A 115,343-nucleotide genomic window follows, 5' to 3' on the forward strand; every position below is an offset into this window, starting at 1 on the left:
AGGCGTCAGCGCGCCCGTTACGAATAGGGATTTCGCGCGCGCCCCTAGCGCCCCCGGCCCGTCGGGGCAAGTCCAAGCATGCGCGCGCAACGATGCGAGCGCGAAGCTCGCTGGCCTCAAGGCCCCTCGCGCCAGCGCCCGTTCTCGCGCTTCCAGAAGCGGCGATCCACCTGGTCGGCGGAACCGAGTTGCCGCCAGGCGCCGCGTGCGCCCTCTATCCCGGCATCGTCGAACAGCAGGAAGGCGCGGGAGAAAGCCAGGCCTTCATCCCGCCAGAGCCCGTCGGCGAACATCACCATGCGCGCGCCATTCGCCGCCTCGCAGGCGGGAGCGAGCAGGATCGGCTGGCGGGCGGAATGCGTATCCCCCGCAAAGCCATGGGCGAGGAATTCCTCCCCCGCCTCGGCCCATAGGGCAGCGGAAACCGCGCGCAATTGCGCCTCCGCCTGTGCCACGACCAGCAGCTTCTCCCCCGCCTGGCGCACCTTGGCGGCCAGCAACGGGATCGCCCGCTCCGCCGCCTCGGTGCCCAATTGGTAGAAGTCCACTCGCATGGCCGATGCCTGCCGATCAGCCTTCGATCACGTCGCGCACATAGCGGTCCAGCAGGCGCACGCCATAGCCGGTGGCGCCCTTGTCCCACGTGGCGCCCGGCGTGCTGGCCCAGGCCATACCGGCAATGTCGAGATGCGCCCAGGGGGTGCCGTTCTCGATATAGCGCTGGAGGAACTGGGCCGCCGTGATCGAGCCGCCATAGCGCGGGCCGACATTCTTCATATCGGCAATCGGGCTGTCGATCAGCTTGTCATAGGCCGGGCCCAGCGGCATGCGCCACAGCCGGTCACCGCTCGCCTCGCCCGCCGCCGTAAGGCTGGCAGCCAGGGCATCGTTGTTGGAGAACAGGCCCGCCTGTTCATGGCCCAGCGTGATGACCATGGCGCCGGTAAGCGTCGCGAGATCGACAATGGCGCCGGGCGCATATTCGCGCTGCACCCAGGTCAGCACGTCGCACAGCACCAGCCGCCCTTCGGCATCGGTGTTGATCACTTCCACCGTCTGGCCGGACATGGATGTAACGACATCGCCGGGACGCTGGGCATTGCCGTCAGGCATGTTTTCCACAAGGCCCATCACGCCGATGACATTGGCCGCCGCCTTGCGCTTCACGATGGCCAGCATGGCGCCAGCCACGGCGCCGGCGCCGCCCATATCCCACTTCATTTCTTCCATGCCAGCGGCCGGCTTGATGGAAATACCGCCCGTGTCGAAAGTCACGCCCTTGCCCACGAAGGCCACCGGCTTTTCGTCCGGCTTGCCGCCGTTCCACTTCACCGCCAGCAGGCGCGGCTTGCGGGCAGAACCCTGCGCCACGCCCAGCAGAGCGCCCATGCCGAGCGCGGCCATGGCACCTTCATCCAGCACCACCAGCTCGGCGCCCGTACCCGCAAAACGCGCGCGGCACCGCTCCACGAAGCTTTCGGGATAGATGATGTTGGCAGGCTCCGTCACCAGTTCGCGAGTGAATTCCACCCCTTCGGCAACAGCCTGGAGATCCCTCCACGCGGCCTCGGTATCGCCAGGCCCTGCGGTAACGACGATTTCCGCCAGGCTCGGCTTGTCCTCATCCTTCAGGCGCGTGCGATAGGCGTCGTGCCGCCAGCTGCGCAGGCGCAGGCCCAGCAGCACAGAGGCCGCCTGCAGCGGGGAAAGCCCGGGGCGCGACAGGTCGAGCGCCATGGCCGTTTCGCCCGAAAGGAGGAAACGGGTGGCCAGCGCGGCACCTGCTCGCTCCAGAGCGGAATCGCGATCGGCCGCCCCGGCCTGGCCCGCTCCCACCAGCGCCAGCCGCAGCACCGTGCCGCCACGTTCGATGAAGGTTTCGAACAATTGGCCCGTTTTACCAGTGAAGCGGGCCGCCCTTGCGCCTTCAACCACCGAAGCTTCAAGATCGGCAGGCAATGCGTCCTGATCGACCACAATTGCACGCAGGCGAGGAAGCGAGGCATCGACGGCAGTGGAGAATGTAAACTTCATGGAAACTCCGGATATGCGTGCAGTGGCCACACCCCCCAAATGCACCGGCCCGAAATGCGCCGGGGCGATTTACCTGTGCGCCACGCGTGATACGTGGCGTTGCAGTTAAGACCCGCCGGTGCGATAGGCAAGCCATGGTCCCTACCCCGCAGCACTTGCTGCATGCTCCGAACTGCTGCCCTTCCGCCGCGCGCGGCGCGTCTGGCGCCAGCCTGCGCACGCTGGCGCTGGCCCTTGCTGCCGCGACGATAGGATGGTCTCTCCCCGCCCATGCGCAGGATGCCCCTGCGGAGGAAGGGGGCAAGTCACAGGATTCGGATCAGGATTCGGCCCAACCTTCAGGCAGCCCGGCCGAAGAGCAGCGCGAAGTCGCCTTCGAAGCGAACGAGCTGAGTTATGATACCGATAACGATCTCGTTACCGCATCGGGCAACGTCATCATGCGCAGCGGTGAACAATCCGTGCGCGCGGATCAGGTCAATTGGGACCGCAAGGCCAACACTATCACCGCAACGGGCAATATCCGTTTCGTCGATGGTGACGGCAACGTGCTTTATACCGACAATCTGACGCTGACCGACGATCTCAAGGTTGGCGCCATGAAGAACATGCTGCTGGCCCTGCGCGAAGGCGGCAGGCTGGCCGCCAATGCCGGCGAGCGCGCGGAAGACGGCACCGTTATCCTCACCCAGGCAGCCTATTCGGCCTGCGCCGTGGAGGATGACGCTGGCTGCCCCCGCACCCCCAGCTGGCGGATCGTGGCGGATCGGGTGATCTACGATCCCGAAGCGAACCGCGTGCGCTTCAAGGGGGCGATGCTGGAATTGTTCGGCGCGCGCCTGCTGCCGATTCCCCGGCTGGAAGTGGCCACCGATGGCCGCGCGATTTCGGGCCTGATGATCCCGAACCTGCGCGTTTCCCCGTCCAACGGCGTGGAAATCAGCCAGAGCTATTATCACCGCCTGTCGGACAGCCAGGATCTGAGCGTCACCGGTTATGTCTATACAGAGGCGCCGCCGATGCTGGGGGCGCAATATCGGGCCCTGGTGGACAAGGGAGCATTCCAGCTTACCGGCTATGCCACCCGCAGCGCGCGCATTCCCATCGGGTCCGAAACGGGCACGGTCACCCAGCAGGACTGGCGCGGTTATTTCTTCGGCAATGGGCGCTTCCAGCTTTCCCCGGAATGGAGCGTAACGGCATCGGCCCGCGTGGCCAGCGACCGCACATTCCTGCGCCGCTATGACATCAGCCGGGACGACCGGCTGCGTTCCACCTTCAATGTCGAGCGGATAACCGAGAATTCCTATCTCACCATCCAGGGCTGGGCCACACAGACCATGCGCTCGGGTGATTCCCAGGGGCAGGTGCCCATCGTCCTGCCGATGATCGACTATCGCCGCCGCATCGATGATCCGGTGCTGGGCGGCAAGGTGCAATTGCAGCTCAACAGCCTGGCGATCACCCGCACCAACGGACAGGACACGCAGCGCGCCTTTGCCGGGGCACAGTGGGATCTGCGGCGCGTCACCAGCATGGGGCAGGAAATCACGCTGACGGCGCTGGTGCGCGGCGACGTCTATCATTCCGACCAGAACGAACTGACCTCCACCGTGATCTATCAGGGCGATCCGGGCTGGCAGGCGCGCGGCGTGGCCGTGGGCGCGGTGGATGTGAAATGGCCCTTCGTGGGCGAATTCCTGGGCGGAACGCAGGTTCTCACCCCCCGCGTGCAGGTGGTGGCCAGCCCGCCGATCCGCAATCTTGCCGTGCCGAACGAAGATGCCCGCGCGATCGATCTGGAAGATTCGAACCTCTTCGCCCTCAGCCGCTTCCCCGGTTATGACCGGGTGGAAGACGGGGTGCGCTTCACCTACGGCTTCGACTGGCAGTTCACCCGGCCCGGCCTGAAGATCAAGACCACTATCGGCCAGTCCTATCGCCTGAGCGAAGACCCCACCCTCGTGCCCGACGGCACGGGCATTTCGGAGCGTGTGTCGGACTTCGTCGGCCGCACCGAAGTGCGCTACAAGGATTTCCTCAAGGTCACCCACCGCTTCCGGCTGGACAAGGATAACCTTGCCGTTCGCCGCAACGAATTCGACCTTACGATAGGCTCGAACCGCACCTATTTCGAGGCGGGCTACCTGCGCCTCAACCGCGACATTTCCGAAGAGATCGAGGATCTGCAGGACCGTGAGGAACTGCGCGTCGCGGGCCGGGTCGCCTTTGCCAAATACTGGTCGGCCTTCGGTTCGGCAGTGATCAATCTGACCGACCGGAACGAGGATCCGACGCTGACTTCCGACGGTTTCGAGCCGCTGCGCACCCGCCTTGGCTTCGCCTATGCGGATGACTGCCTGGAATTGGGCTTCACCTGGCGGCGCGACTATGTGGCGAGCGGCGACGCGCGAAAGGGCAATACCTTCCAGGTTCACATCGCGCTGAAGAATCTCGGCTTCTGATTCCCTTGCGGGGACAGTAGAGCATGGCCGGATGGCAAGCCCGTTGGCAGAGTTGTGCAAACAGGCTATCCGCGCCAATCTGCAGGGGACGCTCAGCTTCGGTTAAGCCGGAAATGGCCAACCGGAAACAGCTACGAAAGGCGCGGGAACGCGCCGCTGACGGGACATAGTGCGTGATCAAGACGGTCAAGAATTTGCTGAACACCGGGCGCGGCACCGCCGCCGCCGCACTGCTGGCCGGCTCGGCCCTCGTGGGGGTTGGCGCGCTGCACGCTCAGAGCGAGCCGGCCAACAATAATGATCCCTTCAATCTGCCCTCTTCCATCACGATGCTGGGCAATAGCGACCCGAACCTGCGCAAGGCCACTGCCGTAGTAAACGGCTTCGTCATCACGGGCTCGGATATCGATCAGCGCGTGGCGCTGGTGCTCGATGCCAATAAGGAAGAGCCCTCTCCGGAGGAACTCCAGCGCCTCAAGCTGCAGGTGCTGCGCAACCTGATCGACGAGACCTTGCAGATCCAGGAAGCCAAGGCCCTGGAAATCGAAGTCACCAAGGCGGAAGTCGACCAGACCTATGAGCGCGTGGCGACCCAGAATTTCGGGCAGAGCAAGGGCGAACTGGACGCCTATCTGAAGAAGATCGGTTCTTCGACCGGTTCCCTGAAACGCCAGATCGAGGGTGAACTCGCCTGGCAGCGCGTTGTCCAGCGCAACGTCCAGCCCTTCATCAACGTCTCGGAAGAAGAGGTGAAGGAAGTGCTCGAGCGCATGAAGGCGGCGAAGGGCACCGAGGAATATCGCCTGGGCGAAATCTATCTCGCCGCCGCTACCGAGAACGAGCAGGCCGTAGCTGAAAACGCGCGCAAGATCATGGAACAATTGCAGCAGGGCGGCAGCTTCGTGGCCTATGCCCGGCAATATTCGCAGGCGTCGAGCGCAGCCGTCGGCGGCGATCTGGGCTGGATTCGTCCCGCCTTGTTGCCGGCGGAAATGGCCGCTGCCGCGCGCCAGATGCAACCCGGCCAGCTGGTAGGTCCGGTGAAGGTACCGGGCGGCATGTCGATCATGTACATGATCGACAAGCGTCAGGTACTGACCGCCGATCCGCGCGATGCCGTGCTGAGCCTGAAGCAGATTTCGATCAAGTTCGCCCCCGGCACTTCCCAGGAAGATTTCCAGGCGAAAGTCGCCCAGTTCAACGCCGGCCTGGCACGAATGAAGGGCTGCGGCACTGCAGACCCGATCGCGGCCGAGATGGGCGCCGAAGTGATCACCAATGATCAATTGTCCGCGCGGTCCTTGCCCGATGCACTGGCCCAGGGCCTGCTCGAACTGTCGATCGGCCAATATTATGGCCCCTTCGGAACGGTTGATGACGGCGTGCGCGTGCTGATGCTGTGCGGGCGGGACGATCCGCAGACGGCGGAAGAACCGAACTTCGAAAAGGTCATGGCCCAGATCGAGGACGAACGCGTCAACAAGCGCGTACAGCGTTATCTGCGCGATCTTCGCCGCGATGCGGTGATCGAGTATAATTGATCAGCCGATGAAGGCGCTCGCGGCCTCCCTCGGCGATCCCGCCGGGATCGGGCCGGAACTGCTCTGCGAAGCATGGGCAGCCCGGCATGAAGCCTCGCTGGCGCCGTTCTTCGTGGTCGGCGGGGAGCATCTGCTGGCCGCCGCTGCGGCACGCCGCGGAGTGGACACTCCCATCGTGCCCATTGCCGACCCCGCCGATGCCGCGGATGTCTTTACCCGGGGCCTGCCCGTGCTTGGCGACGAGGATGGGGAATATTTCCCCGGCGAACCGAATGCCAGCGGCGCCCGTCTGGCCCTTGCCTCCCTCACCAGGGCCGCTGCGCTGACAGCGGAAGGCAAGGCTGCCGGGATCGTCACAGGCCCGATTTCCAAGGCGCTCCTCGCCGAAGTCGGGTTTACCTTTCCGGGGCAGACCGAATTCGTGGCCGATGCCTGCGGCGTGACGGCGGAAGATGCCGTGATGATGCTGGCCGGCCCGCAGCTGAGAACCGTTCCCCTCACCGTCCATTGCGCCCTTGCCGAAGTGCCGGGACGGCTCACGACAGACCTCATCGTGCGGCGCGGCCGGATCGTGGCCAGCGCACTTGCCCGCGATTTCGGGCTGGAAAGGCCGCGCCTCGCCTTCGCCGCGCTCAATCCCCATGCAGGCGAAGGCGGCAAGTTCGGGGATGAGGAACAGCGTGTCATCGCCCCTGCAATCGAAGCCCTGCGTGCCGAGGGCATCGACGCCACCGGCCCCCATCCGGCCGACGCCATGTTCGCCCCGCATGAACGCGGCGGATATGACGTGGCGCTGTGCATGTATCACGATCAGGCGCTGATCCCGCTGAAAGCGCTGGATTTCGACAATGGAGTGAATGTCACTCTCGGCCTGCCGATCATCCGCACCTCGCCCGATCACGGCACCGCCTTCGGCATAGCGGGCAAACGCATCGCCAATCCCGGCGCGACCATTGCAGCCATCCGCATGGCCAGCGACTGCGCTGCCCGCCGCGCGCGCCTGTCCTGAACGCATGAGCCTTCCGCCTCTACGCGAAGTGATTGCCCGGCACGGGCTCAGCGCATCCAAGGCACTGGGGCAGAACTTCCTGTTCGACGAGCAATTGCTTGACCGGATCGCGGGTATTCCCGGGGATCTGCAAGGCCGCGCCGTCCTGGAAGTCGGCCCCGGCCCCGGCGGGCTTACACGGGCGCTACTGCGCGCGGGCGCGCGGGTCACGGCCATCGAGATGGACCGGCGCTGCCTGCCTGCCCTGGCCGAACTGGGCGATGCCTTTCCCGGCCAGCTGACGGTAATCGAAGGCGACGCGCTGAAAATACCGCCTGCCGAGCTGTTCGGTGACGAGCCTTACGACGTAGTGGCCAATCTGCCCTATAATGTCGGCACTGCGCTGTTCGTCGGCTGGCTTTCGGGCGAAAGCTGGCCGCCGCAATGGCGATCGCTGACGCTGATGTTCCAGCTGGAAGTGGCCGAGCGGATCGTGGCGAAAGAGGCAAGCGGGGCTTATGGCCGGCTGGCGGTTCTGGCCCAATGGCGATCCGAAGCCAAGCTGGCGATGAAGGTCCACCGTAGCGCCTTCACTCCGCCGCCCAAGGTGATGAGCGCCATCGTGCATGTCACTCCCGCCGCCATGCCGGAGGGTGTTTCTGCCCGCGTGCTGGAACGGGTGACGGAAGCTGCCTTCGGCCAACGCCGCAAGATGCTGCGCCAGAGCCTGAAAGGTGTCCCCGGGGCAGTGGAAGCCCTGGAGGAACTGGGAATAGACCCGCAACGCCGGGCCGAAACGCTGAGCGTCGGTGAATTTGTGTCTATTGCCCGAGCGTTGACGCGCTGACGCCTGCCGGATCGCCGGCCTCGCTCCCAGCCCCTTCCAGCGCCTCTTCCACGCTGTGGAACGCCCCCAGCACTTCGCCCGCGAAACCACCGAGATAGAACGTCGCGCCCGCCGCCACGGCTGCCATCAGGATGCCTTCGAGCGGGAACCTGCGAGCACCGGCCTGAACCTGCTCCGCGCCCTGCCGCGCATTGGCATGCCCGGCCTTGCCCAGTTCAAGTTCACCCTCGCCGGAAATGACGGACATCACGCTGATGCGATTCTGAAAGGCAATGCCGAAGCGGCGCGGGCCGGACCATTTCACCTGCCCCACCAGATTGTTGCGGCCCACCACCAGTTCCACGATCTCCCCGCGCGTCGGCGCATGATCGGCGCTGGCGGCCAGCCCGCGAGAGGACAGATTGACGATGCAAACCTCACGCTCCGCGCCCGCGCCCCGCAGGCGCGCCCGGATCATGACCTTGGTGCGGTCCTCAATTCTTGGTGCCTGTCCCACGTGAGCGGGCCCCCTTTTAACCTTCGCAAACAAGGTCGCACGCAATCCTTGTGGTTCGGTTAAGCCGCTGTCGTTAGGCAAAGTCGTGACCTAACCTATATGTGGATTTACGGAACTTTCCGGCCCTTGGACGGAGTGATAACCCTCAATCCAAGGGGGAAATCATGCAAATACGGCACTTTTCCAGCATCCTGGCGCTGGCTCTCGCGACTGTCCCGCAGGTGGCAGCTGGAAAGGCTCCAACCGTCCTTTCTCCCATGGGGCCCTGGACGGTCGATTACGCCGAGGAGCGATGCAGCCTGATCCGCCGCTTCGGCGACGACGAGAAGAGCCTGGTTCTTCAGATCGATTCTTATGGTTCGCCCCATCAATTCCGCGCGCTTGTGTTCGGGGACTATGTGCCTGCATCGAACAGGCCAACAGGAAAGATCAGTTATAAATTCACTCCTGATCGTGAATACCGTCAAGATCAGCGGGCCATATTCGGCAAGTCAGGAATATCAAATGCCACATCATTTCTCACGGCATTTTCTCCAAATGACATCAGCCAAAAAGAATATTTGAAATTGAGCGAGGAAGAGGTTTCCAGACGCATGGAAAATCTTCCGAAGGTTCGGGCGGAGTTCGAAGATGCAACTAACAGTATGACGTTGCGACTCGTCACGCTGAAGGAAATTGAATTACGTCTGGGCAATATGGTGAAGCCCCTGGCTGCGTTGCGAGGCTGCGTTGACGATCTTTACAACTCATGGGGGCTGGACCCCCAACCGCAACATACCCGAAAGAGAACACCAATCCCGGATACGAGGTCGGTCAGGAACGTCATGCAAAACTATCCGACCCAAATGGCTCTTGGGGGGAAAAGTGCGTTCCTTTCGGTGCGGGTCATGGTCAACGAGCAGGGAGAGGCAGGCTCCTGTATCGTGCAGAACGAGAACGTGGACAAAGCCTTCACGGATGCAGTCTGCGCAGGTTTGGCCCGCCACTTCGAACCGGCACTGGATGCTGAAGGCAAGCCAATGTCCAGCTTCTACCAGACAATCGTTACCTACCTAATCGACTGACCCTGAAAACTACTCCGCCACAGCCTGTTCCGCCGCGCAGGGATAGGCATCAGTCAGCGCGTTGATCACCATGCTGACGGCCGAATAATTCCTGTCGTTGACTTCCAGATAGGCGGTCACCTTACCACGCAGGTCTTCCGCAACGGCGACATCTCCGGGGCAGATCGACGGATTGATCGCGCCGATATCCTTCATATAGGTCACGGCGTCATACACGCCCATGATATATTCCTGGCACAGCTGGACTTCCGCTTCATCTTGCGCGCTGCAATTGGCATAGAGTTCCTCGCCCGTCCGGAAGACCCCGCTTGATGGCGTGGCGTCATCATCCTGCGCATGGGCCGCGCCGCCGGCGAGCAACATTGCGAGCATCGCGGATTTGAGGGCTGTGGTCGCTCGCATGTCAGGCTCCTGAAACTTCTGCCTTTGCCTAGCACAGCCCCGACGCCGGTCCGAGCCAGGAATCCGCCCCCGCCGCGTTTCGCACCCTTTTCCTCTTTCTCCCGCGCAGGCTTGCCCTACAGGCGGCGAAGCGGCTTCGCAGGACAGGGAATCGGAAACCCGAATGAACAAGCACTGGGCCAGCCTTGATGGCCTGAGAGGCGTCCTCGCGCTGGGCGTGGTGCTGCTGCATTTCGATGTGAACATCCTGACGCGCCGCCTGTTCGGAATGCCGCCGCTGTGGATGGATCTGGCGGTAGACGTGTTCTTCCTGCTCTCGGGCTTCGTGCTTACCCACTCGGTCCGCAACGGCACCAGCTTTCCGATCTTCGCGGTAAAGCGCCTGCTGCGGCTGCTGCCGATCTATTATGTGACCACTTTGGCCACCATGCTGGTCGTGCCGCAACTGCCGGGCGATCTGTGGGCAGAACTGTTCGTGGCGGGGCCGTTCCTGTCCCGCAATCCGGTGAACTTCCCGGCGTGGAGCATCTGTTTCGAGCTTTACCTGCCGCTTCTCGCCGTCTTGCTGCCCATCAGGCTGCCAGCCAAGCTCGTTCGTCCGGCGCTGGTGGTGGCTCTGCTGGCCTGCGGCGCCTGCATGATGGCCTTCGAGGAAGGACGCGCCATGTATGCCCCGCGCGCAATATGCGGCCTGATTGCCGGGCATCTGCTCTATCGCGCGAAGCTGGAATTCCGGGCGCCCTTCGATCTGGCGGCGCTCTGCGTGATCGGCCTGATCCTGGCTGCCAGCTTCGCCCCGGCCATTACCTTTCTGATCCCCTTCGCCGCCTCAGCCGCCATCCTTGCGGGAACCCAGGCCGAAGGGCGACTCTTCGCCAGCGCGCCAGTGCTGTGGCTGGGGTCGATTTCCTATACACTGTACCTCGTCCACGTCCCGGTTCTCTATGCGCTGGGCAAGTGGATCGAGCCCGCCGTCTCGGAAAGCCCGATCGTAAGCCTCGCCGGGATCGCGGCATCGCTGGCCCTCGCGACTATGCTCACGAAGCTGGTGGAGCGCCCGGCAATGGCGCTTTCCGCGCGGCTGTTCCCCCGGCATGTGGCGAGCCGGGGGGTTTAGGAGCTGCGAATTTCTCCCCTCAGCCAGCCTTCTTCTTCATTCTCCAGGCATGGAGCAGCGGCTCCGTATAACCGCTGGGCTGCACCACGCCCTTGAACACCAGATCGCAGGCTGCCTTGAAGGCAAGGCTGGTTTCCCAATTGCCTGCCATCGGCTCATAGGCCGGATCGCCAGCATTCTGCGCATCGACCTTGGCCGCCATGCGCCGCAGGGAATCCATCACCTGTTCGGGCGTGGCGATGCCGTGCAGCAGCCAGTTGGCCATGTGCTGGCTGGAGATGCGCAGGGTCGCCCGGTCTTCCATCAAGCCCACATCGTTGATGTCCGGAACCTTGGAACAGCCCACACCCTGATCGATCCAGCGCACAACATAGCCCAGCAGGCCCTGCGCGTTATTGTCCAGTTCGGCCCGCACTTCCTCCTCGCTCCAGTTCGCGCCCTCGGCCAGCGGAATGGCGAGCAGCGCGTCCAGCCCCGGCGCGGGCGGCAGGGTCTTCTGGATTTCGAACACATCGGCGCGGTGGTAGTGCAGCGCATGGAGCACAGCTGCCGTGGGGGACGGCACCCAGGCCGTGCTGCCGCCCGCCTTCAGATGGCCGATCTTCTCCTGCATCATCGCGGCCATCCGGTCTGGCGCGGCCCACATGCCCTTGCCGATCTGCGCCTTGCCCGAAAGCCCGCAGGCGAGCCCGATGGCGACATTGCGCTTCTCATAGGCATCCAGCCATGCAGACGACTTCATGTCCGCCTTGCGGACCATCGGCCCGGCCTGCATCGAGGTGTGGATCTCGTCGCCCGTCCGGTCGAGGAAGCCGGTGTTGATGAAAGCGATACGGTCCTTCACTGCATGGATGCAGGCTGCAAGGTTAGCGGACGTGCGCCGTTCCTCGTCCATCACGCCCACCTTGATCGTGTGGCGTTCCAGCCCCAGCAGATCTTCCACCGCATCGAACAGATCGTTGGTGAAGGCGCATTCATCCGGCCCGTGCTGCTTGGGCTTCACGATATAGATGCTGCCTTCGCGGCTGTTGGCCCAGCGGCTCTTGCCCTCAAGGTCCAGCGTCGAAATGGCGCTAGTGAAAACGGCATCCATGATGCCTTCGGGAATCTCGCCACCATCGAGCAGCAGGATCGCCGGATTGGTCATCAGATGGCCGACATTGCGCACGAACAGCAGGCTGCGCCCCATCAGGGCGAGCATCTCGCCCCCGGTGCGCTGGACCATGATGTCATCATTCAGCGTGCGGGTGACGGTCCTGCCGCCCTTCTCGAATGTGTCGGAAAGATCGCCCCGGATCACGCCCAGCCAGTTGCGATAGGCAGCCAGCTTGTCAGCCGCATCCACCGCCGCGATGGAATCCTCCAGATCGACAATGGTGGTCAGCGCCGCTTCCAGCCGGATGTCGGAAATGCCGGCCTTGTCCGTCTTCCCCACGGGATGCTGGTCATTAAACACCACCTGGATCAGCAGGCGATTGTGGCGAAAGACGATGGAATCGTCCGTCTCGCCCACCATCTGGCTGACATCGGCCAGCGGAATTGCCGGGTCCGGCCCTTCCAGATCGGCCCAGCTTCCCTCGAACAGGGGCAGTGCCTCGTCCAGGAAGGCGCGACCGGCGGCAACCACGGCCGCGCCGCGTACCGGATCATAGCCCGGCCCCGTGGCAGGCGCGGCGTCCAGTGCGTCCGTGCCATAGAGCGCATCGTACAGGCTGCCCCAGCGGGCATTGGCGGCGTTCAGCAGGAAGCGGGCATTAAGCACCGGCACAACCAGCTGCGGCCCGGCCAGAGTGGCGATTTCCGCATCGACATTCTTCGTCCCGATTTTGAACGGCGCCGGTTCGGGCACCAGATAGCCGATTTCGCGCAGGAAGGTTTCGTAAGCCTGGGGATCGTGCGGCTTGCCCAGCCGTTCCCGGTGCCAGGCATCGATCCGGCTCTGGAAATCCTCGCGGATTGCCAGCAGCTCGCGGTTGCGCGCCACGAAGCGATCGCAGATCGCCGCGAAACCCTGCCAGAACTCGCCCGCATCGCGATCGAGCGGGGCCAGCACCTCGTTTTCCAGGAAGGCGGCCAATGCCGCATCGACCTGCAACCCGCTGCGTTCAACCCGCTCACTCATCGTCCTTACTCCTTCTTAAACCCGAATATAATTAGCCTGCTAAGTAGCAATCTTTCCCGCTGGGGCCAGACCTTTTCCGGCACATGCATCTCACAAGGGGTTGGAGAGCGCCACATGGGAAGTTAGAGATGGTTTCGTATGCAACAGGTGTCGACAATTTCCGGGGCGCGGCTGCTCGATTCCATCGACGCGCCAGCTATGCTCTCCCAGGTAGAACGCTGGGCGGCGATCAACAGCGGCACCGCGAATCTCACCGGGCTGGCGGCGATGGCGGGCGATCTGGCCGATGCCTTTTCCGCCCTGCCGGGCGAAGTCACGCTGGAAGAGCCCGCCCCGGTCACCGCCATCGCGGCCGATGGACGGGAGGTCGTGAAGGATCATGGCCGCCACATGGTGCTGAGGGTCCGGCCGGATGCAGAGCGACGCTTTCTCCTCACCGGCCACATGGACACGGTGTTCCCCGTCGACCATCCGTTCCAGTCGCTCACCTGGCTCGACGCCGATACGCTCAATGGCCCCGGCACGGCCGACATGAAAGGCGGCCTGAGCGTCATCCTCGCCGCTCTCAGTGCCTTTGAGCGCACCGCCGAGGCAGCGAAAATCGGCTATGACGTGATGGTCAATTCGGACGAGGAGACCGGCTCGCTCTCCTCTGCACCGCTGATTTCCACGCTGGCGCAGGGCAAATATGCCGCGCTTACCTACGAACCCTCCGCCCTGCCCGACGGCACCCTCGCCCATGCCAGAGGAGGCAGCGGAAACTACTCCGTCACCGTAACCGGAAAATCCGCCCATGCGGGCCGGAACCCGCAGGAAGGGCGCAACGCAGTCGTCGCTGCGGCGCAGCTCGCCGTGGCTCTCAAGGCGCTCGACCATGCGGGTCTCAGCGTCAATCCCGCCCGGATCGACGGCGGCAGCGCGAATAATGTGGTGCCCGATCATGCCGTGCTGCGCTTCAACATCCGCCCTCGCTCCACCGAAGCGGCGGAAGGTTTCCAGACTGCTTTCGCCGCCCTGCTGGCCGAGATTTCCAGCGAACTGGATGTGACCTTCTACGTCCATGGCGGCATCACCCGCCCGCCCAAGCCGGTGGACGCGCGGGCGCAGAAATTATTCGATCTTGTAAAGGCTTGTGGCGCGGAATTGGATCAGACCCTTAACTGGCAGAACAGCGGTGGCGTATGCGATGGCAACAATATCGCCGCCTGCAACGTGCCCGTGGTCGATACGATGGGCGTACGCGGCGGTTCTATCCATTCGCCGCATGAATTCATGATTGTGTCCTCGCTGCGGGAACGGGCGGCCTTGTCAGCCCTCGTCCTCCAGCGGCTATCCGTGGGAGCCCCGCTTTGAGTTTTCGCCTGCGCGCCGCAACCGCTGCGGACCTTGAACCGCTTTACCAGATGGCCAAACTCACAGGCGGCGGTTTCACCAATCTGCCGCCTGATCGCAAGGCGCTCGCCTCCAAGCTCGAGCGCGCCCAGAAGGCCTTTTCCCGCCCCGATGGCGAAATGGCGGACGAAGTATTCGTGCTGGTGCTGGAGAATGTCGAAACCCGCGAAGTGCGCGGCACCTGCCAGCTTTTCACTCAGGTCGGGCAGCTCTGGCCGTTTTATTCCTATCGCCTCACCACGCTGACCCAGCATTCGCAGGAACTGGACCGCACGGTGCGCGCTGAACTGCTCAGCCTCGTCACCGATCTTGAAGGATCGAGCGAGGTCGGCGGGCTGTTCCTCCACCCCAACGAGCGCGCAGGCGGCCTTGGCATGCTGCTGGCCCGCAGCCGCTATCTGTTCATCGCCATGCATCGCCAGCGCTTTGCCGACCGTATTCTGGCGGAACTGCGCGGTATTATCGACGAACGTGGCGGATCGCCCTTCTGGGACGGTGTGGCCGGTCGCTTCTTCGGCATGAGTTTCCAGGAAGCCGATTATTTCAATGCCATCAACGGCAACCAGTTCATCGCGGACCTGATGCCCAAGCATCCTGTCTATATCGCCATGCTGAGCGAGGATGCCCGGAATGCCATCGGCGTCCCCCACCCCACCGGACGCGCCGCCATGCGCATGCTGGAGGCGGAAGGCTTCAATTTTGAAGGCTATGTCGACATTTTTGACGGCGGCCCGACCATGACCGCACGGACCGACAAGGTGGAAAGCGTGCGCAATTCCAGATGTTGCAAGGTAGTGGCGACGGAAGTGGATAAGGGCGAACAGGCCCTGATCGCCACCGGCCGTCTCTCCGACTTCCGCTGTTGCTATGGCGCCCGCAGCGTGGACGAAGATGGCAATGTCTCGATCGATTCCTGCGCAGCCGATATTCTGGATGTGAAACCCGGCGACGAGGTGTGGAGCGTGGCGCGGTGACGCTCGTCGAGATCAATTTTGACGGGTTGGTTGGCCCCAGCCACAATTATGCGGGCCTCAGTCTCGGCAATCTGGCCGCCACGGCCCATGCCGGGGAAGTTTCCTATCCGAAGGCGGCGGCGCTTCAGGGCCTGGCCAAGATGAGGGGCAATATGGAAATGGGGCTGGCGCAGGGATTTTTCCTGCCCTTGCCCCGCCCCAATCGCCGCTTTCTCGATCAGATTGCGGCAGACGTTCAGACCGACCATGCCCTGATCGCAGCCGCATGGTCCGCGTCCTCGATGTGGACGGCCAATGCCGCAACCATCTCGCCCGCGCCCGATACGCGAGACGGGCGCTGCCATCTGACTGCCGCCAATCTGGTAACGATGGCTCATCGCTTCCAGGAATGGCCTGACACCGCCCGGCAGTTGCGGCTCGCTTTTGCGGATGAGCACTATTTCGCGGTTCACGCCATAGTGCCTGCCTGCTTCGGGGACGAAGGCGCCGCCAATCACATGCGCATGTGCCTCAGTCACGGCGAGCCGGGGCTGGAGATATTCGTCTATGGCAAACCCGGCGGGCGGTTCCCTGCGCGCCAGCATGAACAAGCCAGCCGGATCGTAGCGCGGTCCCACGGGCTCGATCCCGATAAAGTCCTGTTCGTGGAGCAGAATCCCGACGCGATCGCAGCCGGGGCTTTCCATAATGACGTTGTGGCCGTGGCGAATGAGCGGGTGCTGTTCACGCACGAACTCGCCTTCGCCGATCCGGAAGGCACTTACGCCGCCATTCGGGAGAAACTGCCCGAGGCGGAAATCGTGGTTGTTCCCGCCAGCTCTGTGAGCCTGGCGGAAGCGATCCGCACCTATCTGTTCAATGCCCAGCTTCTGACCCTGCCGACAGGAGAGATGGCGCTTATCATCCCCACCGAAGCGCATGAAAGCCCCGCAGTGCGCACATGGCTGGATGCGATGCTGGCCGGTAATGGCCCGATCCGCCGGGTAATCCCGGTGGATGTCAAGCAGAGCATGGCCAACGGCGGCGGCCCGGCCTGCCTGCGCCTGCGCGTGGTGGCCGATCCGGATCGCGTGGATTCCCGCTTCCTGCTTACCCCCTCCACTGCTGAGATGATTGCAGCGGTGGTTGAGCAATGGTGGCCTGCTCAGATAGACCCCGCCGCGCTCGGCTCGGCCGCGCTGGAGCAGGATGTAGTGCGGGCACGGCTCAGATTGCTGGAAGCGCTAAACCTTGCCGAACTGGCCTAACCTGTCGGTGGCTTTTACGATTTGACGCCATGTTAACCAATATCTTGCCCTGTTTTCTGCGCCTGGCATGATCATTGCTGATCGATGAGGTAAGGAAGCGAGGAACAGATGTTTGCTAGGATCAGGCGGCTTTTCACGATCAAGACCAGAGTGGAGGCTTTTCTGATCATCTATGCGCTGGCCCTCGGCGCAGTGGAGCGCGGCAGCGTCTATCTTACCCAATATCCTGGATTTGGCGGTAAATTGCTGTTCCTTGCCTGCACCGGCGCGGTGTTCATGGCCGGCGGCAAGATGCTCGATTGCCTGAAACTGGAAAATGAGAAACGCGCGGCTGAAGCCGAAGCTGCCGCACGCACACTTCATTGATCGGCCCGGCTCGGCGCCGAGGCAATGCAGGGAGGTGGGGGATTCTGTTGCTAGGCTCCCCCGGGCCCCCGGAATCCGCTTCTGTTGCCCGGTGGGTCCAACCGCGCTTTAGCTTTGTAAATTCAGGCCGTTAGGCCGTCACATTACGCTGCGAGAGCGAGTGCTTCGTTGTCGTTGGCACTTATGAGTTTTGAGCCTTTAACGGGTTACTCAGCCCGGGCGAAAACAGTGCTTTTCAACACACGTCGATCCTGGTTCGGCCCCGTCATTTCCCCCGCGACAACGGAGGAGGTGGTGGAGCCGCCGGGTACTGCCCCCGGGTCCGCTGTGCCTATTGCACACCGCAATTTATCGCCATAGCCGGCCGAAACCGGCAGGCCCTATATAGGGGCGCTTTGCTGAATGGGAAGTGGCTGGCGAACCAGCCTCTCGCTTATTTCTTCAGCGCGTCCCTGATCTCGGTCAGCAGATCGATCTCGCTGGGGCCGGAAGGCGGCGGAGGGGCAGCTTCTTCCTTCTTGCGCAGAACCTTGTTCACCGCGCGCACCATCAGGAAGATCACGAAAGCCAGGATGAAGAAATTGATCACGGCCGAAATGAACGCCCCCCAGGCAAGGATATTCGCCCCGGCAGCCTTGGCGGCGGCAAGCGGCGTGCCTGCGGGCACATCGCCGCTCAGCACGATATACTGGTCGGAAAAATCGACACTACCCACGATCATGCCCACTACCGGCATGATCACGCTGTCCGTCAGCGACGTGACGATGGCGGAAAAGGCGGCGCCGATGATTACACCAACCGCCAGATCCATCACATTTCCGCGCGCAATGAACTCCTTGAAATCCTTGAACATCCCGGTCCCTCCAAAACTTCGGTCCATATGGTCAGCCTGCCAGCTTTGCGCAATTGTCACAAGGCGGGACTATCCGGTTGTCCTTGAACGCGGCACCCACCGTGCTATCTATGCAATACAGCAAGCCGCCCGCAGGAACTGGCGGCATGGAGGACCGATCACCATGACCAGCTCGCTTACCGCACGCATTACCCGCCTTGCCGTCGTGGCCGTTGCCGCGCTCGGTCTCGCGGCCTGCGGCATCAACAGCGTGCCGACCAAGGAAGAAGAAGCCAAGGCACAGTGGGGCACGGTGGAAAGCGCCTATCAGCGCCGCGCCGACCTCATTCCCAATCTCGTCGAGACTGTGAAGGCTGCCGCCGGCTCCGAAAACCAGATCCTGACCAATGTGGTGGAAGCCCGCGCCCGCGCGACTTCGATCAACATCACCACCGATGATCTTTCCAATCCCGAGGAATTCGCCAAGTTCCAGGCTGCACAGAACCAGCTGACGCAGGCGCTGGGCCAGCTGCGCACCGTAGTGGAAGCCTATCCGCAGCTCCAGAGCCAGCAGGACTTCAAGGACCTGATGGTGGCGCTGGAAGGGGCCGAGAACCAGGTGAACGTGGAACGCATCCGCTACAACGAGAAGGCCCGGGATTATAACACCGAAATCCGCACCTTCCCGTCCATCATGGCCGCCAAGATCGTCTATGGCGCCAAGCCGATGGAATATTTCAAGGCCGATGAAGGCGCGAAGGAAGCTCCCAAGGTGGACTTCGGCGGCATGGCGGGCGCCCCCTCCTCTGCCGCACCGGCCAAGTAAGGAGCGAGCGGAGATCAGATCGTGACCCTGCCGCAACTGCGCGGATTCGCGCTCGCCGCGATAAATGCCCTGCTTGCAGTCATGCTGCTGGCAGGGCTTTCGGCCCCCGCCCAAGCGGCCTTGCCGCCGCGCCCGACGGGGCCCGTCTATGACGGCGCCAATCTGATCCCGGATCAACAGGAAGCCGCGCTGGATACACGGCTGCGCGAGTACAACGCGAAGACCGGCAACGCGGTTATCGTGGCCACGGTGCCCAGCCTCGATGGCGATGCGATCGAACCCTACGCTACAAAGCTCTATGAAACCTGGGGCATCGGCGGGGCGGAACGGGATACCGGCGTGCTGCTGCTGGTCGCGCCGAATGAGCGCAAGGTACGGATCGAGGTCGGCTATGGCCTAACGCCTTACATCACAGACATCCTCTCCGGCCGGATCATCCGCAACGACATCACGCCCCGTTTCAAGGATGGCGATATGGCGGGCGGGATCGAAGCCGGGGTGAACGCCATCGTCACTCAGCTCGATCGTTCTCCCGAAGATGCCAAGGCCATCGCCGAAGCGGCGGCGGCGGCCGAGAAGGATCGCCAGTCGGATAGCGCCCCCAGCATTGGCGGGATCATCTTCTGGATCGTGCTGATCGTGTTCTTTGCCCTGGTCTTCGGCCGGCGGAACAAGGGCTATCGCCGCAGCGGCTTCGGCAATGCAGTCGGCAACATCATCCTGTGGGAAGCTCTCAACGCAGCCACGCGCGGCGGCGGTGGACGTCATGACGGCTGGGGCGGAGGCGGCGGTGGGGGCGGCTTTGGCGGCTTCGGCGGCGGCATGTCCGGCGGCGGCGGTGCCTCGGGCAGCTGGTAAGGGAAACATCCATGGCAAGCATCACCCTTTCCGACGAGGAACGCCGCAAGGTTTCTGACGCTGTGGGCGCGGCAGAGGCGCATACTGCGGGCGAAATCGTGACGATCGTGAGCGACCGTTCTGACGGCTATATTGACGTCGCCCTCGCCTGGTCCGTCGCCATCAGCTTCCTCGCAATGGCGCTGTTTTCGGTCTTTTCCGAGTTCTATCTATCCCTGATAGACCAGATTTTCGGTCTATGGGGCCATGAATGGACGCACCGCGAGCTGCTTGCCATCGTGATGGCGGTGGGCGTGATCAAGTTCATCGCGATGATGCTGATCCAGCTGATCCAGCCGGTGAAATTCTTCCTGATCCCTTCCGCCGTCAAATCCGCGCGCGTGCGCGACCGGGCCGTCAGTTTCTTCAAAGTGGGCGCCGAACGGCGCACCCACGGTCATACCGGCATCCTGATCTATCTCTCCATGCGGGAACACCGGGCGGAAATCGTGGCGGATCAAGCCATCACCGCCAAGGTGCCTGCCACCGTCTGGGGTGAGGCGATGGCCGACATGCTGGGCCATATCAAGGACGGCCGGATTGGTGACGGAATGGCAGTGGGCGTGCGCGACGTGGGCGCGATTCTCGCCCAGCACTTCCCCCGCAGCGAAGATGACAGGAACGAATTGCCGGACCGCCTGATCGAAGTATGACCCAGAACACCATTCCCCATGCCGCCACCCTGCCCGAGGAAATCCGCTGGCAGGGCCGCTTCATCACAGCCAAGACCCGCGGGACATGGGAATATGTCAGCCGGGCGCGCGATATTCGTGCGGCGGTGATCCTGGCTCTGGATGGCGACGAGGTGATCCTTGTCGAACAGTTCCGCGTGCCGCTCGGCCGCCCCTGCCTGGAACTCCCGGCGGGCCTGATCGGCGATGGAGACGGTGCGCAAGGCGAGCTTGCGCTGGATGCCGCCCAGCGCGAACTGGAGGAAGAAACCGGCTATCGCGCCGCGCATTGGGAAAATCTGGGCGAATATTATTCCTCGCCCGGAATGGTGAGCGAAAGCTTCTCGCTGTTGCGCGCAACCGGCCTCACCAAAGTGGGTGAAGGCGGCGGCACGCCGGACGAAAACATCACCGTCCATCGCGTAAAACTGAGCAGGATTGCCGAGACGATTTCCGAATTCCGGGAAAAGGGCCACGGGATCGACGTCCGCCTGTTGATGCTGCTGGGTGGAGCGATTATCGCCGGGTAATGTCCCGGTCCGAGGAATTGCTCGCTCTCTTGCCTGCTGGCTTTCCAGCCAATCAATCCTCGGCCGAGGCCGCTTGCCTCGTGGCCGAGCGGATCGCCGCCCTTCCACGAGACGAGGGGCCTCCCGTCATCGGGATTAACGGCGCGCAGGGTTCAGGCAAATCCACGCTCACCCAGCTTATCGGCCTCGCGCTGGAGCAGTTCCACGGCATGCGCCCCGCGCTGCTTTCGCTCGACGATTTTTATCTCGGCAAGCCACCGCGCCTCCAGCTTGCCCGGCTGGTGCACCCCATGTGCGAGACGCGCGGAGTGCCCGGCACGCATGATACGCTGCTGATGGCCGATACGCTGGAAAAGCTGACCCATGCCGGGCCGGACAGCCGCACTCCCCTGCCCCGTTTCGACAAGCTGGACGATGACCGTGTGAGCCGCGAGGCTTGGCCGGAGTTCGAAGGCCGTCCCGACGCCATCCTGCTGGAAGGCTGGTGCGTGGGGCTGCACGCTGCCGATGTGCCGGAATGGTCGGGCCCCATCAACGAATTGGAAGCGGCGGAAGATCCGCAAGGCGAATGGGCACGCTGGTCCCTGGAAGAACTGGCGCGCGATTATCCCGCCATCTGGGATCGCTTCGCCCTGCTCGTTTCCATCGAAGTGCCCGATATCGAAACCGTCATAGCCTCGCGCCTCAGGCAGGAAGTCGGGCTGGCGGCAGGCAGCGACCGCCCGCGCATGGATCGCGCGGGCGTGACCCGCTTCGTCCAGCATTATGAGCGTTTCACGCGCGCGATATGGGCTTCCATGCCCCAACGCGCGGATATGCTTTTTCGCCGGACACCCGATTTCGGCTACAGCCTGGTCAAGTGACCGCAATAATCGCGGCTAGGAGAGAAGAATGAAGATCGCAATCGTCGGCGCCGGCGCCATGGGCTGCCTCTATGCCGCAGCTTTCCATCGCGCGGGCTGCGATGTCACGCTGGTGGACGTCAACCGCGAACATATCGATGCGATCAACGAACATGGCCTGGAGCTGGAAACCCGCGCTGGCCACGAGGTGCTGCCCCTGCCCGCCCGGCTCCCGCAGGATGCCGAAGGAATCATGGATCTGGTGCTGGTCTTCACCAAGGTGTTCCACACCGAAACGGCGATGAAGGGCGCCAGGCAACTGATCGGGCCGGAAACATATGTCCTGACCCTGCAGAACGGCCTGGGCAATGCCGAGAGGATCGCCGCGCATGTTCCGCAGGAGCGTGTGCTGGTGGGCATCGCATCGCTGCCCGCCGATCTGGAAGGGCCGGGCAAGGTCCGTTCGATGGGCGAAGGCGGATCGCGGCTCTATCCCGCCTTCACGCAGGATGAGAGTTTTGCCGCGCAAGTGGCGGACAAGCTGACGCAAGGCGGAATGAACGCCAAGCTCGAACCGAAAATCCACGAGGCGATCTGGGAAAAGGCAATCTTCAACGCCGCCATGAACCCTCTATGTGCCCTCACTCGCCGCACGCCGGGTTTCTTCAAGGAAAAGCCGGAAGCACGCGGCATGATCCATGCCGTGGTTGAAGAAGGCACTGCCGCGGCCAATGCCAGTGGCTATGCCATTTCCTCAAAGCCGATCCACGATCTCACGCTGGTTTCCATGACCGACCATGCCGACCATGAAGCCTCCATGTTGCAGGATGTGAAAGCTGGACGCCGGACGGAAGTGGATTCCATCAACGGTGCCATTGTCGAAGCCGCAAGAAAGGTGGGGGTCGAAGCCCCCGTCACCGAAACGCTGTGGCGCATGGTAAAGCTGGAAGAGGCCAAGCTCGCGGAAGCAAGGCCGGGAGGATAACCCCCCGACCTTGCCCGGAACTCAATCTTCCGGCGCACTCACCCGGCGGCTGTGGAACAGCCATTTGCCGTTGACGCGCACGACATCGTCCACTCCGTTGCCCGCCGCGATCAGCTTCGGCGGGTCGTCCAGCTTGCCGGTCTCGCTCAAACGATAGGTCTGCCAGTAATAGTGGATCTTGGCCGTGTGCGGCCCGGTAAATTCGATCCAGTGATTGCTGGTGGCGTGCTGCAGCTTCGGCGCGGCCTTCCCGTCCTTGGTGAAATCCGCGATCATCTTGCGCAGCGCCTCGCGGCCCTTGGTCTCGCCAAACGAGCCGTCTTCCGTGAAGGAGGCGGCGTAGGCATCGGCATTGAACTTGTCGAGCGCGCGGTCATAGCGCCACATCAGCGCCTCGATCTCCTCGCGGTCTTTCGCCTGACGCAGTTCGACATCCACGCTGCCGACCGGCGGGGCGGCGGCATCGGGGAGGCTGGCGGGATCCCAGTGCTGGTCAGCCTTGCCGTCCACGAACCGCCAGGTGTCGAACCAGGTCGTGGTATAGGTCTTGGTCGGATCGCCCGGCAAAGGCAGGGTGCGCACCGTCAGCACGGTGACGTAATCGTCTTCCGCCTGCACTGCCACGATGGGCGAAGTGAGCGTCTTGCACTCCTTGTCCTCAGGGCGTTTTGCGACATTGATGAAGTAATCCATCACGCCCTTCAGGCCCGATGCGGCGAAGGGATTGTGCTGGATATAGCGGTCCGTGATCCATTCCGGCGCACGGGTCCACTGGTTGCACTGCAGCAGCTCCTTCATGATGTGGAGCGCGGCCTGCTTGTTCTTGTGCAGCTTGGGATCGCTGCTGTTGAACAGCGATACCGGGTCCGGGTGGGCGATCACAGGATCGCTGAGCGGCTTCATCTGCGCAGATGCGGGCACGGCGGCCAGCATTCCCGAGGCCAGCAGCGTTGCTGCCAGCATGGAAATCTTCGACTTCATTCTATTCCCCTCTGACTTCCTGATTCTCCCGTCGCAATTCGTGTAGCCGCCCGGCCCGTTCTTTCAAACCATTGCCGTCCTTGAGACAGGAGCAGGAAGAAGGAGGATCTACTCGTCCGGATCGTTAAGGCCGGTATCCAGGCGCCGCAGCAATTCTTCCAGAAAGGTATTGATGAGCTGAATCTGTTCGTCGGTAAAACCATCCAGCAGGCGGGCACGCATCGCATCCGTGACGGCGAAGATTTCCGCCAGGGCGCCTTCTCCATCCTCGGTCAGGCGCAACTGGTTGGTGCGGCGATCATTGGGATCGGGCAATCGTTCCACCAGACTGTCCTTTTCGAGGACGTCCAGCATCCGGGTAAGCGTAGGCCCTTCGATCCTGAGGCGGCGCGCGATCTCCACCTGCGGGCTCAGGGGCGGCGAATTGAGGATGGCGGCCATGGCTTCCATCCGGGCGGAACTCTGCTCGATGGGCCGCAAGCGCTCGTCCAGCAGAGAGCGCCAACGCCGGGCGGTGAGCACCATATTGACCGTCAGGCGGATTTCCGGCGTCGATCGTCCCTCACGATACAGCGTGAAACTGCTCTTCACGCTCCGCCTGCCCTTCGTTCCGCCTCGTGACGCCATAGATTGTCCAATCCAGCCTTTCGCCTGCGGATTTCACTTATTCGAATGCCTTTGCCCATACGCTTCCGAAAGGCAGATGGAAGTGGGTATGTGGACGACCTGCCCGCTGCTGGGCGGGCCACATGCAGCCGCATTGCATCATGCCTTCGCTTGGCGATAAAGCCCGCCCTCTACAGGAGGAGAGGCCAGCATCATGATCACCGTCTATCACGTACCCCGCACCCGTTCGCTGCGCGTCGTCTGGCTGATGGAAGAGCTGGGCGAGGAATATCGCATCGAGAAGCCCGGCTTCCCGCTGCCGCCGGAATATCTGGAGATCAACCCGGCCGGCACCGTGCCTTCAATCGATGACGATGGCATCCGCATGGGCGAATCCATCGCCATTCTGCAATATATCACCGGGCGCCGCCTGCCGCAGGCGATGGAATTCACTGTCGGCCCGAACCCCGATCCGGCCGCCTATGCGGCGCATCTCCAATTCCTGCACTACGGCGAAGCGAGCCTTATGGGCCCGCTTTCCGTCATTTTCCGCACCACCAAGCTGGCTCCGGAAGGGGAGCGGGACAATTTCTCCGTGCGCGATCTCACCACGGCCCTCCAGAGGCGCCTCGCCCTGCTCGATGCCCGACTGGAGGATGGGCGACAGTGGATCATGGGGGACAAGTTCACCATTGCCGACATCTCCGTCGGCTATGCGCTGACGATCGCGCAGGCGCTGGGCATGAATGACGTGCTGTCCGACAAGGTCACAGCCTACGTCGAACGGCTGACCGCACGCCCCGCCTATCAGCGCGCCATCAGCCAATAGGCATTATCCGGCGGGACTTGCATCGTGCTGCCCGCCGGGCTTCAAGTGCGATCCGGCTCGACAGAGAATCGACGTCTTCAAAGGGGGAGTTTGGCAAATGACGATCAAGCAGGGGCAGTATCGCAAGGGATTACGTGCCGGCCTGGCTATCGCGGCAAGCGCGGCGGCCGTGGCAGTCGCCAGCCCGGCAGCGGCAAAGGATTGTAACGATCTCATCGGCCTGAAGCTCGACAAGGGCCGGGTCACTTCTGCCCAACTGGTTGCGCCCGGCGCATTCGAGCAGCCCCCCGCCCCCTTCGGTCCGCCGCCGGGCGTCGCCAATGCGGCCTATAAGCACCTGCCCGCCTTCTGCCGTGTGCAGGCTACGCTCACGCCCACTTCCGATTCCGACATCAAGGTGGAAGTGTGGCTGCCCGCCAGCGGCTGGAACGGCAAGTTCGTGGGCATCGGCAACGGCATCTGGGCCGGGCAACTCAGCTATTCCGAACTCGGTAGCCCCTTGTCGCGCGGCTATGCCGTGGCCACTACGGACACCGGCCACACGGGAAGCGGGCTTACGGCGGAATGGGCCGTTGGCCACACCGAAAAGCTGATCGATTTCGGCCATCGCGCGGTCCATGGCATGACAGTGACCGCCAAGGCCGCGATCAAGGATTTCTATGGCAAGGGCCCCAGCCTGTCCTTCTGGAACAGCTGCTCCACCGGCGGACGGCAGGGGCTGATGGCAGCCTTCCGCTATCCCGAGGATTATGACGCGATCTCGGCCATGGCCCCGGCCAATCCGATGACCACGCTGATGACGCAGTCCATGTGGGTCGGCTACCAGTCGCTGCGGACGCCGCAGTCCAAACTGACGCCTGCCTCGCTCGGCCTGGTTCACAAGGCTGCTGTGGCGAAATGCGACAAGGTGGATGGCCTGGCCGATGGCCTCATCGCGCGCCCCGATGCCTGCAAATTCGATCCCGGCGAGCTGCTCTGCACATCGGGTGCGGCTGACGGCTGCCTCAATGCCGATCAGGTTTCGGCCATGCGGGCGATCTATGAAGGCGTGAAAGATCCGCGTTCGGGCCAGATCCTGTTCCCCGGCTTCCCGGTCGGATCGGAAATGCAGCTGGCCGCACTAACCGGCGGCACCGCGCCCTTCCCCGTGGCGCTCACCTATATGAGCATGCTGGTGTTCGACAATCAGCCCGGCTGGGACTGGCGCAGCTTCGATTACGGCACGGATTCAACCCGCGCCTATATGTTCGGGAAGGATATTCTCGACGTGACCCCCTCGGATCTGAATCCCTTCTTCGCGCGCGGCGGCAAGCTGCTGCTGAGCCATGGTTGGGCGGACGGGCTGATCCCTGCCACCAACACCGTGCAGTTCTACGGCAAGCTCCGCCAGACCTTGTCGCACGATCAGAACCGCGACCAGTTGCGCCTGTTCATGGCGCCGGGGATGCAGCACTGCTCGGGCGGCGAAGGCCCCTCCTCCTTCGATACGCTGGGCGTGATCGACGATTGGGCGACCACCGGCAAAGCGCCCGAGCGGATCGTCGCTTCGCGGGTTGCCGCTCCGGCCATGGGCCCTGGCCCTGCTGCGCCGGCGCTTCCCCCGATGACGCGCCCCCTCTGCCGCTATCCGCTCGTGCCGACCTACAAGGGCAGCGGCGATGTGGCTGAAGCCAAGAACTTCGACTGCAAGGCACCGCCGAAAGCCTGAGGATGATAGCGGGCGCGGGCGGAGCGCATCCGGCCGCGCCTGTCAGGCAGGATTTCAGGCGGGATCGGCCTCCGCCCGTTCTCCCACGATCCGGGGAGCGGTTTCACGCAGGAACAGGGCAGTCGCGCCGCCCAGCACCGCCAGCACGATGAGGAACCACAGCGGCGCCTGCAAACCGTATATGTCGGACAACCAACCGGCCACGAAGGGCGATAGTACTCCGCCCAAAATCTCACCAACACCCATCACCAGCCCCATGGCGGTCGCCACCTGATAGGGCGCCACGGATTCGGTAGGCACCGTGGCCATGAACATCGGGAAGATGCCGTTGAACATCCAGCCGACGAAGAAGATCACCCCAAGGATCATCACCGGCCCGTCAAAATAAAGCGCACCGAGCGGGAGGAGTACCCCGATAAAGGTGCTGATCACCATTACGGGTCGCCGCCCCACGAAGTCCGAAATGGTCGTGACCACGAAGCTGGCAAGGAAAGACGATACGCCGAGCACCGCCATCAGCCCTGCAGCCGTAGCCTCGTCAATTCCGCGATATTGCACCAGCACCAGCGGCATGAAAGCCCAGGTCACCACCAGATAGGAGACCAGCAGCACCGCCATGATCGTGCAGGCCACGACATTGCGGTTGGTCAGCAATTCGACCAGCGGCGCGCGCGTGCGCGGCTGGCGAGGCGCGGCTTTCGGGATAGGCCGTTCAACCACGAACAGGACGATCAGCAGGGCCGAGATCAGGCCGGGCACCGCAGCCAGGAAGAACGCCTCGCGCCAGCCCCACGTCAGCGCCACCGGGACCAGCACCAGCGGCGCAACAGTCGATCCCAGCAGGCTGGATCCGACATTCTGCGTCACCCCCATGGCCAGCGCGCGCCATTTCGGGGAAACCTCCGCCGCCACCATAGCGTGGCTGATCGGCATCACGCCCCCTTCGGACAGGCCCATGACCAGCCGCGCCCCGAGGAGCATCAGGAAGGACGAGGCAAATCCCGAGACGACCGAGCATGCCGAAAACAGGAGCGTGGAGAGGACGATCAGGATCTTGCGCTTGCCGGCCTTGTCGGAAAGCCAGCCAACGAAGATCGCCGCGATGGCCCAGGTGAGCGAAAGCGCCGAACCCAGCATACCGACCTGCGTGTAATTCAGCCCGAGTTCGGGCTGCACGAAGGGCATCAGGAAATTGAGGGCGTTCCTGTCAAAAAACAGAATGCCGAAATTGAGGCACAACAGAGTGACGAGGAGAATTTGATACCCGCTCGAAGACCGCTGTGACCGCATCGACTTCCCCCCTCTATGTCAGTTTCCGGCCAGCCTCACGCGGGGGTTTTGCAGGTGAAGCTGGATGCCTTGTCCGGATCCCCGCCCGTATAGTGCGGATAGGCCGGATAGGGGCAGAGCGGCCTGCTCGCCGCCGAGCCGGTGCGACGGGCCATCACTTGCTGCGGCGCCTTGCCCTGTTCCACCCAGTCCACCAGCTTGCCCAGCATGTCGAACTGATCATAGGCATTGCCGCCACGGCAATGGAGCATCCCCGGCACCATGTAGAACCGGCTGGCATTTGTGAACGCGGCCCCATTGGTGGCCTGCGCGCGCTGATACCAGTCCCATGTGGCGAAGGGGGAGAACCAGAAATCCGATACGCCGTGGAAGAACATGATCTTGCCGCCGCGATCCAGATAGGTGTTGAGGTTCGTCCAGTAATTGGTGTCGGTCAGCCGCTGCACAGGATCCTGCCGGATCGCGTGGATACGCGCATCCAGATCGATCGAGGTTGCGGTGCTGGGCGGCCCGAACGGCCCCGGCCCGCCCGTGGGGAGATAGCCCATTGGCGTGGACACGATGCCCGTATCGGCCGCCATCCGGGCATAGAGGGGATAGCCTGACTTGTCGCTCGGTCCTGCAAGACCGAGTTCGAGGGCCCGCACCTGTCCCGCGCTGAGGCAGCCATCCTTCTTTTCGCCCGTGCATTGCAGCTTGGCCGGCTTGAAATCGCACTTGGCGACATTCTCGACCATCCCGTCCTTCAACCCGTCCAGCGCATCGCATTGGTCCAGAATGCCGTTGAGGATCGTCGTCCTGTCTGCCGCCGTGAGTATCCGGGTGAAGTCCGGCTTGCCATCCGCGCCCAGCGGAGCAGCCTGGTTGAACAGCACCTGCGTATATTCCACGCCAAGGTTGGAATCCCCGGTGCGCATGGCCGGCGCGCCGACGATGATCCCGTCGAACAGCTCCGGATAACGCTGGGAAGCGAGCATCCCCTCGCGCCCGCCGGTGGAACAGCCGGTCATATAGCTATGGGCGGCAGGCTTGCCGTAATAGCTCTGCGTCACCTGCTTGCCCAGTAGCGCCACGGTCCGCACCGAGCTTTCCGCGAAATCCAGCGCTGCCCGCTGATCGGCCATGAAACTGTTGTCGAACCCGGCACCTTGATGCCCGCTATCGCTTGAAATCACCGCAAATCCGCGTGCCAGCGCCGGGCGCCCATCGGATGCCACCGGCCCCAGAGGGGGATTCACCGTGCCGTTCAGACCGCCGCCGCCCTGCAGCAGGAACCGCCCGCTCCATTCATCCGGAAGGGCAATGGCGAAACGTATGCCATAGGTCTTGCCGCCGGCTCCCTTGCGTTCATTGACCACACCTTCGACGCGGCAATGGGCCGGAATAGCCGACATGGCCATGCCTTCGAGATCAACTGTCCCCTTAGCGGAGGCGGCTACATGGGTGGCGGATGTGATGCGCACGTCCGGCCCCAGCACGGTTGCGGCGAATGCCGCGCAACCCTTGCCCCCCGAAGCGCCAGCTGTGTTTGAAGAAGCGGCCGGCGCCCCATTGCCGAGTGACAAAGCCGTACCGGCACAAAGAAGGGCATAGCCCCGCAGCTTCCAGGATCGCATCGCCATTCCTCCCCCTTCGAGCGTGCCGGAATTGCCCGATTACGCGTCAACGGAGGCTTTCATTCCACGATGCGTATCCGGAGGCAAGCATCTGGGAAAATAGCCGTGCAAGGGGTCGGAGCGGAAGGACAAGGGGCATCACCCTTCCGCCCCATAAGCCTGGGAACTGACGGTCAGGACTGAAATCGCGGCACAAACCACGACAGCCCCCGCCGAAATGAGCACTGAGAGCGGTAAGGGAACAAATCCTGCCCGCCTCTGCTCTCTCAATCTGTATGACGGAGCCACTCCCCGGGAACCTTGGCAAAAAGGCCAATTTATCCAACCCGCATTTGCGGCGGGGCAGTCAGCTTCAGAAGGCGGCGTCCAGCCCCAGCCTGATGGTGCGAGGACGCAGCGGGGTGATCTGATCGCGCCCGGTGGTGAACGGCGTGCCGAGAGCGAAACGATTGCCTTCCTCATCGGTGAGGTTCGTGATTCCCAGCGTCACGCCCATCGCATCGTTGCCCACGCGGAAGGTCAGACCGGTATCGAGATAATTGCCTTGTTCCTCGCCCAGTTCGGGCCCGACACCCAGGCGCGACTTGCCGACATAGCTGGCCCAGCCCTGCCCGGTGAGAAACAGGTCATCGCCAATCTCACGCTCGTAGCTGAAGCCGACCCGGCCCGAGACACGGGCGATATTCGGCACCTGGCTGATCCGGCTTGCCCCGATGTCCTGCAAGGGCGGCAGAATGAGATAGAAACCGGGATAGAAACTAGAGACAGTCCCGAACTTCAGCTCAAGGAAAGACGATGTCTCATCTACCCGGCTGAAATTATACGTTAGCCCGGCATCGAGCCTCAGTTCCGGAGTCACGGCCACGCTTCCCCGCAGGCTTGCCGACCAGATGTGCCCGTCACCAATATTGGCCGTAGTCGGAAAACCGGCGCTATCGATGTAATCGGCCTGAATGTCCTTCCAACGCGTGTAGGAAACGCTGGCGGCCAGATCGAACGGCCCCTTTCCGGGATTGCCATGGCGAGCGCCAATTTCGAAAGTGGAAATCTGGTCGTTCTTGAAGCGGGTTACGATATCGCCGGCAACGGCAAGGCCGCCGGGTCGGAACCCCTCCTGATAGCGCATATACACGGTTGTCTCTGGCATGACTTTCGCCACGAGCGAGGCAGAAGGAAGGAAGGCGCTCTCCTTCCGGTCAACAGTACCCGCCGCCAGCATGTCCGCTCTTTCGGCAGTCAGACTGGCGAAGGCGATGTCGGTGCCCTCCCCGCTCAGCCAGGAGCGCGTGAAACGGCCGCCTGCGGTCGCCAGAAGATTTTCCGATAGCCTGTAGCTTACCTCGCCATAGATATTGAACTCATCCACGGCATTGCGCACGCCGGTCGTGGGGACGAGCATATCCGGCTCGCCAAGCGAACGGATCAGCTTCGTGCGGTTGCTGGTGAAACTCGCGCCTACCACCCAGCCGACATGTTCCCCGATCGGCTTCCACAGGCGCGTCTCATTGGCGATCATGTGCGTTTCATTGCGCTGCACGAACAGGCGGGGATCGCCGCCTACCGCCGTGGCATCGTAACGCTCTTCCAGCCGCTGCCCGGTGATCCCGGTGGAACTCTTGAACCGGATATCCCCCAATTCGCGGGACAACACGATCTGGCCCTGCACGTAATCGGCGTCAAAACCCTCACCTACGGGCGTGGCGCGCGTCAGGGGCGGACCGTCACGATCGGCATATTGGCTGTCATGCGCGTTGGTCGTCTGGCCTATGCCCATGAAGTCGAGCGTCCAGTCCTCACCGACCTCGACCCGCAGGGCTGCGCGGCCGCCCAGAACATCGGTGCGGTTCACATCCTTTTCACCGAGCAGAGGCTTGTCGATATAGCCCCCGCGCGTTTCGGCATCGACCGTCACCCGCAAGGCCGCCACATCGCCGACCGGCAAATTGACCGTCGCGCTCGCATCGCCGCCCAGTGCACCATGCTGCGTCGCACTGCCGCCCACTGCGCCGGAGCCGGAGGTAACCCCCAGTTGCGGTGTATTGGGCACGATGCGCAGAATGCCGCCAAGCGCGCCCGCTCCGTAGAGCGTGCCTTGCGGCCCTTCGAGAATCTCCACCCGCTCCAGATCGGAAAGGCGCAAGTCGGGATCGGGCGCGTTGTAGCTCAAGCGCAGGTCGCCGAAATATTGCCCCACAGTAGCCTGGGTGGGACCGGTAAAGCTGGAATCCGCGATGCCGCGAATGAACAGCTTGTTCCGTCCGCTGCCCAGATGCGTGGAGGAAACCGTCGGCGCGCGCTGGATGATCTTTTCCGTGCCGCCCGGACCGCCAAAGGCAAGATCCTTGCCGTCGAGCATTTCCACCGAACCCGGATAGAGCGCCAGCTCGATATCCCGTTTCGAACCGATCACGATGATGTCCTGCGCCGGCGCGGACCTGGGAGGAGGCGCAGGCCGATGGGCCGCAGTACGACGCCCGGCTCCCGGCTGCGACGCGGACCGGCGAGGTTGCTTTTCCAGCACCAGCCGCCACCCGGAGGCCCCTGCAGGAATTGCCCGCGCGCCCAGCGATCTCGCCAGCTTTTTCACGGCTTCCGATGCGGAATATCTGCCCTTGATCGCCGGCACGCTGCGATTGGCGAGAGCCGGATCGGAAATCACGATACTGGTGCCCGTCTGGCGGGCAATCGCCACGGCAGCATCCCCGCCTCTGCCGGCAGGCACATTCACCGCCACTCCCTTTGCGTGAACGGGAGAAGCGATCAGGGCCGCGAGGGCAAGAAAGGCGTAGCGCCGCATATTACCGCGCCTCGATCACCCATCCGCTGTCAGCCTTGCGCACCTTGACGCCCAGCAGCGGCCCAAGACTGGCAGGATCCTGCCGCACCGGCTCAAGCAGCAGGCTGCCCGAAACACGGCGCTGCGCCCCACCGGGCGCCACGCTGAAGGAAACGCCGGTAGCACGGCTGAGATCAGCGGCCACAACCTCCAGCGCTGCGTCCTGAAACGTCAGGCGCCCTTCGCTCCATTCGCCTACCAGCGAGGGGGCGATCGTATCGAGTTTATACTCGGCCGAGCCTGCCACATTGGTCAGCACATGGCCCGGATCGACGCGGACATTCTGCGTGCGTGGATTGAACGCGACGGCGCCTTCCGACACAGCCACGGTGGTCAGATCGCCGCTCAGCTTGACGTCGAATATAGTTCCCAGATCGACCAGTTCATTCCCGCCCACATCGACGCGGAACGGTTTCGCATCGTCATGGCGAATCGTGAACAGTGCCTGCCCCGCCTCGAGTTCGGCGAAACGCGGATCGCGATGGTCGAGTTCGATCCGGCTACCGCCTGCCAGCAGGACCGTGCTTCCATCGTCGAGTGCAATCATGCGCGTCTCGCCAGGTGCGGTCTCAACCACATAGGCGCCCGGCTGCATCTGCCACAAGCCGACAGCGCCGAGTGCTGCTACCGACGCGGCCAGTGCCCCGATAAACCAGCGACGACGCACAATGCCCGGCGCAGGATCGTCATTTGCGGCGGCCATTGGGGTAGCGGACTGCAACGTTCTCAACGCGTCGGTCGCGTCGGCGGCAGCGGCCATCACCAGATCATAAGCTTCGGCATGGGCAGGGTCGATGCTGAGCCACGCAGTAAAGCCATCCCAGTCCTCGAAGGTGGGATCAGCCGTGCGCGCGGCCCAGGCAGCGGCCTGGTCCAGAATTCGATCATCAAACGCCATGATTGGTGTCTCCTGGAATACAGACGGAGACGACCGCTTCATTCCTCATCAATTTTTTCCTTCAGTCGTGCCAGCGCGCGATAAGCAGAGCGAAGATCGTTCTCCACCGTACTCAGGCTCACACCGAATTCCTCCGCCACCTGACGCTGGGGAATGCCGTCCACCCTGTGCCTGCGGAATATCGCGGATTGCCTTTCGCCGAGGGCGGCAAGCGTTTCCGCGACCATGCGGGCCTGCTGGCGGGCAATGATCGCGCGATCAGGCGAAGGTGCGTCCGACACGCCGGGAACCGCGCCCCCGGTGGCATCGACCCAGTCCTTCTCCCGCTTTTCCGCCTGCCTTGCGGATCGATAGCGATCGATCATCAGCAGGTCCGCCGTGCGGAACAGATAGGACATGGGCGAGGAAATCGGTCCCGTCTGGGCCGCGCTGATCTTCAGCCACACTTCATGCAGCATATCTTCCGCGCTCTCGCCCGCGCCGCGCGCTGCGAAGAAGCGCAACAGGCGCTCGCGATTTTCGAGGAACGTCGCCTCGAGACCTGAAGGATGGCCAGATGCCGACAAGTAATATCACCACGGTTAGTGCGAAGCGCCGCATATAGGTTCATCGGGGATGAGAGGAAAGCGCAGGCTTACCCCACGCGAAAATCCCTTATCCCGAACGGACCTATCCCCCGCATCCCGGGCGGGAGGCTGCGAATTTCCGGTCGCGTCCATAGACGTCGGGAAGAATTCTCGCCCCTCCCTCCCCGTCGCTGACCGCAGTGAAATAGGCCACGTAGATCGGAATCGGGCGGGCGAGATTGATCACGGTGGATTCGCGGGATGCGACGATCGCGTCCACTTCCTCCCGCGTCTTCACGCCTTCCAGCAGCGTCGCCGCATAGCCGATCGCATCCTCGGTGCGGATGCAGCCATGGCTGAAGGCCCGCACATCGCGCTCGAACAGGCTCTTGCTGGGCGTATCGTGCATATAGACGCTGTAGGGATTGGGCATGACCAGCTTCATCTGGCCCAGGGAATTATTCGGCCCGGGCCGCTGGCGATAACGCCCCCCACCCCAGACATATCCGCGCGCGCGCGCGGTGGATGGGCTCCGGCGAACCAGCGCCCCCACGCTTTCGCGCACGATACTGGCCGGGATTTCCCACCAGGGATTGAGATTGACGCCAGTGATTGTCGCATTGAACACCGGCGTGGGCGTGGACTTCTTGCCGACGATCACTTTCCACGTGCCGACCTTCTTTCCCTCCCGCCAGAGCCCGGCCTCGAAGGCGGCGGCGTTGACCAGCACGTGATCTTCCCCGAGCGAGCGCGGCATCCAGCGCCAGCGTTCCATGTTGCGGGCAATGGCCGAGCGTGCGCTCTGGTCCGTGGCCTGGGCATAGGCCGCGTTGAGCGCGGCATATTCCGGATCGCGCGGACGCATGCTGGCGAAGAAGGCGTCAAGGGTTCCGGCCTGAAGCGATCCGGCGAGCAGCGCCTCCACATCCACGGCCTTGTCCGTATCCACGATGTTCCAGCCCTTGCGCTCCGCAGCGGTAGCGCAGCCCAGCAGGTGCATCTTCGCCAGCCTGAGCGCGAGATCATCCGCCGCCTTGGCGATCCCCTCACCGTCAGCCGCGCTCTCCGCCTTGTCGAGCACAGCGGTTGAAAGCACCGGCAAGGCATCCATGGGCGCCATTGCCACCCAGCGTTTGAGTATTGAGAGATTCGCAGGCGTCCATGCCGAAGGCTGCGCCATCGCGGGCGAGCCCGCGGCCAGCATTATCACTGCAATCATCGCAAGTACGGCTCGCTTCATCGCCACTCCTTTTCGCACGCGTTGCATCGCCTTACCCGCCGCTTACATCAGGGGAAACGCATATTCGGGATCGCACCATGAATTTCAACCGGCGCCATTTTCTTGGTGCCGCCATTGCCGGAGCAGCAGGACTGGCTTCGCCGCGCGCTTTTGCCGCGGTGAAGAACGATACCAGGCCTGATCTGTTGCCCCGTGCCATGGCCGCACTCAACGAACATCACAATTCCATCCTCCGCCGCGACGTGATCGGCCTTGTCGATTTCTCCCACCATTCGCGCGAACTCCGCTTCCAGATCGTCGATCTGGGCAATGGCCGCGTGCTGGCATCCTATCTCGTCGCCCATGGCAGGGGTTCGGACCCGGCGAATAGCGGGTGGGCCACACGCTTTTCCAATCGCCCGGGCTCGCACGCTTCCTCCGAAGGCAGCTTCCGCACCAGTGATACCTATTACGGCAAGCATGGCAAATCGCGTCGGCTGATCGGGCTCGATCCGCAAAACAACCTCGCTCTGCAACGCGCGATCGTGATCCACGGGGCTGACTATGTCGCGCCATCGCTGATCGCCGCGCAAGGCCGTATCGGCCGCAGCCAGGGCTGCTTCGCGCTGGAACGCAAGCTAGTGAACCAAGCAATGGACCAGCTCGGCTCGGGCGCGCTGCTGTTCGCTGCAAGCTGATCTGCGGATCGGGGGCTCGTTCAGCTCCCTTTCCCCCGCGCCAGCAGCTTCGCCCAGTCGAGCCGCGCCAATGCCACCAGCGCGGCGATCATGGCTAATTGCAGAGCGATGCCCAGAGGGCTCGACAGATTGGCGGCCAGCAGATCCCCGAAAGAGGATTGCCTGACCTCCTTCGCGCTAAAGGCATAGATGGAATAGGAAACGATCCGTCCGGCGAAGAAGGCGGCCGTGAAGCCCGCCAAGCGCATGCCCGCAAGGCCCGCCGCCTCGAACAATTGCGCCGAGGGCAAGGGCGAAAGGGCGAACAGGCCCAGCGCCGCAATACCGCCCTTGCGATTACGCTCGAACGCCTCCCGCGCGGCGGCCAGATTGGCGCGCGTCTTTTCCGACACGTGCCTGCCCAGCAGGCGGAAGGCATGGGCCAGCAGGAACCGGCCCGATGCCGCGGCCAGTGCCCCCACAAGAATGATGGCGGGCACCGGCAAGTCCGAATTGAGCCCATAAAGGACGATGATCGACCACGTCGGCGGCCCGAAGGCCGGCATGAGGTTCACCCCGAAGACGATCCCGAACAGGATCAGATAGGGGATCAGCCCGTCCATGCAGGCTTTATTGGCGCGGTTTCATCCCATAGGGAAGTTCGGAATTGAAGGCCTCCACTCGCTCGATCTTGCCATTCCTGAAGCGGAACAGCTCGACCACCTGGAAGCTGTGCGGATAAGTGCCCGCAGCCCCGCCGACAGCCGGGAAATCCTCGAACGTACGATAGACGATCAGCCCGCGCTTTTCGTCCACGGCCAGCACTTCCCGATCGCGCACCTGCTCAAGGCTGCTCAGCACCGGGCCGCCAAAGGGCGATACGCAATCGCCCACATCCTGCCCGTTCACCGCCCAGCGGCATTCGGCGGAGACGCCCGCAGGAGCCTTTGCCCCCTTGGGGTTCATCGCCTTGTAGAATGCCTCCGTCGCCGCGCGCATCGCCTTGGCGGGCGTGCGCTCAGCCGGGGCGAGTTCCGGGAAGGACGGCCCGCCATTGGGCTCTGCATAGGGCGGGCCATATTCCTTGCGGCGGATCAGCACATCGATGGAGCCGACCTTCTTGCCGTCATAGGCGACGGTGAACGCCCCCCAGGCGGGCTGGCCGTGCTCCTCGATCCGGCCGATCCACACGCCCTTGCCCGCCTTGGCATCGGCAATGACCAGCGGATTGGGATCGACCATGCTGACCCCGGCCCAGATCCCCTCGCCCACGCGGATACCCACGCTGTTCTCGGCATAACCCACCTTGGGTGCCCAGTTCACATCGCGCCATTTATTGCCCGCGAAGCTGGCCACGACCTGCCGCGTCGTCTGATCGACGCAGGCATCGTCGCATTCGGAAGGCTTGGGCGCATAGGCCGGCATTTTCGAATCCGGCCGCCAGAACGGGTTGTTCTTGAAATAGGGGACGTAAGTGAACACCGCCTCGATCCGCTGGATTTCGGCATTCTTTATGCGGAACGCTTCCAGCAGAGTGATCGAGTTGGGCCATTTGAGCGCGGTCTTCATTTCGCGCCCGTTGGTCAGCAGATAGCGGTCCCATTCATTGGCATGGTCGAAGAAGCCGCGCCCCACCACGACCCCACGCTCCTCGTCCACGATGAAGAAATCGCGGCGGACGCGCTTGTTGATCCGGTAAATGCCCAGCTCGAATTGCGCGCGGCAGCCCGAAGCGAGCGCAGCGGCGTTTCCGCCCGGGTCGCCCGGAGTGGGCGCAGTGGTGGAAATCCCGTTCTCCAGCCGCCCGCAATCGTCGGAAAAAGGCGCGAAGACCTGCCCGTCATTCACTTCCACCGTATCGAAATAGGCATCGGCAATCGCCAGCATCCGCTCACGCGAGCGGCGCTGTTCGGGCGGCAGTATCTCGTTGAATTCCGGATCGTGAACCATCTTGCTCACGTCACCGAAGGGTGCGGGAAGGCCGCTCTTGCGGTGGACGACGCTTTCCACTTCGTCGATCTTGCCATCCTTCACATGGATGCGCACGGCATAGATGGCGGGCGCGCCGTTTTCCTTCACCGAGCCGAACCAGGCGGCATTGCCGGTCACCTTGTCCGCCAGTTCCAGGCCGACCTGATCGACGGCGGTAACGGTTTTCCACAGGCCCTGCCCCACCTTGATGGGCACGTTGTTCTCGGTGAACATCACATTCGCCGCGAAGGGCGCCCCGGAGGGGTCTTTGGCCGCCAGAGCCGCCATGTGATCGCGCAGCAGGCCGATCAGGCAGTCCCGCTCGCACGAGCGGTCGGGCACCGCGCTTTCTTCGCCCGCAGCCTGCGCAAAGGCGGGAGCGGCAGGCAAAAGGGCGGCCGATGCGGCCAAGGCCGCCAGCATGGTCCGGTGAAAACGCATCCTCAATTCCCCTGATTATTATTTCCTGCCTGCGGCGGCGTCCTGATAATCCTCATTGGCGCGCGCGATGAGATAGCTGTGGATCGCATCCACATCCTCCTGCTTCAGCACATCGGCGAAGCTGGCCATGCCCTTCTCGCGATAGATGCCCTTCAGCACGATGTCGAAGAACAGATCATGCGCTTCCTTGTCCATCCAGCGCAGATCCTTCACGCCGCCGATCGCGTCTTCGCCGTGGCAGCGCACGCAGGTCTGGGCGTAAAGCTCGCGTCCGCGCGTCACCTGCGCTTCGCTGGCAGTCAGACGCGGCGGCGCGGGAATCTGCGATGGCGGAGGCATCGGCGGCAAGGTCACTCCCTTGGCGTCCAGCTTGAAGACCAGCAGCTTGGCCGTGGAAGTGCGGAACGGCCCATTCTTGTTGAGATTATAGACGGGCGAACCGCCCCAGCCGGCATTGATGGCGATATATTGCTCGCCATCGATCATATAGGTGATCGGGCCAGCGACCGGCGCCTGGTCGATATTCATCTCCCACAGCTTCTTGCCATTGTCCGCGCGGTAGATCGCCAGCGTCTTGTTGATCGTGCCCTGCACCAGCAGATTGCCTGCCGTTGAGAGAACCCCGCCCGAGCCGGGAATGCCGTAATCGACGCGCCATTTCTCGGTCTGGGTCTTCGGGTCCCAGGCCAGCAGATAGCCCTTCTCGCTGGCCACCGCCTCGGCCTGCAACTTCGCCCGCAATTCCTGCTCATTGCCATAGGCCTGGCCGGAATTGCTGCGCCCCTTGATGTAGCGATAGGCGCCGTCCTCCGCCCGTGCATAGACGGAACCCTGTTCCTGCGCGGAAAAATACATCAGGCCGGTCAGCGGGCTGTAGCTCATCGGATGCCACGTATGCGCGGCCATCCAGCTGGGGCTCATCAGATGCGGCTTGGTGGTATTATGCGCGCCGGGCTGTAGCACCGGGCGGCCTGTCTTCATATCGATATGGCTGGCCCATGTATTGACCGAGACATAGGACTTGCCGGAAATCAGCTCGCCCGTCTTGCGGTCGATCACATAGAAGAACCCGTTCTTGGGCGCCTGCATCGCCACCTTGCGCTGCTTGCCGCCGATCTTCATGTCGGCCAGCACGATGGGCTGCGTGCAGGTGTAATCCCAGTCCTCTTCGGGCACCATCTGATAGTGCCACTTGTACTCGCCCGTGGTCGCGCTCACCGCCACCATGGAGCAGAGGAACAGATTGTCGCCCTTCCCCTCGCTGCGGAAGTGCCACATATGCGGCGCGCCATTGCCGGTGCCGATATAGACCGTATCCAGTTCCGGATCGTAAGCGAAGGCATCCCAGGCATTGCCGCCCGCGCCTGCTTCCCAGAACTTGCCGAACCAGGTCGGCTGGGCGATCTTCATCGCACTGTCGGAAGCCTCGCCATCCGGGCCCTTGGCCGGATCGGTGGGGACGATGTAGAATTTCCAGAGCTTCTTGCCCGTTTCAGCATCCCATGCGGTGACGAAGCCGCGCGAGCCGTAATCCGCGCCGCCATTGCCGATCACCACCTTGCCGTCATAGACACGCGGGGCGCCGGTGATCGAATATTCCTGCCCTTCCGGGAAGGTCTGGCTGGACCAGATTTCGTGCCCGTCCTTCGCGTCGATGGCGATCAGGCGGCCGTCCAGCGCACCGATATAGATCTTGCCGTTCCAGGCAGCGATGCCCCGCGCGGAAGGGCCGCAGCAGGCCAGTCGCGCCCATTCGGGGCCGACCTTGGGATCGTAGGTCCACAGCTTGCGCCCGGTCTTCCCGTCATAGGCAGTGACGACGTTGTAGATGCTTTCGTTATAAAGCACCCCGTCCACCACCAGCGGGCTGGCCTGCACCCCGCGATAGGTTTCCAGATCATCATACCAGGCAAGGCCGAGGCGCTGCACATTGCCGTCATTGATCTGCGTGAGCGGAGAGAAGCGCTGCTCGTCCCAGGTGCGGCTATAGCTCATCCAGTCGCCGACATTGGCTTCGGAATCGGCATTGCGCAGCCTTTTGCCATCGACCGGGCCGGCACTGACAGAGGCGGTCTGGAAGGTCAGCGCAGCAGCACAGCCGAACAGCAGCCCCATCCGGGGGAACAGGCCAAGCATCCTGGCAGAGGTGTTCATTGCGCGCGCCGGGGCGGCTGGGTGGCGAGCGTCAGATTCTTGCGTTCGATCGTCCATTCGGAATCGCGGCACAATGTGCAATCCTCTCCTGCGAACCAGCGGCCCGCGAGTTCATCCCCGCGCAACTGCCAGTCGAGCCAGGCGAGTACGGCTTGTGCCGCTTTCCCGCCATTGGGTTCATTATATGTGCCCTCGTGCGTAACATCGATATTGATGACTGCCGCCGGGACACTGGGCAGATGCCGATAATCGTCCATCCCGTTGGGATAGGCGATATCACTCGGCCCGCCGAGCACGTAGAGGATCGGCACATCCACCTTGTCAAGCAGGCTCTTGTCCGCCTTCATCTCGCCCTGCGCGGGCACATCGGGATCGAGGATGCCGCTGTTCATGATCACGAGCGTGGAAACACGCGGATCGCCCGCGAATTTGATCGCCTGTATGCCCCCGCAGGAATAGCCTGAGACGGCCACCTTGTCCGTGGCGATCCTGCCCTTGAACGGGCTGCCAGCGCGGCGGTTCTCGGCAATGGCCCAGTCGATCGCCTCGCTGAGCTGCGTGGATTTGGTCCTGTCGCGATGCAGGGCCCAATCTTCGGGCTTCATCGCAACGCCCGGCCCGCTGAATATTCCGCCCGGCGCGATTACCAGATAGCCGTGGGAGGCAATCTCCAGCAGATGCTGGCGGGAAGACGCCGCATCTTCCGTGCAGGCCCCGTTGCCGAACACATAGACCGGCATTTTCCGATTGCCGAGCGCCGAAAGATCGGCCGGTTGATAGACGGTCTGGCCCGGCAGGCTGGCGAGCTGGTGCTTGATCGGGCGATAGGGGCCGGTGCCCGTGCTGTCGGGCCTGGCACCATCGATCATGAACTGCGCCGCAGCCTGAGCCGCGAGATCGGCCACCACCGGATTTTCCGGTGGCGTGCCTTGCGCCGATGCCACTCCAGCCATGGCCAGAGCGGCAAGAGCGAGAGGCAGAGCCGTCCACGAACTGCACATATTGCGTTTCATTGTCCGGCTCCCCCTCTGCGCTCTTGTTATCGCACCTTTATCCCGATCAGAAGCGGCGCTTGACCGAGACCGCCCATTCGCGCGGACGGCCGGGCTGGCCCAGTGCGAACCAGCCGTTGTAGAACTTGTTCAGATAATAGAAGTTATCGAACAGGTTGGTAACCTCAAGGGCTACGGACCAGTCCTTATCCTCGGTCTGATAGGTCAGGCGGGCATTGGCCAGCGTGTAGCTGTCCACCTTCGATATCTCGTTACAGGCGAAGTTGCCGCAATAGCCGGGCGTATAAGCCACGTCGATCCGCGGGGTCAGCGTGCCTGCATCGCCGAGCAGGATTTCATACTGCGCGCCAATGCTCCACTTCCAGTCGCCGATGCCCGGGCGGCTGGAGCCGACGACGATCGAGGTCGTCGGGTAGTTGACCTTCGTGAACTCGAAGTCGGTCAGGCTCAGCGATCCGTCGATGGTCAGGCCTTCGATGGGGTTGAGCGTGGTTTCAAGCTCGAAGCCCTTCACCCGCGCGTCGCCCAGGTTCAGATACTGGCCGCACAGGCCTTCGACACCACCCTTGTCGACCGGCAGAGGATTGCCTGCCTCGTCAAGGCAGGTCTGCGGCGTGCCCTGATAGCCGACATAATCCATGTAGAAGGCAGAGGCGTTGATCCGCAGAATCCGGTCGAACAGATCGGCCTTGAAGCCCACTTCATAGGAATTCAGCTTTTCCGGCCCGAAGGAACGGATCTGGTAATAGCTATAGGGACGCGGCGCCACGCCGCCCGCCTTGTGGCCGGTCGAGAACTGGGCATAGGCCATGACATCAGGCGTGATCTTGTAGGAAAGCACCGCGCGGTAATCGACGATGGTTTCCTTGTAGGTGCCCACCTGCCCGCTCAGCGGGTTGGTCGGGTTGCTCAGCGGCAGATAATCGCCCACCCCATCGGGATTGTAGCGGCCATAGGTGTAATCCTTCTGCTCGCTCGTCACGCGGATGCCGCCTTCCAGCGTCAGGCCCGGTGCCATCTGCCATGCGGCATTACCGAAGCCTGCCCACACGGTCATGTCGGCCGTATCGTCGTTGATGAAGGAGAAGGTCGGCTTCTGCGGCGTGCCGAAGCCCGAGAAGGGCGAGTGGATGCGGCCGTTATAGCGCGTGCTGGCATCGTAATAGATGCCGCCGACGGTCACATTCAGCGCATCTTCCATGAAGTTGCCCGAAAGGCGCACTTCCTGGCTGAACTGCTTGTGGCTGAAATAGCTGGGCACCGCACCGATGAAGGCCACCGGCGAGTTGTCATTATCGTCCGAGCTGAAGGAATCGTAGGTGCGATAGCCGGTGATCGACTTGAAGGCGATGTTATCCGCCACTTCGTAATCGACCACGCCCGAGACGCCCCAGCCTTCAACCTGGTTGGCAGGCTTCGTGAACACCGGCCCATTCGGGGCGCCGGGGGTCGCTGCGGCATCGATCGCACGATAGGTCACGCCCGGATCGTAGAAATTGGCGTAGCTGGCGAAGGGATCGTTCAGCACTGCCCCGGCCCGGCGATACTGGCCATAGGTCACGAAGCGGTTGTCGAAAGGCACGCCCTGATAGGCGATGCTGCCATTCTGGCGATTGGTGATTTCGGCACTGGCGATCAGCGTGGAAGCCGGAGTTTCCGACGTATCCTTGGTGTAATCCCCGGTGATGTTGATTTCCAGCGGGCTGCCCTGAGGGGCGATCCGCAGCGATCCGCGCACGGCGAACATCGATTGCGCCCCGAGCGTACCCAGCTTGCAATCGCCGCTGGCAAGCTGCGGAATGGCCGCCTGAGAGGGATCGATCGCACTGGTGCCCGGCTGGACATAGGGATCGTTCGGGTTGACGCAGGCATAATCATAACGGGTAACATAGCCGTCACGGTTGCGCATCACGCCGGTAACGCGGGCGAAGACGGCATCTTCCACCACCGTGAAGTCCGCGCTGGCCTTCATGTCCACGCGATTGAAAGCGCCGAGCGTGGCTTCAACGAAGCCGCCCTCGCCCTGCGGCTTGCGCGAATAGAGCTTGATGGCGCCGCCCTGCGAATTCATGCCGGCAAGCGTGCCCTGCGGCCCGCGCAGCACTTCCACGCGCTCCAGATCGGTCAGGTCGAAGGCCGATGCCGTGACCGTGCCGAAATAGATGTCGTCCACATAGATGCCGACGCCCGGCTCCACCGAGGGGCTCTGGTCCGCCTGGCCGACGCCGCGGATATAGGCCCGCATGGAAGCGCCCGAGCCCGAGGGGTTCTGCTGCAGCAGCACGTTGGGCGCCTGGGCGGCGATGTCGGTCAGCTTGGTCTGGCTGCGGGCTTCCAGCAATTCGCCGCTGACGGCGGTGATGGAAAGCGGCGTGTCCTGGATATTCTGTTCGCGCATCTGCGCGGTAACGACGATCACATTAGCGTCGTTCGCGTTTTCATCCTGCGCGATTGCAGGAGATGCAGCCATGGAAATGCCGAGCGCGAGCGCGGCGGTGGAAATGCGCGATCTGGACACAATGCTGCGCGCGCCAAGCGAATTGCTTGTCCGGGACATCCTCAATTTTCCTTCTCCCACGCCGTTTCGCCCAAGGATGCACTCATTCTGGCGCATCGCCTGACCGGTACGGCTTCCTTTTGGTGCGCACGCGCCTTTTGGGCACGCGCCGGTACAGGCATCGTCTTGCCTTTTCCGCCACCCTCCTTACCCTTGCTTGCCGGGGGAGGCTTTGACTGATGTGGAGTGACGGCTTGCCGCAATTGGAAGCCCTGCCGGCCGATGTGATCGGCCCGGTGGTGGATTTGCGGCGCGTGGAGGAAGAACAGCGTTACCTGATGTGGACTCAGGCCGCGCGCAAATCCTTCCCGGGCCTTACGGTGCGTTTTGAAGGAGATATGCCGGCATCCGGCATGATCCGCCGCATTCCGATCAGTTCGGGCGACCTGTTCGAAATCGAATCCGCACCAGTTGAAGTCAACTTTCGCCCCTCCCCTTCCGCCGACGGCTCTTTCATTTCGATCATGGTGCAGGCCGAAGGCTCCACCACGGTCCAGCAGGGCCAGCAACGCAGCGGCCTGGCCAAGGGCGACATGTGCCTTTTGGACGAAGCCTGCAGCTTCAAGATCATCGGTGAGGACTGGAGCCGGATCTGCTTCCTGCGCCTGCCGCGCCTGCAGGTTCTGGCGCGGCACCCCCAGCTGGAACGCTATTTCGCATCGGCCATGCCCTCTGCCGATGCGGGCACGCGGCTGCTGGCCGATCTCCTGCTGCGCCTGTTCTGGGATGCTCCGCTGCTGAGCGACGCGCAGCACCGCGCGATGCTGGGCGGGCTGATCCACCTGCTGGGCGTGGCGAGCCCCCGCCCCGTGGACAGTGCCGAGCATGACTGGCGCGTCCGCCGCGCGGTGGACTTCATCGAGCAGAATCTCGCCCTGCCCGGCCTTTCGGCGGAAGATGTCGCGCGGGATCAGCGCATCAGTCGCCGCCGGCTGGATCAGATCATGCAGGAAAAGCTCGGCCGGTCGATCGCGGCCTGCCTGTGGACCCGCAGGCTCGCCCAGGCAGCCCAGGACCTGAGAGAGCCCGCGCGGGCGGGCGAATCGATTGCGCAGATCGCCTTCGCCAACGGCTTTGGGGACGCGGCCCATTTCACTCGCGCCTTCAAGCGGCGCTACGGCGTCACGCCCGGCCAATGGCGGGTTATCTAGCGCCGAAGCGCTCGGCTCTCTCCGCCTCGGTCAAGCAGCCATTCCAAATAGGACCAGTTGCACCCCTTTTCATGCGCGCCTGCGCGTCTATCATGACGCGTTCCGCACGAGAGGCGGGATGAGGTAAAGGGGAGAGATCACGATGGCTGACCGCTCACGCGGCCGGTGCCAGGACATATGCGGCAAATGGACGGCGAAGGCTCTGAAGGGGCTGATGCTGGCCAGCTGCATCGGGGGCCTCAGTGCCGCCCATGCCGCGGCCGCCGATATTCCGATCAATGGCAGCCGGGTCTTTCCCGAAAGCATCAGCGCCGATCTGGATGGCAACATCTATATCGGCAGCGTCAGCGGAACCGTCTATCGCGTGGAAAGCGAAGGCAAGACGGCAGAGCCCTGGATCGTACCCGGCCCGCAAAACGGCCTCACATCTTTGTTCGGCGTTCTGGCTGACGAAAATCGCGGCCTGCTGTGGGTGTGCAACAATCCCCCCTTCGGCGGCCCGCCCCCGCCGGGCGCGAAGTCCGGCCTCAAGAGCTTCGATCTCCAGTCCGGCGAATTGAAGGGCACCTACGATTTCCCCGGCGAAGGCCCCTTCGCCTGCAATGACATCACGATCCGCAATCTGGCCGATCTCTATGTTACCGACACTGCGGGCGGGCGCATCTTCCATCTCGCCCCCGATGCGGAAAAGCTGGAACTCTTCGCGCAAGACCCGGAACTGGTCGGCGTGGACGGCATCGCCGTTGCCGGTGACGGCACGATCTACATCAACAATGTCCGCATGAATCTGGTCCAGCGGGTGAACCTGAAGGCGGATGGCAGCTATGCTGGCCTGACCGCGCTCACCCTGTCGGAACCGGTCAACGGACCGGACGCCCTGCGACTGGTGGGCGGTAATCTCTTCCTCCAGGCCGAAGGGCCCGGCGGGCGCGTGACCTATGTGGAAGTGGAAGGCGACAAGGCCAAAATCATCCCGATCCGCACCGGCCTCGATTCCTCGCCCGGCGTCACCCATGTCGATGGCGTTGCCTATGCCACCGAAGGCAAGATCGGCTATCTGTTCGACCCCGCGCTGAAGGACAAGAACCCCGATCCCTTCATCATCCGGGCCTTCCCCCTGCCGGAGCTGCCGTGATGAACCGGGTTCTGATCCTCGCGCTGGCAGGGGCCGCGATTGCCCTGCCCCAACCCGCCGCCGCACAGAAGCTGTCGCAGGCCCAGATCAATGCTCAGGCCGATGCGCTCACCGCGCGGGTCGAGAAGCTGGAAGGCACCCGCGCAGTCAAGAAGCTGCAGCGCGCCTTCGGCTATTACGTCGACCGCGGATTGTGGGGAGAAGCCGCCGATCTGTTCACGGATGACGGCACGATCGAGATCGGCGTGGACGGCGTCTATGTCGGCAAGACCCGTATCCGCGAATATCTCAAGCGCCTGCATGGCGGGCAGGAAGGGCTGATCTACGGCCAGCTCAACGAATGGGTCACGCTCCAGCCTTCCGTCGATATCGCCGGTGACGGCCGCTCGGCCACAGCGCGCTGGCGCGATCTGGGCATGCTCGGCCAGTACAAGAAGCACGCCGAATGGCGCGACGGCATTTACGAGAACACCTATGAGAAAGGCGCTGACGGGATCTGGCGGATCAAATCGCTGCATCTCTACGTCAACTTCCTCGCCCCCTATCAAAAGGGCTGGGCGCGGTTGACGCCGGGCGAAGGGCTGGTCCAGTCCGAAGCGGCGAAGGCCTATCCGGCGGATCGTCCGCCCACGGCCAGCTACAGGCCCTTCCCGGAAGTTCAGGTGCCGCCCTTCCAGGCCCCCAATCCCGCGACCGGCAAGCCGGTGAAGGGAGGCAAGTGATGCGTCGTTTCAAATCCATGCAGGCCCTGATCCTGGCCACGGCAGCCCTTGCATCGGCCACGCCCGCTTTCGCCCAGAGCCCCATCCCCCAGAGCCCCATCCCCCAAAGCCAGAGCCCCGAAGCCCGCCTTGCCGCCTATCGTGAGCGGGTGGAGCGGCTGGAGGATCAGGACGCGATCGAAAACCTCCAGGCCGATTACGGATATTATTTCGACAAGGGCCTGTGGGACGATGTGGCCGATCTGTTCAGCAAGGACGGCAGCTTCGAATATGGCCAGCGCGGCGTCTATATCGGGCGCGAGCGTATTCGCCGCGCGCTGTTGCTGTTCGGCCCGAACGGCCTCGCTCCAGCCCATCTCAACAACCACATGCAGCTGCAAAGCGTGGTGGTTGTATCGAAGGATGGAAACAGCGCCACGGGCCGCTGGCAGGGCATGGTGATGCTGAGCGAACCGGGCCAGAACGGCGTCTGGGGCGTAGGCATCTACGAGAACAAATATGTGAAGGAAGGCGGCGTCTGGAAAATTTCCAGCCTGCATTTCTATCCCACCGCAATGACCGATTACGATCTGGGCTTCATGAAATCGACCTTGCCGATGGAGGGAATGAGCGCCCTGTTCCCGCCCGACAGGCCGCCCACGGAAGTCTATCGCACGCTGCCGGGCAATTATATCCCGCCCTTCAGCTTCGATCACCCGGTAACGGGCAAGTCGCTGAAAGACCTGCCGCAGCCGCCCGACGATGTGCTGGGGAGAAAGTGATGAAGATGCGTATTCTTCTCGCGGCGAGCCTTCTGGCCGCCAGTGCCACCCCCGCCCTCGCCACTCCCGCCATCGCGCAGGACAAGACTGCCGGACAGAAGCTCGACCAGCTTGAATCCCGCATCACCCGGCTGGAAGATCTCAACCAGATCGAGATCCTCCAGCGGACCTATGGCTATTTCGTGGACAAGGGCCAATGGACCCAGCTTTCCGAGCTGTTCACCGATGATGCCACGCTGGAAATCGGCGGCAAGGGCCTGTTCCTGGGCAAGAAGCGCGTGCTGGAATATATGCAGACCGCCTTCGGCCCCGATGGCGCCAAGCCGGGCATGCTGGCCAATCACATGCAGTTCCAGCCCGTGCCGGACATCTCGGCTGACGGGAAAACCGGCTGGGTGCGCAGCCGCGCCTATGTGATGAGCCTGGGCGGCTGGGGCCTGCCGCTTTACGAAAACGAATATCGCAAGGGCGAGGATGGCATCTGGCGCATCAGCCGCCTGTCCGGCCCCTTCACCATGTACACCAACTGGGAAGGCTGGGGTAAAAACGCGCTGAACAACACCTGGCCGGACAAGTTCGATCCGCCGCCGGACCTTCCGCCGTCCACGATCTATCTGACCTATCCGGCCTATTACATCGTGCCGTTCCATTATCCGAACCCGGTAACCGGCAAGGCGTTCAAGCCCGATATGGACGAAGTGGGCGCCTATCACCGCCCACCGGGCACGCCGGAACAGGCCGCCGCGCTCAAGGTCGGCCGTATGGTCGATGGAACCCAGCCGATCGCCGAACCGCCCAAGGACTGATCCCAAATGCCTTTCCGCAAACGCCCCACTGCGCTGGCCGCGGGCCTTCTGGCCCTGTTCCTGGCGGTTTTCACCTTGCAGGCCGGGAGCCCCGCCATTGCGCAGGGCCCGGCCAGCCTGCTCGCCAATCCGCCTGCCGGTGCCTGGCCGAGCGACGGGCGCGACTATACCGCCCAGCGCTATAGCCCGCTGACGCAGATCAACGCCCAGAATGTCGGCCAGCTCGGCCTTGCGTGGTATGCCGATCTCGACACTTATCGCGGGGTGGAAGGCACACCGATCTATGCCGACGGGGTGCTCTACAACATCCTCGCCTGGAACATCACCACGGCCTATGACGCGAAGACGGGCAAGCCCTTGTGGACCTTCGATCCCAAGGTGCCGCGTGAATATGGCCGTTATGCCTGTTGCGAGCCTGTCTCCCGCGGGCTGGCCATGTGGAACGGCAAGATCATCATCGCCACGCTGGACGGGCGGATGATCGGGCTGGACGCCAGGACCGGCAAGCAGATCTGGTCCACCCAGACTTTCGACCATGACATGCCCTATTCCATCACGGGCGCGCCGCGCGTGTTCGATGGCAAGGTGGTGGTAGGCCAGTCGGGCGGCGATCTTGGCGTGCGCGGCTTCGTGATCGCGCTGGATGCCGATACGGGCAAGAAGCTGTGGAAGTTCTTCCTCGCCCCCGGCAACCCGGCTGACGGCCCGGATGGAGAGGCTTCGGATTCCATCATGGAGATGGCGCGCAAGACCTGGCACGGCGAATATTGGAAGCTGGGCGGCGGCGCGAATGCCTGGGATTCCATCGCTTACGATCCGGCCAACAAGCTTGTATTCGTGGGCACCGGCAACGGCTCGCCCCTCTCGCGCTATCACCGCAGCCAGAACAAGGGCGACAATCTGTTCGTCTGCTCCATCGTCGCGCTCCATGCCGATACGGGCACCTATGCCTGGCATTACCAGATGGTGCCGGGGGAAGACTGGGATTACACCTGCACATCCTCCATCATCAGCGCCGACCTGAAGATCGGCGGCAAGATGCGGCAGGTGATCATGCAGGCGCCGAAGAACGGCTTCTTCTATGTGATCGACCGCAAGACCGGGAAGCTGATCAGCGCGGAAACGCATGTGAAGGTGAACTGGGCCTTCGGCATCGACAAGAAGACCGGCCGCCCCATCGAGAACCCCGAAACCCGCTATGGCGTAGATCCGGTGCTGGTCTATCCCGGCCCCGGCGGCGCGCATAACTGGTTCCCCATGGCCTTCAGCCCGCGCACCAAGCTGGCCTATTTCCCGGCCTATCAGTCGGGCATGGTCTATGCGCTGGACCCGAACTTCAAGCCGCAGCCCTTCCGCTCCAATGCGGGCTGGGGCGGCTATACGGGCGAAGCCATGCAGAAGCGCATGAAGCTGATGGAACAGGCCAATGCGGACGAGAAGGCATGGCTCACTGCCTATGATCCGGTGAAGCAGAAGATCGCCTGGCAGGTGCCCCTGCCCCGCCACGGCAATGGCGGCGTCTTCGTCACCGCTTCCGACCTTGTCTTTGAAGGCACCACCAAGCAGACCTTCGCCGCTTTCGATGCGAAGAGCGGCAAGGTCCTGTGGGAATATCCGACGCAGAGCGCGCCGGTTTCCGGCGGCATCACCTATGAGCTGGATGGCGAGCAATATGTCGCCATCAATGCCGGTTGGGGCGGCGGCGCCGCACAGATCGAGCGCGGGGCGGGCATCGAATTGCCGCGTGCCCCGGCCCGCCTGCTGGTGTTCAAGCTGGGCGGCACGCAGCAGCTTCCGCCGCTGGCCAAGGCAGAAGCGATCCCCAACCCGCCCCCGCTGCGCGCCAGCGAGGCTTCGGTTGCGCGCGGGGCGGAGCTGTTCGCCAATACCTGCGCCCTGTGCCACGGGGCCAATGCCAAGGGCGGCGTGAAGGATCTGCGCCACATGACCATGGAAACCCACGGCAAGTTCAACGACATCGTGCTGAAGGGGATCTATCAGGACAAGGGCATGTCGAGCTTTGCCGACATCCTGAAGCCCGACGATGTGGAGGCGATCCACAATTACCTGATCGCCCGCGCCAATGAGGATTGGGGCGGCGACTGACGCCCCTTTCGCCCCGCCCCGGTGCCGTGCGTATCGGGGCGGGCATTTCGTCCAGGCGCAATCCGCATCCATGGACAAAGTCATCCTTGCCCTCAAATCCCCTGATCGCCTAGCAAGCCTCCAAACAATGGATGGGAGGGGTTTCGATGCAGGGGATTCTCAATGGCCGCAGCGCCATCGCGCTGGGCGCTTCGGGCATAGCCATAGCTGTCGGCGCGTTTTCTCTGGCGCCGCGCACCACGGCAGCGGAAACCACGTTCGACAGTCAGGTGGCCCAGGGCCGCACCGCCTATGCGGAACATTGCGCCGCCTGCCACGGCAACAATCTGAACGATGGCGCCTTCGCGCCTGCGCTGAAGGACGCCTCCTTCCAGGCCAAATGGGGCGGCGGCGGGGCTGACAAGCTCTATGACTATATCCACGCCACCATGCCCCCGGGCAATACGGGCGGCCTGCCTGAAGAAACCTATGCCGCCATCCTCGCCACGATCCTGGCGGAAAACGGCGCAAAGCTTGCCGCCCCGATCCATGCCGATGCCGCGCAGCTTGCAGCCGTAACGGTGCCGAAGGATGCGGTGGACGCCAATGCCGCGGATATCGGTTTTGGCGGCATCAGCACGCGCCGCCCGCTTCCGGCATGGCCCACAAGGCCAGACCTGTTCGCCAATTTCACCCCCGTCACCGATGCGATGCTGAATGCGCCAGCGGGCGAGAACTGGCTGGCGTGGCGCGGCAGCCATACCGGGCAGGGTTTCTCCCCTCTGAAGCAGATCGACACGGGCAATGTGAAGAACCTCACCATCGCCTGGGCGCAGTCCCTCCCGGCGGGGCCCAACATGGCCGAGCCGCTGGTGCGCGACGGGGTGATGTATGCCTATGGCTTCGGGGACGAGGTCTTCGCGCTGGATGCCACCAATGGCGATGTGCTGTGGCGTTACCAGCGCAAGCACGATGCCCCGCCGGCCACTTCCAAGAAGACCATCTCGCTCTATGGCGACAAGGTGCTGCTGGCCACCGGCGACCTCCACATGGTCGCGCTGGATGCCCGCACCGGCAAGCTGGTGTGGGACGTGCCCATCACCGACAAGCCCGGCTTCCGCATTCCCGGCGGCCCTCTCGCCGCAGATGGCGTGGTGATGATCGGCATGGCCACGCAGGAAGCGGGCGGCGGCCAGATCGACGGGTTCGAGATCGAAACGGGCAAGCATCTGTGGACCTTCCACACGGTCGCCCGGCCGGGCACTCCGGGCGGGGATACGTGGAACGGGTTGCCGCTCGACAAGCGCCACGGCGGCTCCGTCTGGACTTCCGGTTCTTACGATGCGGAAAACAGGCTCGCCCTGTGGGGCGTCGCCCAGACATACGACACCGGCCCCCTGCGGGATCGCAAGCCCGGCATGAACAACGACGGGCTGTTCAATGACGCAACCCTTGCGCTGAACCCGCGCACCGGCGAGCTGGTCTGGTATTTCCAGCACATGAAGAACGACCAGTGGGATCTCGACTGGGTGTTCGACCGGGTGATCGGCACGCTGGAGCGCAATGGCAGGCAGCAGCGCGTGGTGATGACCGGGGGCAAGATCGGCCTGTTCGACACGGTCGACGCGAAGACCGGCAAGTACCTGTCCACGCTCGACATGGGCATTCAGGACATCGTGACCAAGGTCGATCCAAAGACGGGCGACAAGATCTACGATCCGGCCAAAATTCCCGATGGCGGCGCGCCCTTCTTCGCCTGCCCCAATGGCGGCGGCGGCCGTAACTGGAGCCCCACCGCCTTCAATCAGGGCACCGGCCATCTGTTCGTCAATGCGCGCGATGTCTGCATGGACATCGTACCGGGCAAGCCGGGCTTCCTGACCACGGGGATCAACATGCGCTATGCCGCGCCGGAAGGCAGCGACGGGCGCTATGGCATGTTGCAAGGGCTCGACATGCAGAACCAGAAGATCGCCTGGACCGTCTATCAGCGCGCGCCCTATACTATGGGCGTTCTGGCAACGGCCGGCGGCTTGCTGTTCACCGGATCGGTTGACCGGCAGTTCATCGCTTACGATCAGGCGGATGGAAAGGTGCTGTGGCGCACGGGCGTGACCGACATCCCCAATGCCTCGCCCATTTCCTATTCGGTGAATGGCCGGCAATATATCGCCATCGTCACCGGGCGCGGCAATCCGCTGTCCTTCGGGCTGGGCGCGATGACCCCGGAAATCCAGGCCCCGCCGGTCAACAGCTCGGCCATCTATGTCTACGCCCTGCCCGACGAGGAGAAATAAGCATCATGTCTCGCCCCCCGCTTCCGCCCTTCACTGAAGAAACCGCGCGCCAGAAGGTTCGGCTGGCGGAGGATGGCTGGAACAGCCGCGATGCCGCCAAGGTCGCGCTGGCCTATACGGAAGACACAATTTGGCGGAACCGCGTGGAATTCCCGCGCGGGCGGGATCAGGCGGAGGCGTTCCTTGCCCGCAAATGGGCCAGGGAACTGGATTACCGCCTGATCAAGGAATTGTGGGCCTTCACCGGCAATCGCATCGCAGTGCGCTATGCCTATGAATATCACGATGACAGCGGCAACTGGTTCCGCGCCTATGGCAACGAGAACTGGGAATTCGACGCCGATGGCCTGATGAGCAATCGCCACGCCAGCATCAACGAAATGCCCATCCGCGAGGAAGACCGCCTGTTCCACTGGCCTCTGGGCCGCCGCCCGGACGATCATCCGGGGCTTTCGGAGCTGGGGCTTTAGGGGCTTAACGGGTGGAGGGGCACCATCTCCTCAATTCGTCATTCCCGCGCAGGCGGGAACCCAGTTCAACGGTTGCTGCTGGGTTCCCGCCTGCGCGGGAATGACGAAGGTGAGCGGGCCTAATCCTCTCCTCCAATCACCACACCCGTTCGTCCTGAGCTTGTCGAAGGACACGCGCCTGCGCTTGCCCAGCAAAGGACATGGGGCTGGCGGTTTCCCGTGTCCTTCGACAAGCTCAGGACGAACGGAGGTTGGGAAGCTTACCGGGACTTAAATGCCCGGCAGCCCCCTCCCCGCTCAATCCGCCAGCCACAATTGGTGGCTGTCGATCCGGATCTTGGTGATCGCGCGCTGGGCTTCGGTGCGCGCGGTGGCTTCGGCGCGGAAGGCGTCGTGGACCATGCGTTCGGCCAGCAGCCGGTCGGCCAGGTCGATCTCGCCCAGTTCATAGCCTTTGCGCATCTTGGCGAGCGCGGCGATCTGGGCGTTCAGCCCTTCCCGCGCGCGCTGCCAGGCTTCGAAGCGATAGGTCGCCTCGGCCACGTCTGAATCCGCCATTTCCCGCACGGAAAAACGCGCCATCTGGGCATCGGCCTGCGCCGCGCCCGCTTCTGCCGCTGCCTGATCGCTCAGGGCCGAACGGTGGCCGCCGCCCAGCGGGATGGAGAAGACCAGCCCCGCCCCCTTTTCCGCGCCGCCACGTTCGGAAAACAGGCGGACGCCGAAGGAAGGATCGGCCATCTTCTCGCGCCTTGCGCGTTCGGCCATGCTGTTCATCTTGCCCGCCTGCGCATCGGCGGCGGCAATCTCGTGGCTGTTGGTGACCACCAGTTCGCGATAATGCTCCAGCCCGCCTTCGGGAATCTGCGGCGAGGGAATTTCCGGCGCCTGCAACGGTACGGCCAGAGCCGGGAAATGCGCCGCCAGCCGCGCACGGGCGACACTGGCGCGCCCCTCCGATTGCTGCGCCATCAGCCGGGCATTGCCCAAGGCGGCCTCCACCTGATCCGCTTCCAGCGGGGCGGCGTCTTTCAGTTCCACCCGGCGCTTTACCGCCGCGAGGGCCTGTTCGTAATTGGCGGCCGCCTGCCGGTCCACTTCCGCCTCGGCGGAGGCGCCCAGCCAGTCCCACCAATGGCCGGCCAGCAACAGGGCCGCCTGATGCTTGGCATCTTCGGCCATGTTCTGCGCGGCATCCACTCCGAACTCGCCGATATTCCGGTCCAGCTCGGCCTTGCCGGGCAGGCGGAAGGCGCGGCTCAGCTGCGCGTCATATTCGTCGAAAGTGCCTTCCTGATCGATCGTGCGGCGGTTGTAAGTGCCGCTGAAGGTAATCTCATGCGGCCCCTTTGCGCGCGCCCGCGCATCGGCCCGGGCGGCGTCCACCTTGGCACGCGCGGTCACTACCGAAGGGTGATCGTCCAGCGCGGTGTTCACCGCCGCCGCATCCGGCAATCCGGCTTCGGCGGAAAGCGGAGCCGCGAGAGGAAGGGAAAGCGCCAGCAGCGGCAGCACGGAGAAGATCGTCTTGCGCATCGGCTCAGCCCTCCGCCTCCAGGGGTTGGATATTCTGTTCCCGATCACCGGCCTCCCGCTCCGCCCGGCTTTCGCCGAAGCGGTTATAGAGGATCGGCAGCAGGATCAGCGTCAGCAGCGTGGCCGAAACCAGCCCGCCGATCACCACGATGGCCAGCGGCTTCTGGATCTCCGAACCCGGCCCGGTGGCGAAGAGCAGCGGCACGAGGCCGAAGGCTGCGATGGTGGCTGTCATCAACACGGGCCGCAGGCGCCGTTCCGCCCCTCGCCGCACGGCCTGGGCCAGTGGCACGCCTTCTTCCCGCAATTGCCGGAAATAGCTGACCATCACGAGCCCGTTGAGCACCGCGATACCCAGCAGGGCGATGAAGCCCACCGATGCCGGAACCGAGAGATATTCGCCCGATGCGGCCAGTGCGATCATCCCGCCCACCATGGCGAAGGGAATGTTTACGAGGATCAGCAGGGAGGCGCGCAGCGACCCCAGCGTGAAATAGAGGATGCCGAAGATCATCAGGATCGAGATCGGCAGCACCACCGCCAGCCGGGCGCTGGCGCGCTGCTGGTTCTCGAACTGCCCACCCCAGACGATGCGATAGCCCGGCGGCAGATCCACATGCTGCGCGATGTCGGCCTTGGCCTCTTCCACATAGCCCACCAGATCGCGGCCGGAAACGAAGGCCTGCACCATGGCGAAGCGCGATCCGTTTTCATGCTCCAGCTTTACCGGGCCTTCGACACGGCGCACCGTCGCCATGTCGCTGGCGCGGACCAGCTGCCCCGAAGGGGCGCGGAACAGCTGGTCCGCAAAAGCCTGCGGCGTCATGCCCTGCGCACCATCGGCCCGCAGCATGATCGGCACGCGGCGGCTGCCTTCGGCAACCACGCCTGCCTGCATTCCTTCGATCTGGGCACGCATCATGTCCTGCAGATCGTTGATCGGCATGCCCGCGCGCCCGGCGGCCACGCGATCGATATCGATCTGGAGATAATCGACCCGGTCGTTCGCCACCGTCATCGCTTCACTGGTGCCCTTGATCGTTTCCAGCCGCGCCTGGATCTGGCCGGACAGCCGCGACAGCTCGCCAAGGTCAGGCCCGAACAGCTTGATCGCCAGATCGCCCCGGGCGCCGGTGAGCATTTCCGAAGTGCGCATCTCGATCGGCTGGGTATAGCCGGGCTCGATACCGGGGAACTGATCCAGCACCTTGCGGATCTCGTTCACCAGCCATTCCTTGTCCTTCACGCGCCATTCCTCGCGCGGCTTGAGCCTGATGAAACCGTCGCTCTCATTGAGACCCATGGGATCGAGCCCGATCTCGTCGGAGCCGACGCGCATCACGATCTGCTCCACCTCAGGCACGGCGGCCATCACTGCCCGTTCCACCTTGAGATCGCCCGCGACCGAATGGTCGAGCGAGATGGAAGGCAGCTTGGACAGCTGGAGTACGACCGAACCTTCGTCCATCGTGGGCAGGAAGGTCTTGCCGGTGACGCTATAGGCCCCCACCGTGAGCAGCAGCGAAATGCCGGCCACCGTGAAGACGCGCTTCTTATGCGCGAAGGATGCGCCCAGGACGCGGGCATAGAAGGGCGAGAGCTTGCGCATCACCCAGGGTTCGTGATGGCCTTCCTTCACCTTGAGCAGGAAATAGGCCAGCACCGGGATCAGCGTGAGCGACAGCAGCAGCGCCGAAAGCAGCGCCAGCACGATGGTGAGCGCCACCGGGGCGAACAACTTGCCTTCCAGCCCTTCCAGCGTCAGCAGCGGCAGGAACACCAGCGCGATGATCGCCATGCCGGAAGCGACCGGCTTCGCCACTTCGGCGGAGGCGACCAGGATATTATGCAGCTTGCCGGACTTGGCATATTTGGGGTCGCTCAATCGCTCGACCACGTTTTCGACCACCACCACGGCCCCGTCCACCAACATACCCACCGCGATGGCCAGGCCGCCAAGGCTCATGAGATTGGCGGTAAGTCCGATGGCGCGCATGAAAATGAAGGTCAGCAAAGCCGCCATCGGCAGGGCCAGTGCCACGATCACCGACGCGCGCAGATCGCCCAGGAACAGCAGCAGCAGGATCACCACCAGAATTGTCGCCTCCAGCAGCGCTTCCTCAACAGTGCCCACGGCATGGCTGATCAGGTCCGAACGGTCATAGAAGGGCACGACCTTCATACCCTCAGGCAGGCTGGGCTTGAGTTCTTCCAGCCGGGTCTTGACCCCGTCCACCACCTTGCTGGCATCCGCGCCGCGCAGGCCGATGACGAGCCCCTGCACAGCCTCGCCATTACCGTTTTCCGTCACCGCGCCATAGCGGGTGCGGCTGCCCAGCCGGACAGTGGCGACATCGCCCACGCGCACAACCGCGCCGTTCGCGGTTTTCACCACGACGGAGGAAAGGTCATCCAGGGTGCGGATCGCGCCGGTGGAACGCACGATCAGCGCCTCCTCCCCGGTCACCAGACGCCCGGCGCCATCGTTGCGATTGCCGCTGTCTATCGCGGCGGCAAGGTCCGCCGTGCTGAGGCCCGCTGCGGCCAGCGCGCCATTATCGGGAGCGACCTCGAAGGTTTCGACATAGCCGCCCAGCGAATTGACATCCGCCACGCCGGGCACGGTGCGCAGCGCGGGGCGCACGATCCAGTCCAGCACGCGGCGCTTTTCGGAAAGGCTCTGCGGCCCTTCCAGCGTGAACATATACATATCCGACAGGGGCGTGGAGATCGGCGCCATGCCGCCTTCCACCGTGACCGGCAGATCGCCCATCACGGAGTTCAGCCGCTCCGAAACCTGGCTGCGCGCCCAATAGATGTCGGTCTTGTCGGAAAAATCGATCGTGATGTCGGCAATCGCATATTTCGCGACAGAGCGCAGCACGGTCTGGTTGGGGATGCCCAGCATCTCCATCTCGATCGGCGCGATCACCCGGCTCTCCACCTCCTCGGGCGTCATGCCGGGGGCCTTGAGGATGATCTTTACCTGAGTGGAGCTGATGTCCGGAAAGGCATCGATGGGCAGGTTCGCGAAAGACCAGCCGCCGATGGCTGCCAGCAGCGCAGCAAGGCCCAGAACCGCAAGGCGCAGCGAAAGCGCCTTTTCTACGAGGAGACGAAGCATTCTGCCTTACTCCGCCGTCATCGCCTTGAGCTCCGCAATGCCGCTCACCGCGACAGCCTCGCCCGCCTTCAGCCCGGCCGAGATATAGGCCCTGCCCGCCGCCTGCCCGCTGACCGTCACCTTGCGGCTGACGAAGCGGTTGCCGCTGCGCACGAAGACCAGATCGTCCTCGCCCACGCGGGTCACTGCATTGGCCGGAACGGCAACGCCCGGCTGTGCGCTCTGCCCGGCGATCACCACCATGACATTCTTGCCTGCCACCAATCCGCCTTGAATCGAATTGGGCGCGGCGCCGATGCTGGCCTTGGCCATGATCGAGCGCGTCATCGGGTCGAGCGAGGGGGCGACCGAGAGGATCTTGCCGCCGACCACCATCGGCTTGCCATCTTCCCCGAGGCCCAGTTCCACTTCTACCGGCATTCCGGGACGAACGGACTTTGCCAGCCGCTCGGGCAATTGCAGATCGACGCTATAGGCGCTGGCGTTCTCGATCACGAAAGGTGCGGTCATCCCGTCCACCGGGCCGCCGGTTTCCACCGCGACATGCGCCACGCGGCCGGAGATCGGCGCACGCAGGGTCATGGTGCCATCCGCCCCTGCCCCCGCGAGCGAGGCCAGGCGCTGCTGCTCGGAAACCGAAGCCCGCGCCTGCCGCAAGGCGGCCTGCGCCTCTTCCGAACGCGCCTCGGCAATCACGCCTTCCTTCGCCAGCTGGGCGAGACGCCGGGCCCGTGCCTCGGCCAGATCCAGTTCCGCCTGAGTGCGCGCCAACTCGCCCCGGATCTGCAGCGGTTCCGCCGCGCGGACCAGCGCAAGGGGCTGCCCGCGCTTCACTTCCTGCCCTTCGATCACATAGACCCGCACCGCCGCGCCGGGGAAATTGGAGGTCACCGCCACGCGCGCTTCGGGCGGCAGGGTCACCTGTCCGGGCACCGTACCCAGCGGCACTGCATCGACTGCCTGCGCGGGCGCGGTGGTGATGCCCAGCCGCTTCATCTGTTCGGCATCCAGCGTGCCGGCGGGGGGCGCCTTTTCCTGCGGCTCCTCTGCCGCCTGATCGGAACAGCCTGCTGCCAGCGCAAAGGCGCTGCACAGGGCGAGCGAAAGGATTATGCGTCGAGCCATGAGCCGGGGCATGTCTGACGAAGCTGACAACAACTTGTCAGTTTGGCAGGCTCTTGTCAGTTTTCCGTTCCAATGCGGGCTGAAGAAGGAGTGCCCCCTATGCGCCTGCTACTGGTTGAGGACGATCCCGAACTGGGCCGCCGCCTGAGCGAACGCCTGCGCAGCGCGGACTTTGCGGTGGATCTGGCGCGCACCAGCGCAGAGGCGGAGGACTGGCCCGATCTGGACAAGATCGCCGCGATCATTCTCGACCTCGGCCTGCCCGATGGCGACGGGATTGCCTTGCTGCGCCAGTGGCGGGCACGGAAGGTCGATTGCCCGATCCTGATCCTCACCGCGCGGGGAAGCTGGCAGGACAAGGTGGAAGGGCTGAATGCCGGGGCGGACGATTTCGTGGTGAAGCCCGTGCGCTTCGAGGAATTGCTCGCCCGGCTCAATGCCCTGTTCCGCCGCCATGCGGGCAAGCGCGAAAGCGGCTTGGTGCTGGGCGATCTCGCGCTCGATCCCATTGCTCATACGGTGACGCTGAAGGGCGAGCTTCTGGACCTCAGCCGCCAGGAATTCCGCCTGCTCCACCTGTTCCTGCGCCGCGCCGGGCAGGTGCTTTCGCAAGGAGATATTCTGGAAAATCTCTATGAGCTGGACGCCCCGCGCGAACTCAATACGATCGAAGTGATGGTCGGCCGGTTGCGGCGCAAGATCGGCAAGGAACGGATCACAACCCTGCGCGGATTGGGCTACAGGTTCGAGAAATGAACTCCGCCCATCCCCCAGCCCAGCCACCAGCCCAGCCTGCCCCGCTATTGCCGGCCCGCGCCCAGTCCGGCAGCCTGCGCCTGCGCTTCCTGCTGGCGGTGATGCTGTGGGTAATGCTGGGTATCGGCTCCATCTGGTTTTCCGCCACCCGTGTTTTCACCAGCCATGTGGAACAGCAATTCCATGACGAGCTGAACGTCCATGTGCTGGAACTTGCGCGGTTGACGGAGATTGCTCCCGATGGCCAGCCCCGCCTGATCCGGCCACTTTCCGATCCGCGCTATGAAGTGCCGCTTTCCGGCTATTACTGGCAGGTCAATGCGGCCAGCGGGGCGGTTTTGCGCTCTGCCTCCATGACGCGGGGCGATCTGGATGACGAGGTGGCCCATTCGCACACTATCGCGCACCATGTGGAAGAAGGGCCCACCGGGCCGGTAATCGCCTATGGCCTCGCCCGGCCCGACGGCAAGGGCGGCGAAGTGCATTTCGTGATCGCCACCGATCAGGAAGAGCTGGACCGCGTGGTGCGCCACTTCACGCGCGAACTTACGCTGGCCCTGCTGCTGCTGGGCCTGCTGCTGCTGGCCACGGGCTTTGCGATCATCCGCTATGGCCTGAAGCCGCTCAACCGGCTGGGCGAGGCAGTGGCGCGGCTACGGCAGGGGCAGGCAGTGCAGCTCGAAGGCGTCTATCCCAGCGAAATCGCCCCGCTGGCGGAAGATCTGAACGACTATATCCGCCAGAATGCCGAGATGATCGCACGCGCCCGCGTGCAGGCGGCCAATCTCGCCCATTCGCTGCGCACGCCGCTGGCGGTGGTGACCGACGAGGCCGAACGGCTGGCCGAGGGGGACAAGGCGCCGGAATCCGCCCGCGTGTTGCTCGATCAGGCGCGGATGATGGAACAGCAGATCGAATATCAGCTGGCCCGCGCCCGCTCCGCCGGGGCGCGCGTGCCCGGCTCCACCAGCACCCTGCCCGATCTGCTGGTGCCCATCCTCAGCGCCATGAAGCGGCTCCACCCCGATGTGCAGTTCATCCTGCGCAACGAGCTGGGCGGCGAAAGGCTGGTGCAGGCCGATCCGGTGGACCTTTCGGAACTGCTGTCCATCCTGCTGGACAATGGCGGCAAATGGGCCGCCTCCGCCGTGACCGTGACGGTGGACGAACAGGGCGGCCATGTGCGGGTGACGGTGGATGATGACGGGCCCGGCATGGATGACAGCCAGATCGCCCGCGCCTTTGAAGTGGGCACCCGCTTCGATCCCGAAAAGCCCGGCACCGGCCTCGGCCTCCCCATCGCACGCGATGTGTGCGAGGCGCTGGGCGCGACCCTGGAACTGAGCCGGACGGCCAAGGGATTGCGGGCAAGGGTGGTGGTTTAGCGAGCAGGCCGCCATCCATTCTTTCGTCATTCCCGCCCTTCGACAGGCTCAGGATAAACTGCCGCAAAGCGGCAGGCGGGAACCCAGTGGCAACCTCTGAAGCTGGATCCCCGCCTGCGCGGGGATGACGAAATGTGAGGCAGCGCGCCTCCGATAGACACGCCTCACCCTCCGCTGGCGAATGCGGAGTAACGCCGGGGGAGAAACCAGTCGGACGGGTCCGGGCCGGTGTGGGGGCGCCCGCAAGGGAGCCCGGTGACGCGGTTTGATCTGCGAATGGCTGGTGGCGTGCCGCGAAGAACTCACCTGCTCGGCCCTGACCTGCACATGCGGGGGCAGCGAAGGGCTCGCAAGTGAGCCGCCCCCGGCGTAACCCGCGCAGCCCTGTGCCGTGACATTCGGCGAAAGGACCGGCGCCTGTGCCGGTGAAAGGTGCGGACGCTTCCGTGAAAGGCAGCAGAGGCGTTGCTATCCGCCTCACCTGCCCGACTCACCCGAAACGCCGGCCCGGAAACGGAGGAACCAGGAACGAAGCGCAAAGCGCCCCCGACCCGCCGCTGGAGCCAGTTGGTAGCTGGCGGATGGCCGTATAGCCAATATGGTTATATTTGTCAAGATTTGGAACCATATTTCCAGCCCCTCACCCGTTCGTCCTGAGCCTGTCGGAGGACGCGCGCCAGCATCTGCCCGGCAAGGGAATATGGGATTGACGGTTTCCCGCGTCCTTCGACAGGCTCAGGACGAACGGGTGAGGCAAACGTCCCCTCAAACCATCAGCCAAACCGCCGCATAACCGCCCAACTGCCCATCTTCCCCCGGATTAAGCGCCAGCACCGGCTCCCCGCCAAGCTCCACCCCTTCCAGATCACCCAGCGCAATGGGCTCCGGCGACAGGTTGTAGATACAGCGCATCCGCTCGCCCTCCACTGCCCGTTCAAAAGCCAGCACATCGCCAGCGATCACGCAGTTCCCGAAACTGCCGTGATGCAGCGCCGGGTGGGCTTTGCGCAGGGCCAGCAGGTGCCGGGTAAGGTTCAGGATTGAATCCCCGTCCCGCTCCTGCACATCCACCGCGCGGCCGAGATTGGCCTCGGACAGGGGCAGCCATGGCGTGCCGGTGCTGAAACCGCCCTGCCCTTCCTCCGCGCTCCACGGCATCGGGGTGCGCGCGCCATCGCGCGACAGGGTCAGCGGCCAATTGGCGATGGCTTCCGGGTCTTGCAGCAGGTGGAAGGGAATATCGTCCTGTTCCAGCCCCAGTTCCTCCCCCTGATAGAGGATAATGTCCCCCCGCAAGGAGGCGAGCAGGGCCAGCTTCATCCGGGTGAAGCGGTCCATGTCCACCATGGCGCACCAGCGCGATACGGCGCGGGGCGCATCGTGGTTTTCAAAGGCCCAGCTCGGCCAGCCTTCCGCCAGTCCGTCCTCGCCCGGCAGGCCCTGCCATTCGCCCATCGCCTCGGCCACCAGGGCGGGCGTCAGCACGGGGGCGTAGAGGAAGTTGAAGCCATAGGCGCTGTTCAGCCGGTGATTTCCGGCAGTGAAGGCCTTCATCTCCACCTCGGACTTCTCCCCGCCGACCTCGGCCATGGTGAAGATCGCATCATATTCATCGCACAGGGCGCGGATGCGTTCGACGAAGTGGACCACGCCGGGCTGGGACTGGCTGTGCACCTTCAACTGGTAATCGAAAGGCCGGTTCAGCGGCCTGCCATCACGCGGCGCAGGCGGATTGTCACGCAATTGCGGATCGTGCATCGCATGGTTCAGCGCATCCAGCCGGAAGCCGTCCACGCCCCGCTCCAGCCAGAAGCGCGCCGCACCCAGCAAAGCATCCTGAACCGCCGGATTATGGACATTGAGCTGCGGCTGCTCTTTCAGGAAAGTGTGCATGTAATATTGGCGGCGGCGGCCATCCCAGGTCCAGGCCGGGCCGCCGAACACCGATTGCCAGTTGCAGGGGGGCGTCCCGTCTTCCTTCGGATCGGCCCAGACATACCAGTCCGCCCTGGCATTATCCGCGCTGGCCCGGCTTTCCGCAAACCATGGATGCAGGTCCGACGTATGGGCATAGACCTGATCGATCAGCACGCGCAGCCCATGGGCATGGGCCACTTCCACCACCCGGTCGAAATCATCCAGCGTGCCGAAGATCGGATCGACATCGCAGAAATCCGCCACATCATAGCCAAAATCGCGCATGGGCGAGGTAAAGAAGGGCGAAATCCAGATCGCATCCACGCCCAGAGAGGCGATGTGGCCCATGTTGCGGGCGATGCCGGCAAGATCGCCTACGCCGTCCCCATCCGTATCCAGGAAGCTACGGGGATAGATCTGGTAGATCGCGGCCCCGCCCCACCAGGGCAGATCGTGGTTCCGGTCGGCTTCGGTCATGATGGCCCCGCAATTACTGTGCAGTGCAACATAGGCGAAAATTCACGACAGGGCAGTGGCCTTGCCGCGCCTTGTGAAAATTCTTCCATGGCGGGCGGCAAGTGCTTGCGGGCAGGCCCCTGAATGGCTTAGGCGATGGGGTGAGGAGCGACGGAGGAAGAGTCGTCGGCGGGTTCGCGGCAACGCGGTGCCAGTCGGCCGGTGCAACCGAATTCGGAGCTTGCCATCCGTGCCATCCACCCCCAGCGAAAAGACCCGCGAAATCGACGCCAATCTGATCGATGTGCTGCGCCACCGCGTTGGCAAGGACGAGCGTGCGGCCAAGCTGCATGACTGGTTCACTGCCACGGTGCTGTCCCTGCGCGACGAAGTGATCGACCGGTGGATGGAATCCACCCGCAAGACCCATGAGAGAGAGAGCAAGCGGGTATATTACCTCAGCCTCGAATTCCTGGTCGGTCGCCTGCTGCGCGATGCGCTGTCGAATATGGGCCTGACCCGCGAGATGGAGCAGGCGCTGCGCGGCCACGGGCTGGACCTTGCGGCAATCGAGAATCTGGAGCCCGATGCGGCGCTGGGCAATGGCGGGCTTGGCCGGCTGGCCGCCTGTTTCATGGAAAGCCTCGCCAGCCTGGACATCCCCGCTTACGGCTATGGCATCCGTTACGTGAACGGCATGTTCCGGCAGGGCATCAAGGACGGCTGGCAGGTGGAACTGCCGGAAACCTGGCTGGAACACGGCAACCCCTGGGAATTCGACCGGCGGGAAAGCGCCTATCTGATCGGCTTCGGCGGCGAGGTTGTCGGCGATGGGGACCGGGGGGACCGGGGGGGCCGGGTGATCTGGAAACCCGCCGAACAGGTGGAGGCATCGGCCGTCGATACTCCGGTGGTCGGCTGGCGTGGCCGGTGGGTGAATACCCTGCGCCTGTGGACCGCCAATTCGCTCGACCCGATCGATCTGGATGCCTTCAATGCGGGGGACCATTTCGGCGCCCTGGAATCGAATTTGCGGGCCGACAGCCTGGTGCGGGTGCTCTATCCGGCAGACTCCAGCCCCGCCGGGCAGGAATTGCGGCTGCGGCAGGAATATTTCTTCACTTCCGCCTCCATCCAGGACATCGTGCGTCGCCATGTCCAGTATCAGGGCGATGTGCGCAGCCTGCCCGATCATGCGGCGATCCAGCTGAATGACACGCATCCTTCCGTCGCCGTGGCGGAACTCATGCGCCTGCTGGTGGACCTGCACGGGCTGGAATTTGACGAAGCGTGGGACGTCACCCGGCGGACCATCGCCTATACCAACCACACATTGCTGCCCGAGGCGCTGGAGGCCTGGCCCCTGCCCCTGTTCGAGCGGCTGCTGCCGCGCCACATGCAGATCGTCTATGCCATCAACAGCCGTGTGTTGCGCGATGCGCGCAAGCAGGGGCTGGACGATGCCGCCATCGCCGCCATCTCCCTGATCGACGAGACCAATGGCCGCCGCGTGCGGATGGCCAATCTCGCCTTTGCAGGCGCGCATAGCGTGAACGGCGTGGCCGCGCTGCATACGGAACTGATGAAGACCACCGTCTTCGCGGACCTCCACAAGCTCTATCCTGACCGGATCAACAACAAGACCAACGGCGTCACTCCGCGCCGCTGGCTGCAGCAATGCAATGCCGGGCTGGTATCGGTGCTGAAGGACGCCATCGGCGATGCCTTCCTGGATGACACGGAAAGGCTGGCGGACCTCAACAAGCTGGCGGCCGACGCTCATCTGGGCGAGCGGATCGCGGAAGTGAAGCGCGCCAACAAGGTGGCGCTGGCCACGCAGGTCAAGGCCCTCACCGGCATCGCCATCGATCCCGATGCCCTGTTCGACGTGCAGGTAAAGCGCATCCACGAATACAAGCGCCAGTTGCTCAACCTGATAGAGACTGTGGCGCTGTATGACCAGATCCGCAGCCATCCGGAACGGGACTGGGTGCCGCGCGTCAAGATCTTCGCCGGCAAGGCAGCCGCCAGCTATCACAATGCCAAACTGATCATCAAACTGGCCAATGACATTGCCCGGCGGGTCAATTCCGATCCGGCGGTGGGCGGGCTGCTGAAAGTGGTGTTCGTGCCGAACTACAATGTCAGCCTGGCCGAACAGATCATCCCGGCGGCAGACCTTTCGGAACAGATTTCCACCGCGGGCATGGAGGCATCCGGCACGGGCAACATGAAGTTCGCCCTCAATGGCGCGCTGACCATCGGCACGCTGGACGGCGCCAATATCGAGATCAAGGATCACGTGGGCGACGAGAACATCGTGATCTTCGGCCTGACGGCGGAGGAAGTGGCGAAAAAGCGCGCCAATGGCTACGTCCCGCGCGAAGTGATCGAAGGATCGCGCGAATTGCACCAGGCCGTCCACTGCATAGCCTCGGGCGTGTTCTCGCCCGACGATCCGGGCCGCTACACCGATCTGATGAAGGGGCTCTACGATCATGACTGGTTCATGGTCGCCGCCGATTTCGATGCCTATCATTCGGCCCAGCGCGGGATCGATCGCATCTGGGACAATCAGGCGGACTGGCGCGAGAAGGCGATCCGGAATATTGCCAATGTCGGCTGGTTCTCTTCGGACCGGACCATCGGCGAATATGCCCGGGATATCTGGGGAGTCTTGTGAAGCCATCTCAATCCGCTCTCAACGCGCTTATCGATGGCACGCATTCGGACCCGTTTTCGCTGTTAGGCCCCCATGCGGGACCGGAAGGAACCTTCGCCCGCGCAGTCCTGCCCGGCGCGGAGGAAGTGAGCGCCTTCAGCCTTAAAGGCGGCGCATTGGGCAAGCTGACGCGCGTCGATCCGCGCGGATTGTTCGAAGGCACGCTGCGCGGCCAGCCGAAACCGGTGAAATATCGCTGCCGTGCTGGCGGGCATGAATGGTGGGTGACGGATGCCTACAGCTTCGGCCCGGTGCTGGGCCCGGTGGACGATTTCCTGATCGCACAGGGCACGCATTATCGCCTGTTCGACAAGATGGGCGCCCATTGCATCACGCATGAAGGCGCCAGCGGCGTCCACTTCGCCGTCTGGGCCCCCAATGCCCGCCAAGTGAGCGTGGTAGGCGATTTCAACGACTGGAACCCCGCCCGCCACACGATGCGCAACCGCGTGGATATCGGCGTGTGGGAAATCTTCGTGCCGGACATCGGCCCGGGTCGCGCCTATAAATACCGCATCGTCGGGCCGGACGGCACGGTCCAGCCGCTCAAGGCCGATCCCTATGCCTTCGCATCGGAATTGCGCCCCAAGACGGCCTCGCTCACTGCCGATCCGGTGAAGCACGATTGGGGGGACGAGGTCCATCGGCGGCACTGGTCTTCCGTCGATCCCCGGCGGGAGGCGATCTCGATCTACGAAGTCCACCCCGGATCGTGGCAGAGGAACGAGCATGGCTGGTTCCTGACCTGGGACGAAATGGCCGAGCGGCTGATCCCCTATGTGGTGGAGATGGGCTTCACCCACATCGAATTCCTGCCCGTTTCCGAACATCCCTATGATCCGAGCTGGGGCTATCAGACCACCGGCCTGTTCGCGCCTTCTGCCCGTTTCGGCGGGCCGGAAGGCTTCGCACGCTTCGTGGACGGCGCCCACCGCGCCGGGATCGGCGTGCTGATCGACTGGGTGCCTGCCCATTTCCCCACGGATGAGCACGGCCTCTCTCGCTTCGACGGGACGGCGCTCTACGAACATGAAGACCCGCGCCTCGGCTTCCATCCGGACTGGAATACGGCGATCTACAATTTCGGGCGGCGGGAGGTTTCCAGCTTCCTGGTCAATAATGCGCTGTTCTGGGCCGAACGCTATCACGTCGATGGCCTGCGCGTGGATGCCGTCGCCTCCATGCTCTACCGCGACTATTCGCGCGAGGCAGGCGAATGGATTCCCAACCCGGAAGGCGGGCGCGAGAACTGGGAAGCGGTGGACTTCCTGCGCCAGATGAACCGCGCCATCTATGGCAGCCAGCCCGGCACCATCACCATTGCGGAAGAAAGCACCGCCTGGCCCGGCGTCACCCTACCCGCCTATGACGATGGCCCGCGTTCAAACCTCGGCTTCGGCTTCAAGTGGAACATGGGCTTCATGCACGATACGCTGGCCTATATGGGCCGCGATCCGGTGCATCGGAAGTTCCACCATTCCGACATCACTTTCGGCCTGATGTATGCCTTTGCCGAGAATTTCGTCCTGCCGCTGAGCCATGACGAAGTGGTCCATGGCAAGGGGTCGCTGCTGAACAAGATGAGCGGGGACGACTGGCAGAAATTCGCCAGCCTGCGCGCCTATTACACCTTCATGTGGGGCTATCCGGGCAAGAAGCTGCTGTTCATGGGGCAGGAATTCGCCCAGCGCCGCGAATGGAGCGAGGAACGCGCGCTCGACTGGGATCTGCTGGACGCGCCCGCCCATGAAGGGGTGCGGCGCCTGCTGCGCGACTGCAACCGCCTCTATCGCACGCGCCCCGCTCTCCACGCCCGCGATTGCGAGAGCGAAGGCTTCGAATGGCTGGTGCCGGACGATGCGGGGGCATCCGTCTTCGCCTGGCTGCGCAAGGCGCCCGGCGCGCCGCCGGTGGCGGTGATCAGCAACATGACCCCCGCTCTGCACGATCATTATCGCCTGCCCCTGCCCCATGACGGCCAGTGGCGCGAAGTGCTGAACTCCGATGCGGAATATTACGGGGGCAGCGGCAAGGGGAACCGTGGCATGGTTACGGCAGAAGCGGGGGCGGCGCATGTCATACTGCCGCCGCTTGCCACTATCATGCTCGAATATGCGGGAAAGGACTGAGGCATTACCACGATGAGGGATCTTTCGGGACAACCATTGGCGCGTGACGCCATGGCCTATGTACTGGCAGGCGGGCGCGGCAGCCGGCTGAAGGAACTGACCGACAACCGGGCCAAGCCGGCGGTCTATTTCGGGGGCATGAGCCGCATCATCGACTTTGCCCTGTCCAACGCGATCAATTCGGGCATCCGCCGCATCGGCGTGGCCACGCAATACAAGGCCCATTCGCTGATCCGGCACATGCAGCGCGCGTGGAACTTCATGCGGCCGGAACGCAATGAAAGCTTCGACATCCTGCCCGCATCGCAGCGCATTTCAGAGGCGCTGTGGTATGAAGGCACGGCCGACGCGGTCTATCAGAACATCGACATCATCGAGGCTCACGCGCCGAAATACATGGTCATTCTGGCAGGCGATCACATCTACAAGATGGATTACGAGCTGATGCTGCGCCAGCACGTCAACTCGGGTGCGGATGTGACCATCGGCTGTCTCGTGGTGCCGCGCATGGAAGCCACCGGCTTCGGCGTGATGAAGGTCAATGCCGACAACACCATTACCGAATTCATCGAAAAGCCTGCCGATCCGCCGGGCATTCCGGGCGATCCGGACCATGCGCTGGCTTCGATGGGCATCTATGTATTCGACACGCAGTTCCTGTTCGAGCAACTGCGCCGCGACGCCGCCGACCCGAATTCCACGCGCGATTTCGGCGGCGATGTGATCCCCTATATCGTGAAGCACGGCAAGGCGGTGGCCCACCGCTTTACCGACAGCTGCATCCGTGCGGCCGAACAGATCGGCGAATATTGGCGCGATGTCGGCACGCTGGATGCCTATTTCGAGGCCAATCTTGATCTGACGGACATCGTGCCCAAGCTGAACATGTATGATCGGGACTGGCCGATCTGGACGGACCAGATCGTGGCCGCCCCCGCCAAATTCGTGCATGACGAGGATGGGCGGCGCGGCCATGCCATATCCTCGCTCATCAGTCAGGATTGCATCGTCTCGGGCGCGCTGGCCAAGCGCAGCCTGCTGTTCACCGGCGTGAAGATGGGCAGTTTCTCCAGCGTGGATGAGGCAGTGATCCTGCCCTATTGCAATATCGGCCGGGGCGCGCGCCTTTCCCGCGTGATCATCGATTCCGGCGTGCGCATTCCTGAAAAGCTGGTGGTGGGCGAAGATCCCGAATTGGATGCGCGCCGTTTCCGCCGGACCGAAAACGGCGTATGCCTGATCACCAAGCAGATGATTGCTGCGCTGAAGGACTGATGCCGCTCACTGTCCTCTCCCTGGCCTCCGAGGCCGTGCCGCTGATCAAGACCGGCGGCCTTGCCGATGTGGCGGGCGCCCTGCCCGCTGCCGTGGAACCGCATGGCGTGGCCATGACCACCATGCTGCCCGGCTATCCCAAGGTGCTGGCCGGGCTGACGCGCGCGCGCGAAGTCCATCGCTGGGACAGTCTGCTGGGCGAGCCGGCGCGGCTGCTGGCGGGCAAGCTGGGTAGCCATCCGCTGCTGGTGCTGGATGCGCCGGGCTATTTCAGCCGGGATGGCAGCCCCTATTCCGATCCGGGCGGCAAGGATTGGGGCGATAACTGGCGGCGCTTTGCCGCCTTTGGCCGAGCCGCCGCCGATGTGGCAGGCGGCGCGGTGAAAGGCCGGCGTTACGACGTGCTCCACGCGCATGACTGGCAGGCCGCCATGGCCATTGCCTATCTGCGCTTCGCCCCGTTCGAGGGGCATAATGTGCCCAGCGTGATGACCATCCACAACATGGCCTTCCAGGGCTATTTCCCGCCTTCCATCTTCAGCGGGCTGGGCCTGCCGCAGGCGGCGTGGTCGATCGACGGGGTGGAAAGCTATGCCGGGGTGGGCTTCCTCAAGGCCGGACTGCAACTGGCGGACCGGGTGACAACCGTCAGCCCATCCTACGCTGCCGAAATCCGCATGAGCGAATTCGGCATGGGGCTGGAAGGGTTGATCTCCAGCCGGGGGGACCGGGTCAGCGGCATATTGAACGGCATCGATGCGGAAGAATGGAACCCCGAGACGGACCCCGCCCTGCGTTCGAACTTCACTGTAAAAACGCTATCTAAGCGCCTGAAAAACAAGCGCGCGCTTGAGGCAGAGTTCGGGCTGGAGATCGATGAAGGGCCGCTGTTCATCGCGATCAGCCGCCTTACCTGGCAGAAGGGCATGGATGTCCTGCCCGAGATTGCCGATCATCTCGTGGGCAATGGCGCAAGGCTGGCCCTGCTTGGATCAGGCGACAAGGCCATCGAACAGGCACTGCACAAGGCGGCGGCGCGCCATCCAGGCCGGATTGCCATCCGCATCGGCTATGACGAGCAGCTTTCCCACCTGATGCAGGGCGGCGGCGACGCCATCCTGATCCCCAGCCGGTTCGAGCCTTGCGGCCTCACCCAGCTATATGGCCTCGCCTATGGCTGCGTGCCTGTGGTGGCGCGCACGGGCGGGCTGGCCGATACGGTGATCGACGCCAATGTCGCCGCTCTGGGCAAGGGCGTGGCTACTGGCGTGCAATTCGGCGGGGTTCACTATCACCCCATGGCCACCGCGATCAGCCGCACCATCGAACTTTACCGCAACCCCGCCGAATGGCGGCTGCTCCAGAAGAACGGCATGACCTGCGATTTCTCATGGAAGCGCAGCGGCGCAGCCTATGCCGCGCTCTACCGGCAATTGGCAGAAGGCTGACAATGAATATCACCGCGATCCCCACCTCGCCCTTTGAAGGGCAGAAGCCCGGTACATCGGGCCTGCGCAAGAAAGTGCGGGTGTTCCAGCAGCCCAATTATGCCGAGAATTTCATCCAGTCCGTATTCGACGCGGTGCAGCCGGAAGCCGGATCGACGCTGGTGATCGGGGGCGACGGACGCTTCCACAACCGCACGGTGATCCAGCAGGCGATCCGCATTGCGGCCGCCAATGGCTATGGCCGGGTGCTGGTCGGCAAAGGGGGCATCCTCTCCACTCCCGCCGCCAGCCATGTGATCCGCAAATATGGCGCCAGCGGCGGGCTGATCCTGTCCGCCAGCCACAACCCCGGCGGGCCGGAAGAAGATTTCGGCATCAAATACAATATCGCCAATGGCGGCCCCGCGCCCGAAGGGGTGACTGAGGCGATCTTTGCGCGCACTGGCACGATCGACCGCTGGCTGACGGTGGACACGCCCGATGTCGATCTCGACGCTCTCGGCACCCACCATGTCGCCGGAATGGCCGTGGAAGTGATCGATCCGGTCCGCGACTATGCAGATCTGATGGAAAGCCTGTTCGACTTTGCCGCGATCCGCGAAGCCGTGACGGAAGGCTTCACCATGGCCTTTGATGCAATGCACGCCGTCACCGGGCCCTATGCGCATGAAATCCTGGAAAACCGGCTCGGCTTCCCGGCGGGCACTGTCCATAATGGCACTCCGCTGGAGGATTTCGGCGGGCATCACCCCGACCCCAACCTCGTCCACGCCAAAGTCCTCTATGATCTGATGATGAGCGCGGACGCCCCGCCCTTCGGCGCGGCATCCGATGGCGACGGGGATCGCAATTTGATTATCGGCAAGAATTGCTTCGTTACCCCTTCGGACTCGCTGGCCATGCTGGCGGCCAATGCCCACCTCGCCCCGGCCTATGCAGGCGGGCTGAAGGGCATTGCCCGTTCCATGCCCACCAGCGCGGCGGCGGACCGGGTGGCGGCCGCGCTGGGCATTGCCTGCTATGAAACGCCCACCGGCTGGAAGTTCTTCGGCAACCTGCTGGATGCCGGAATGGCCACCATCTGCGGCGAGGAAAGCGCCGGCACCGGCAGTGACCATGTGCGCGAAAAAGACGGGCTGTGGGCCGTGCTGCTATGGCTCAACATCCTGGCCGTCCGCCGCATCAGCGTGGCCGAACTGGCGCGCGAGCATTGGGCGAAATATGGCCGCAACTATTACGCCCGCCACGATTACGAAGCCTTGTCGACCGAGAGCGCCAATGCGCTGATGGCGGAACTGACGGCCGCCCTCCCCACCCTGCCCGGCAGGAGCTTCGGCCCGCTGACCGTGGCCGAGGCAGACAGCTTTGCCTATACCGACCCGGTCGATGGCTCCGTCAGCGCCAATCAGGGCATTCGTGTGTTGTTCGAAGGCGGATCGCGCATCGTCTTCCGCCTGTCCGGCACCGGCACGGAAGGGGCCACCCTGCGCGTCTATCTGGAACGCTACGAACCCGCAGGCGGTACACTGGGCGAAGAAACGCCCGCCATGCTGGCCGATCTGATCGCCGCCGCCGATGCCATTGCCGGGATCGTGCGCCATACCGGCCGCACCGCACCTGATGTGGTGACGTGACCCCGCCGCCCGGCGCCAGCGTCAGCCGGGGGCGGACCCGCTTCGCCGTCCGCTCTCCCAAGGCGGAGGGCATGTGCCTCTGCCTGTTCGAGCATGGACGCGAACGGCAGGTGCCGATGCACCGGCAGGGCGATGGCTGGTGGCTGGCCGAACTGCCCGAAGACCTGACCGGCGCGCATTACTCCTATCGCGCTTCGGGAGAATGGGCCCCTGAAAAAGGCCTGTGGTTCGACCATGCCAAGCTGCTGGTCGATCCCCATGCCGTGGAGCTTGACCGGCGCTTCACTCAGCACCCCTCTTTGACGGTGCATGGCGCCGATACTTCGGGCCTCGTCCCCCGCGCGGTGGTGCCGGGCAAGCTGGCCGCGGTGCGCAGGCGCAAGCCCTGCTTCACGCCGGGCGGGCTGATCTACGAACTGAACGTGCGCGCCTTCACCATGCGCCATCCCGATGTGCCGCCGCATTTGCGCGGCACCGTGGCTGCACTGGCCGAACCTGCCGTGATCGCCCATCTCAAGGCGCTGCATGTCAGCGCGGTGGAACTCATGCCCATCGTCGCCTGGATCGACGAGCGGCATTTGCCCCCGCTCGGCCTGACCAATGGCTGGGGCTATAATCCGGTCGCCCCCATGGCGCTCGATCCCGGCCTCAGCCCCGGCGGCGTGGCGGAACTGCGCAAGACGGTGGAGGCGCTGCACAAGGCAGGGATCGGCGTGATCCTGGACATCGTGCTCAACCATACGGGCGAGAGCGATATTTACGGCGGCGTGATCTGCCTGCGCGGACTGGATAATGCCGCCTATGCCCATGATCCCGACGGCGCGCTGATCAACGATACGGGCTGCGGCAATACGCTGGATTTCGCCAATCCTTCCGTGCGGCAAATCGCGCTGGACACGCTGCGCCATTTCGTGCGCCATTGCGGCGTGGACGGCTTTCGCTTCGATCTGGCCCCGGTGCTGGCGCGCGGGCCGGGCTTCGATCCCGCTGCGCCCATTTTTGCCGAAATCGCCGCCGATCCCCTGCTGACGGACCGGGTGCTGATCGCCGAACCATGGGACATCGGACCGGGCGGCTATCAGCTTGGCAATTTCCCCCCCAACTGGCTGGAATGGAATGACCGCTATCGCGACGACATTCGCCGCTTTTGGCGCGGGGATGCGGGCATCGGCCTGCTCGCCACGCGCATTGCCGGGTCTTCCGATATTTTCGGCCATGGGAACAATCGCAGCGTCAATTTCCTCGCCGCGCATGACGGCTTCACCCTGGCCGATACCGTCGCCTACGAACACCGCCACAATCAGGCCAATGGCGAGGATAATCGCGACGGCCACCAGGTGAATTTCTCGTGGAACCACGGCGCCGAGGGGCCGAGCGACGATCCCGCCATTCTTGCCGCGCGCAAGGCGGACCTGAAGGCCATGCTCGATACGCTGATGGCCTCCACCGGCACGATCATGCTGACGGCGGGGGACGAGTTCGGCCGCACCCAGCATGGCAACAACAATGCCTATTGCCAGGATAACGAAATCACCTGGCTCGACTGGGAGGGCCGCGACCGGGAACTGGAGGCGCATGCCTTCGCGCTGGCCGCATGGCGCGCCCGGCGGGCCGCGTGGTTCCGCCGCTTCCCCGGTCAGGGCGAATGGCGACACCCCGACGGTCGGCCCATGGAGGTGGCGGATTGGGACAATCCGGCAAGTGCGGGCTTCACATTCGCCTCAACCGATCCGCAGCGCCCCTATGCCGTCACTCTGGACCGACAGGAACGCCGCGTTACGCTGGGGGATAGCTGAGCCGGCAGAACCGGCCGGATCACTTGCGGCGGTAATCCTCCAGCGCCTTCACTGCCGGGCGCTCCGCCATTCGGGCGAGCCAAGCAGTCAGCAGCGGGGCATCTTCCGGATTGCACTGGTCGGGCGCGACACGAGGCAAGGCCGGGGCCATGGAATACCATTTGATGTCCGCCAGCGAATAGAAATCGCCCAGAAGCCAGTCCCCGCCATGGGCCAGATGCTGTTCAGCGCGGGCCACGCAATTGGCCAACCGGCGGCGTGCATCGGCCAGTTCCTCGTCCGAATAGCCCCTGCTTGAAATCGTCTGCCATTTCTTGCGCACTTCATCATTCGGCATGCGGGCCAGGATTTGCGCCATTTCCTGCTTGTCGATCTTCGAGGCGAAGGGCGTGGCGCCGTGGGAACCGATCACGGTCAGTGCGGGGCAGAAATATTCGTCCACATATTTGGTCAGCACCCGCATTTCCGCGCAGAGCCACGCATTGTCGGGGCGGAGCGCCGGGGTGGGAAAGACGGTGTCGATATATTCGTTGATGACGGTCGATTCCCGCACCACGCGCCCGTCATGCACCAATATGGGCACCATGCCATCGGGGCTGAGCGCCTGGAATTCCGGCTTGTGATGATCCCACTGGCGGCTGTCGAGAAACCGGTTTTCGAAATCCAGCCCCTTCTCCAGCAGGCACAGCAGCGGGGTCAGCGAATTGGCGACCGGACCGAAATGATAGAGCGCAAGCATGGGTATCCTCCCCCGAAATGACTTCGGGGGAACATATTTGACGATGTCAAAATGTCGAGGGGAATGCGGCAGGCGGGCAGATTTTCTCGGTGGCAGCCTGCCCCGCCCGCCTGGATTATTCCTCGCCGCCCAGCTGGCGTTCTTCTTCCATCATCTGGTCCGCACGGCCGACCATCGTGTCGATCACTCGCCACAGCACCTTGATATCCTCGGGCGGGATGCCATCGATCAGCCGGTGATCGCGCTCTACCACCCGCTCCACCATGCGGCCGTAAACTTCCCGGCCCTGCGCGGTCAGGTCGATCTCGATTTCCGGGCCGCCCGGCTTGCGCTCGCGCGAGAGCAGGCCGCGCTCCACCATGGCTTTCACCGCACGGCTCAACTGGCCGCGATCCTGCAGCAGAAGCTCGGCCAGGCCATTGAGCGAAAGCGGCGCAAATTCGCCCACCTGCACCATGATCCGCCATTCGGTTTCGGAAAGGTCGAACTGACGGCGCTGGGCCAGCACGCCGCTGCGGCGGAGCAGGCCGAACAGGATGATCATGCGCATGGTCACAAGCTGGCCCAGCGGGCCGGAACGCTCGGTCGAGTTGCGCCGGATGCGGGCCTGTTCCTCGCTCATTTCCACGGACTGCACCTTCGTCTGTAACTTGCTCAACATAACCCCCACGGGAATCGGAGTGATCTGACACTATCTTTTTGATGGTGTCAAAAAGGCTTTTGTGTTTTACCTCTCCTTGATAGCGCCTTCTACCGATCCTTTCGCGATTGGCTAGGGCGCGCGGTGCAACGAACCGGGCTGCGCAGGCGCAGGACACGGGGCGACCAAGGGGAGAAAACCATGCGTGAGTTTCGCGGCAGGACGGCCTTCATCACTGGCGGGGGCAGCGGCATCGGCCTGGGTATGGCCCGCGCCTTCCTCGACAGGGGAATGAATGTGGTGGTGGCTGACCTGCTGGACAGCCATCTGGCGGATGCGCGCGATCTGCTCTCCTCCACCAACCGGCTCCATTGCATCAGGCTGGATGTGTCCAACCGCGAGGCGATGCGCGAAGCGGCGGAAGAAACCACCCGCCTGTTCGGCAAGGTCCATGTGCTGTGCAACAATGTCGGCGTCAGCCAGCGCAAGCCGATTGACGAAGCCGCCTATGAAGACTGGGACTATGTCCTCAACGTCAATCTGGGCGGCACCATTGCGGGCCTTGTGGAATTCCTGCCGGGCATGAAGGCCCATGGCGAAGGCGGCCATGTGGTGAACACATCCTCCATGGCAGGGATGATCCCGGTGCCGGCCTTTGCGGGCGTCTATGCCGCGTCCAAATTCGCGGTGCGCGGGCTGAGCGATTCCCTGCGCCTGGCGCTGGCGCCCTATGGCATTGGCGTTTCCGTGCTGTGCCCCGGCATGGTGAAGACCCGCGCGATGACGGCGGGCGATGTCTATCGCCAGGCGCATGAAGGCGCCGGGGCGGATGAGAAGCGCGACACGATCGAGGGCGGGATGGACCCGTTCGAACTGGGCGACATCGTGGCCGATGCGATCGCGCATAATCGCCCCTATATCTTCCCCCATGGCGAGTTCCGGGAAGAAGTAGCCGGATATTTCAACGAAATGCTTGCTGCTTTTCCCATAGAGTTTGAACTGGATGAGCGGCGCCGCGCCAGCGAGGAACGCCGCGCGAAAATGACTGCCGAGGCGAAGGCCATGGCTGATGCTCTGGGTCAGGCGGAATGAACGCCATGCAGGATGTAGCCGGAAAGGGCGCCTTCATCACCGGCGGCGCCAGCGGGATTGGTCTCGGCATGGCGATGGTATTCGCCCGCGCCGGGATGAATGTAGTGATCGCCGATGTGCGGCAGGATCACCTCAAGACCGCGCAGGCCGAACTGGCCGAGGCAGGCCTTGCGGACAAGGTCCAGGCCCTGTTGCTGGATGTGACGGACCGCGACGCCTATGCCGCCGCCGCGAATGAGGTGGAGCGCCTGATCGGCAAGCTGCATGTGCTGTGCAACAATGCCGGGATCGGCATCCTCAAAAGTCTGGGATCGGCCAGCCATGCCGATTGGGACTGGGCCGTGGACGTTAATCTCAACGGCGTGTTCAACGGCGTCCATGCCATGTTGCCGAAGATCCTCGCCCATGGTGAAGGCGGACATATCGTCAACACCGCCTCCATGGCGGGCGTGCTGCAATATAGTCAGGCGGGCATCTATGTGGCGACGAAGTTTGCCGTGGTCGGCCTGTCGGAAGCCTTGCGGGCGGAGCTGGCCCCGCAGGGGATCGGCGTTTCCGCCTTCTGCCCCGGCGGCGTGCGCAGCAATATACGCGAATATGAGAAGGCCCGCCCCGCCCGCTTCGCCGTGCGGGAGGAAGCACCCAAGGGCCCGCCCCCACGCTTCAATCTGAGCGAGGAGGATCGCGCGCGGCTTTCCACGCTGACCGCCAGCCCCGAGGAAGCGGGCGAAATCGTGCTGAAGGGCATTCGCGAGAATGCGCTCTACATCTTCACCGCGCCCGAATTCCGCCCCGGCATAAAAGACCGTTTCGAGGCGATGCTGCGCGCCATCGGCCATGATGAGGAGCGGGAGAAAACCGCGCTCGAACTGATACCGGGTCTGGTCGGCAGCCCGATCTATCGCGAGGCACCATAGGGGCCCGCCGCTTCTGGGGAGAAGGAAATGGCATCAAGGAAGTTCGTCGGCGCCGGACTGGCGCTGGCTGTCGCGCTGTCGGCCATCGCCACCACCATCACCAGCCCCGCTGTTGCAGCGGATCGGGCCGGCAAGCCATGGTACAAGCAGACCTGGAACCCGGCCAATGTGAAGCCCTGCGACCGGGAATGTCTGGTAAAGATCGGCGAGGCCTATCTCGCCGCGCTGCAAAGCAAGGACATGAGCGCCCTGCCCTTTGCCGAACAGGTGATCGCCACCGAGAATACCGGCAAGATCACGATGGGCACGGGCCTGTTCTGGCGCGCGAAGATGGAGCCTACCACCTTCAAGATCACCGTCGCCGATCCGGTGCAGGGGCAGATGGCGTTCCAGACGGTGATGAAGATCGACGGCCAGATCGCCATGATCGCCATCCGCATAAGGGTGGAGCGCAACATGATCACCGAGGTGGAACACTGGTATGATCGCAATGTCGCGCCCGAAGCGATGGAACTGCTGACCCATCCGCGCCCGGCCCTGCTGGCCGATGTGCCGAAGGACAAGCGGATGAGCCGCGAATATCTGACCTATGCCGCCGAAAGCTATTTCGACGCGCTGACCGGGGAAGATGGCTCCATCGCGCCCTTCGCCGATGAATGCGTGCGATACGAGCAAGGCTATCAGACCGTGGCCAACAAGCAGCCCGGCCGGGGATCGCCCACACCGAAGATGCCGGACCTCAACACCGAGATGGGCCGTTTCTTCAGCAAGTTGTCCACCATGACCTGCAAGGAACAGATCGATATCGGCGTGTTCAACGGCATCAAGCGCATCTGGCCGCACCGCGCGCTGGTGGTCGATCAGCAGAAGGGGCTGGTCGCGACCTTTCCCTTCTTCGTGCATGACGGCGTGCGCGATCAGGTGGAAGGCGGATTGCAGCGCCCGCAAAGCGGCGCAGGCATGGTCGTGAACCTCACCACCATGGAAACCTTCGGCATCCGCGACGGCAAGATCTACGAAGTGGAAGCCTTCCCCTTCGTGACCATTCCCTATGGCACCATTGACGGATGGACCCACGCCGATCCGAACTGACGATATAGCGGGCCGGAAGGGGGACCGGCCCGCCCCTACCCCAGGGGGTAGGAAACCAGCGTTTCCCCGCTGTCGGGCCCGGCCCTGTGTTCGAAATAGAAGCGCGTCAGCGGCGGCTGCGGGCCGCGATGGCACTGGCTGAGGAAATCGTCATATTCCTTGGCCTCCAGCGTGCGGCGCTGGCGCTGGCGCAGATATTCCGCCCAGCTGCGCACCTGAAACCGCTCCGCCCATAGTTCGGCATTGGTGGCATCCTGCAGCAGCGTAACCTTGCGCGCGCCATCGCGTATGCGGATGTGCTGGCGCGCCGTGACGGCGGCGAGGAAATCGTCCAGCTTCGCGGCAGGCACGATATATTCGATCACCACCACCACGCCGCCGCTTACACCTGCACCCTGCGGTGCCTCAGGCAATTCATGCTCGTCCTCATGCGGGGCCGAGGTCAGCGCGCTCGAATGGACTTCCTCCACCGGCAGGCGCCAGGCGAGCAGAAGGGTGGAGAACAGCACGGCCGAACAGATCATATAGGTCGGGCCGATGCCCACCCGTTCCGCCACATGGCCCCAGTTCCAGGCACCCAGCGTCATCCCGCCGAAGGTGAACATCTGATAGAGCGCCAGCGCGCGGCCAGAAACCCAGCGCGGTACATTCATCTGCACCGAGACATTGAAGGTCGAAAGGCCCAGCACCATGCCCGCCCCAACCACGAACAGGGCAAGGCAGGTCAGCGGCAGGTAACGGGAAAGCCCGATCCCCGCCAGCGCGGCGGACGTCACCACAATGGCCAGGCGGATCAGCACTTCGCCGGAGAAACGGTTGCGCAGGCGCCCCAGTTGCGCCGCCCCGATCACTGCACCAATGCCCATGCAGCCCATCAGCAGGCCGAACACGGTGGCCCCGTGATGCAGCAGATCGCGCGCCACCAGCGCCATCAGGGCAACGACGATGGAGGAACAGAAGCCGAAGCACATCGCCCGTAGGATCACCCGGCGCACCGGCGCGGAATGAAGCGCATAAGTGACCCCATCGCGCATGGCGGCAAAGACGGAATCCGAATCCATCGCAGCGCGCCGTTCCGGCCGCCAGTTCATCAGCACCGCGATCAGCGCCAGATAGCTGACGGCATTGAGCGCGAAATTGACACTGCTGCCCAGCGCCGCCACCAGCACCCCGCCCAGCGCGGGGCCCAAGGTGCGGGCGATGTTGAAGCCCATGGTATTCAGCCCCACGGCATGGGGCACCTTTTCCCGCGGGACGAGATCGCCCACGGTGGATTGCCAGGCGGGCGCCATGATCGCCTGCCCCGATCCCACCACGAAGGTCAGCAGCAACAGCAGCGCCGGCGTCACCAGCCCGGCAAAGGCCAGCCCCGCCAGCACGCCCGATGCCAGCAGCATCAGGATCTGCGCGCCCAGCAGCACCAGCCGCCGGTCCAATATGTCCGCCAGCGCCCCCGCCGGAAGCGAGAAAAGCAGGATCGGCAGAGTGGACAGGGCCGTGACCAGCGCCACCATTTCCGGCGAGCGGGCGAGCGAGGTCATCAACCACGCTGCGCCCACCTGCTGGAGCTGGCTGCCGATCGAGCTGATTATGCTGGCCAGCCAGATCGCCAGGAACACCCTGTGCTGCAGGGGCGACCATGTGCCTGGCCCCTGCGGCTGGGTTTTGATTTGCGCCATGTTTGCCCGCTATTGCCCGAATTGAGGGTTCAGGATTTCGGGGTTCAGCGGCTCCAGCCCGGATCGGAATGATACGGCACGGTAGTGCCGACCGCCTCCACCTGCTGGATCAGCCCTTCCTTCAGCTTGAAGGCTTCAGCCAGTAGGATGCTCGACGGCTTGTTGAACATGCCGATATCCACCTTGCGGCCATCGGGCATGACCAGTTCCTTCTTGCAGCCGCAATGATCGAACACCGCGAAGGCGAACACAGCCTGGCGTTCCTCGTCCACGATGGGGAAGCGACGATCGTGCACTTCGGTGACGACGCCATAGAGCCCGGTGGAAAATTGTTCCTTGCAGCCCATGCCCCCGATATCGATGCCGCCCATGCGCACGATACCGGGATTGTTGCTGGTCAGCGTGCCGTTTTCCAGCCGGTCGCAATCGTCGGTGAAGGGGTAATATCCCTTGCCGTCGTTGTTTTCGATAGCGTTGAAGTAATGATTGGCCGCCGCGATCAGTTCCTGCCGGCTGAGGCGCTTGCCGGCGGGCGGCACTTCGGACCACAGCGCCTTGGGCTTCTGCATCTTTTCCAGATTCCCATAGCCCGCATCGTTCCAGGCCGGGCCCGCGCCGGTGCGGTAAGTGACGATCTCCACCTCGCTGATCTTGCCCAGATGCAGCCGCACCCGCGCGCCCAGCGTCAGGCCGTGGCCATTCTCGTCCATGGTGGAGAACAGGCCGAACTGGCCGGTGGCCGGATCGGCAAAGACATGGCGATAGGCGCCAACCTTGCTGATCGTCTGCCACATGCCATTGTTGAAGCCCATGGCCTGACCGTTCTCGGTATAGCGGGCATCCTTGGCCAGCGGCAGGCGGGAGGCATCGCGCGCGGCAAGGGCATCCAGCAATTGCCCCGCCATATCCTCCATACAGGCGCGTTCGCAGGGGATCGGCGCATCCTTGGCCTGAGCGGCGGCGGGAGCGGCAACAAGGCCGAGCAGTGCCGCCGTGGCGGCCATCAATGTCTTGATCATCATTCTCTCCCTCAGGCAGCTTGCGCGTCTTCGGCGTTCAGTCGTTCCACTTCCCGGCGGAAGGGTTTGAGCCCCAACCAGGTGACGGCCAGCGCCACGGGCAGGAACACGATGTGCAGCAGCATGATCGACCACCTCAGATCGTCAGGCGATGTGAAGATGTAATCGGTGGTCAGGCCGGTAACCAAAGGCGCGAGGCCCACGCCCACCACGGTGTAGATGAACAGATACAGCGTCATCACCTGCCCGCGGATCTCGTTGGGCGCGATGGCCAGCATCACCGCATTCAGCATCGGCCCGTTCATGCCCAGCGACAGATAGGCCACCGCGCTGAAGGCCATGGCCAGTTCCGGCGTGGGCATCAGCGGCTGCAGGATGGCGAAGGGAATGGCGACAAACCGCGTATAGAGGATCACGCGATAGGCCCCTGCCGGATCACCCCGGTTCTGGAACCATTCCGCCCATTTCGCCCCGAGATAGAGCCCGGCGAGCATGGCGAAGATCGAAACGACGCCCGACGTGATCCCATATTGCGCAGGGGACCAGCCATAGGTCCGCTCGAAGAAGGCCGCGCCCCATGCCCGTCCGCCTGCATCCAGCGATCCGATGGTCAGCCCGATGAACATCGGCCCGAACACCGCGAAATGCAGCCACAGATAACGGATCGTAGTGCCAAAGCCGGTCTTGCTGGATTTCATCCGCAGGTTGTGCCGGGGCGGTTCCTTGACCGTGAACAGCAGCAGCGAAATCAGCAGGCCGGGCAGGCCAACGCCCACCAGCACTACCTGCCACGGGCGCAACACGCCCACGATCGGCAGTTCGGGCGAGCCGACCGTGGCCACCAGCCAGATCATCATGCCCCCCAGCAGCAGCGACAAGCCGCTGCCCGCGACCGAGCCGATCTGCAGGGTGGAAACGGCGCGCGGCAGCTTCTCACGCGGGAAGCAGTCCGCAACCATGGAATAGGCCGTGGGTCCATTCACGGACTCCCCTGCCCCCACCACCACGCGGGCGACGAAAAGCTGGGCGAAATTGCTGGCAAGGCCGGATGCGACCGTGGCCAGGCTCCAGATGATCAGCCCGCCCGCGATGATCCATTTGCGCGTCCAGCGGTCGATAAAGCGGGAAAAGGGCACGGCCACCAGGGCGTAGAAAATCGCCTGCGTGGGGCCGAGCAGCATCCCGGCTTCGGAATCGGTCAGTTGGAAGTCGACCTTGATCTGCTGGATCAGCAGGCCAAGGATATTCTGGTCCAGCATGGCACAAGTGGTGATCGCGGCAAGAATGCCCACCGTGTACCAGGCCTGCGACGGCGGAGGATAAGCCGGTGCGGCCGGCGTGCTTGCCGCCTCCGTCTTCTCGCCCGGCGGCGTTACCAATCCTATGCCGGATTCATCTGCAGCAATGCTGCCCATTCGCTCTCCCCTTCTTCACCTTGTGCCGGAAGGCGGAGCGCATGCCCCGCCTTCCCGTCAGCTACGCTCAGAATTCCTTGCGCAGCGTGAGTGACCATTCCCGCGGCCTTCCGACCGTCGCACTGAGGAAGCCGTAGCTTTCCCGCTGGTCCGTTATGGTGGTGAGGTAATACTCATCGAACAGGTTTGTCACTGCCGCCGCGAGCGAGAACCCCAGATCCTTGTTCGCATAGGTCAAACGAAGGTTCACAAGGGCATAGGCGGGCTGCACCGAGGATTTCGCCAGCAAATTGTTGGAATAGGCAATGTCGGACCGATAGCTGACATCGACACGCGGGGTCAGCGTCTGGTTGTCGTCCAGATCGGCGTCATACTGGATCGCGCCTGAGAGGTTCCACTTGGGTACGCGGGTCTGCGGGCTGTCCAGCGTCAGGCCCTGCGTCGTGGCGAGCAGTTCCTTGTAGCGGAAGTCCGTATAGCCGACATTGCCCGAGATCATCAGGCCCGGAGCCGGACGGGCCATGGCTTCCACTTCGAAGCCCTTGATCTCCGCATTGCCGACATTTTCATTGCAGAAGATCGCGCAGGCGCCGCTGCGATAGGCCGGATCGCGCAGGGTGCCCACGATCTTGTCGAATTCGGTCAGATAGGCCGCGGCATTGAGGCGCAGCATATTGTCGAACAGGTTCGACTTGAAGCCGACTTCATAGGACTTCACGTCTTCCGCCTGCAGCGAGAAAATCCCGCTCGCGCCGAAGGGACGGGCGTTGAAGGCCGATGCCGTAAAGCCCGTGGAATAGGACGCGTAGAGGTTCACATTGTCCGAAGCCTCATAGGCGATCGAGAAGCGCGGATTGATACGGTCGTCATGGTTCTTGCCGGTCGAAACGAAGTTCAGCACGCTGAGGTTCGAAGGCGAATAATCGCGGTCGAACGTGTAGGTCTTCTTCTCGTTGGAATAGCGCACGCCTGCCGACAGGGTGAGCCGTTCGACCGGATGGAGGTCCACCGCGCCGAACAGGGCCCAGCTCTTCAGCGTGGCCGTATCGTCGCTGAAGAAGTCCAGCGCCTGTGTGAAGCCTTCGGTCTGCACACGAGCCGGGTTGAGCGTTTCGGTGTCGAGATAATAGGCGCCCAGAGTGTAATCGAGCACATCGTTGAAGGTGGAGCCCAGCAGGCGCAGTTCCTGGCTGAACTGGCGGTGGGTCATGCCGTTGCGCACTTCCTCCACCGGCACGGCCAGCAGGCTCTGGCCGAAATCACCTGTATATTTGCGATAGGCGGTGATCGAGGTCAGGTGGACGTCGTCGGACAGATTGGCTTCGATCGTCAGCGATCCGCCATAGGCTTCCATCGTGCCTTCGGGCGGATTGACCAGGCCGGTGCGCTGGTTGCCGTAGCGGGCATAGGTGCTGTAGCCATCGGGCGATTCAAACGAGGCAATCACTGCCTGCAGCTTTTCCGGCGTCGAAACGTCGAAGCCGTAATAGCTTGTGCCCAGGCCCTTCAGCCATTTGGCGAGGCCGTTATTGTCCACTCCGCCCACGGGAATGGCGCCGCCGGCCAGACCGGTTTCCGGATTGATCAGCGAAGACTGCGTATCGATGATGACTTCGGCGGAGCTCTCGGCCGTTTCCTTGGTGTAGTCCCCCGAAAGATAGACCTGCACATCGCTGCTCGGCTCATAGCCCAGCGTGCCGCGGAAGCTGTAGCTGTGCCCGCCGCCCAGCGTGCCGATCTGGCAACTGTCGTTATTGACCGGCCCCAGGCCGATGCCGCCGACCTGAGCATTGCCATATTGCGGATAGACGCATTTGTAATCGAGCCGCTTGACGTGGCCTTCCTGCCCCTTGGCATTGGCCACCACGCGCAGGGCGAGCTGCTCGGTCAGGCCCAGATCGTAGGCGCCCCGCATCTGATAACGCTCGCGGCTGCCGCCGGTGACTTCGACATAGCCGCTATTGTCGCCCTTGGGCTTCTTGGAGATCAGGCGCAGCGCGCCGCCCACCGAGTTGCGGCCGAACAGGGTGCCCTGCGGCCCGCGCAGCACTTCCACCCGCTCCAGATCGAGCACGTCGAACACCGAGCCATAGGTGGTCGCGTAATAGACATCGTCCACATAGAAGCCGACGCGCGGCTCGAAGGCGGTCAGGAAGTCCGCCTGGCCGAGGCCGCGAATGAAGGCCTGATTGGTCTGCGCGCCATAGCCGGAGCCGCCGCTGGTCATTTCCACGTTCGGCACCGAATTGGCGATGTCGAGCACATTCTTGACGCTGCGCTGTTCCAGTTCCTCGCTGGTCACTGCCGAAATGGCGATGGGCACATCCTGCAGCGCCTGTTCGCGGAACTGGGCAGTGACGATGATCTCCTGATTGACGTTCTTGCCGCCGGTTTCATCGTTTTCGGCAAAGGCCGCGTGAGGCGCGACGATCGCGGCCCCCAGCGCGACCCAGCTGGCGCGGGCGGCGAATTTCCGGGCGGCGAATTTCCGGGCGAATAGCCGCCGGGCGGGCTTGGCATTGGTCATTTTCTCTCTCCCCATTGTCCTGTTTGATCCGGACCGGCCGGGCTCCGTCCTTGTGCGGATGCTCCGGCCACTTCATTCAACCTCTTCTCAACCTTGCCCCGTCACCCCCAGCGCCCCGGTTCGGGCCCCATGGTGGCGACAATCGGCATGTCCCCGGCCGCCTCGCGCACCGCCGGCCTCTCCGCCACGCGGGCGAGCCAATCCTGCGCCCCGGCAGGCAGAGCGATGCCCAGGGCGTGAAATTGCGCGAGATGCGGATAGGCGGCGATGTCCGCCATCGAATAGGCCGCGCCTGCCAGCCAGCCTGTGGCGGCGGCATCCTGCGCCACCCGCGCGGCGGCCTTTTCCAGCGCCTGACGGGCGGCTGCGACCTGCTCTTGCGAAAAACCCGCCAGCGCCTGGCGCCACAGGGCCGCGCGTGCGGGAGGCAACCGCTCTGGCCGCGCATCCGCCACGCCGCCAAGCTGCGCCCAACGGGCGATGGCGAGGTTCGGCGCGATATGCGTTTCCACATATTTGCCCCATTTGTGGACCGCATATCGCGCCTGAGTGCCTTCTCCGCCAAGCGACGGTTCGGGGAAGGCCTCGTCGAGATAAAGCAGGATGTGGAACGTGCCCGTCAGCGTCCTGCCATCGGCCAGCAGCACCGGCACCTGCCCTTCCGGGTTGAGTTCCAGAAATGCCTCGGAATGGTTCTCGCCCCCCGCAAGGTCGATTGGGTGGGACGTGAAATCCAGCCCCTTTTCCGCCAGTGCGATCAGCGCCGATGCGGAATGTCCGGTGGGCCCGCCGTGATACAGCTCGATCATGCCGCATCCTCCACGCCCAGCAGGCGGCGGACATCGGCGGCCCTTTGCGTGATGAAGCCCCGCCCCGTGCCGAAGCCGCGCTGGAGGCCGGGCCGCGCATGGCAACGCCGCAGCCAGGCCATCATATGCGGGCGGCGGGCGTCGTTCACATCGTCGGGATAGGATTGCGGCAGGTGATAGAAGGTGGCCATCACATTGATGTCCGCCAGCGAGAATTCCTCGCCCGCCAGATAAGGCGCTTCCGACAACAGATCTTCAAACAGATCGAAGCTCTCGGCAATGCGGCGGGCGGATTCATCCAGATCGGCCTGCGGGGTCTTGCCGAACATCAGCTTTTCCCACGCGGCGCGACGTTCGGGCAGCGGGATCTTTTCGAGTTCGCGGCGCTTCTCCGCCTCGTCCACGTCGGCATAGCGCGGGGCGGCAAGGCGATTGGAAGCGAGCATCGCCAGCGATGGCGCCACGACATTATCCATATACCGCATCACCTGGCGCATCCGCCAGCGCCACCACGGATCGGCCGGGCGCAGCGCCGGTCCATCGAAGGCATCGTCGATATATTCCATGGCCGGGGTGGATTCGGTCATCACAAAGCCGTCATGGACGACGGCGGGGATCGTCCCGTCGGGGTTGATCGCAAGAAAAGCCGGAGAAAACTGTTCCAGCTTGCCCATGTCGATATAATGATGCGTGAAAGGAACCTGCTTTTCACACAGGCAAAGCAAAGGCTTGCCTGAATTTGCATTGGGTTCCCAGGTGTAAACCTCAAGCATCGCCTCTCCATTATTCGCCCATCTGGTGCGGGCGATTTTGTTGAGCCTATCGGTGCATATTGAGTCAGTCAATAATGTATTTTTGCAAAGTCAAAAAGGTTCGCCCGGCGCGAGGCCGGGCGAACGATCAGCATGGAAATTCGTGGGATCGGTGAGGAATTTCCCGCTGACCTGAGCTATTGCTTGGGCAGTTTAGCCGACGGTTCCCAGGGTCTTTCCGTCAGTCAGCCGCACGCCGACATAGCTGCCGCCCTTGCTGCCATCACGCAGCGGATGGACATAGAGCTTCACCTTGTCGCCGGGCTTCAGCGTGGTCCGTTTCCAGCCTTCATTCACCAGATTGTTGGGGCTGTTCATCTCGATCGCCCACAATTCCGCCCCGCCCTTCACCGCGGCATTCGCCTCGATGAAGGAATGGGGATTCTGCCAGCGGAAGCGCACGATCGTGGCATCCAGTGCCACGGTCTTGCTCATGTCGAACATGGCATAGCTGTGATGCGCCCCGGCGGGCGGCGCGGCGAAGGCAGCAGCCAGCAAGAGCGTGGCCAGAACCGGTTTTGCAATGCGGCGCATGGAATGCCTTCCCATCCTCAGAACACGTTCACGGGCTTGCCGTCCTTCGGCAGGCCGGAATCGAGCAGCTTGCCGTCAGCCTTCTTCAGATCGAGGAACAGCCCGCCCGGCTTGCCGTCACGCAGCGGGTTCATCCGCAGAGAGATCTTGTCCCCCGTCTTGAGCGAGGCCCGGCTCCAGCCCTGCCGCTTGAGGTTGTTGGGGCTGTTCAGTTCGATGCTCCAATGGACGACCTTGCCGCCGCCCGGTACGTCGATCTCGATAAAGGCGTGCGGGTTGGTCCACTGGAACTCGGACACGGTACCCACCAGCGTGACGATCTTCTTCTGATCGAACATCGCGAAGCTGTGATGCGCCTGTGCCGGCCCGGCAAAGCCCAGCGGCAGCGCCAATCCCAGCAAGGCCAGCGTCATGCGTTTACTCACCCGAACCTCCTTCTCGGTGGCCCCGCCACTCAACACAGGTTTTACGTTCATCTTTTTGATACAGTCAATAAGCCATTCGCACATTTGGGATGAAGCGAAAACACTCTGAAATCAGCGGCTTCGCCTATCAGGCTTGACATTTGTAACCCATTTGGTTATATGCGCACCCATCCTGCATCTCAAAACAGGATATGGAACCGGGAGGCGGCTCGGCCGGCTTGCCTTCCCCTCCTTCGCGGGTGCTCCTGCATACAACAGGAGATGTCACTCCCGCATCGCGGCCGGCGCTCATGCGTCAGGGACAGGCCCCGCAAGGCCGGTCCAGCCGCCGGATCGGATATGGCGCGGCACCAGCCGCGATGGAAGTGCGCCCCGTGCGAGCCCGCCCGCGCTTCCCAGCCGCTCCGGACAGGGTCGAGCCTTGGCGCGCAGCGGAACAGGCGCCAAAGCCATTCGCAAGATAAACCTTCCGTACTGCCCCCGGCGCATTGCCGGCCGCGCGGTTCCTCTGCTTTTCCCACGGCGTTACGTCCGGGCTCGCCGCCGGATGATGGGGGGTGTTTGCGCCCCACCAACCCAACCTTCGTCATTCCCGCGCAGGCGGGAATGACGAGAGGGGGGATAATCGCCCCTACTTCCCGCTCTCCGGCGTTTCCATCCCGGGCTTCTCGGTCATCCGCTTGTCCAGCTCGGCCTGCATCGCTGCCGCCTCGCTCGACAATTGCTTTTCCTTTTCGGCATAACGCTGGTCGAAATCCGGTTTCCCGCATCCCGCCAGCGCAAGGCACATCAGACAGAGGGCCGCGCGGCGCATCTCAGTAATCCTTGCGGTAGCGGATATTGACATTCGATCCGCCGAAGCTGCCCATCTGGCTCAGCACCGAGAGCGAGCGGGTCAGGCTGATTTCGATCTGGGTGGCGGTATAGCCGCGCGCATCGGTCACGATCTCAACATAGATGTCGTTGGTGATATATTGCCCCACCGCCACCGCCGTGCCGCGCCCATTGGCCTGATCGGCATCGAGAATGCGGATACGGTCGATCCCCGATGCCGATTGCAGCACGCCCAGCGGGCTGAACCCGCCCGAACCGCGCAAGGCGTTGAGCGAGGAGGCAAGCTGCACTGCCTGAATGGTGGACAATTCGCCAATAGAGCTGCCGAACAGGATGCGCGCCAGGATCTCGTCCTGCGGCAAGGCGGGCGTGGAGCTGAAGGTAATGCGCGGATTGGCGGCCGATCCGGTCAGTTCCAGCGCGACATCCACATCGTCCGCCTCGCCCTCCGCCGTTACCGACAGGGTGGGATTATAGGGATTGCCATCGCTGAACCGGATGTGGCCCGTTCTCAGATCGAAGCTGCGCCCGGCAAAGCCCAGCGTCCCGCGCACCAGATCGATCCCGCCGGTAATGCGCGGATTGCCCGTGGTGCCGCGCAGCTTGATGTCGGCGGACCATTCGGATTCCATCCCCATCCCGCTGACGAATACCCGTTCTGGCGCCACAACATCCACTTCCAGCCGCCAGTTGGAAGGCACGCCGGAAATTGCATCGGGCTTTGCATCCTTGCGGGCCAGCGCCGCCTGATTGAGCGCCTCCTGCGCCTCGTCCGACTTGCGTCGGATGCCGGTGAGCGTGCGGATCTGCGCCGCCCCTTCGCGCACGATGCGATAGCGGGTTTCGGGCAGGCGGATCGTGCCGCGGATCACGGCGGGTTCGCCCGGATTATTGACGATCGCCAGCGTGCCCGTGGCGCGCGCTTCCATCCCCGGTGCATCGGCCAGCCGCGCATTGTCGAGCTTGAGGTCGAGCTGGAGCGGATAGCCCCGCTCGCTCGACAGGCTGACGAAGCCGCTGCCGCTGACCGTGCCGTTTCCGGCAGTGGCCGTAAGCTCGCTCACTTCCAGCCGGTCATCGGTGAAAGTGCCGCGCACCCGCATCCTGGTGAGCCGCGTGCCATAGGTATCGTTCACATAGGTCAGATCGTCGGCCCGGACGACGCCGGTCAGCGAAGGGGACTGGACCCGACCGGTGAAATCCGCCGCCACGCCAATCGCCCCGGTCAGATGCTGGTCCGGCAAGGCGGCGAGCGAGAACAGCACGCTGGCCGGGCCATTATAGCGGATGCCGCCGCCCAAAGGCGCTGCCATCAGCCGCGTGATCCAGCTGCCGCTTTCCGGCCCCAGTGGCCGCAGATCGGCATTGGCCCGGCCAACAACACTGCCATTGCGTTCCACCACCGCGCGCAGAGTGCCGCCATCGGGCTGCAAGCGCCCGACCATTTTCAGATCGACCGGCTGGCTGATCGAGGCAAGGCTGGTGCGGGTAAAGCGCTGCACCGTCAGCCGCGCATCGGCGCTGGGGAAGCCATCGCCCTGCTGGGAGAAATCAATGCTCCCCGATGCTACGCCGCCCAGCCCCAGTTCGGGCATGACCGGGCGCAACACGGCAAGGTCCACATCCTTGAGCCGTGCCTGCAGCTTGGTTTCGGGGCCGTAAGTGCCGGCAAGCTGGACGCTGCCCTGCCGCAGGGCGAGGTTGGTGGTCAGCAATTCATAAATGCCCTCGCCCAGCCTGATCCGGGCGGGATTGACCGTCTGGAAGGCGATGCCCCCCGCATTGCCGCGCAGCGCCACGCGCCATTGTTCAGGCGCCATCTGGGCATTGGCGGCAATATCGAACGGCGTGCCGCGATTGCCCCTGGCCAGCAGCTTGGCCGTGCCCGATCCGCCGCGATAATCCACTTGCGCCCGTGCCCGTTCCAGCGCGAAGCCCTGCATGGCGAGCCCGGCCACCTGCACGTCGGCCACCACATGCGGCTTGTCCAGCAGGGTAATATCCGCCGTGGCGATAGCGCGAGAGATGGAAAGCCGCGCCGGGCTGCCCAGCACGGCATTGCTGGCCGTGGCATTCACCAGTGCCCGCTGCGCCTCTCCCTCCGCCAGCAATTGCACCTGCCCGTCGATGCCGGAGCCATTGGCGGTAAGCGTGCCGGTGAAAGGTCCGGCGGCGCTCTGCACCACCCGGCCCGCCAGATTGACGCCCGCGAAATTGCCGCGATTGATGTCGATGGTCAGCGGCCCCGTGCCCGACAGGATCGCAAGATCGGCATCGAAGGGCCCGTAATCGCTCTCCCCCGTGGCCAGCAGGGCATAGCCACTATCGCTGCCCTTGATCTCTGCCCGCAGATTGGCCAGCCCCACGCCCAGCCCCGGCTTTTCCGCCATGACCACGGCTACAGGGCGCGCCAGCGTGCCGTTTACCGCCAGCGAAAGCGGGCCATATTGGTCCGAAATGCCCGCGCCGGTGAAGCCGATCGCGCCATCGGGACGATAGAAGCCGCTGCCATTGGCCATGCGGAATTGCGGCGCGGCGACACGCATGGCCGAAACCCGCGCCACTCCGTCCGTACCATAGGAAATATTGGCCGAGATCAGCCCGTTGCCGCCGAGAAAATCACGCGCGGATTCGTTGAATATCTCGCGGCTGCGTGCCGTAACGGAACCGGCGATGCGGAAGCCGTTACGCTCGGTCTTGAGGTCCAGCTTGCTGGAAATGTCGAAGCGCCCGACGCTGGCCACGGCATAATTGCCGATCCGCCCGTTCAGCCCGCCCGTATAGAGCCCGGTGGAAACATCGGCCACCAGCACGGCAGTCGCGTCTATCCGGTCGGAACGGATGCGCAGATTGTCGGACAGGATACGCGGCCATTTCACCGCCAGATCGCCATCCAGACGCACATTGGTGAGCAATTCGCCCGCCGCCGCGTCCAGCCCCTCAATCATCCGCGCGCGGGCATGGACCGGCACCAAAACCTGATCCGCATCCACCCGGCCCTGCCCATTGGCGGCCAGCCCGACAATCGCCGTATCGCCAAAGCCCAGCCGGGCGGCGTTGATCGTATAGGCAATGCGCGGCGTGGCGAAGGCGCCGTCCAGCTTCAGGCTGGCCACCACGCCCTGCCCGCGGAAATCGGGCGCAATGGCGGCGGCGCGCAGCAGGCGGAAATCCAGCGCCAGATCCTCGAACCGGTTTTCGCCCAGATCGACCAGGCCATCTGCGGCCAGGTGAAAATTGGCATTGTCCAGCGTGCCCTTGATATCGGCGCGGCGCTGGTCGAGCGTGGTGGCAAGGTCGAGCCGGGTGGCAGGCTCGAACATGGTTGCGCCGGAAGCGGGCAGCAGCAGGCCAGGGCTCGCCTTGCCCTTGACGCCGAAAGTCCCGTTGCGCGCACTCAGCGCCAGATCGGCCAGGCTGGCCTTGCCATAGGCGCCCGTCAGCGCGCCGTCCCACTTGGCCCAGTCACCTTTGCCCGAAAGTTTCGCGGTGAGCGGCTCGGCCTTGCCGGTGAGGCCCGCCACCAGCCCATCGGCCGGGGCAGAAAGATCGAGCGCGATATCCAGCCGGTTCTTCTCCGGCACGGCGTCCAGCTTCAGCACCAGCCGGTCGCCCCCGGCAAGGCCATCGCCCGCCAGAGCCTGCGCCCGCGCATCCACTATCGCCCGGCGATCCGCGATCTGCACTGTGCCGTTGAGCGAGGCCACATGGCGCTGGCCGGTCACTGCCGGGTCGATCTCGATCCGGGCGATGTCCAGCTTGGCCACATCGATATCGAGATCGGGCAGCAGCGGCTCGTTCGTCTCCACCGCACGGAATTCCGGCAGGCGCTTAACCTGCACCAGCGGCGCAGTGAGCGAGCGGATGTCCACATGGTTGGACAGATAGGCAAAGGGCCGCCAGTCCATTTTCGCGCGCGGCGCAAGGGCGAAGGCGCCTTTCGGATCGCCGATCTGGAGGTCGATGACTTCCAGCTTGTTATAGATCGAACCGTCGATCCGCCCGACATGGACGGTCATGCCGTTCTGAAATTCCAGCGCATTGATCTGCCGCGCAACGAAGCGATGCCCGCCCGGTGTATCGATCCACACCAGCCCGCCGCCCACTGCCAGCACGATCAGCGCCAGCAGGCCGGCCAGTATCAGCCACAGCCGCCTGAAGCGCCGCTCCGGTGCCTTGTGCTCCTCTTCAGGCGCGGTGAGCATATCGTCCGCCATCAGAAAGCCTGCCCGATCGAAACATAGACCGCCACGCGGGATTCGCCCGGCTTGCGGCCCAGCGGGGTCGCCACATCAAGGCGCACCGGGCCGAAATTGGTATAAAACCGCCCGCCGATCCCCACACCGAAGCGGATATCGTCAAAACCCGGCGTGGAGCTTTCATAGACCTGCCCGGCATCCACGAAGGCCACCACGCCATAATCGCCAAAGCGATAGCGCGCCTCCACGGCCCCTTCGACCACGCTGCGCCCGCCCACGGGATTGTTGTCGGGATCTTTCGGGCCCAGTTCCTGATAGCCGAAGCCGCGCACCGATCCGCCACCGCCTGCATAATAGCGCCGCGACGGGGCAAGGTCTTCCCGCCCGGCGCCGATGATGGAGCCCACCCTGACGCGGCCCGCCAGCACGAAGCTGCCGAAGGAGCGGTAGGCCGATCCTTCCACCATGCCGCGGCCGTAGAACAGGTTCTGGTCCCCGCCGGAATATTCGGGCGAAAGCTTCAGGTTGAGGCGGAAACCGCGCACGGGATCGAGCAGATCATTGGTGGTGTCGAAGCCCACCTGCCCCGGCAAAGCGGCGACGTAATAGGTCTGCCGCTCTCGCGCCTGACGGGCGAAGACATAGCTCTTTTCGCTACTGGCCAGCAATTCGAAGCCATAGGAATAGGTCAGCTTCTTCTGCCAGATCGGCGTGCTGTCATAGCTGATCCGCCCGGCCAGCCGCCCGGTATAGGCATTATAGGCATCGTAATTGCTGTGCAGAGCGGTGAGCGAAAGTTCCACCGTCCGGTCCCGCCGCCCGGCGTTGGACCGGCGGAAGGTGGCGCCAAGGCCCTGTTCCTGCGTGCCGGCCACCCCGCTCAGGATCAGCGCCCCTTCGGGCGGGAACAGATTGCGATGGGTCCAGCTTCCTTCCGCACGCAGGCCCTGCCCGGTGCTGTAACCGCCGCTCAGCGAGATCGACCGCTGCGGCCCCTTGCTCTGCCGCACGATCAGATCGGCAAATTCCGTATCGTCGCCCGCGTCGCGGCCTGTCCTGCCCGGCTCCACCGCCACCACGGAGAACAGGCTTGTAGCCACCAGCGCATCGCGCAAATCGTCCAGCTTCTCCGCATCGTAAAGGTCGCCCTTGCGGAACCGCGCGAGGACATAGATGTGCTCCGGATCGAACACGGGATCGCCCTGGGTGATCACATCTCCGAAGCGCGAACGCGGGCCCGGCGTGATCGGCAAGGTGTAATCTCCGGTGCGGGTTTCCTCGTCCAGCAGGATGTCGCGCTGGCCCACCTCGGCGAAGGGATAGCCATTGCGGGGAAGGCGCACGGCAATCGCCGCCTCTGCCGCCAGCACATCTTCCGCCAGGATCGGATCGCCCGGCTTGAGCGGGAAATTGCGGTTTATGAGGTTATCGGGGACCACCGGGGGCGCATCGAAGGCGATTGTCCCGAAGGCATATTGCGGCCCCGGGCGCACCGTCAGGATCGCATTGGCCCGCCCTTCCTGGCCGGGAGCAGGCAGTTCGATCGCAGGATCGACCTCTGCGTCGAAATGGCCTGCGGCGGACAGAATATCGGCCAGCAATTGCCGGTCCGCCGTGAGACGAGAACTCAGCTGCGTGCCGGTTGCGGAACTGCCATCGCCGTCATCCAGAGCGGAAATCCCGCGGAAGCGCGAACGAACCTCGCTCTCGCTGACAGTGCCCTGCAATCCATCCAGCCCGTCGATCCGCCAGTCATAGCGCAATTGCCGGTCGAGATCGGTATCCTCGCCCAATGCCCTGGCATCGACGGGCTCCAGATCGAATTCGGAAAGCGGCGGAAGTGGCTGGTCGAGCGAACTGTCCAGCGGGATCGGTTCGCCCATATCGTCCAGCATCGGCAGCGAGGCAGCGCGCGCGGCCTCTTCGCGCTCATCCGCGCCCTGCACGCGCACCGGCATGGCGCCAGCCCGGCGCACAGCCTCTTCCTCCAGCCGTTCCTGCTCGGCCTCCCACTCCTCGATGCTTTCGAGATTGCCTTCGAGAGGAGGAATCGCCTTTTCGAAATCCTCGTCGGTAATGATCGGCTTCCGGGCGGCATCTCCAGCCTGCCCGCCGTCCCCCGCCTGCCCTGCTTGCCCAGCCTGCCCCGCCTGCCCTGCCTGCGAAGCCTGTTCCTGCGCGGCTGCCGGCGGGCACAGCGCGGCCGCCAGCGCCAAACACGCTGCCACGCGCAGGCCGCACGCTATTGAAACCGAAGGGATTTGGTCGGACGAATTCCGGCCGAGAATAGCCACATGGGTCTCCAGGCAGACAGGCAGGGGAGACTAGATGGCAGTTGCGCGGAGAGAAAGGCCCTTCCTCTCCACCCGCGCCGACATGTGCGGCAGAGCCGCCCAATGGCCCTCAAGTGACTGCCAGAGCGAGGCAATTCGCCGCGCGAATGCCCCGCTCTGGCCACAAAAGGTGCGGTCAGACCGGCAGGCCGACGTAATTTTCCGCAATCGCGGTGCGCGCGGCGCGGCTGGAAGCGATATAGTCCAGCTCCGCCACCTGCATTGCCCGCTCGAACGGGCCATCCTGCGGGAAGCGATGCATCAGCATGGTCAGGGACCAGCTGAACCGCTCCGACTTCCACACGCGGGCAAGCGCCTTGCCCGAATAGGCGGAAATGGCATCCGGATCGTTCCGCTTGAAGAAACCGGTCAGCGCATCGGCGGCGTAAAGCACGTCGCTGGCTGCAAGATTGAGGCCCTTGGCTCCGGTGGGCGGCACGATATGCGCGGCGTCTCCGCACAGCAGCAGGCTGCCGTGGCGCATGGGCGCGAAGACATAGGAACGCAGCGGGGCGATGCTCTTTTCCAGCGAAGGCCCGCGCGTGATGCGCGATCCGGCATCGGGGCCGAGGCGGATGGCCAGCTCGTCCCACAGCCGGTCATCGCTCCACTCCTCCACCTTGTCGGTCAGCGGCACGTCCACATAATAGCGGCTGCGCGTTTCGCTGCGCATGGAAGCGAGCGCGAAACCGCGTTCGTGATTGGCGTAGATCAGCTCGTGATTGCAGGGTGGGACATCGGCCAGAATGCCCAGCCAGCCGAAGGGATAGACCTTCTCGAATGCCTGCCCGGCATTGGCCGGGATCGCCTGGCGGCTGGGCCCGTGGAATCCGTCGCACCCGGCAATGAAGCGGCAATCGATCCGGTGGGTCGCGCCATCCTTGCTATAGGTGACGTAAGGCGCATCGCTTTCCACATCGTGCAGCGTCACATCGCCTGCCTCGTAGATCACTTCCAGCCCCCGCTCCGCGCTGGCCTCCATCAGGTCGCGCGTCACTTCGGTCTGGCCATAGACGGTCACATGCTTGCCGGTGAGGTCAGCCATATCGATGCGGATCAGCCGCTCGCCATCGGCAAGATTGAAGCCGTCATGCACCAGCCCTTCGGCCTTGAGCCGGGCATCGAGGCCCAGCCGCGCCATGAGGTCCACCGTCACTGTTTCCAGCACGCCCGCCCGGATGCGACCGAGCACGTAATCGCCGGTCTGGCGTTCCAGAACCACGCATTCGATGCCCTCCGCCCGCAGCAGATGGCCAAGCATCAGCCCGGCAGGGCCTGCGCCGATAATGCAAACCTGGGTCTTCATCGTCCTCACCCGAATAGTCGAAAGTGGCGATTTGAGCTTGTGCGCAAAAAAATGGAAGGGACGCGGGCGACCATCTCTGGTATTTTCCGGACATGGTTCGCAGCTCTACCCCGGTCCCGCATTATGCCCTGTATGGCGAGGATACGTCGCCGGAATTCGGCGATTACGTGCATTGCGAGACGATCGCGGCGCGCAGCCGCCTGTATGAATGGGAAATCTCCGCCCATCGCCATCTGTCCCTTTCTCAGGTGCTTTTCCTCGCCTCCGGCGGGGCGGATATCGTGCTGGAGGGCAAGCATTCCCGCGCCACGGGGCCGCTGCTGGTCTTTGCACCGCAAGGCGCTGTCCATGGCTTCCGCTTCACCGAAAACGCCGTAGGCTTCGTGCTGACGCTCTCCCGCGAGTTCCGCGTGGCAATGGGCCAAGACGATCCGCTGGCCGCCTATCTGTCCGCCGCCGCTCTGGTGCCGCTGGACCTGCGGGCCAAGCGGCGGCTGATGGTGCTGGGACGGCAATTGCTGGAAGCCCAGCGCGACAGTGCCGGGCAAGGCCGCGCGCTGCTGGAACGGGCACTGGCGGAAAGCTGGCTGCGCGTCGCCACGGCCCCGCTGGCGCAGCCCGAGACGCCCGGCCTTGCGCCCCAGCTCGCCCGCTTCCAGACGCTGGTGGAGCGCCATTATCGCGAGCACCTGCCGCTATCCTTCTATGCCGAGGAACTGGGATGCACGGAGCGGACATTGTCCCGCCTCACCCGCGCCGCCTGGGGCATCGCGCCGAGCGAAGTCCTCCACCGCCGCATCGCGCTGGAAGCCCGCCGGGTGCTGCGCTTCACCAATGCCAGTTGCAGCGAAGTGGCGGAGGAACTGGGCTTCGATGACCCGTCATACTTCTCGCGCTTCTACCAGCGCATGACCGGACGCAGGCCGAGCGAGGAGAAGAGGTAGGCGATATTACGCCAACCCTTCCGTTACCCTGAACTCGTTTCAGGGTCCATTTCGCCGGATCGAGCGGAAGTCAGTGCGGAGGAATGGATGCTGAAACAAGTTCAGCATGACGTTGAAAAAGGACCAGCGAATAACGCCCCCTCACCCCATCACCCAGACAAAAGCTGTCCCCCGCCCTTCACCCATGGCGGCAAACAGATCCGCCACCGGCTGAGGTGCATCACTGCCATCCGCGATCAGGCGGAAGTCCCGGCCCTGTTCGCGGGCGATGCCCTGCGCGAGGACCATGCCGGAATAGCCGGTGACACCCGCCAGCATGCGACCGTCGGACAGCCAGGGGGCACCCTTGCCATAGAACAGCCCGCCAAGGTCATTACCCTGCTCGGATAGCGGCATGGCGCCCTTCCTCACATGGCCTGCGGCAAGGCGGCCTGCGGGGAGCGTGGGGTCCGCGATGATCGCGGCCGTCGGCCCCGGCATTGCAAAGGCAACCCCCGGCACCAGCGCGGCGCCGGCGGCGAGGACTGCCCCGCCGAGGACCTGCCTGCGACTGGCCTGCATCACTTCGCCTCCGGATTGTTGCGGGTAAGATAGGCGGCGATCTGGCCAAGCTGCTCGTCGCTCACTTCCACGCGGGTGATCGCGGGCATGGAGCCGATGCCTTTACGCACCACAGCCTCCACATAGGACGGATCGAGATCCCTGCGATTGGCGAGCATCGCATCACCCTCACCCAGACGGCGGGCGAGCATCATCGTGCCGGTGCCCACCTTGGCGTGGCACAGCGCACATTTCGCCTCGAACAGTTTTTCCCCCGCCGCGACCCTGTCACCACCGGCAGGCACGGCAGGTGTCACGGCATAGGCCGTTCCGGCGGCAAGCAGGGCGAACCCCGCGAAAGCGATCAGGCCCTTCATGCCGCGCCTCCCTTGAAGGCCGTGCCGATCCCGTTCTTGCCCGGCGCGATGATGCCGTTGGGATCGAGCATGGCCTTCAGCCGCTCGTTGAGGCGGAACAGGGCGTGATTGTTGAAATCGAAGCCGCGCGCGATCCGGTCCATGAAGTCGGGATGCGTGCGATATTCGGCATAGCCCATCTTCGCGGAATCCTCGATCAGCGTCTCGAACAGCTTCCTGGTCCGCGCGATCATATCCGCATTGTCGCGATCATAGATCAGCAGGTTCACATTGCTGATGTGGCGGCGGCCCATGGTGAAGCTTGTGTAGTAATCCAGCCCCGCCTCCTCGAAGCGCGCCTTCATCCGCTTTGCCTGCGCCAGCGCCAGCGCGCCGTCCGGAGGCATGACGGGCGAGAAGCCGACATGCCCGCCCCGGCCGCCGTGCCAGTTGACGATCTGCAAGGCCAGCACGCTGGGAATGCCTCGCGCGGATTTCTCGATCGGATCGCCCTTGCGCCATTCGGTGAATTCCAGCGCCTTGCCCAGCTTCGGCTCGATCATGTCGCGCAGCACCTGCATGTGGCTTTTCACCGTGCCTTCATAGCCGAACAGGCGCAGGGTGAAGCTCCACCAGCCGGAACCGTAATGATCGATGATCTTCTGGCTGACATCGTCAGGGATCGCGCCCGGCCCGTCATACCATTCGGAACGCTGGGAGAAGACCGAGGCATCGTGCAGGTAATTGCCGAAGACGATATTGTGCTGGATCACGTCACGGCGGCGCAGTTCGGCCAGCACGTCCACAGCCCAGGAAATATCCTCGAACTTCGGCAGGTTGATCGTCACCTTGGCCGACATTTCCGGCTCGGGCTGGAGCCAGACCCCGGCCTTGGTAACGACACCGAAATTGGACTGGACGAACATCTGTGCCCAGTCCGGCCCGAAGCCATGCTGGTAATGCTGCCAGGCCTTGCTTCCCTCCATCGCGCCCATGCCGGTGCGGACGATCTCGCCATCGGGCAGGACGACCTCCAGCCCGCAGAGCATATCGGTATGGTCGCCAAAGGGGGTGTAGCCGATGCCGCGTTCCAGCGCGTTGCCGATCACGCTGCCCCAGGCATTGCCGGGCACCGACATCCACAGCGGAATGTCGTTATCCTTGAGGTGATTGTAGAGATCGAAGAAGCCCACCCCCGGCTCGATCAGGGCATGGGCAAAATGCCCATCCGCCTCGATCCGGTTCATCCGGCTCATATCCAGCACCACCGTGCCGGGAATCGCCGGAGCGGCGGAGCCGTAGCCCAGGTTCTTCCCCCGCCCCACCGGCCACAGCGGCATCTTGTGGCGGTTGGCCACGCGCAGCAGCGCCTGCACTTCCTCCACGCTGGCAGGAGCCAGCGCAGCGGAAGGCGCATGATTGTGCCCGTCGCCCAGCGCATAGGCGTCCAGATAGGTCTCGCGGTCGCTATCGGTCGCCAGCACCCACCGATCGCCCACGACCGAGCGAAAATCCGCAAGAGCCGCATCGAAGGCGGCGGCGCTTATGCCCTTGGGCAGCACCAGTTCCATATGTTCTCCCAACTCCCCTTCTTGCGGGGTCGATTATGCTACTTCACCGCGCTCGCCTCTGCCGTAGCCTTCAGATAGGCCGCCACTGCATCCACATCCGCATCGCTCAGCTCGCTCTTGCGGAACATGGGCATGGCGCCGATGCCGTTACGGACGAACAGACGCAGCGTATCTCCATCCAGATCGTCCCGCAGCTCCAGCGCGCCGGGAATCTCACCCTGATAGCGCCTTTCCAGCGTCATGGTGCCCGGCAGCATCGGCGCGCCATCGTCCCCCGGCCCTGCCCCGTGGCAAGGCGCGCAATTTTGCTCGAAGATAGCGCGGCCGGGCAAATCCGCCTTCACGACATGCGGCGCGGCGGCAGGGCCGGGGACAGCCGCTTGCGCGGTCTGCCCTCCCACCCCTTCGGCCCCGAAGATCGCGACGGCGAGCGATGCCACGGCAAGGGGGGGAACCAGCAGCATAATTCGCCTCATTTGCGGAACCTCCGGGGCCAGATGCCGCCGCGCCCGGGCGCGACGATCCCATCGGGATCGATCGCGTCCTTCAACTGTTCGTGGAAGCGGCGCAGTGCATGATTGTTGAAGCTGTAAGTGTCGGCCACATCGTCCTGATAGATCGGCGCGGCGCGGTAATCGCCCCAGCCATGTTCGGCGGCGACTGCCACGGCCTTCTTCATCGCGGCATGGACCTCGGCATTCAGCGCCGGATCGTCATGCTTCACCGAAGGCGCGAACACCATCTGGAAGGCGTAGCTGTGCCAATAGAGCGGCGCGGTAGTGGCGTTGAAGAAACGCCCGGCCAGCGGAAATTCCCGCAACCCGTCACACATTGCGCGCTGCATTTCGAACACCGCCTCCCCGCTGCGCGGCAGGACAGGGAAGAAGCCGACATGGCCATTGCCGCTGACGATCCGCCAGATGCCAAGACTCGGCACGCCCAGTGCGCCATAGCGGCGAATGCCGGTCTTGTAGGGCTGCGTCGTGTTAAGCAGCTGTTCCTCGGTTGCGGGCAGCGGGAAGTGATCCCCGTCGATTGCCTTGGCGCCGGGAATGTCGGCCAGGATACGCTGCTTGGCATATTCCCAATTCTCGCGCGTCGCCGCTTCCGGCCCGAAGAATTGCAGGTCTACCTGCCAACTGGGCAGGCCCGCCTTGCTGGCGGCCGCGTCCATTTCCGCATCGGAGGGACCGCCCTGCCTGGTGGCCAGCGCGTAGAACGCCTTGTCGCCCATCAGCGCGGCGAGCGGGCTGCCATAGACCGCCTCCCCGATCAGCGAGCTGTCGGACAGATAATTCACATGCTCCACCAGCTTCACGAAATCGCGGCGGCGCGGCACAGTGATCAACCCGGTGCGATAATATTCGGGCAGCGGCATCAGGCGGAAGCCCATCTTGGTGACGATGCCGAAATTGCCCTGCGCGAACAGGCCTGAAGGATCGGGGCCGAAGCCGTATTTATATTCCTGCCAGCTCTGCGATCCGGGCAGCGCGCCCATGCCCGTGCGCATCACTTCGCCATTGGGCAGGACCACCTCCATGCCGCAGCTTGCGCCGAAATGGTCGCGGAACTGGGGCATGGTGTAACCGATGCCGCGTTCCAGCGAATTGCCGATGGGGCTGCCCCAACCCGGATCGGGGCAGTCGATCATCACCTTCAGGCCCTTGTCCTTGATGTGACGATAGAGGTCGAAATAGGAAACCCCCGGCTCCACCAGTGCAAAGTGGCGCTTGTCGTCCACTTCCAGCACGCGGTTCATGCGCTTCAGGTCCAGCACCACGCTGCCGGTGACATTGGGCGAAGGGCCGCCATAGCCGAAATTCTTGCCGGTGGAGATCGGGAAGAGCGGCACCTTGTAGCGCCCCGCGATCCGCACGATGGCCTGCACCTGCTCCACATCGGCAGGCGCAACGGCGGCGGAGGCATGGCGCTCCTCCGCCTGGTTCCAGACGGGCGAGAAGCTGTCGCGATAGGGGCCAAGGTCGTCCTCGCTGGACCAGACCCAGTCCGCGCCTACCGCGCCGCGCAGTTCCTCAAGAAAGCGCGCGAAATTCGCGGCGTCGAGATCGGGGGGGAGCACTGCCACCGGGTCAGCCCTTCTTCACGCTGGGATGAACGGGCGCGATCACCCAACTGATCGGCCCATCCATCCTGCCCGAACGACCGGGCATATCCTTGCGGCTCACCACCCGGCGGCCGCGATCCCACGAAAGCGTTTCCAGCACGAACAAGGCGTCGCGCCCGGTAATGCCGCCCAGCACGAAGCCCGGCTTGCGCCACAGCGGATCGAGCGTTTCGAACCACAGCTGCGTCACATCCCCATCGAAGCGCAGCACCCGCACTCCGCCCGGATTGGCGATGACGCCGGGCGCATGGCGGCTATCCACCACCAGCGCGTCCAGCCCTTCGGGCACCGCTGCCATGGCGCGGGCGGAACCGCCCACCAGTGCGGGCACAACTGCGCCCCATTTCATCAGGTCACGCCGGCTGATCATTTGCCTGCCCCCTTGGTCTTCACATCATCCGGATCGACCCCGCGCTGTTCAAGCGGAGCGGTGAGGAAATCGGTCAGTCTGTCGAGCTGCGCGTCGCTGATCTCCGTCTTGCGGAAAGGCGCCATCCAGGCGACGCCGTTGCGCACGAAATAGGCGATCGTATCCTTGTCCATATCCTCTCGGTGGACCAGAGCGGCAGGCAACTCCCCCTCATACTTCACCCGCAGGGCCGATGTTCCGGCCAGCTTGGGATCGGGCGCATGACAGGGGGCGCACCAATGTTCATAGACCGCGCGGCCTTCGGCCAATTGCGGCGAAGTCTTGCCCAGCGTGGGATCGCCCTGCGTCATCATGCCGGGCGTCTTTGCAGGAGAAGTTCCGGGCTGCGCCTGCAGGGCATAGCCGCCCGCCAGCGCCAGCGCGCCCAGCGCGATATAGGCCGCCTTCATGCGTGCCTCCCGTCGCGCAGATGCTTCGGCCAGACGCCATAGCGCCCGGCGGAAAGGATACCGTTGGGATCGAGCGCATCCTTGATCTTCTCGTTCACCCGGCGAAGCATGTTGTTGTTGAAGCTGTAGGCATCCATCACCGCATCCTGGAACGCGGGCGGGCAACGATATTCGCCCCAGCCATGTTCGGCGCAGATCTGGATCACCTTCAGCACGGATTCGCGCAGGCGGCGGTTCTTCTCCTTGTCCTTGTAGACCGGCACGGCCGCGAACAGCACGAAGGACCGGGTCCAGCAGGTCACTGCCGGGCTGAACATGAAGAGCGGCACGTCATGTTCCGCGCAGGCCTGCCGCATCACGCGGTTGGCCTTCACAAAACCCTTGCCGCTGCGCGGGATGATGGCGGAAAACCAGATATGCCCGTCGCTGGGATTGAAGTCCCCGAAGCCGCGCGAGCCGACCGAGAAGATTTCCATCGATGGAATGCCGAAGCGGTTCTTCTGGATCTTCTCCATGTCCTCCGGCCGCAGGGGCAGTTTGACGAACTGGTTTTCCTTGAACTTCACCCCTTCGAAATGGGCGAAGCGTTCCTGCACATATTCCCACTGCGCGCGTATCACCTTTTCGGGGCCATAGAACACCATCGATCCGCGCCATGCGGCAAGGCCGGTTTCGCGCACACGGCGGTTCATTTCTTCCGGCTCGGGGATTTCGGCGAAGATCAGCGGATTGCCCGATGCCAGCACCGGCGATCCAATGGAGGGCATACCGTTGAAGATGTTGCCATATTCAAGCTCGTTGAACAGATCGACCAGCGGTTCGATATCCTCGAAGCGCTGCAATTCCACCGAACAGCTCATGTAAGCTTCGGGCTGCGGGAACAGCCAGAAGCCCATCTTGGTGACCACGCCCAGGGAGGATTGGCGGAACAGTCCGTCAAGGCAGGGGCCGATGCCCATCTTGTATTGCTGCCAGGTCTCGCTGCCCGGCAGCGCACCCATGCCGGTGCGGAACAGCTCACCATCGGCCATCACCGCCTCGATCCCGCATTGTGCCTCGAAATGGCCGCGATAAGGCGCCGCCGTATAGCCGCCGCCGGAATCCAGCGCATTGCCGACCATGCTGCCCCAGCCCGGATCGGGAACGTCGATCCACAGCTTCGATCCGGTTTCCTGCAAATGGCGATACATGTCGAAATAGGACACGCCCGGCTCGACGAGACAGGAGGCGTTGCCCTCGTTCACCTCGATGATGCGGTCCATCCGCTTCAGGTCCAGCACCACGCTGCCCGAATAGACAGGGGCGGAACCGCCATAGCCAAGGTTGCGGCCGGTCGAGACGGGATAGAGCGGAATGCCCCGCGCATTGGCGGCGCGGACCACGGCCTGCACTTCCTCGACCGTCTTCGGCGCAACGGCGGCGGAGGCGATCCGCTCGTCCTCCTCGCCCCACAGCACCGAATAGAAATCGCGATATGTGTCCACGTCGGGATCGGAGGTGAAGACCCACTCCTCCCCCACGGCGGATTTCATCTCGGCGATGCCGTCAGCGAAAGTGACGGCCGAAACGCCCGGCGGTGTGCGCATATTGTCCCTCCCGGACCGGGCACCATTCCATTGGGCCGGTCGATTTATGTGATTGCATAAATTCCGCACCGCCGGGCGTCAAGCAGCCGGGGCAAATAGCTTCAGAACTCCCGGGTTTCCGGGGATTTCCTCCGCAATTGTTACGTAAAATCGCCGTTACATTACCGTAATTAACTTGCCGCGCGCGCGAGACGGAATAGCTCGCATTTCATCAGTCGCGCTCAGGGCGGCTCTTCGAGAGGAACGGAATTGTCAGGCCATAATGCCGCGTTGCGCCCGCGCAGCGGCGCAGCGGCAGCCGGGAACTGACCGTGCTGCTTTCCGCATCCGTATCGGTGATCTGGCTGCTCGCCATGCTGGCGGCTGCGGCAATGCTGCGCGATGTCCGGCAGACCTTTTTCGATGCGATCAAGATTGGCCTCGGCTTTACGGCCACGCTGAACCTCGCCCTGATATTCAACCCTCAGCCTAACTGGATCGGCGTCCTTGTCGGCCTGCTGGCCAGCTGGCGCCTTATCGCAGGGCCGATGCCCCGCATGGCCGGAGTGATCGGAGGCGCCTGTGCGGCACTGGTCGCGGCCTTGCAGATCGGTGGAGGAATTCCCGGTATGAAGGCCGCTGCCGTGGCGGGCGGAGCGCTTGCCTTCGCCTTCCTGCTGGTCCGACCGGGCTCCGCCAACAGCCGGACCCGCATCGGCATTGGCAGTATCGCGTTGCTGCTGGCGGCACTGGGCGCGCCCTTGGCTGGGCTGCTCGGCGACCTCCTCTACGGATGGCAATCGGCCACCATGCTGGCTCAGGATGCCACACAGCCCCCTGCCCCGCCGCCGCCCGCATGGGCTCTCGCAATCACTGGGCTGGCGCTCGCCGCCGGCCTGTTCAAGGGAATGTGGATCAAGCGATGAATTTCTCCGAAGTCCTCGAAAACGGGCTCTTCGCATTGGGGCAGGTTCTGCGCCTGCCGGTGATGTTGCTCCTGTGGGTCTGCGTCGCGGCCACGCTGTTCTATGTCGGCTGCAACCTGGTAGAGGCGATCAGACGCAGCCGGGAGCGGTCCGGCTTCGATCTGAAGCAATGGCTGCAGGAAGGCCGGGTTCTGGATATTTCGGAGGAACGCCGCGCCGCCCTGCCCGCCAATCTGCGCGCCATGCTGGGCTCGATCCAGCAGCTCGACGCTGCCAGAGCCCTGCACCATGGCGGGCTGGAAAATGTGGTCGCGGAATATGAGGAACAATTGCGCCACGGGCTCGACGGGCCGCGCGCACTGGTCAAGGTCGGCCCCAGCCTCGGCCTGATCGGCACGTTGATCCCGATGGGCACTTCGCTCGCCGCCATGGCAGGCGGGAACCTCAACGCCATGGCCGGGCAGATGGTGGTGGCCTTCACCAGCACGATCATCGGCCTTGCCACGGGCACAGTCGCCTATGGGCTGGTAGTGCTGCGCCAGAGCTGGAGCAGCGCCTCGATCCGCGAACAGCGTTACCTTGCAGAAGTGATCGCCGCCGAAATGGAGAGCCAGTGATGGGCCGCTTCATCAAGCTCGCCGCGCCGGAAGAACCGCCCGAGGAAGATCCGCTGGCGGGCGTGGCGAATTTGTTCGACGCCTCGATCGTGTTCATCGTGGGCCTGATGATCACCCTGTTCTCCGTCTACAACATGGGCGACCTGATGAGCGGTGAGAGCGAGGTCACCATGGTGAAGACCGATGCCAATGGCATGCAGGAAATCATCGTGAAGAAGGGCGAGACCATCAAGGCCTACAAGATGACCAACGCCACCGGACAGGGCGATGGGGAGCGGCTGGGCGCGGCCTATCGCCTCGCCAATGGGCAGATCATCTATGTGCCCGACGCGGAAACTCCCGAAACCGAAGGCAAGCCCGCCGACAATGCCACTGCTCCGAACCCTTAAGGCCCTGCTTGTCGCCCTGCTGTTGCTGCCTGCTGCCGTCCATGCGCAGCAGACGGCACCCGTGCGGCTGGGCTATGTCTTTTCGGACGGGAATATCCCCGGCACGCTGGCGGCCTTCCGCAAGCTGATGGAGGAACGGCCGGACCTGAAGGGCAAGGTGGAGCTGCAATTCCTGGCGGAATCCACATTCGATGACGTGGATCCGGCCAAGATCGCCGCCAGCGATGTGCTGATCTACGATATCATGAACGAACAGATGCTGCGTCGCTTCGACGAGGAGAAGCAGCTCGATCTGGTGAGCGCGGTCAGCAAGAACGGTACGGTGCTCGGCGTCGGTCAGGGCCTGCAAAGCGAGGAATTCTTCGCCAATCTGGGCGTTACATGGGTGCCGCGCGCTCGCGCCTATTGGGAGCATGGCGGGCCGAAGAACCAGCTCGCCCTGATGAAACTGGCGCTGGGCAAGGCCGGGATCGCCGGTTTCGACGCCTTGCCCGATCCTGAGCCTTCGCTCGATTTCGGCTATTACTACCCCGATGGCGAGACCGGCCGCGTCTTCGCTACCTGGGACGAATTCCAGAACTGGCGTGCTGCGAATGGCAAGCTGCGCCCCGGCGCCCCCCGCGTGGCCGTGGGGTTTTTCAAGGCCAATTACTACACGGGCGATACCGGCCTGCTCGACGCCCTGATCGCGGAAGTGGAGCGACGGGGCGCGGAAGCCGTGCCGGTGTTCGGCTATCCGGGCGCCGTGGCCTTCCAGAAGCTGCTGAGCGAAGGCAAGGATGCGCGCGCCGATGTCGGGCTCGGCCTGTTCTTCCAGTTCAACGACGCGGACTCGGCCAATGTGCTGCAAGGGGTCGGCATCCCGGTGCTCAACCTCATCAGCCTCTATGGCCGCAGCGAAGAGGACTGGCGCAATTCGCCGCAGGGCCTTTCCGCCTTTGAAGGCACCTTCAACCTCGCCTCCCCGGAACTGGCGGGAACCATCGCACCGACCGTGGTGGGCACGAAGGAGAAGGTGCTCGATCCGCTGACCGGGCTCAATTCCGTCATCACCAGCCCGATCCCCTCACGCGTGGAAATGGCTGTCAGCCGAGGGCTGAAATATGCGGAGCTTTCACGCAAGCCAAACGCGGAAAAGAAGGTCGCGCTGATCTATTACAATTACCCGCCGGGCAAGGCGGGCATCTCCGCAAGTTATCTTAACGTGGCCGAAACGCTGGCCAATGTCCTGAAGCGGATGGAGACGGAGGGTTACGACATCGGGGGCCCCGGTCCCTCGGCAGACGAGGTGCTGGAGCAGATCACCACCAAGGCACGCAATATCGGCAGCGATGCACCGGGCGAGCTGGAAGAAATGATCGCCCAAGGCGGCGCAAACCGCGTGGACGTGGAAGATTACCGCAAGTGGCTCGATGCCCTCGCTCCCACCCTGCGCGCCAAGATCCTGAAGGACTGGGGCGATCCGGCGGACGGCAAGCTGATGACCGAGCGCCGGGACGGCCGCGTCAACCTGATCGTGCCGGGCGTGCAATTCGGCAATGTAATGCTGATGCCGCAACCCAACCGGGCCTGGGGCGAGGATCTGGAAAAGCTCTATCACGCAACGGACCTTGCCCCGCCGCACCAATATGTCGCCGCCTATGCCTGGCTGCGCAATGGCTACAAGGCGGATGCGGTGGTGCATATCGGCACGCACGGCACGCTGGAATGGCTCGACGGGCGCGATGCGGGTCTGGGCGAAGAAGACGCGCCCGATGCCCTGATTTCGGACCTGCCGGACCTCTACATCTACAATGTCGACGTGGTGGGCGAAGGGCTGGTCGCCCGAAGGCGCGGCATGGCCACGCTGGTGGATCACATGGTGCCGCCCTTCACCGAAGGCGGGCTGACGGAAGACCTCGCCAAGCTGAGCGAATTGCTCAACGACCACACCAAGAACGAGAGCAAGAACCCCGAACTGGCGCGCATCTATGGCAGGCAGGCCCGCGAGCAGGCAGTGAGGCTGGGCGTCGCCAAGGATGTGGGGCTCGATCCGGACTTGGAATGGACCGACGCGCAGCTTCATCAGGTGGAAGATTACCTGCTGGAATTGCGCGGGCAGATCATCCCCTATGGCATGCACGCCTTCGGCCGCACCCCGGTTCCGGAAGCCGTGGACAGCACGGTGAAGGCGATCATGAGCGTGGACCGCTCCGCCCTGCCCGATGTGCAGCAGACCTTCGCCGACGACATGCGCCAGCGCATCCTCAGCTCCGGCCCGCGTGAGCTGGACAGCCTGATGCTGGGCCTTGCCGGGCGCTTCGTGCCCGCAGGCAAGGGCGGCGAGCCGGTGCGCAATCCGGATGCCTATCCCACCGGCGCCAATTTCTACGGTATCGATCCTGACAAGGTGCCCAAACCCGCTTCGTGGGAAATGGGCTCGAAGCTGGCCGAGGAGATGCTCCAGAAATCCTTCCGCAAGAACGGCAGATACCCCGCCAAGGTCTCCTTCGTGATCTGGGGGGACGAGACCATGCGCCATGAGGGCGTGCTGGAATCGCAGATATTCTACCTGCTGGGCACCAAGCCGGTGTGGGATCCGCGCGGCAAAGTGGTGGGCGTCGATGTGATCCCGCGGGAGCAACTCGGCCGCCCCCGCGTGGACATCGTGATCGCCTCTGCCGCCGAAGGGCTGTTCAACAACGTCACTCGCCTGATGGACGAAGCCGTGCAGAAGGTGAAGGCGCTGGACGAGGCCGACAATCAGGTCCGCCAGCATTATCTCCAGATCAAGCAGGCGCTGATCGAGAAAGGCGTGAAGCCGGAAGATGCGGACAAGATGGCCGGCGTGCGCATCTTCGACGAGCCTCCGGGCAGCTACAACCTCAACACATCCGGCATCGTGGCTGCCAGCGGATCGTGGGATGACGAGGCGGGCTTCGCCAATGACTACATCCGCAAGATGGGCCACGGCTATGGCAATGGCTATTGGGGCCAGCCCATGCCCGATGTGTTCCGGCTGGCGATTTCCGGCACCGAAACCATCGTCCATTCCAACTCGACCATGCTTTACGGCACGCTCGATAACGATGACATGTTCATGTATATGGGCGGCCTCGCCTCCGCCGTGCGCAGCCTTGATGGCACTACGCCGGACCTTCAGATCACCGACACGCGCGATCCCGGCAAACCGGCCATGACCGGCCTCGATACCTTTATCGGCCGCGAATTCCGTTCCCGCTACGTCAACCCCACCTGGATCGAGGGGATGCAGAAGGAAGGCTATGCCGGCGCAGGCGCGATGCGGGAATTCGTGGAATATCTCTGGGGCTGGGATGCCACCGCCAGCGATGTGGTGGACGATGCCATGTGGCAGGAAACCTACGAAACCTACGTGCTCGACAAGCGCAACATGGGGATGAATGCCTATTTCGAGAAGAATTCCCCCTTCGCCTATCAGGACATCACCGCCCGCATGATCGAGACGATCCGCAAGGATTACTGGAAGGCGGATGAGGCGACCCGCAGCAAGCTGGTCAGCGAATATCTGGAGAACGTCACCACCCACGGCGTCAATTGCACGGAAGTGTCCTGCGGCAACGGGCGGCTGCTGGAATATGTGATGCAGGAGGCTCAGCGCAGCGGCGTGCCTGCCGCCTCCATCGCCAAGGCCCGCGCCTCCTTCGAGAAGGCAATGGGTCGCTCGATCGAAAGCGCAGCGCAGGAACTGCGCGCCTTCGCCAGCCGCAACGATGCTCGCGAAGCGGCAGAGCGCCAGCAAGCCCGCGATCTGGTGGCCCGCAATGCCCCTGCCCAGCCGCAACAGGCAGGCGCCCCGAGCAAGACGCCCTCGCCCCGTTCGCAGCAGGCTTCGGCGCCATCCTCCGCGCAGCAGGAGCCCGACGGCAATGCGCCTTCCAAGGCGCCACCGCTCAGCGGGCAAGTGATGGCGGAAGAAGACCGCACGCCCACCATCCGCGCACCGCAGCCTCCGGAACTCCCGGCGCTCTCGGCAGGAAATCTCCTGTGGCCGGCGGCGTTGTTCCTGCTGTTGTTGCTGGGCTGGAACTGGCGGGAACGGCGGCTGGGTGCCGCCGTGAATGCTGCCTAGGCGGTATCGGGCAGGTTCATTGCCTAGGATGATCAGTTTCTCCGTCCGTGAGGATGGAAATCGCTGTTTTGAGTGTCATCATTTAATTTGGTCGAATGGAATGATGCCCTTTTCTTCAAGGAGCATACGCTGAGCATCGGCGTAGCGGTGCGCAAATGCTTCTCTTTCAGCCTTTGGCCTCGCAAAGTAGTCCCGCTCCAAATTCTCCCAAACACCGCCTTTGGCCGCTGGCTCTTCAACCTTTGTCAACCAGTCGAACCAATGGCCAATCTCATGCAGAAAGGTTCTGTGGAGCTGGGTGTTTCGTGCAGACGATGCTGTCACGGAAATGCTGAATTTCCGCCCTAATCTTTGAACATCATGCCCATCGGCCCGAAGTCGATCCAATTCCAGGCTATCATCTTGATCTAATGATGTGCTCCAGATCAGGGGCTTGCCGACCTGGATTGCGTCGAGAAAGATCGCCGGCCCCTTCGCAAGGGGTCTCCCCTTGGCAGTCGTTATTTCGGAGTAATAAAGCAGCCGGCCCCAGACAGGGGACAGGATGAGTTGTTTGCGTGTGGGTTGGCGAAAAACAAATGTCTGCAATCCCGCCCAGTCACTTTGAGGCAATGCCTCGAGAACGCGCAATACATCGTAAACTGTGCAAGGATGAAAGCAGTCCAGAGTATTCGTTTCGATGATAAAACGAACCTTTCGATCAGCAATTACACGATCTTCCACACGATGATCACTAATCCGATCAAGCCAGTAAAGACCATCGCTCCTACTGGGGATCACAAGTGCATTGTTCTGGCCATGCCCCTGCTTCGCTGTGCCGATGTTTCGGTTGCGGCGTGTCGGATTTCGATGCGAATGCATGATCATACAATGCCATAGGCTGTGCGCTGGGCCAACGGCGGCTTTGTTGTCGTGAGCGGACAGGCAGCTTCAAGAACTAGTCGTCGCACACTCCGCCAGAAAACACTTTCCTACATATCCCGAAATCGGTTCTATCCTATGCAATGGACCGCCCTGCACCCGCCCTACTCCGCCTGTCTGAACCTCATGCGCGAACGCCGTGCCCGCCCCCACCAACCGCGCACGAAAGCCCGAAACGAAAGGTTACAGTCAAGCCCGCGCTCGGCGCCGGGAAATGGCTTAAAACAGGGAAAAAAGGGACTGACACGCATCAAACAAAACTGGGCATTTCCCCATCCGAAAAGGTGACACATCCACATCACCCCAATCCTGACACTCGCCCGAACAGCCTAGGGATCGAAGCGGGCGATCTGCGGGAGCGACCAGATAGCCTGTGCATGACCGCCCGTCTCTTCCATCTCGTAATCGTTCCAGGCGACCAGAAACCCCTTCCCACTCGCACGGATGACGGGAATGGAGGATTTGCCGGAGCCGGTGGAAAGCTGGTGCGCAGCGCCCAGCGGCTGGCCGGCACTATTGAAGCCTTGCGCGAAAATGTGCCGATCGCTGCCTACCTCATCGCTCCACACAAGGCCGACCCGGTCCCCGTTCCAGGCGAGATAGGCGCCGAGGGACTCCCCCTCGCCATGGGTCACCCGGATCGGTGGGGGCATAGGCCCGGCCAGGAAATCCGCGAGCAGCCCAATGGAAAGATATATCTCGCGATTGCCGTCTCGCTCGTCGAACCAGGTCAGTGCGGCGATGCCTGCCTCGTTCACCTGCAGATCGGGATAGAGCGAGGCATTGCCATCATCCGGAGTGAGCTGGACCGGTCGGGCGCCCTTCGCTGTTACCTCGATCAGGTGCAGTTCGTTTGCCTCCCTCGCGCCCGCTGCATCATAGGCAATGACCATTGCCCCGCCCGCCACAGTGGCATTGAGGTTCCACGTATCGCGATCTCCCCGTCCCACTTCGCGCGGAGCGGCCAGCGGCTTCCCCGCAAGCGAGAACTCGCGATACCAGATCGCCGGATCGCGCGCGGATGTGGCTTCGGACGGCTGACCGATCCATGCGACCAACAGCCGGTCCCCGGCAAGGCGAACCACCGGATTGCGGGACCAGTCCGCCCCCAGCTCCAGCGGCACCAGCCATTCACGCTGCCCGGAGGCGTCCAGCCCGGCAAGCCAGCCGGAAAGCTCATTGGTGAAGGGGTTCTTCTGATACCATGCCGCCACGGGAGAGCCCCCCGCAAGGATCAGGTCAGGCTCATAGGCGAAAGCCTTGCCTTCGCTGCTCAGCCGGATCGGAGAGCCTTGCATTGCGCCCTCCACGCCGAGCGGCTGGAGATAGATCGCGGATTCCTCCCCTACCCCGCCATGCCACGCTGCCCAACTGGCCTCGGGCGAGACGGCCAGGGTCAACTCATATGCGAGCATCTCCCCCGGACTCGCCGCCGGGGGAGACACATGCGCACAGCCTGCCAGCGGCAGGAGAAGCGGCAGCCAATGCCGCGCAGCCAGCGACGATGGAACCATGGGTCCGGCGAACCCGGTCAGAACCGGGCGCTGATGCCAGCGTAGGCCGTAGTGCCCGGCGTGGCGAAGCTGAACACTTCCTCGTATTTTTCGTTGAGGAGGTTCTCCACACGGCCGGAAATCGACAGTCCTTCCAGCAGTTCATACCGCGTGCTGAGGTTCACCAGCGTGAAGGGCTTGAGCGAGACCGTCACCGGCACCCAGCTCGGGTCGGTATAGGCCACATCATTCGTCCGGCCGTTGTAACGGACTGTCAGCGTGGTGGAGAAACGGTCATCCTTGCTGAACCACGTGGCATTGAAGCTGGCGATGTCGCCCGGTCGGCGGACTTCCTCCACCCCGTTTTCCTCGGCTTTGAGCCAAGTGTAGGAGGCATCTATCCGCAGTTGCGGCATGGGACGGGCGGCGAGAAACACTTCAACGCCGTGCTGCCTGGAATCCGTCATGCGGTTGCCGGGCGTCGCCACGTAATCGGGCGCGGGATAGGTCGTATATATCTCGTGCTTCAGCGTGGAATCGAAATAGGTCGCGCCCAGCGTCACCTTGCCTGCGGCGAAGCTCTGCTCCAGCCCGGCTTCCCAGCCTTCGGATTCCTCAGGCTTGAGGTTCGGATTGCCGATATAGGTTCCGTCCACATAGCCGTAGAGTTCGAAATAGCCGGGGTTCTTGACCCCCGTGCCATAGGCGCCCCGCACGCGCGTTCCGGTGGGGAGGCGATAACTGCCCTGCACGCGCCAGGTGGTTGCATCCGCGAAACGGTTATTGTCATCATGCCGGATGGAGGCTCCGGCCGAGAATGCCCCCGCCGTCAGCTCATATTGGCCAACCAGCCCGACATTGTCGGTATTCCGCTTGCCGGTGAAAACCCATGGCGATGAGGGCGAGGTATTCTGGAACTCCTCCCGCTCCACATCCACCGCGCCCGTCAGGCGGTGCGAGATCGCATCGGTGCCGAAGCGGAAGCTGGAAACGAAGCTGCCCTTGTAGCGGCGGCCCTTGTCGCCATTATCCAGCCCGGCGGCGGTATAGCCATTGCGGGTCGTATCCGCGAACTGGCCGGTCAGGATGTTGCTCCAGCGCCCGTCCAGCGCGGTCAACTCAGCCGAGAGCAGGCCGTAAACCGCCTCGTTGACGTAATGGACGCCGGGGCTGTCCTTCGTATAGCCGAAGAGCGGGCTGGCCGGATCATCGTCGCTATCGTTGGTATCGACATCGCTATAGCTGTAGCGCAGGACGCCGCGGAGCGTGAAATTGTCGCCCGGAGTCCAGTTCACCTTGGCGCTGGCGCCAACGCTGGTGGAACCGATATCGCGGCTGCCGCCCCGCGCCGTGGGATAACCGTTGGTGTTGTAGAGGCTGCCCGAAACAGCGTAGTCGAAATCGTTCGAAGCGCCTGCAACGCGTACCGCACCGCTCACCGTGCCGAAGGAACCGGCCTCGCCCCGCAGGCTGATACCCGCCGCTTCCCGGCCCGAAAGCGTGATGTAATGGATCACCCCGCCGATCGCGTCCGAGCCATAGAGCGAGCTTTGCTGGCCGCGCAGCACCTCGACCCGTGCCGCAGGATCGGCGATCAGCGTACCGAAATCATATTCACCCATATAGGGATCGGCAACTTCGATCCCGTCAACCAGCACCAGCACGTGATTGCCCTCGGAACCGCGCAGGCGCACCTGGGTCTGCGCGCCCACCGCACCCAGGCGGCTGACCGACACACCGGGAACGTCGCGCAGAATATCCGATACGATGCGGGTCTGGCGCTCCTGAAGGGCCTCATTGTCCAGGATGGTCACCGAAGCGCCCAGCTGATCGGCCCGCACGCCTTCGCCGGATCGGGACGCCGTGACGATGATCCCCCCGCCCT

Annotated in this window: 91 protein-coding genes and 1 other RNA gene (1 of these 92 running past the window's edge); 43 read left to right on the forward strand and 49 right to left on the reverse strand. The window is 63.6% G+C overall.

Translation table 11 applies throughout. From position 1 onward, the window contains the following. Positions 1-116: 116 nt before the first annotated feature. Positions 117-554 carry a DNA polymerase III subunit chi gene (locus H0274_RS06880; protein WP_226794170.1) on the reverse strand — a complete coding sequence of 146 codons (438 nt, stop codon included), beginning with the start codon at positions 552-554 and terminating at the stop codon, positions 117-119. Positions 555-570: 16 nt separating this feature from the next. Next, a complete protein-coding gene (locus tag H0274_RS06885; protein WP_226794171.1) occupies positions 571-2,034 on the reverse strand; it encodes a leucyl aminopeptidase in 1,464 nt (487 codons plus the stop codon). A gap of 134 nt (positions 2,035-2,168) precedes the next feature. Here H0274_RS06885 and H0274_RS06890 point away from each other — a divergent pair, with 134 nt between their 5' ends. From H0274_RS06890 to rsmA, 4 genes are all read left to right on the forward strand, one after another. Further along, positions 2,169-4,499, forward strand: coding sequence for an LPS-assembly protein LptD (locus tag H0274_RS06890; protein ID WP_226794172.1), 2,331 nt, complete (start codon positions 2,169-2,171; stop codon positions 4,497-4,499). 173 nt (positions 4,500-4,672) lie between these two features. Further along, on the forward strand, positions 4,673-6,040 hold the full coding sequence (locus H0274_RS06895) for a peptidylprolyl isomerase (protein ID WP_413463466.1): 1,368 nt from the start codon (positions 4,673-4,675) through the stop codon (positions 6,038-6,040). Between the two features lie 7 nt (positions 6,041-6,047). Then, on the forward strand, positions 6,048-7,049 hold the full coding sequence (pdxA, locus tag H0274_RS06900; protein WP_226794173.1) for a 4-hydroxythreonine-4-phosphate dehydrogenase PdxA: 1,002 nt from the start codon (positions 6,048-6,050) through the stop codon (positions 7,047-7,049). A 4-nt stretch (positions 7,050-7,053) separates the two neighbouring features. Further along, positions 7,054-7,875, forward strand: a complete 822-nt coding sequence (gene rsmA / locus H0274_RS06905) for a 16S rRNA (adenine(1518)-N(6)/adenine(1519)-N(6))-dimethyltransferase RsmA (protein ID WP_226794174.1) — start codon at positions 7,054-7,056, stop codon at positions 7,873-7,875. Here the strand turns inward: rsmA and H0274_RS06910 are convergent. Beyond that, a complete protein-coding gene (locus H0274_RS06910) occupies positions 7,850-8,371 on the reverse strand; it encodes a PilZ domain-containing protein (protein WP_226794175.1) in 522 nt (173 codons plus the stop codon). The genes rsmA and H0274_RS06910 overlap by 26 nt on opposite strands. Positions 8,372-8,535: 164 nt before the next feature. Between H0274_RS06910 and H0274_RS06915 the strand changes: the two genes are divergently transcribed. Further along, complete coding sequence (locus tag H0274_RS06915; RefSeq protein ID WP_226794176.1) at positions 8,536-9,435, forward strand: hypothetical protein; 900 nt, start codon at positions 8,536-8,538, stop codon at positions 9,433-9,435. Positions 9,436-9,444: 9 nt separating this feature from the next. Here the strand turns inward: H0274_RS06915 and H0274_RS06920 are convergent, their stop codons facing one another. Beyond that, complete coding sequence (locus H0274_RS06920; protein ID WP_226794177.1) at positions 9,445-9,837, reverse strand: Rap1a/Tai family immunity protein; 393 nt, start codon at positions 9,835-9,837, stop codon at positions 9,445-9,447. Positions 9,838-10,000: 163 nt separating this feature from the next. On the opposite strand from H0274_RS06920, the gene H0274_RS06925 reads away from it, so the two are divergent. Then, on the forward strand, positions 10,001-10,954 hold the full coding sequence (locus tag H0274_RS06925; protein ID WP_226794178.1) for an acyltransferase family protein: 954 nt from the start codon (positions 10,001-10,003) through the stop codon (positions 10,952-10,954). 19 nt (positions 10,955-10,973) lie between these two features. Here H0274_RS06925 and H0274_RS06930 read toward each other — a convergent pair whose 3' ends face one another. After that, positions 10,974-13,076 (reverse strand): malate synthase G, encoded by a 2,103-nt coding sequence (locus tag H0274_RS06930; protein WP_226794179.1) that lies wholly within the window; start codon positions 13,074-13,076, stop codon positions 10,974-10,976. Positions 13,077-13,214: 138 nt separating this feature from the next. Here H0274_RS06930 and H0274_RS06935 point away from each other — a divergent pair, with 138 nt between their 5' ends. From H0274_RS06935 to H0274_RS06950, 4 genes are all read left to right on the forward strand, one after another. Next, positions 13,215-14,429: a hydrolase gene (locus H0274_RS06935; RefSeq protein ID WP_226794180.1), complete on the forward strand. Its 1,215-nt coding sequence runs from the start codon at positions 13,215-13,217 to the stop codon at positions 14,427-14,429. Then, complete coding sequence (locus H0274_RS06940; RefSeq protein ID WP_226794181.1) at positions 14,426-15,442, forward strand: arginine N-succinyltransferase; 1,017 nt, start codon at positions 14,426-14,428, stop codon at positions 15,440-15,442. The genes H0274_RS06935 and H0274_RS06940 overlap by 4 nt, the downstream gene beginning before the upstream one ends. Then, positions 15,439-16,689, forward strand: a complete 1,251-nt coding sequence (locus H0274_RS06945) for an N-succinylarginine dihydrolase (RefSeq protein ID WP_226794182.1) — start codon at positions 15,439-15,441, stop codon at positions 16,687-16,689. The genes H0274_RS06940 and H0274_RS06945 overlap by 4 nt, the downstream gene beginning before the upstream one ends. Positions 16,690-16,797: 108 nt before the next feature. Continuing rightward, on the forward strand, positions 16,798-17,055 hold the full coding sequence (locus H0274_RS06950) for a hypothetical protein (protein ID WP_226794183.1): 258 nt from the start codon (positions 16,798-16,800) through the stop codon (positions 17,053-17,055). Between the two features lie 70 nt (positions 17,056-17,125). Here the strand turns inward: H0274_RS06950 and ssrA are convergent. Further along, positions 17,126-17,468: a transfer-messenger RNA gene (gene ssrA, locus H0274_RS06955) on the reverse strand. Between the two features lie 20 nt (positions 17,469-17,488). Beyond that, entirely contained in the window at positions 17,489-17,908 is a 420-nt protein-coding gene (mscL, locus tag H0274_RS06960; RefSeq protein WP_226794468.1) for a large conductance mechanosensitive channel protein MscL, read from the reverse strand. 163 nt (positions 17,909-18,071) lie between these two features. Here mscL and H0274_RS06965 point away from each other — a divergent pair, with 163 nt between their 5' ends. From H0274_RS06965 to H0274_RS06990, 6 genes are read left to right on the forward strand one after another with little or no spacing between them, the layout of a single operon-like run. Further along, positions 18,072-18,713, forward strand: coding sequence for a LemA family protein (locus H0274_RS06965; RefSeq protein WP_226794184.1), 642 nt, complete (start codon positions 18,072-18,074; stop codon positions 18,711-18,713). A gap of 21 nt (positions 18,714-18,734) precedes the next feature. Further along, positions 18,735-19,571, forward strand: coding sequence for a TPM domain-containing protein (locus H0274_RS06970; RefSeq protein ID WP_226794185.1), 837 nt, complete (start codon positions 18,735-18,737; stop codon positions 19,569-19,571). 11 nt (positions 19,572-19,582) lie between these two features. Further along, positions 19,583-20,263, forward strand: a complete 681-nt coding sequence (locus tag H0274_RS06975) for a TPM domain-containing protein (RefSeq protein ID WP_226794186.1) — start codon at positions 19,583-19,585, stop codon at positions 20,261-20,263. Continuing rightward, positions 20,260-20,811, forward strand: coding sequence for an NUDIX hydrolase (locus tag H0274_RS06980; protein ID WP_226794187.1), 552 nt, complete (start codon positions 20,260-20,262; stop codon positions 20,809-20,811). Before H0274_RS06975 ends, H0274_RS06980 begins: the two co-directional genes overlap by 4 nt. Beyond that, on the forward strand, positions 20,811-21,674 hold the full coding sequence (locus tag H0274_RS06985; protein ID WP_226794188.1) for a kinase: 864 nt from the start codon (positions 20,811-20,813) through the stop codon (positions 21,672-21,674). The genes H0274_RS06980 and H0274_RS06985 overlap by 1 nt, the downstream gene beginning before the upstream one ends. Before the next feature lie 28 nt (positions 21,675-21,702). After that, positions 21,703-22,638 carry a ketopantoate reductase family protein gene (locus H0274_RS06990; RefSeq protein WP_226794189.1) on the forward strand — a complete coding sequence of 312 codons (936 nt, stop codon included), beginning with the start codon at positions 21,703-21,705 and terminating at the stop codon, positions 22,636-22,638. A 21-nt stretch (positions 22,639-22,659) separates the two neighbouring features. Here the strand turns inward: H0274_RS06990 and H0274_RS06995 are convergent, their stop codons facing one another. Then, positions 22,660-23,619 carry a nuclear transport factor 2 family protein gene (locus H0274_RS06995; protein WP_226794190.1) on the reverse strand — a complete coding sequence of 320 codons (960 nt, stop codon included), beginning with the start codon at positions 23,617-23,619 and terminating at the stop codon, positions 22,660-22,662. 108 nt (positions 23,620-23,727) lie between these two features. Then, positions 23,728-24,210, reverse strand: a complete 483-nt coding sequence (locus H0274_RS07000; protein ID WP_226794191.1) for a MarR family winged helix-turn-helix transcriptional regulator — start codon at positions 24,208-24,210, stop codon at positions 23,728-23,730. 229 nt (positions 24,211-24,439) lie between these two features. Between H0274_RS07000 and H0274_RS07005 the strand changes: the two genes are divergently transcribed. Both H0274_RS07005 and H0274_RS07010 read left to right on the forward strand, forming a co-directional pair. Beyond that, positions 24,440-25,054, forward strand: coding sequence for a glutathione S-transferase family protein (locus H0274_RS07005; protein WP_226794192.1), 615 nt, complete (start codon positions 24,440-24,442; stop codon positions 25,052-25,054). A gap of 97 nt (positions 25,055-25,151) precedes the next feature. Further along, the gene (locus H0274_RS07010; protein WP_226794193.1) at positions 25,152-26,762 is read left to right on the forward strand and encodes a tannase/feruloyl esterase family alpha/beta hydrolase; all 1,611 of its coding nucleotides are present in this window, start codon (positions 25,152-25,154) and stop codon (positions 26,760-26,762) included. 54 nt (positions 26,763-26,816) lie between these two features. Here the strand turns inward: H0274_RS07010 and H0274_RS07015 are convergent, their stop codons facing one another. From H0274_RS07015 to H0274_RS07040, 6 genes are all read right to left on the reverse strand, one after another. Beyond that, a complete protein-coding gene (locus H0274_RS07015; RefSeq protein WP_226794194.1) occupies positions 26,817-28,052 on the reverse strand; it encodes an MFS transporter in 1,236 nt (411 codons plus the stop codon). 35 nt (positions 28,053-28,087) lie between these two features. Then, entirely contained in the window at positions 28,088-29,674 is a 1,587-nt protein-coding gene (locus H0274_RS07020) for a tannase/feruloyl esterase family alpha/beta hydrolase (protein WP_226794195.1), read from the reverse strand. Between the two features lie 346 nt (positions 29,675-30,020). Continuing rightward, positions 30,021-32,465 (reverse strand): TonB-dependent receptor, encoded by a 2,445-nt coding sequence (locus tag H0274_RS07025; RefSeq protein ID WP_226794196.1) that lies wholly within the window; start codon positions 32,463-32,465, stop codon positions 30,021-30,023. Position 32,466: 1 nt separating this feature from the next. Further along, entirely contained in the window at positions 32,467-33,402 is a 936-nt protein-coding gene (locus H0274_RS07030) for a FecR family protein (protein ID WP_226794197.1), read from the reverse strand. 38 nt (positions 33,403-33,440) lie between these two features. Further along, positions 33,441-33,968 (reverse strand): RNA polymerase sigma factor, encoded by a 528-nt coding sequence (locus H0274_RS07035; RefSeq protein ID WP_226794198.1) that lies wholly within the window; start codon positions 33,966-33,968, stop codon positions 33,441-33,443. Positions 33,969-34,071: 103 nt separating this feature from the next. Further along, a complete protein-coding gene (locus tag H0274_RS07040; protein WP_226794199.1) occupies positions 34,072-35,208 on the reverse strand; it encodes a L,D-transpeptidase family protein in 1,137 nt (378 codons plus the stop codon). Between the two features lie 77 nt (positions 35,209-35,285). On the opposite strand from H0274_RS07040, the gene H0274_RS07045 reads away from it, so the two are divergent. Further along, positions 35,286-35,885 (forward strand): murein L,D-transpeptidase catalytic domain family protein, encoded by a 600-nt coding sequence (locus tag H0274_RS07045; protein ID WP_226794200.1) that lies wholly within the window; start codon positions 35,286-35,288, stop codon positions 35,883-35,885. Between the two features lie 20 nt (positions 35,886-35,905). On the opposite strand, the gene H0274_RS07050 is transcribed toward H0274_RS07045, so the two are convergent. The 5 genes from H0274_RS07050 to H0274_RS07070 are packed head-to-tail and all read right to left on the reverse strand — an operon-like array spanning position 35,906 to position 44,000. Continuing rightward, entirely contained in the window at positions 35,906-36,487 is a 582-nt protein-coding gene (locus H0274_RS07050; protein WP_226794201.1) for a hypothetical protein, read from the reverse strand. Positions 36,488-36,494: 7 nt separating this feature from the next. Beyond that, entirely contained in the window at positions 36,495-38,276 is a 1,782-nt protein-coding gene (locus H0274_RS07055; RefSeq protein ID WP_226794202.1) for a hypothetical protein, read from the reverse strand. Positions 38,277-38,294: 18 nt separating this feature from the next. After that, positions 38,295-40,430 (reverse strand): PQQ-dependent dehydrogenase, methanol/ethanol family, encoded by a 2,136-nt coding sequence (locus tag H0274_RS07060; protein ID WP_226794203.1) that lies wholly within the window; start codon positions 40,428-40,430, stop codon positions 38,295-38,297. Beyond that, the gene (locus H0274_RS07065) at positions 40,427-41,443 is read right to left on the reverse strand and encodes an alpha/beta hydrolase (protein WP_226794204.1); all 1,017 of its coding nucleotides are present in this window, start codon (positions 41,441-41,443) and stop codon (positions 40,427-40,429) included. Before H0274_RS07065 ends, H0274_RS07060 begins: the two co-directional genes overlap by 4 nt. A 46-nt stretch (positions 41,444-41,489) precedes the next feature. Further along, positions 41,490-44,000, reverse strand: a complete 2,511-nt coding sequence (locus H0274_RS07070; RefSeq protein WP_226794205.1) for a TonB-dependent receptor — start codon at positions 43,998-44,000, stop codon at positions 41,490-41,492. Between the two features lie 179 nt (positions 44,001-44,179). On the opposite strand from H0274_RS07070, the gene H0274_RS07075 reads away from it, so the two are divergent. From H0274_RS07075 to H0274_RS07110, 8 genes are all read left to right on the forward strand, one after another. Continuing rightward, positions 44,180-45,151, forward strand: coding sequence for a helix-turn-helix domain-containing protein (locus H0274_RS07075; protein ID WP_226794206.1), 972 nt, complete (start codon positions 44,180-44,182; stop codon positions 45,149-45,151). Between the two features lie 142 nt (positions 45,152-45,293). After that, positions 45,294-46,286, forward strand: a complete 993-nt coding sequence (locus H0274_RS07080) for an SMP-30/gluconolactonase/LRE family protein (RefSeq protein WP_226794207.1) — start codon at positions 45,294-45,296, stop codon at positions 46,284-46,286. Then, positions 46,286-47,008, forward strand: coding sequence for a nuclear transport factor 2 family protein (locus tag H0274_RS07085; RefSeq protein WP_226794208.1), 723 nt, complete (start codon positions 46,286-46,288; stop codon positions 47,006-47,008). Before H0274_RS07080 ends, H0274_RS07085 begins: the two co-directional genes overlap by 1 nt. Next, positions 47,008-47,769 (forward strand): nuclear transport factor 2 family protein, encoded by a 762-nt coding sequence (locus tag H0274_RS07090; RefSeq protein ID WP_226794209.1) that lies wholly within the window; start codon positions 47,008-47,010, stop codon positions 47,767-47,769. The genes H0274_RS07085 and H0274_RS07090 overlap by 1 nt, the downstream gene beginning before the upstream one ends. Continuing rightward, positions 47,769-48,575, forward strand: coding sequence for a nuclear transport factor 2 family protein (locus H0274_RS07095; protein ID WP_226794210.1), 807 nt, complete (start codon positions 47,769-47,771; stop codon positions 48,573-48,575). Before H0274_RS07090 ends, H0274_RS07095 begins: the two co-directional genes overlap by 1 nt. A 6-nt stretch (positions 48,576-48,581) precedes the next feature. Further along, positions 48,582-50,681, forward strand: a complete 2,100-nt coding sequence (locus tag H0274_RS07100; protein ID WP_226794211.1) for a PQQ-dependent dehydrogenase, methanol/ethanol family — start codon at positions 48,582-48,584, stop codon at positions 50,679-50,681. A 146-nt stretch (positions 50,682-50,827) separates the two neighbouring features. After that, complete coding sequence (locus tag H0274_RS07105; protein WP_226794212.1) at positions 50,828-52,957, forward strand: outer membrane protein assembly factor BamB family protein; 2,130 nt, start codon at positions 50,828-50,830, stop codon at positions 52,955-52,957. A gap of 5 nt (positions 52,958-52,962) precedes the next feature. Further along, positions 52,963-53,427 carry a nuclear transport factor 2 family protein gene (locus H0274_RS07110; protein ID WP_226794213.1) on the forward strand — a complete coding sequence of 155 codons (465 nt, stop codon included), beginning with the start codon at positions 52,963-52,965 and terminating at the stop codon, positions 53,425-53,427. A 297-nt stretch (positions 53,428-53,724) separates the two neighbouring features. On the opposite strand, the gene H0274_RS07115 is transcribed toward H0274_RS07110, so the two are convergent. Genes H0274_RS07115 through H0274_RS07125 form a run of 3 tightly spaced genes read right to left on the reverse strand, consistent with a single transcriptional unit; the run spans position 53,725 to position 59,212 of the window. Further along, positions 53,725-54,963, reverse strand: coding sequence for a TolC family protein (locus H0274_RS07115; RefSeq protein WP_226794214.1), 1,239 nt, complete (start codon positions 54,961-54,963; stop codon positions 53,725-53,727). A gap of 4 nt (positions 54,964-54,967) precedes the next feature. After that, on the reverse strand, positions 54,968-58,087 hold the full coding sequence (locus H0274_RS07120; RefSeq protein WP_226794215.1) for an efflux RND transporter permease subunit: 3,120 nt from the start codon (positions 58,085-58,087) through the stop codon (positions 54,968-54,970). Between the two features lie 6 nt (positions 58,088-58,093). Continuing rightward, complete coding sequence (locus H0274_RS07125; RefSeq protein ID WP_226794216.1) at positions 58,094-59,212, reverse strand: efflux RND transporter periplasmic adaptor subunit; 1,119 nt, start codon at positions 59,210-59,212, stop codon at positions 58,094-58,096. A 99-nt stretch (positions 59,213-59,311) separates the two neighbouring features. Between H0274_RS07125 and H0274_RS07130 the strand changes: the two genes are divergently transcribed. Both H0274_RS07130 and H0274_RS07135 read left to right on the forward strand, forming a co-directional pair. Then, positions 59,312-59,968 carry a response regulator gene (locus H0274_RS07130; protein WP_226794217.1) on the forward strand — a complete coding sequence of 219 codons (657 nt, stop codon included), beginning with the start codon at positions 59,312-59,314 and terminating at the stop codon, positions 59,966-59,968. Then, a complete protein-coding gene (locus H0274_RS07135) occupies positions 59,965-61,353 on the forward strand; it encodes a sensor histidine kinase (RefSeq protein WP_226794218.1) in 1,389 nt (462 codons plus the stop codon). Before H0274_RS07130 ends, H0274_RS07135 begins: the two co-directional genes overlap by 4 nt. 765 nt (positions 61,354-62,118) lie before the next feature. Here the strand turns inward: H0274_RS07135 and H0274_RS07140 are convergent. Next, positions 62,119-63,747, reverse strand: coding sequence for an alpha-amylase family glycosyl hydrolase (locus tag H0274_RS07140; RefSeq protein ID WP_226794219.1), 1,629 nt, complete (start codon positions 63,745-63,747; stop codon positions 62,119-62,121). A gap of 229 nt (positions 63,748-63,976) precedes the next feature. On the opposite strand from H0274_RS07140, the gene H0274_RS07145 reads away from it, so the two are divergent. The 6 genes from H0274_RS07145 to glgX are packed head-to-tail and all read left to right on the forward strand — an operon-like array spanning position 63,977 to position 74,730. Beyond that, entirely contained in the window at positions 63,977-66,409 is a 2,433-nt protein-coding gene (locus tag H0274_RS07145; RefSeq protein ID WP_226794220.1) for a glycogen/starch/alpha-glucan phosphorylase, read from the forward strand. Beyond that, entirely contained in the window at positions 66,406-68,577 is a 2,172-nt protein-coding gene (gene glgB / locus H0274_RS07150; protein WP_226794221.1) for a 1,4-alpha-glucan branching protein GlgB, read from the forward strand. The genes H0274_RS07145 and glgB overlap by 4 nt, the downstream gene beginning before the upstream one ends. A 12-nt stretch (positions 68,578-68,589) precedes the next feature. Next, positions 68,590-69,852, forward strand: a complete 1,263-nt coding sequence (glgC, locus tag H0274_RS07155) for a glucose-1-phosphate adenylyltransferase (RefSeq protein ID WP_226794222.1) — start codon at positions 68,590-68,592, stop codon at positions 69,850-69,852. Then, positions 69,852-71,300, forward strand: coding sequence for a glycogen synthase GlgA (glgA, locus tag H0274_RS07160; RefSeq protein WP_226794223.1), 1,449 nt, complete (start codon positions 69,852-69,854; stop codon positions 71,298-71,300). The genes glgC and glgA overlap by 1 nt, the downstream gene beginning before the upstream one ends. 2 nt (positions 71,301-71,302) lie before the next feature. Continuing rightward, the gene (locus H0274_RS07165) at positions 71,303-72,934 is read left to right on the forward strand and encodes an alpha-D-glucose phosphate-specific phosphoglucomutase (RefSeq protein WP_226794224.1); all 1,632 of its coding nucleotides are present in this window, start codon (positions 71,303-71,305) and stop codon (positions 72,932-72,934) included. Then, positions 72,931-74,730, forward strand: coding sequence for a glycogen debranching protein GlgX (gene glgX, locus H0274_RS07170; protein ID WP_226794225.1), 1,800 nt, complete (start codon positions 72,931-72,933; stop codon positions 74,728-74,730). Before H0274_RS07165 ends, glgX begins: the two co-directional genes overlap by 4 nt. A gap of 19 nt (positions 74,731-74,749) precedes the next feature. Here the strand turns inward: glgX and H0274_RS07175 are convergent, their stop codons facing one another. Both H0274_RS07175 and H0274_RS07180 read right to left on the reverse strand, forming a co-directional pair. Further along, the gene (locus H0274_RS07175) at positions 74,750-75,469 is read right to left on the reverse strand and encodes a glutathione S-transferase family protein (protein ID WP_226794226.1); all 720 of its coding nucleotides are present in this window, start codon (positions 75,467-75,469) and stop codon (positions 74,750-74,752) included. A gap of 115 nt (positions 75,470-75,584) precedes the next feature. Then, the gene (locus H0274_RS07180) at positions 75,585-76,091 is read right to left on the reverse strand and encodes a MarR family winged helix-turn-helix transcriptional regulator (protein WP_226794227.1); all 507 of its coding nucleotides are present in this window, start codon (positions 76,089-76,091) and stop codon (positions 75,585-75,587) included. A gap of 219 nt (positions 76,092-76,310) precedes the next feature. Here H0274_RS07180 and H0274_RS07185 point away from each other — a divergent pair, with 219 nt between their 5' ends. From H0274_RS07185 to H0274_RS07195, 3 genes are read left to right on the forward strand one after another with little or no spacing between them, the layout of a single operon-like run. Beyond that, positions 76,311-77,201, forward strand: coding sequence for an SDR family oxidoreductase (locus H0274_RS07185; protein ID WP_226794228.1), 891 nt, complete (start codon positions 76,311-76,313; stop codon positions 77,199-77,201). Beyond that, on the forward strand, positions 77,198-78,118 hold the full coding sequence (locus H0274_RS07190; RefSeq protein ID WP_226794229.1) for an SDR family NAD(P)-dependent oxidoreductase: 921 nt from the start codon (positions 77,198-77,200) through the stop codon (positions 78,116-78,118). Before H0274_RS07185 ends, H0274_RS07190 begins: the two co-directional genes overlap by 4 nt. Before the next feature lie 27 nt (positions 78,119-78,145). Beyond that, a complete protein-coding gene (locus H0274_RS07195; RefSeq protein ID WP_226794230.1) occupies positions 78,146-79,210 on the forward strand; it encodes a hypothetical protein in 1,065 nt (354 codons plus the stop codon). A gap of 35 nt (positions 79,211-79,245) precedes the next feature. Here H0274_RS07195 and H0274_RS07200 read toward each other — a convergent pair whose 3' ends face one another. The 12 genes from H0274_RS07200 to pobA all read right to left on the reverse strand — a co-directional run bounded on the left by H0274_RS07200 (position 79,246) and on the right by pobA (position 97,102). After that, positions 79,246-80,889 carry an MFS transporter gene (locus H0274_RS07200; RefSeq protein ID WP_226794231.1) on the reverse strand — a complete coding sequence of 548 codons (1,644 nt, stop codon included), beginning with the start codon at positions 80,887-80,889 and terminating at the stop codon, positions 79,246-79,248. 44 nt (positions 80,890-80,933) lie between these two features. Next, positions 80,934-81,908, reverse strand: coding sequence for a hypothetical protein (locus H0274_RS07205; protein ID WP_226794232.1), 975 nt, complete (start codon positions 81,906-81,908; stop codon positions 80,934-80,936). A gap of 11 nt (positions 81,909-81,919) precedes the next feature. Beyond that, on the reverse strand, positions 81,920-83,323 hold the full coding sequence (locus tag H0274_RS07210; protein ID WP_226794233.1) for an MFS transporter: 1,404 nt from the start codon (positions 83,321-83,323) through the stop codon (positions 81,920-81,922). 67 nt (positions 83,324-83,390) lie between these two features. After that, positions 83,391-85,850, reverse strand: coding sequence for a TonB-dependent receptor (locus tag H0274_RS07215; RefSeq protein WP_226794234.1), 2,460 nt, complete (start codon positions 85,848-85,850; stop codon positions 83,391-83,393). Between the two features lie 101 nt (positions 85,851-85,951). Further along, positions 85,952-86,659 carry a glutathione S-transferase family protein gene (locus H0274_RS07220; RefSeq protein ID WP_226794235.1) on the reverse strand — a complete coding sequence of 236 codons (708 nt, stop codon included), beginning with the start codon at positions 86,657-86,659 and terminating at the stop codon, positions 85,952-85,954. After that, positions 86,656-87,432 (reverse strand): glutathione S-transferase family protein, encoded by a 777-nt coding sequence (locus H0274_RS07225; RefSeq protein WP_226794236.1) that lies wholly within the window; start codon positions 87,430-87,432, stop codon positions 86,656-86,658. Before H0274_RS07225 ends, H0274_RS07220 begins: the two co-directional genes overlap by 4 nt. 192 nt (positions 87,433-87,624) lie before the next feature. After that, complete coding sequence (locus H0274_RS07230; RefSeq protein ID WP_226794237.1) at positions 87,625-88,005, reverse strand: DUF6152 family protein; 381 nt, start codon at positions 88,003-88,005, stop codon at positions 87,625-87,627. Between the two features lie 17 nt (positions 88,006-88,022). Further along, positions 88,023-88,430, reverse strand: a complete 408-nt coding sequence (locus tag H0274_RS07235; RefSeq protein ID WP_226794238.1) for a DUF6152 family protein — start codon at positions 88,428-88,430, stop codon at positions 88,023-88,025. A gap of 631 nt (positions 88,431-89,061) precedes the next feature. Further along, positions 89,062-89,244, reverse strand: coding sequence for a hypothetical protein (locus H0274_RS07240; protein ID WP_226794239.1), 183 nt, complete (start codon positions 89,242-89,244; stop codon positions 89,062-89,064). Between the two features lies 1 nt (position 89,245). Beyond that, on the reverse strand, positions 89,246-93,481 hold the full coding sequence (locus H0274_RS07245) for a translocation/assembly module TamB domain-containing protein (protein WP_226794240.1): 4,236 nt from the start codon (positions 93,479-93,481) through the stop codon (positions 89,246-89,248). Next, positions 93,481-95,691 carry an autotransporter assembly complex protein TamA gene (locus H0274_RS07250; protein ID WP_226794241.1) on the reverse strand — a complete coding sequence of 737 codons (2,211 nt, stop codon included), beginning with the start codon at positions 95,689-95,691 and terminating at the stop codon, positions 93,481-93,483. Before H0274_RS07250 ends, H0274_RS07245 begins: the two co-directional genes overlap by 1 nt. 241 nt (positions 95,692-95,932) lie before the next feature. Further along, a complete protein-coding gene (gene pobA, locus H0274_RS07255) occupies positions 95,933-97,102 on the reverse strand; it encodes a 4-hydroxybenzoate 3-monooxygenase (protein WP_226794242.1) in 1,170 nt (389 codons plus the stop codon). Positions 97,103-97,194: 92 nt separating this feature from the next. Here pobA and H0274_RS07260 point away from each other — a divergent pair, with 92 nt between their 5' ends. Further along, complete coding sequence (locus H0274_RS07260) at positions 97,195-98,046, forward strand: helix-turn-helix domain-containing protein (RefSeq protein ID WP_226794243.1); 852 nt, start codon at positions 97,195-97,197, stop codon at positions 98,044-98,046. A gap of 141 nt (positions 98,047-98,187) precedes the next feature. On the opposite strand, the gene H0274_RS07265 is transcribed toward H0274_RS07260, so the two are convergent. From H0274_RS07265 to H0274_RS07300, 8 genes are read right to left on the reverse strand one after another with little or no spacing between them, the layout of a single operon-like run. Next, entirely contained in the window at positions 98,188-98,610 is a 423-nt protein-coding gene (locus H0274_RS07265; protein ID WP_226794244.1) for a hypothetical protein, read from the reverse strand. After that, entirely contained in the window at positions 98,607-98,963 is a 357-nt protein-coding gene (locus H0274_RS07270) for a c-type cytochrome (RefSeq protein ID WP_226794245.1), read from the reverse strand. Before H0274_RS07270 ends, H0274_RS07265 begins: the two co-directional genes overlap by 4 nt. Further along, positions 98,960-100,513 carry an FAD-binding oxidoreductase gene (locus H0274_RS07275; protein WP_226794246.1) on the reverse strand — a complete coding sequence of 518 codons (1,554 nt, stop codon included), beginning with the start codon at positions 100,511-100,513 and terminating at the stop codon, positions 98,960-98,962. The genes H0274_RS07270 and H0274_RS07275 overlap by 4 nt, the downstream gene beginning before the upstream one ends. 38 nt (positions 100,514-100,551) lie before the next feature. After that, a complete protein-coding gene (locus H0274_RS07280; protein ID WP_226794247.1) occupies positions 100,552-100,977 on the reverse strand; it encodes a c-type cytochrome in 426 nt (141 codons plus the stop codon). Positions 100,978-100,985: 8 nt separating this feature from the next. Beyond that, positions 100,986-102,599 (reverse strand): FAD-binding oxidoreductase, encoded by a 1,614-nt coding sequence (locus H0274_RS07285; protein ID WP_226794248.1) that lies wholly within the window; start codon positions 102,597-102,599, stop codon positions 100,986-100,988. A 4-nt stretch (positions 102,600-102,603) separates the two neighbouring features. Beyond that, a complete protein-coding gene (locus tag H0274_RS07290) occupies positions 102,604-103,008 on the reverse strand; it encodes a hypothetical protein (RefSeq protein WP_226794249.1) in 405 nt (134 codons plus the stop codon). Then, complete coding sequence (locus H0274_RS07295) at positions 103,005-103,457, reverse strand: c-type cytochrome (RefSeq protein ID WP_226794250.1); 453 nt, start codon at positions 103,455-103,457, stop codon at positions 103,005-103,007. The genes H0274_RS07290 and H0274_RS07295 overlap by 4 nt, the downstream gene beginning before the upstream one ends. Beyond that, positions 103,454-105,043, reverse strand: coding sequence for an FAD-binding oxidoreductase (locus H0274_RS07300; protein ID WP_226794251.1), 1,590 nt, complete (start codon positions 105,041-105,043; stop codon positions 103,454-103,456). The genes H0274_RS07295 and H0274_RS07300 overlap by 4 nt, the downstream gene beginning before the upstream one ends. A 311-nt stretch (positions 105,044-105,354) precedes the next feature. On the opposite strand from H0274_RS07300, the gene H0274_RS07305 reads away from it, so the two are divergent. Genes H0274_RS07305 through H0274_RS07320 form a run of 4 tightly spaced genes read left to right on the forward strand, consistent with a single transcriptional unit; the run spans position 105,355 to position 111,044 of the window. Next, positions 105,355-105,948 carry a hypothetical protein gene (locus H0274_RS07305; protein ID WP_226794252.1) on the forward strand — a complete coding sequence of 198 codons (594 nt, stop codon included), beginning with the start codon at positions 105,355-105,357 and terminating at the stop codon, positions 105,946-105,948. Then, a complete protein-coding gene (locus H0274_RS07310; RefSeq protein ID WP_226794253.1) occupies positions 105,945-106,565 on the forward strand; it encodes a MotA/TolQ/ExbB proton channel family protein in 621 nt (206 codons plus the stop codon). The genes H0274_RS07305 and H0274_RS07310 overlap by 4 nt, the downstream gene beginning before the upstream one ends. Beyond that, positions 106,565-106,954 carry a DUF2149 domain-containing protein gene (locus H0274_RS07315; RefSeq protein ID WP_226794254.1) on the forward strand — a complete coding sequence of 130 codons (390 nt, stop codon included), beginning with the start codon at positions 106,565-106,567 and terminating at the stop codon, positions 106,952-106,954. Before H0274_RS07310 ends, H0274_RS07315 begins: the two co-directional genes overlap by 1 nt. Further along, on the forward strand, positions 106,932-111,044 hold the full coding sequence (locus H0274_RS07320) for a cobaltochelatase subunit CobN (RefSeq protein ID WP_226794255.1): 4,113 nt from the start codon (positions 106,932-106,934) through the stop codon (positions 111,042-111,044). Before H0274_RS07315 ends, H0274_RS07320 begins: the two co-directional genes overlap by 23 nt. A gap of 78 nt (positions 111,045-111,122) precedes the next feature. Here H0274_RS07320 and H0274_RS07325 read toward each other — a convergent pair whose 3' ends face one another. The 3 genes from H0274_RS07325 to H0274_RS07335 all read right to left on the reverse strand — a co-directional run. Next, the gene (locus H0274_RS07325) at positions 111,123-111,911 is read right to left on the reverse strand and encodes a hypothetical protein (RefSeq protein ID WP_226794256.1); all 789 of its coding nucleotides are present in this window, start codon (positions 111,909-111,911) and stop codon (positions 111,123-111,125) included. A 383-nt stretch (positions 111,912-112,294) separates the two neighbouring features. After that, entirely contained in the window at positions 112,295-113,380 is a 1,086-nt protein-coding gene (locus H0274_RS07330) for a hypothetical protein (protein WP_226794257.1), read from the reverse strand. Between the two features lie 116 nt (positions 113,381-113,496). Then, positions 113,497-115,343: the 3' portion of a TonB-dependent receptor plug domain-containing protein gene (locus H0274_RS07335; RefSeq protein ID WP_226794258.1), read on the reverse strand. 121 nt of this gene lie beyond the right edge of the window; only the last 1,847 of its 1,968 coding nucleotides appear in the window; the start codon falls outside the window, past its right edge; the stop codon is at positions 113,497-113,499.

The sequence above is a fragment of the Fulverythrobacter ferritrahens genome, assembly GCF_020539485.1.
Taxonomy (GTDB): Bacteria; Pseudomonadota; Alphaproteobacteria; order Sphingomonadales; family Sphingomonadaceae; genus Andeanibacterium; species Andeanibacterium ferritrahens.

Coding starts and splice junctions, on each gene's coding strand:
- H0274_RS06920 (WP_226794177.1), bottom strand. CDS start 9,837: ATGCGAGCGACCACAGCCCTCAAATCCGCGATGCTCGCAATGTTGCTC.
- H0274_RS07100 (WP_226794211.1), top strand. CDS start 48,582: ATGCCTTTCCGCAAACGCCCCACTGCGCTGGCCGCGGGCCTTCTGGCC.
- H0274_RS07025 (WP_226794196.1), bottom strand. CDS start 32,465: ATGCGGCGCTACGCCTTTCTTGCCCTCGCGGCCCTGATCGCTTCTCCC.
- H0274_RS07060 (WP_226794203.1), bottom strand. CDS start 40,430: ATGAACACCTCTGCCAGGATGCTTGGCCTGTTCCCCCGGATGGGGCTG.
- H0274_RS06915 (WP_226794176.1), top strand. CDS start 8,536: ATGCAAATACGGCACTTTTCCAGCATCCTGGCGCTGGCTCTCGCGACT.
- H0274_RS07275 (WP_226794246.1), bottom strand. CDS start 100,513: ATGGAACTGGTGCTGCCCAAGGGCATAAGCGCCGCCGCCTTCGATGCG.
- pobA (WP_226794242.1), bottom strand. CDS start 97,102: ATGAAGACCCAGGTTTGCATTATCGGCGCAGGCCCTGCCGGGCTGATG.
- H0274_RS06950 (WP_226794183.1), top strand. CDS start 16,798: ATGTTTGCTAGGATCAGGCGGCTTTTCACGATCAAGACCAGAGTGGAG.
- H0274_RS07270 (WP_226794245.1), bottom strand. CDS start 98,963: ATGAAGGGCCTGATCGCTTTCGCGGGGTTCGCCCTGCTTGCCGCCGGA.
- H0274_RS07130 (WP_226794217.1), top strand. CDS start 59,312: ATGCGCCTGCTACTGGTTGAGGACGATCCCGAACTGGGCCGCCGCCTG.
- H0274_RS07195 (WP_226794230.1), top strand. CDS start 78,146: ATGGCATCAAGGAAGTTCGTCGGCGCCGGACTGGCGCTGGCTGTCGCG.
- H0274_RS07260 (WP_226794243.1), top strand. CDS start 97,195: ATGGTTCGCAGCTCTACCCCGGTCCCGCATTATGCCCTGTATGGCGAG.
- H0274_RS07210 (WP_226794233.1), bottom strand. CDS start 83,323: ATGGGCAGCATTGCTGCAGATGAATCCGGCATAGGATTGGTAACGCCG.
- H0274_RS07040 (WP_226794199.1), bottom strand. CDS start 35,208: ATGAAGCGAGCCGTACTTGCGATGATTGCAGTGATAATGCTGGCCGCG.
- rsmA (WP_226794174.1), top strand. CDS start 7,054: ATGAGCCTTCCGCCTCTACGCGAAGTGATTGCCCGGCACGGGCTCAGC.
- H0274_RS06930 (WP_226794179.1), bottom strand. CDS start 13,076: ATGAGTGAGCGGGTTGAACGCAGCGGGTTGCAGGTCGATGCGGCATTG.
- H0274_RS07135 (WP_226794218.1), top strand. CDS start 59,965: ATGAACTCCGCCCATCCCCCAGCCCAGCCACCAGCCCAGCCTGCCCCG.
- H0274_RS07080 (WP_226794207.1), top strand. CDS start 45,294: ATGGCTGACCGCTCACGCGGCCGGTGCCAGGACATATGCGGCAAATGG.
- H0274_RS07050 (WP_226794201.1), bottom strand. CDS start 36,487: ATGGACGGGCTGATCCCCTATCTGATCCTGTTCGGGATCGTCTTCGGG.
- H0274_RS06880 (WP_226794170.1), bottom strand. CDS start 554: ATGCGAGTGGACTTCTACCAATTGGGCACCGAGGCGGCGGAGCGGGCG.
- H0274_RS07125 (WP_226794216.1), bottom strand. CDS start 59,212: ATGGCTCGACGCATAATCCTTTCGCTCGCCCTGTGCAGCGCCTTTGCG.
- H0274_RS07315 (WP_226794254.1), top strand. CDS start 106,565: ATGGGCCGCTTCATCAAGCTCGCCGCGCCGGAAGAACCGCCCGAGGAA.
- H0274_RS07320 (WP_226794255.1), top strand. CDS start 106,932: ATGCCACTGCTCCGAACCCTTAAGGCCCTGCTTGTCGCCCTGCTGTTG.
- mscL (WP_226794468.1), bottom strand. CDS start 17,908: ATGTTCAAGGATTTCAAGGAGTTCATTGCGCGCGGAAATGTGATGGAT.
- H0274_RS07010 (WP_226794193.1), top strand. CDS start 25,152: ATGACGATCAAGCAGGGGCAGTATCGCAAGGGATTACGTGCCGGCCTG.
- H0274_RS07245 (WP_226794240.1), bottom strand. CDS start 93,481: ATGGCGGACGATATGCTCACCGCGCCTGAAGAGGAGCACAAGGCACCG.
- H0274_RS06885 (WP_226794171.1), bottom strand. CDS start 2,034: ATGAAGTTTACATTCTCCACTGCCGTCGATGCCTCGCTTCCTCGCCTG.
- H0274_RS07310 (WP_226794253.1), top strand. CDS start 105,945: ATGAATTTCTCCGAAGTCCTCGAAAACGGGCTCTTCGCATTGGGGCAG.
- H0274_RS07280 (WP_226794247.1), bottom strand. CDS start 100,977: ATGCTGCTGGTTCCCCCCCTTGCCGTGGCATCGCTCGCCGTCGCGATC.
- H0274_RS07085 (WP_226794208.1), top strand. CDS start 46,286: ATGAACCGGGTTCTGATCCTCGCGCTGGCAGGGGCCGCGATTGCCCTG.
- H0274_RS07220 (WP_226794235.1), bottom strand. CDS start 86,659: ATGATCGAGCTGTATCACGGCGGGCCCACCGGACATTCCGCATCGGCG.
- H0274_RS07115 (WP_226794214.1), bottom strand. CDS start 54,963: ATGCGCAAGACGATCTTCTCCGTGCTGCCGCTGCTGGCGCTTTCCCTT.
- H0274_RS06985 (WP_226794188.1), top strand. CDS start 20,811: ATGTCCCGGTCCGAGGAATTGCTCGCTCTCTTGCCTGCTGGCTTTCCA.
- H0274_RS07300 (WP_226794251.1), bottom strand. CDS start 105,043: ATGCGCACACCGCCGGGCGTTTCGGCCGTCACTTTCGCTGACGGCATC.
- H0274_RS07045 (WP_226794200.1), top strand. CDS start 35,286: ATGAATTTCAACCGGCGCCATTTTCTTGGTGCCGCCATTGCCGGAGCA.
- H0274_RS07065 (WP_226794204.1), bottom strand. CDS start 41,443: ATGAAACGCAATATGTGCAGTTCGTGGACGGCTCTGCCTCTCGCTCTT.
- H0274_RS07175 (WP_226794226.1), bottom strand. CDS start 75,469: ATGCTTGCGCTCTATCATTTCGGTCCGGTCGCCAATTCGCTGACCCCG.
- H0274_RS07105 (WP_226794212.1), top strand. CDS start 50,828: ATGCAGGGGATTCTCAATGGCCGCAGCGCCATCGCGCTGGGCGCTTCG.
- H0274_RS07110 (WP_226794213.1), top strand. CDS start 52,963: ATGTCTCGCCCCCCGCTTCCGCCCTTCACTGAAGAAACCGCGCGCCAG.
- H0274_RS07330 (WP_226794257.1), bottom strand. CDS start 113,380: ATGCTCGCATATGAGTTGACCCTGGCCGTCTCGCCCGAGGCCAGTTGG.
- H0274_RS07005 (WP_226794192.1), top strand. CDS start 24,440: ATGATCACCGTCTATCACGTACCCCGCACCCGTTCGCTGCGCGTCGTC.
- H0274_RS07240 (WP_226794239.1), bottom strand. CDS start 89,244: ATGCGCCGCGCGGCCCTCTGTCTGATGTGCCTTGCGCTGGCGGGATGC.
- H0274_RS06935 (WP_226794180.1), top strand. CDS start 13,215: ATGCAACAGGTGTCGACAATTTCCGGGGCGCGGCTGCTCGATTCCATC.
- H0274_RS07325 (WP_226794256.1), bottom strand. CDS start 111,911: ATGATCATGCATTCGCATCGAAATCCGACACGCCGCAACCGAAACATC.
- H0274_RS07165 (WP_226794224.1), top strand. CDS start 71,303: ATGAATATCACCGCGATCCCCACCTCGCCCTTTGAAGGGCAGAAGCCC.
- H0274_RS06965 (WP_226794184.1), top strand. CDS start 18,072: ATGACCAGCTCGCTTACCGCACGCATTACCCGCCTTGCCGTCGTGGCC.
- glgA (WP_226794223.1), top strand. CDS start 69,852: ATGCCGCTCACTGTCCTCTCCCTGGCCTCCGAGGCCGTGCCGCTGATC.
- H0274_RS07200 (WP_226794231.1), bottom strand. CDS start 80,889: ATGGCGCAAATCAAAACCCAGCCGCAGGGGCCAGGCACATGGTCGCCC.
- H0274_RS07140 (WP_226794219.1), bottom strand. CDS start 63,747: ATGACCGAAGCCGACCGGAACCACGATCTGCCCTGGTGGGGCGGGGCC.
- H0274_RS06925 (WP_226794178.1), top strand. CDS start 10,001: ATGAACAAGCACTGGGCCAGCCTTGATGGCCTGAGAGGCGTCCTCGCG.
- H0274_RS07120 (WP_226794215.1), bottom strand. CDS start 58,087: ATGCTTCGTCTCCTCGTAGAAAAGGCGCTTTCGCTGCGCCTTGCGGTT.
- H0274_RS07030 (WP_226794197.1), bottom strand. CDS start 33,402: ATGGCGTTTGATGATCGAATTCTGGACCAGGCCGCTGCCTGGGCCGCG.
- H0274_RS07290 (WP_226794249.1), bottom strand. CDS start 103,008: ATGATCAGCCGGCGTGACCTGATGAAATGGGGCGCAGTTGTGCCCGCA.
- H0274_RS06995 (WP_226794190.1), bottom strand. CDS start 23,619: ATGAAGTCGAAGATTTCCATGCTGGCAGCAACGCTGCTGGCCTCGGGA.
- H0274_RS06890 (WP_226794172.1), top strand. CDS start 2,169: ATGGTCCCTACCCCGCAGCACTTGCTGCATGCTCCGAACTGCTGCCCT.
- H0274_RS07070 (WP_226794205.1), bottom strand. CDS start 44,000: ATGTCCCGGACAAGCAATTCGCTTGGCGCGCGCAGCATTGTGTCCAGA.
- H0274_RS07015 (WP_226794194.1), bottom strand. CDS start 28,052: ATGCGGTCACAGCGGTCTTCGAGCGGGTATCAAATTCTCCTCGTCACT.
- H0274_RS07205 (WP_226794232.1), bottom strand. CDS start 81,908: ATGATCAAGACATTGATGGCCGCCACGGCGGCACTGCTCGGCCTTGTT.
- H0274_RS07190 (WP_226794229.1), top strand. CDS start 77,198: ATGAACGCCATGCAGGATGTAGCCGGAAAGGGCGCCTTCATCACCGGC.
- pdxA (WP_226794173.1), top strand. CDS start 6,048: ATGAAGGCGCTCGCGGCCTCCCTCGGCGATCCCGCCGGGATCGGGCCG.
- H0274_RS06980 (WP_226794187.1), top strand. CDS start 20,260: ATGACCCAGAACACCATTCCCCATGCCGCCACCCTGCCCGAGGAAATC.
- H0274_RS07295 (WP_226794250.1), bottom strand. CDS start 103,457: ATGAAGGCGGCCTATATCGCGCTGGGCGCGCTGGCGCTGGCGGGCGGC.
- H0274_RS06975 (WP_226794186.1), top strand. CDS start 19,583: ATGGCAAGCATCACCCTTTCCGACGAGGAACGCCGCAAGGTTTCTGAC.
- H0274_RS07225 (WP_226794236.1), bottom strand. CDS start 87,432: ATGCTTGAGGTTTACACCTGGGAACCCAATGCAAATTCAGGCAAGCCT.
- H0274_RS07230 (WP_226794237.1), bottom strand. CDS start 88,005: ATGCGCCGCATTGCAAAACCGGTTCTGGCCACGCTCTTGCTGGCTGCT.
- H0274_RS07095 (WP_226794210.1), top strand. CDS start 47,769: ATGAAGATGCGTATTCTTCTCGCGGCGAGCCTTCTGGCCGCCAGTGCC.
- H0274_RS07185 (WP_226794228.1), top strand. CDS start 76,311: ATGCGTGAGTTTCGCGGCAGGACGGCCTTCATCACTGGCGGGGGCAGC.
- H0274_RS07020 (WP_226794195.1), bottom strand. CDS start 29,674: ATGGCGATGCGATCCTGGAAGCTGCGGGGCTATGCCCTTCTTTGTGCC.
- glgC (WP_226794222.1), top strand. CDS start 68,590: ATGAGGGATCTTTCGGGACAACCATTGGCGCGTGACGCCATGGCCTAT.
- H0274_RS07075 (WP_226794206.1), top strand. CDS start 44,180: ATGTGGAGTGACGGCTTGCCGCAATTGGAAGCCCTGCCGGCCGATGTG.
- H0274_RS07055 (WP_226794202.1), bottom strand. CDS start 38,276: ATGCGTTTTCACCGGACCATGCTGGCGGCCTTGGCCGCATCGGCCGCC.
- H0274_RS06990 (WP_226794189.1), top strand. CDS start 21,703: ATGAAGATCGCAATCGTCGGCGCCGGCGCCATGGGCTGCCTCTATGCC.
- H0274_RS07215 (WP_226794234.1), bottom strand. CDS start 85,850: ATGACCAATGCCAAGCCCGCCCGGCGGCTATTCGCCCGGAAATTCGCC.
- H0274_RS07180 (WP_226794227.1), bottom strand. CDS start 76,091: ATGAGCGAGGAACAGGCCCGCATCCGGCGCAACTCGACCGAGCGTTCC.
- H0274_RS07090 (WP_226794209.1), top strand. CDS start 47,008: ATGCGTCGTTTCAAATCCATGCAGGCCCTGATCCTGGCCACGGCAGCC.